At 70.1% G+C, this 113,795-nt stretch carries 103 protein-coding genes, 2 tRNA genes and 2 pseudogenes (1 of these 107 running past the window's edge); 57 read left to right on the top strand and 50 right to left on the bottom strand.

Going from position 1 to position 113,795, the window contains the following annotated elements; translation table 11 throughout:
• Both NP777_RS33780 and NP777_RS33775 read left to right on the top strand, forming a co-directional pair.
• On the top strand, positions 1 to 1,735 hold the 3' portion of the coding sequence (locus NP777_RS33780) for an AAA family ATPase (protein ID WP_256653980.1). The gene continues 320 nt to the left of window position 1, outside the view; 1,735 of the gene's 2,055 nt are visible here — the last part of the coding sequence; its start codon lies off the left edge, out of view; its stop codon occupies positions 1,733 to 1,735.
• Positions 1,735 to 2,202: a DNA phosphorothioation-associated protein 4 gene (locus tag NP777_RS33775; protein WP_256653979.1), complete on the top strand. Its 468-nt coding sequence runs from the start codon at positions 1,735 to 1,737 to the stop codon at positions 2,200 to 2,202. Before NP777_RS33780 ends, NP777_RS33775 begins: the two co-directional genes overlap by 1 nt.
• A 69-nt stretch (positions 2,203 to 2,271) precedes the next feature.
• Here the strand turns inward: NP777_RS33775 and dndE are convergent, their stop codons facing one another.
• The 4 genes from dndE to dndB are packed head-to-tail and all read right to left on the bottom strand — an operon-like array spanning position 2,272 to position 7,399.
• On the bottom strand, positions 2,272 to 2,652 hold the full coding sequence (gene dndE, locus NP777_RS33770; protein ID WP_256653978.1) for a DNA sulfur modification protein DndE: 381 nt from the start codon (positions 2,650 to 2,652) through the stop codon (positions 2,272 to 2,274).
• Entirely contained in the window at positions 2,642 to 4,669 is a 2,028-nt protein-coding gene (dndD, locus tag NP777_RS33765; protein WP_256653977.1) for a DNA sulfur modification protein DndD, read from the bottom strand. Before dndD ends, dndE begins: the two co-directional genes overlap by 11 nt.
• Positions 4,656 to 6,239, bottom strand: a complete 1,584-nt coding sequence (gene dndC / locus NP777_RS33760) for a DNA phosphorothioation system sulfurtransferase DndC (RefSeq protein WP_256653976.1) — start codon at positions 6,237 to 6,239, stop codon at positions 4,656 to 4,658. The genes dndD and dndC overlap by 14 nt, the downstream gene beginning before the upstream one ends.
• The gene (dndB, locus tag NP777_RS33755; protein WP_256653975.1) at positions 6,236 to 7,399 is read right to left on the bottom strand and encodes a DNA sulfur modification protein DndB; all 1,164 of its coding nucleotides are present in this window, start codon (positions 7,397 to 7,399) and stop codon (positions 6,236 to 6,238) included. The genes dndC and dndB overlap by 4 nt, the downstream gene beginning before the upstream one ends.
• 224 nt (positions 7,400 to 7,623) lie before the next feature.
• Here dndB and dndA point away from each other — a divergent pair, with 224 nt between their 5' ends.
• Positions 7,624 to 8,787: a cysteine desulfurase DndA gene (gene dndA, locus NP777_RS33750; RefSeq protein ID WP_256653974.1), complete on the top strand. Its 1,164-nt coding sequence runs from the start codon at positions 7,624 to 7,626 to the stop codon at positions 8,785 to 8,787.
• On the opposite strand, the gene NP777_RS33745 is transcribed toward dndA, so the two are convergent.
• Positions 8,788 to 10,224, bottom strand: coding sequence for a DNA phosphorothioation-associated putative methyltransferase (locus tag NP777_RS33745; protein ID WP_256653973.1), 1,437 nt, complete (start codon positions 10,222 to 10,224; stop codon positions 8,788 to 8,790).
• 1,188 nt (positions 10,225 to 11,412) lie between these two features.
• On the opposite strand from NP777_RS33745, the gene NP777_RS33740 reads away from it, so the two are divergent.
• The gene (locus NP777_RS33740; RefSeq protein ID WP_256653972.1) at positions 11,413 to 11,973 is read left to right on the top strand and encodes a hypothetical protein; all 561 of its coding nucleotides are present in this window, start codon (positions 11,413 to 11,415) and stop codon (positions 11,971 to 11,973) included.
• Between the two features lie 205 nt (positions 11,974 to 12,178).
• Here NP777_RS33740 and NP777_RS33735 read toward each other — a convergent pair whose 3' ends face one another.
• Complete coding sequence (locus NP777_RS33735; protein WP_256653971.1) at positions 12,179 to 12,532, bottom strand: helix-turn-helix domain-containing protein; 354 nt, start codon at positions 12,530 to 12,532, stop codon at positions 12,179 to 12,181.
• 57 nt (positions 12,533 to 12,589) lie between these two features.
• Between NP777_RS33735 and NP777_RS33730 the strand changes: the two genes are divergently transcribed.
• Together NP777_RS33730 and NP777_RS33725 are read left to right on the top strand one after the other, a co-directional pair.
• On the top strand, positions 12,590 to 13,501 hold the full coding sequence (locus NP777_RS33730) for a hypothetical protein (protein WP_256653970.1): 912 nt from the start codon (positions 12,590 to 12,592) through the stop codon (positions 13,499 to 13,501).
• 116 nt (positions 13,502 to 13,617) lie between these two features.
• On the top strand, positions 13,618 to 15,249 hold the full coding sequence (locus tag NP777_RS33725; RefSeq protein WP_256653969.1) for a hypothetical protein: 1,632 nt from the start codon (positions 13,618 to 13,620) through the stop codon (positions 15,247 to 15,249).
• A 256-nt stretch (positions 15,250 to 15,505) separates the two neighbouring features.
• Here NP777_RS33725 and NP777_RS33720 read toward each other — a convergent pair.
• The 7 genes from NP777_RS33720 to galU form a co-directional block, all read right to left on the bottom strand.
• Positions 15,506 to 15,579: transfer RNA gene (locus tag NP777_RS33720), tRNA-Ala, on the bottom strand.
• 75 nt (positions 15,580 to 15,654) lie between these two features.
• The gene (sepX, locus tag NP777_RS33715; RefSeq protein WP_449343556.1) at positions 15,655 to 16,896 is read right to left on the bottom strand and encodes a divisome protein SepX/GlpR; all 1,242 of its coding nucleotides are present in this window, start codon (positions 16,894 to 16,896) and stop codon (positions 15,655 to 15,657) included.
• A gap of 142 nt (positions 16,897 to 17,038) precedes the next feature.
• Complete coding sequence (locus tag NP777_RS33710) at positions 17,039 to 17,662, bottom strand: GNAT family N-acetyltransferase (RefSeq protein ID WP_256653992.1); 624 nt, start codon at positions 17,660 to 17,662, stop codon at positions 17,039 to 17,041.
• Positions 17,659 to 18,219, bottom strand: a complete 561-nt coding sequence (locus NP777_RS33705; RefSeq protein ID WP_256653967.1) for a MogA/MoaB family molybdenum cofactor biosynthesis protein — start codon at positions 18,217 to 18,219, stop codon at positions 17,659 to 17,661. The genes NP777_RS33710 and NP777_RS33705 overlap by 4 nt, the downstream gene beginning before the upstream one ends.
• A complete protein-coding gene (gene moaC / locus NP777_RS33700; RefSeq protein WP_138914182.1) occupies positions 18,216 to 18,698 on the bottom strand; it encodes a cyclic pyranopterin monophosphate synthase MoaC in 483 nt (160 codons plus the stop codon). The genes NP777_RS33705 and moaC overlap by 4 nt, the downstream gene beginning before the upstream one ends.
• A gap of 65 nt (positions 18,699 to 18,763) precedes the next feature.
• On the bottom strand, positions 18,764 to 20,083 hold the full coding sequence (gene glp, locus NP777_RS33695; protein ID WP_256653966.1) for a molybdotransferase-like divisome protein Glp: 1,320 nt from the start codon (positions 20,081 to 20,083) through the stop codon (positions 18,764 to 18,766).
• A 4-nt stretch (positions 20,084 to 20,087) separates the two neighbouring features.
• Positions 20,088 to 20,990 (bottom strand): UTP--glucose-1-phosphate uridylyltransferase GalU, encoded by a 903-nt coding sequence (galU, locus tag NP777_RS33690; RefSeq protein ID WP_137979212.1) that lies wholly within the window; start codon positions 20,988 to 20,990, stop codon positions 20,088 to 20,090.
• Between the two features lie 85 nt (positions 20,991 to 21,075).
• On the opposite strand from galU, the gene NP777_RS33685 reads away from it, so the two are divergent.
• Positions 21,076 to 21,675: a 5-formyltetrahydrofolate cyclo-ligase gene (locus NP777_RS33685; RefSeq protein ID WP_256653991.1), complete on the top strand. Its 600-nt coding sequence runs from the start codon at positions 21,076 to 21,078 to the stop codon at positions 21,673 to 21,675.
• 135 nt (positions 21,676 to 21,810) lie between these two features.
• Here the strand turns inward: NP777_RS33685 and NP777_RS33680 are convergent, their stop codons facing one another.
• Positions 21,811 to 24,579, bottom strand: coding sequence for a penicillin acylase family protein (locus NP777_RS33680; RefSeq protein WP_256653965.1), 2,769 nt, complete (start codon positions 24,577 to 24,579; stop codon positions 21,811 to 21,813).
• A gap of 252 nt (positions 24,580 to 24,831) precedes the next feature.
• On the opposite strand from NP777_RS33680, the gene NP777_RS33675 reads away from it, so the two are divergent.
• The 5 genes from NP777_RS33675 to mscL all read left to right on the top strand — a co-directional run bounded on the left by NP777_RS33675 (position 24,832) and on the right by mscL (position 29,217).
• A complete protein-coding gene (locus tag NP777_RS33675) occupies positions 24,832 to 26,319 on the top strand; it encodes a potassium/proton antiporter (protein ID WP_391858631.1) in 1,488 nt (495 codons plus the stop codon).
• 133 nt (positions 26,320 to 26,452) lie between these two features.
• Entirely contained in the window at positions 26,453 to 26,821 is a 369-nt protein-coding gene (locus tag NP777_RS33670) for an FmdB family zinc ribbon protein (protein WP_256653963.1), read from the top strand.
• 99 nt (positions 26,822 to 26,920) lie between these two features.
• Positions 26,921 to 27,766, top strand: a complete 846-nt coding sequence (locus tag NP777_RS33665; RefSeq protein WP_256653962.1) for an S-methyl-5'-thioadenosine phosphorylase — start codon at positions 26,921 to 26,923, stop codon at positions 27,764 to 27,766.
• A gap of 161 nt (positions 27,767 to 27,927) precedes the next feature.
• Complete coding sequence (locus NP777_RS33660; RefSeq protein ID WP_256653961.1) at positions 27,928 to 28,608, top strand: RcpC/CpaB family pilus assembly protein; 681 nt, start codon at positions 27,928 to 27,930, stop codon at positions 28,606 to 28,608.
• A 141-nt stretch (positions 28,609 to 28,749) separates the two neighbouring features.
• On the top strand, positions 28,750 to 29,217 hold the full coding sequence (gene mscL / locus NP777_RS33655; protein WP_256653990.1) for a large conductance mechanosensitive channel protein MscL: 468 nt from the start codon (positions 28,750 to 28,752) through the stop codon (positions 29,215 to 29,217).
• 7 nt (positions 29,218 to 29,224) lie between these two features.
• Here mscL and NP777_RS33650 read toward each other — a convergent pair whose 3' ends face one another.
• Together NP777_RS33650 and NP777_RS33645 are read right to left on the bottom strand one after the other, a co-directional pair.
• Positions 29,225 to 29,413 carry a hypothetical protein gene (locus tag NP777_RS33650; RefSeq protein ID WP_078559050.1) on the bottom strand — a complete coding sequence of 63 codons (189 nt, stop codon included), beginning with the start codon at positions 29,411 to 29,413 and terminating at the stop codon, positions 29,225 to 29,227.
• A gap of 3 nt (positions 29,414 to 29,416) precedes the next feature.
• The gene (locus NP777_RS33645) at positions 29,417 to 29,959 is read right to left on the bottom strand and encodes an AMP-binding protein (protein ID WP_256653960.1); all 543 of its coding nucleotides are present in this window, start codon (positions 29,957 to 29,959) and stop codon (positions 29,417 to 29,419) included.
• A gap of 223 nt (positions 29,960 to 30,182) precedes the next feature.
• Here NP777_RS33645 and NP777_RS33640 point away from each other — a divergent pair, with 223 nt between their 5' ends.
• Both NP777_RS33640 and NP777_RS33635 read left to right on the top strand, forming a co-directional pair.
• Complete coding sequence (locus NP777_RS33640) at positions 30,183 to 31,325, top strand: P1 family peptidase (RefSeq protein WP_256653959.1); 1,143 nt, start codon at positions 30,183 to 30,185, stop codon at positions 31,323 to 31,325.
• A gap of 77 nt (positions 31,326 to 31,402) precedes the next feature.
• Entirely contained in the window at positions 31,403 to 32,458 is a 1,056-nt protein-coding gene (locus NP777_RS33635; RefSeq protein ID WP_256653958.1) for an FAD-dependent oxidoreductase, read from the top strand.
• A 7-nt stretch (positions 32,459 to 32,465) separates the two neighbouring features.
• On the opposite strand, the gene NP777_RS33630 is transcribed toward NP777_RS33635, so the two are convergent.
• The 3 genes from NP777_RS33630 to NP777_RS33620 form a co-directional block, all read right to left on the bottom strand.
• Complete coding sequence (locus NP777_RS33630; protein WP_256653957.1) at positions 32,466 to 34,550, bottom strand: PTS fructose transporter subunit IIABC; 2,085 nt, start codon at positions 34,548 to 34,550, stop codon at positions 32,466 to 32,468.
• A gap of 85 nt (positions 34,551 to 34,635) precedes the next feature.
• On the bottom strand, positions 34,636 to 35,580 hold the full coding sequence (pfkB, locus tag NP777_RS33625) for a 1-phosphofructokinase (RefSeq protein ID WP_256653956.1): 945 nt from the start codon (positions 35,578 to 35,580) through the stop codon (positions 34,636 to 34,638).
• Positions 35,577 to 36,338 carry a DeoR/GlpR family DNA-binding transcription regulator gene (locus NP777_RS33620; protein ID WP_256653955.1) on the bottom strand — a complete coding sequence of 254 codons (762 nt, stop codon included), beginning with the start codon at positions 36,336 to 36,338 and terminating at the stop codon, positions 35,577 to 35,579. Before NP777_RS33620 ends, pfkB begins: the two co-directional genes overlap by 4 nt.
• A gap of 481 nt (positions 36,339 to 36,819) precedes the next feature.
• Here NP777_RS33620 and NP777_RS33615 point away from each other — a divergent pair, with 481 nt between their 5' ends.
• Entirely contained in the window at positions 36,820 to 37,557 is a 738-nt protein-coding gene (locus NP777_RS33615; protein WP_256653954.1) for an SDR family NAD(P)-dependent oxidoreductase, read from the top strand.
• A 221-nt stretch (positions 37,558 to 37,778) separates the two neighbouring features.
• Here NP777_RS33615 and NP777_RS33610 read toward each other — a convergent pair whose 3' ends face one another.
• On the bottom strand, positions 37,779 to 38,783 hold the full coding sequence (locus tag NP777_RS33610; RefSeq protein ID WP_210951328.1) for a sigma-70 family RNA polymerase sigma factor: 1,005 nt from the start codon (positions 38,781 to 38,783) through the stop codon (positions 37,779 to 37,781).
• A 385-nt stretch (positions 38,784 to 39,168) separates the two neighbouring features.
• Between NP777_RS33610 and NP777_RS33605 the strand changes: the two genes are divergently transcribed.
• Positions 39,169 to 39,612, top strand: a complete 444-nt coding sequence (locus tag NP777_RS33605) for a hypothetical protein (RefSeq protein WP_256653953.1) — start codon at positions 39,169 to 39,171, stop codon at positions 39,610 to 39,612.
• A gap of 196 nt (positions 39,613 to 39,808) precedes the next feature.
• On the top strand, positions 39,809 to 40,942 hold the full coding sequence (locus NP777_RS33600; protein ID WP_256653952.1) for a questin oxidase family protein: 1,134 nt from the start codon (positions 39,809 to 39,811) through the stop codon (positions 40,940 to 40,942).
• 138 nt (positions 40,943 to 41,080) lie between these two features.
• On the opposite strand, the gene NP777_RS33595 is transcribed toward NP777_RS33600, so the two are convergent.
• Entirely contained in the window at positions 41,081 to 41,863 is a 783-nt protein-coding gene (locus tag NP777_RS33595) for a dioxygenase family protein (protein WP_256653951.1), read from the bottom strand.
• A gap of 128 nt (positions 41,864 to 41,991) precedes the next feature.
• On the opposite strand from NP777_RS33595, the gene NP777_RS33590 reads away from it, so the two are divergent.
• Positions 41,992 to 42,492 (top strand): MarR family winged helix-turn-helix transcriptional regulator, encoded by a 501-nt coding sequence (locus NP777_RS33590; protein WP_256653950.1) that lies wholly within the window; start codon positions 41,992 to 41,994, stop codon positions 42,490 to 42,492.
• A 204-nt stretch (positions 42,493 to 42,696) separates the two neighbouring features.
• Here NP777_RS33590 and NP777_RS33585 read toward each other — a convergent pair whose 3' ends face one another.
• Both NP777_RS33585 and NP777_RS33580 read right to left on the bottom strand, forming a co-directional pair.
• On the bottom strand, positions 42,697 to 44,205 hold the full coding sequence (locus NP777_RS33585; RefSeq protein ID WP_256653949.1) for an MFS transporter: 1,509 nt from the start codon (positions 44,203 to 44,205) through the stop codon (positions 42,697 to 42,699).
• A gap of 181 nt (positions 44,206 to 44,386) precedes the next feature.
• Positions 44,387 to 45,037 (bottom strand): TetR/AcrR family transcriptional regulator, encoded by a 651-nt coding sequence (locus NP777_RS33580; RefSeq protein WP_256653948.1) that lies wholly within the window; start codon positions 45,035 to 45,037, stop codon positions 44,387 to 44,389.
• A 303-nt stretch (positions 45,038 to 45,340) separates the two neighbouring features.
• On the opposite strand from NP777_RS33580, the gene NP777_RS33575 reads away from it, so the two are divergent.
• Complete coding sequence (locus NP777_RS33575) at positions 45,341 to 46,672, top strand: M6 family metalloprotease domain-containing protein (protein WP_256653947.1); 1,332 nt, start codon at positions 45,341 to 45,343, stop codon at positions 46,670 to 46,672.
• Here NP777_RS33575 and NP777_RS33570 read toward each other — a convergent pair.
• Positions 46,638 to 47,273 carry a TetR family transcriptional regulator gene (locus tag NP777_RS33570; RefSeq protein ID WP_256653946.1) on the bottom strand — a complete coding sequence of 212 codons (636 nt, stop codon included), beginning with the start codon at positions 47,271 to 47,273 and terminating at the stop codon, positions 46,638 to 46,640. The two genes, NP777_RS33575 and NP777_RS33570, sit on opposite strands and share 35 nt — an antisense overlap.
• Positions 47,274 to 47,423: 150 nt before the next feature.
• Between NP777_RS33570 and NP777_RS33565 the strand changes: the two genes are divergently transcribed.
• The 12 genes and pseudogenes from NP777_RS33565 to NP777_RS33510 all read left to right on the top strand — a co-directional run bounded on the left by NP777_RS33565 (position 47,424) and on the right by NP777_RS33510 (position 58,600).
• Positions 47,424 to 47,579 (top strand): hypothetical protein, encoded by a 156-nt coding sequence (locus NP777_RS33565; protein ID WP_256653945.1) that lies wholly within the window; start codon positions 47,424 to 47,426, stop codon positions 47,577 to 47,579.
• 5 nt (positions 47,580 to 47,584) lie between these two features.
• The gene (locus NP777_RS33560; RefSeq protein WP_256653944.1) at positions 47,585 to 47,863 is read left to right on the top strand and encodes a DUF4190 domain-containing protein; all 279 of its coding nucleotides are present in this window, start codon (positions 47,585 to 47,587) and stop codon (positions 47,861 to 47,863) included.
• Between the two features lie 126 nt (positions 47,864 to 47,989).
• Positions 47,990 to 49,051 carry an aromatic ring-hydroxylating dioxygenase subunit alpha gene (locus NP777_RS33555; protein WP_256653943.1) on the top strand — a complete coding sequence of 354 codons (1,062 nt, stop codon included), beginning with the start codon at positions 47,990 to 47,992 and terminating at the stop codon, positions 49,049 to 49,051.
• A complete protein-coding gene (locus tag NP777_RS33550) occupies positions 49,048 to 49,254 on the top strand; it encodes a hypothetical protein (protein ID WP_256653942.1) in 207 nt (68 codons plus the stop codon). The genes NP777_RS33555 and NP777_RS33550 overlap by 4 nt, the downstream gene beginning before the upstream one ends.
• Positions 49,251 to 50,219, top strand: coding sequence for a PDR/VanB family oxidoreductase (locus NP777_RS33545; RefSeq protein ID WP_256653941.1), 969 nt, complete (start codon positions 49,251 to 49,253; stop codon positions 50,217 to 50,219). Before NP777_RS33550 ends, NP777_RS33545 begins: the two co-directional genes overlap by 4 nt.
• A gap of 217 nt (positions 50,220 to 50,436) precedes the next feature.
• A complete protein-coding gene (locus NP777_RS33540) occupies positions 50,437 to 51,462 on the top strand; it encodes an ABC transporter substrate-binding protein (protein WP_256653940.1) in 1,026 nt (341 codons plus the stop codon).
• Between the two features lie 61 nt (positions 51,463 to 51,523).
• Positions 51,524 to 52,408, top strand: a complete 885-nt coding sequence (locus NP777_RS33535) for a siderophore-interacting protein (protein WP_256653939.1) — start codon at positions 51,524 to 51,526, stop codon at positions 52,406 to 52,408.
• A 347-nt stretch (positions 52,409 to 52,755) separates the two neighbouring features.
• Positions 52,756 to 54,342 (top strand): pyridoxal phosphate-dependent decarboxylase family protein, encoded by a 1,587-nt coding sequence (locus NP777_RS33530; RefSeq protein ID WP_308405292.1) that lies wholly within the window; start codon positions 52,756 to 52,758, stop codon positions 54,340 to 54,342.
• 7 nt (positions 54,343 to 54,349) lie between these two features.
• Entirely contained in the window at positions 54,350 to 55,687 is a 1,338-nt protein-coding gene (locus NP777_RS33525) for a lysine N(6)-hydroxylase/L-ornithine N(5)-oxygenase family protein (protein ID WP_256653938.1), read from the top strand.
• Positions 55,684 to 56,238 (top strand): annotated as a pseudogene (locus tag NP777_RS33520) (GNAT family N-acetyltransferase); the annotation flags it as partial. The gene NP777_RS33525 and the pseudogene NP777_RS33520, both read left to right, overlap by 4 nt.
• Positions 56,239 to 56,567: 329 nt before the next feature.
• Positions 56,568 to 58,355 (top strand): IucA/IucC family protein, encoded by a 1,788-nt coding sequence (locus NP777_RS33515; protein WP_256653937.1) that lies wholly within the window; start codon positions 56,568 to 56,570, stop codon positions 58,353 to 58,355.
• Positions 58,356 to 58,524: 169 nt separating this feature from the next.
• Positions 58,525 to 58,600: transfer RNA gene (locus NP777_RS33510), tRNA-Arg, on the top strand.
• 213 nt (positions 58,601 to 58,813) lie between these two features.
• Here NP777_RS33510 and NP777_RS33505 read toward each other — a convergent pair.
• From NP777_RS33505 to NP777_RS33480, 6 genes are all read right to left on the bottom strand, one after another.
• Entirely contained in the window at positions 58,814 to 59,224 is a 411-nt protein-coding gene (locus NP777_RS33505; RefSeq protein WP_256653936.1) for a hypothetical protein, read from the bottom strand.
• A gap of 701 nt (positions 59,225 to 59,925) precedes the next feature.
• On the bottom strand, positions 59,926 to 61,233 hold the full coding sequence (locus tag NP777_RS33500; RefSeq protein ID WP_256653935.1) for an MFS transporter: 1,308 nt from the start codon (positions 61,231 to 61,233) through the stop codon (positions 59,926 to 59,928).
• The gene (locus NP777_RS33495) at positions 61,233 to 62,348 is read right to left on the bottom strand and encodes a PLP-dependent cysteine synthase family protein (protein ID WP_256653934.1); all 1,116 of its coding nucleotides are present in this window, start codon (positions 62,346 to 62,348) and stop codon (positions 61,233 to 61,235) included. The genes NP777_RS33500 and NP777_RS33495 overlap by 1 nt, the downstream gene beginning before the upstream one ends.
• Positions 62,349 to 63,740: 1,392 nt before the next feature.
• Positions 63,741 to 65,369 (bottom strand): multicopper oxidase family protein, encoded by a 1,629-nt coding sequence (locus NP777_RS33490; protein WP_256653933.1) that lies wholly within the window; start codon positions 65,367 to 65,369, stop codon positions 63,741 to 63,743.
• Between the two features lie 111 nt (positions 65,370 to 65,480).
• Positions 65,481 to 65,969 (bottom strand): hypothetical protein, encoded by a 489-nt coding sequence (locus NP777_RS33485; protein ID WP_256653932.1) that lies wholly within the window; start codon positions 65,967 to 65,969, stop codon positions 65,481 to 65,483.
• 86 nt (positions 65,970 to 66,055) lie between these two features.
• Positions 66,056 to 66,652, bottom strand: coding sequence for a CGNR zinc finger domain-containing protein (locus tag NP777_RS33480; RefSeq protein WP_391858630.1), 597 nt, complete (start codon positions 66,650 to 66,652; stop codon positions 66,056 to 66,058).
• 91 nt (positions 66,653 to 66,743) lie between these two features.
• On the opposite strand from NP777_RS33480, the gene NP777_RS33475 reads away from it, so the two are divergent.
• Entirely contained in the window at positions 66,744 to 67,529 is a 786-nt protein-coding gene (locus NP777_RS33475; protein ID WP_256653930.1) for an MBL fold metallo-hydrolase, read from the top strand.
• A gap of 195 nt (positions 67,530 to 67,724) precedes the next feature.
• Positions 67,725 to 68,180: a hypothetical protein gene (locus NP777_RS33470; RefSeq protein WP_256653929.1), complete on the top strand. Its 456-nt coding sequence runs from the start codon at positions 67,725 to 67,727 to the stop codon at positions 68,178 to 68,180.
• Here NP777_RS33470 and NP777_RS33465 read toward each other — a convergent pair.
• Positions 68,149 to 68,547: a peptidase inhibitor family I36 protein gene (locus tag NP777_RS33465; RefSeq protein ID WP_256653928.1), complete on the bottom strand. Its 399-nt coding sequence runs from the start codon at positions 68,545 to 68,547 to the stop codon at positions 68,149 to 68,151. The two genes, NP777_RS33470 and NP777_RS33465, sit on opposite strands and share 32 nt — an antisense overlap.
• Positions 68,548 to 68,805: 258 nt before the next feature.
• Between NP777_RS33465 and NP777_RS33460 the strand changes: the two are divergent.
• Positions 68,806 to 68,964: pseudogene (locus NP777_RS33460) on the top strand (FHA domain-containing protein); the annotation flags it as partial.
• Positions 68,965 to 68,980: 16 nt separating this feature from the next.
• Complete coding sequence (locus NP777_RS33455; RefSeq protein WP_256653994.1) at positions 68,981 to 69,262, top strand: hypothetical protein; 282 nt, start codon at positions 68,981 to 68,983, stop codon at positions 69,260 to 69,262.
• 12 nt (positions 69,263 to 69,274) lie between these two features.
• On the opposite strand, the gene NP777_RS33450 is transcribed toward NP777_RS33455, so the two are convergent.
• On the bottom strand, positions 69,275 to 69,982 hold the full coding sequence (locus NP777_RS33450) for a helix-turn-helix domain-containing protein (RefSeq protein ID WP_256653927.1): 708 nt from the start codon (positions 69,980 to 69,982) through the stop codon (positions 69,275 to 69,277).
• 304 nt (positions 69,983 to 70,286) lie between these two features.
• Here NP777_RS33450 and NP777_RS33445 point away from each other — a divergent pair, with 304 nt between their 5' ends.
• Positions 70,287 to 71,258: a helix-turn-helix domain-containing protein gene (locus NP777_RS33445; RefSeq protein WP_256653926.1), complete on the top strand. Its 972-nt coding sequence runs from the start codon at positions 70,287 to 70,289 to the stop codon at positions 71,256 to 71,258.
• On the opposite strand, the gene NP777_RS33440 is transcribed toward NP777_RS33445, so the two are convergent.
• Together NP777_RS33440 and NP777_RS33435 are read right to left on the bottom strand one after the other, a co-directional pair.
• Complete coding sequence (locus tag NP777_RS33440) at positions 71,213 to 72,115, bottom strand: helix-turn-helix domain-containing protein (protein ID WP_256653925.1); 903 nt, start codon at positions 72,113 to 72,115, stop codon at positions 71,213 to 71,215. The two genes, NP777_RS33445 and NP777_RS33440, sit on opposite strands and share 46 nt — an antisense overlap.
• A gap of 31 nt (positions 72,116 to 72,146) precedes the next feature.
• A complete protein-coding gene (locus NP777_RS33435; protein ID WP_449343555.1) occupies positions 72,147 to 72,983 on the bottom strand; it encodes a peptidoglycan-binding protein in 837 nt (278 codons plus the stop codon).
• Positions 72,984 to 73,188: 205 nt separating this feature from the next.
• Between NP777_RS33435 and NP777_RS33430 the strand changes: the two genes are divergently transcribed.
• Entirely contained in the window at positions 73,189 to 73,581 is a 393-nt protein-coding gene (locus NP777_RS33430) for a peptidoglycan-binding domain-containing protein (RefSeq protein ID WP_256653923.1), read from the top strand.
• A 20-nt stretch (positions 73,582 to 73,601) separates the two neighbouring features.
• On the opposite strand, the gene NP777_RS33425 is transcribed toward NP777_RS33430, so the two are convergent.
• The 5 genes from NP777_RS33425 to NP777_RS33405 all read right to left on the bottom strand — a co-directional run bounded on the left by NP777_RS33425 (position 73,602) and on the right by NP777_RS33405 (position 78,804).
• Entirely contained in the window at positions 73,602 to 74,114 is a 513-nt protein-coding gene (locus NP777_RS33425) for a GNAT family N-acetyltransferase (protein ID WP_256653922.1), read from the bottom strand.
• Positions 74,114 to 74,524 carry an ArsR/SmtB family transcription factor gene (locus tag NP777_RS33420; protein ID WP_256653921.1) on the bottom strand — a complete coding sequence of 137 codons (411 nt, stop codon included), beginning with the start codon at positions 74,522 to 74,524 and terminating at the stop codon, positions 74,114 to 74,116. The genes NP777_RS33425 and NP777_RS33420 overlap by 1 nt, the downstream gene beginning before the upstream one ends.
• A 279-nt stretch (positions 74,525 to 74,803) precedes the next feature.
• Positions 74,804 to 75,916: an ROK family protein gene (locus NP777_RS33415; protein WP_256653920.1), complete on the bottom strand. Its 1,113-nt coding sequence runs from the start codon at positions 75,914 to 75,916 to the stop codon at positions 74,804 to 74,806.
• A gap of 6 nt (positions 75,917 to 75,922) precedes the next feature.
• Entirely contained in the window at positions 75,923 to 76,945 is a 1,023-nt protein-coding gene (locus NP777_RS33410) for a LacI family DNA-binding transcriptional regulator (protein ID WP_256653919.1), read from the bottom strand.
• Positions 76,942 to 78,804, bottom strand: a complete 1,863-nt coding sequence (locus NP777_RS33405; RefSeq protein WP_256653918.1) for a class I mannose-6-phosphate isomerase — start codon at positions 78,802 to 78,804, stop codon at positions 76,942 to 76,944. The genes NP777_RS33410 and NP777_RS33405 overlap by 4 nt, the downstream gene beginning before the upstream one ends.
• 134 nt (positions 78,805 to 78,938) lie before the next feature.
• Between NP777_RS33405 and NP777_RS33400 the strand changes: the two genes are divergently transcribed.
• Genes NP777_RS33400 through NP777_RS33385 form a run of 4 tightly spaced genes read left to right on the top strand, consistent with a single transcriptional unit; the run spans position 78,939 to position 85,278 of the window.
• Positions 78,939 to 80,222, top strand: coding sequence for an ABC transporter substrate-binding protein (locus NP777_RS33400; protein WP_256653917.1), 1,284 nt, complete (start codon positions 78,939 to 78,941; stop codon positions 80,220 to 80,222).
• Positions 80,210 to 81,166, top strand: coding sequence for a carbohydrate ABC transporter permease (locus NP777_RS33395; RefSeq protein WP_256653916.1), 957 nt, complete (start codon positions 80,210 to 80,212; stop codon positions 81,164 to 81,166). Before NP777_RS33400 ends, NP777_RS33395 begins: the two co-directional genes overlap by 13 nt.
• A complete protein-coding gene (locus NP777_RS33390) occupies positions 81,163 to 81,975 on the top strand; it encodes a carbohydrate ABC transporter permease (RefSeq protein ID WP_256653915.1) in 813 nt (270 codons plus the stop codon). Before NP777_RS33395 ends, NP777_RS33390 begins: the two co-directional genes overlap by 4 nt.
• 57 nt (positions 81,976 to 82,032) lie before the next feature.
• Entirely contained in the window at positions 82,033 to 85,278 is a 3,246-nt protein-coding gene (locus NP777_RS33385; protein WP_256653914.1) for a glycoside hydrolase family 38 N-terminal domain-containing protein, read from the top strand.
• A 13-nt stretch (positions 85,279 to 85,291) separates the two neighbouring features.
• Here NP777_RS33385 and NP777_RS33380 read toward each other — a convergent pair whose 3' ends face one another.
• Together NP777_RS33380 and NP777_RS33375 are read right to left on the bottom strand one after the other, a co-directional pair.
• A complete protein-coding gene (locus NP777_RS33380; RefSeq protein WP_256653993.1) occupies positions 85,292 to 86,035 on the bottom strand; it encodes a hypothetical protein in 744 nt (247 codons plus the stop codon).
• Positions 86,032 to 87,408: a right-handed parallel beta-helix repeat-containing protein gene (locus NP777_RS33375; RefSeq protein WP_305890383.1), complete on the bottom strand. Its 1,377-nt coding sequence runs from the start codon at positions 87,406 to 87,408 to the stop codon at positions 86,032 to 86,034. The genes NP777_RS33380 and NP777_RS33375 overlap by 4 nt, the downstream gene beginning before the upstream one ends.
• A 53-nt stretch (positions 87,409 to 87,461) precedes the next feature.
• Here NP777_RS33375 and NP777_RS33370 point away from each other — a divergent pair, with 53 nt between their 5' ends.
• Complete coding sequence (locus tag NP777_RS33370) at positions 87,462 to 88,742, top strand: Dyp-type peroxidase (protein ID WP_256653913.1); 1,281 nt, start codon at positions 87,462 to 87,464, stop codon at positions 88,740 to 88,742.
• 88 nt (positions 88,743 to 88,830) lie between these two features.
• Here NP777_RS33370 and NP777_RS48225 read toward each other — a convergent pair whose 3' ends face one another.
• The gene (locus tag NP777_RS48225) at positions 88,831 to 91,035 is read right to left on the bottom strand and encodes an SdrD B-like domain-containing protein (RefSeq protein ID WP_256653912.1); all 2,205 of its coding nucleotides are present in this window, start codon (positions 91,033 to 91,035) and stop codon (positions 88,831 to 88,833) included.
• A gap of 382 nt (positions 91,036 to 91,417) precedes the next feature.
• Between NP777_RS48225 and NP777_RS33360 the strand changes: the two genes are divergently transcribed.
• The 5 genes from NP777_RS33360 to NP777_RS33340 all read left to right on the top strand — a co-directional run bounded on the left by NP777_RS33360 (position 91,418) and on the right by NP777_RS33340 (position 95,658).
• On the top strand, positions 91,418 to 92,746 hold the full coding sequence (locus NP777_RS33360) for a hypothetical protein (protein WP_256653911.1): 1,329 nt from the start codon (positions 91,418 to 91,420) through the stop codon (positions 92,744 to 92,746).
• A gap of 153 nt (positions 92,747 to 92,899) precedes the next feature.
• A complete protein-coding gene (locus tag NP777_RS33355; protein ID WP_256653910.1) occupies positions 92,900 to 93,838 on the top strand; it encodes an aldo/keto reductase in 939 nt (312 codons plus the stop codon).
• A gap of 44 nt (positions 93,839 to 93,882) precedes the next feature.
• On the top strand, positions 93,883 to 94,230 hold the full coding sequence (locus NP777_RS33350; protein ID WP_256653909.1) for a MerR family transcriptional regulator: 348 nt from the start codon (positions 93,883 to 93,885) through the stop codon (positions 94,228 to 94,230).
• Between the two features lie 65 nt (positions 94,231 to 94,295).
• Positions 94,296 to 94,973, top strand: a complete 678-nt coding sequence (locus tag NP777_RS33345) for an AraC family ligand binding domain-containing protein (RefSeq protein WP_256653908.1) — start codon at positions 94,296 to 94,298, stop codon at positions 94,971 to 94,973.
• 40 nt (positions 94,974 to 95,013) lie between these two features.
• A complete protein-coding gene (locus NP777_RS33340; protein ID WP_256653907.1) occupies positions 95,014 to 95,658 on the top strand; it encodes a LysE family translocator in 645 nt (214 codons plus the stop codon).
• Positions 95,659 to 95,696: 38 nt separating this feature from the next.
• Here the strand turns inward: NP777_RS33340 and NP777_RS33335 are convergent, their stop codons facing one another.
• Positions 95,697 to 96,125, bottom strand: a complete 429-nt coding sequence (locus NP777_RS33335) for a cupin domain-containing protein (protein ID WP_256653988.1) — start codon at positions 96,123 to 96,125, stop codon at positions 95,697 to 95,699.
• 459 nt (positions 96,126 to 96,584) lie between these two features.
• On the opposite strand from NP777_RS33335, the gene NP777_RS33330 reads away from it, so the two are divergent.
• Positions 96,585 to 98,051 carry an FG-GAP and VCBS repeat-containing protein gene (locus tag NP777_RS33330; protein WP_391858629.1) on the top strand — a complete coding sequence of 489 codons (1,467 nt, stop codon included), beginning with the start codon at positions 96,585 to 96,587 and terminating at the stop codon, positions 98,049 to 98,051.
• Between the two features lie 261 nt (positions 98,052 to 98,312).
• The gene (locus tag NP777_RS33320) at positions 98,313 to 99,224 is read left to right on the top strand and encodes a calcium-binding protein (RefSeq protein ID WP_256653906.1); all 912 of its coding nucleotides are present in this window, start codon (positions 98,313 to 98,315) and stop codon (positions 99,222 to 99,224) included.
• 61 nt (positions 99,225 to 99,285) lie between these two features.
• On the opposite strand, the gene NP777_RS33315 is transcribed toward NP777_RS33320, so the two are convergent.
• The gene (locus NP777_RS33315; protein WP_256653905.1) at positions 99,286 to 99,582 is read right to left on the bottom strand and encodes a GYD domain-containing protein; all 297 of its coding nucleotides are present in this window, start codon (positions 99,580 to 99,582) and stop codon (positions 99,286 to 99,288) included.
• A gap of 199 nt (positions 99,583 to 99,781) precedes the next feature.
• Here NP777_RS33315 and NP777_RS33310 point away from each other — a divergent pair, with 199 nt between their 5' ends.
• Complete coding sequence (locus NP777_RS33310) at positions 99,782 to 100,768, top strand: alpha/beta fold hydrolase (RefSeq protein WP_256653904.1); 987 nt, start codon at positions 99,782 to 99,784, stop codon at positions 100,766 to 100,768.
• Between the two features lie 25 nt (positions 100,769 to 100,793).
• On the opposite strand, the gene NP777_RS33305 is transcribed toward NP777_RS33310, so the two are convergent.
• From NP777_RS33305 to NP777_RS33295, 3 genes are all read right to left on the bottom strand, one after another.
• Entirely contained in the window at positions 100,794 to 101,546 is a 753-nt protein-coding gene (locus NP777_RS33305; protein WP_256653903.1) for a sulfite exporter TauE/SafE family protein, read from the bottom strand.
• A gap of 27 nt (positions 101,547 to 101,573) precedes the next feature.
• Entirely contained in the window at positions 101,574 to 102,806 is a 1,233-nt protein-coding gene (locus tag NP777_RS33300) for a hypothetical protein (RefSeq protein ID WP_256653902.1), read from the bottom strand.
• Between the two features lie 140 nt (positions 102,807 to 102,946).
• Complete coding sequence (locus NP777_RS33295; protein WP_256653901.1) at positions 102,947 to 104,593, bottom strand: serine/threonine-protein kinase; 1,647 nt, start codon at positions 104,591 to 104,593, stop codon at positions 102,947 to 102,949.
• Between the two features lie 198 nt (positions 104,594 to 104,791).
• Here NP777_RS33295 and NP777_RS33290 point away from each other — a divergent pair, with 198 nt between their 5' ends.
• From NP777_RS33290 to NP777_RS33270, 5 genes are all read left to right on the top strand, one after another.
• The gene (locus NP777_RS33290) at positions 104,792 to 105,757 is read left to right on the top strand and encodes a TetR/AcrR family transcriptional regulator (protein ID WP_256653900.1); all 966 of its coding nucleotides are present in this window, start codon (positions 104,792 to 104,794) and stop codon (positions 105,755 to 105,757) included.
• A gap of 74 nt (positions 105,758 to 105,831) precedes the next feature.
• Positions 105,832 to 106,725, top strand: coding sequence for a BKACE family enzyme (locus NP777_RS33285; RefSeq protein WP_256653899.1), 894 nt, complete (start codon positions 105,832 to 105,834; stop codon positions 106,723 to 106,725).
• A 54-nt stretch (positions 106,726 to 106,779) separates the two neighbouring features.
• The gene (locus NP777_RS33280; protein WP_256653898.1) at positions 106,780 to 107,793 is read left to right on the top strand and encodes a 3-hydroxyacyl-CoA dehydrogenase NAD-binding domain-containing protein; all 1,014 of its coding nucleotides are present in this window, start codon (positions 106,780 to 106,782) and stop codon (positions 107,791 to 107,793) included.
• A complete protein-coding gene (locus tag NP777_RS33275; RefSeq protein WP_256653897.1) occupies positions 107,790 to 108,263 on the top strand; it encodes a thioesterase family protein in 474 nt (157 codons plus the stop codon). Before NP777_RS33280 ends, NP777_RS33275 begins: the two co-directional genes overlap by 4 nt.
• 176 nt (positions 108,264 to 108,439) lie before the next feature.
• Positions 108,440 to 109,339 carry a class I SAM-dependent methyltransferase gene (locus NP777_RS33270; protein WP_256653896.1) on the top strand — a complete coding sequence of 300 codons (900 nt, stop codon included), beginning with the start codon at positions 108,440 to 108,442 and terminating at the stop codon, positions 109,337 to 109,339.
• 10 nt (positions 109,340 to 109,349) lie between these two features.
• Here the strand turns inward: NP777_RS33270 and NP777_RS33265 are convergent, their stop codons facing one another.
• Both NP777_RS33265 and NP777_RS33260 read right to left on the bottom strand, forming a co-directional pair.
• Positions 109,350 to 109,763, bottom strand: coding sequence for an SRPBCC family protein (locus NP777_RS33265; protein ID WP_256653895.1), 414 nt, complete (start codon positions 109,761 to 109,763; stop codon positions 109,350 to 109,352).
• Positions 109,760 to 110,071: an ArsR/SmtB family transcription factor gene (locus NP777_RS33260; protein ID WP_256653894.1), complete on the bottom strand. Its 312-nt coding sequence runs from the start codon at positions 110,069 to 110,071 to the stop codon at positions 109,760 to 109,762. The genes NP777_RS33265 and NP777_RS33260 overlap by 4 nt, the downstream gene beginning before the upstream one ends.
• A 116-nt stretch (positions 110,072 to 110,187) precedes the next feature.
• Between NP777_RS33260 and NP777_RS33255 the strand changes: the two genes are divergently transcribed.
• The gene (locus NP777_RS33255) at positions 110,188 to 111,198 is read left to right on the top strand and encodes an MDR family NADP-dependent oxidoreductase (RefSeq protein WP_256653893.1); all 1,011 of its coding nucleotides are present in this window, start codon (positions 110,188 to 110,190) and stop codon (positions 111,196 to 111,198) included.
• Between the two features lie 151 nt (positions 111,199 to 111,349).
• Here NP777_RS33255 and NP777_RS33250 read toward each other — a convergent pair whose 3' ends face one another.
• Complete coding sequence (locus tag NP777_RS33250) at positions 111,350 to 112,129, bottom strand: helix-turn-helix transcriptional regulator (protein ID WP_256653892.1); 780 nt, start codon at positions 112,127 to 112,129, stop codon at positions 111,350 to 111,352.
• A 391-nt stretch (positions 112,130 to 112,520) separates the two neighbouring features.
• Here NP777_RS33250 and NP777_RS33245 point away from each other — a divergent pair, with 391 nt between their 5' ends.
• Positions 112,521 to 113,624, top strand: coding sequence for a 1-aminocyclopropane-1-carboxylate deaminase/D-cysteine desulfhydrase (locus NP777_RS33245; protein WP_256653891.1), 1,104 nt, complete (start codon positions 112,521 to 112,523; stop codon positions 113,622 to 113,624).
• Positions 113,625 to 113,795: the final 171 nt, after the last annotated feature.

Raw genomic sequence — 113,795 nt, 5'->3', positions numbered from 1 at the left:
CGCCGATGAACAAGGTCCAGTGACACCGCGGCTCGTTGTCACCGAGGTGCGCCGCGGTGAGAGTCACCAGGTCCCGAACGGTCAAGATCGCATCGAGAAGATCCTGCCGGAAGCCCTGCGACGTTTCTTCTTCTTCAACGGTGAGCGCATGGAAAAGATGTTCACTGCTGAGGAGAACAACGGTGAGGTCAAGCAAGCGATCAAGACGCTCCTAGGGCTGGAGGCCATCGAGCGCGCGATCAACGATCACCTGCCGAAGGCTGCTCGGCGGCTGGCCAAGGAGCTGGGCAAGGACGGCGGCACCCGTCTACAGCAGTTGCGCGACGATCAAGAGCAGCTGGAACAGCGTCAGATGGACACCCGCGAGCGGGCGCTCGAGGTGTCGCGGGACATCAGCAGTTACAAGGCTCAGGTCGAGGCGATGGAGCGGGCGCTCCGGGACAATGAGCAGGCCGCGCCGCTTCAGAAAGAACGCCAGCGAATCGGCAAGCAGACAGCTGACGAGCAGGTGCGGCTACAGGAACGGCTAGCCCGCAAGCGAGACCTCCTATCGAAGGGGGGCTTCCTGGCCTTCACTGGTGGGGTCGATGAAACAGTTATCGACCTCGCCGACGGGATGCGCCGTCGGCGTGAGCTGCCCGCCGGCATCCAGCGGGACTTCATCGACGGCCTGATAGAGGAGGGCCGGTGCATGTGCGGCACCCCTGTTGCGCCCGGCTCACCAGCATTCGAAGAACTTGACAAGCGTCGCTACAACGCCGGCCTTGCTGATGTCGAAGCCCGCTGGATGTACGTCAGTGGTCAGATGAAGCACCTGGGGGACGCACGCCGAGCCCTGCTGGAGGAGCTGCGTCAGTCCGCCGAGGACATGCAGGCATGTGAGGACACCATTGCACGTCTCGATGCCGAAAGGAGCGAGGTCGACCGGCAGCTCCAAGGTGTCGACGTGCAGGATGTGCAGCGCCTGGAGCAGAACCGCAAGGAGTACGACGAGAAGCGCATAGCTGCCATGTCGGAGCACCGGCGTCTCGAGGAGATTGTTGCCGAGCTTGACCTGGAAATCGAGAAGGTCAAGCGGCGCTTCCGCTCCGCCGAGGCGGCCGACGAAGAGTCCCGCAGGGTGCAGCAGCAGGTCAACCTCGTCAACGAGGTCTTGGATGCCTTCAGCGAGGTCCTAGAGGTGAAGACCGAGGAGGTACGCCTCCGTCTTGACGCGAAAGTCAAGGAGGTGTTCTCTCGCATCTACATCAAGTCGCACACCCCGGTACTCACACCCGCCTTCGAGCTGCAGCTGACTTCGCCCGCAGGCGTGGCCATCCGCAGCACCGGTGAGAACCAGGTACTGGGGCTCTCCTTCGTCGGCGCCGTCTCCGAACTGGCCCATGAGATCCACGAGCGCAAGAACAACAACAGTGAGGAAATCCTCGATGAGGGCGGCATATACCCGGTCGTCATGGACGCGCCCTTCGGCAGCCTCGACCTGACTTACCAGGAGGACATCTCCGCGGCGCTGCCTAAACTCACCTCGCAGATCGTCACGCTGCTGTCGCAGTCTCAGGCACGCGGCAAGGTCATGGAGCACCTGCAGGGCGCCGCGACCCGGATGTACGTCCTCCGCTCAGTGACGCCCAACAGGGACGCTGCCGAGGAGACGATCGAGATCAACAACCGCACCGTCCCGTACGTGACGCACGGCGACTTCGAGCGCACCCTTCTGGAAGAGGTGACCGTCTGATGGCAGCCGAAGATCGCTTCCGTAGGCCAGCGGTACACGAGCAGTTGCTCAGTGACCTGACCGGCAAGGACGGCCCCTTCCGCGCCATGGTCGACGCCCTGATGTTCGCCGCGGCCCTCGGCCGCCGGAAGGGCAAGCCCGCCCCCTTCGACAAGGCTGGCGAGTCAATCCGCCTGGCTCTCATGGACGGCAGGCAGTACGGCGATGTCCTCATCGACATGATTGCCGCGGCAGAAGCTCACGACGACCCGAAAATCCTGGCCGATGAGCGCCTGGCGGAGCGGATCAAGATCTTTGAGGAGTATGCCAATGCCGGTCTCAACTTCATCCAGGGCGAGCTGAACACCAGCGGCAGCCGCGACCTGGTCACCATTGTCAGCTCCCTCGTCATGGACGCACTCACCTCCCCCTCGGAGAAGGAAGACGACTTGGCTCAGTTGCTGCAGTTTGCGGACCTCGACGGGTAGTGCAACAAGCCGCTCACAGGGTGGGGGCCGGCAGCTGAGCCGCTGGTTCCCACCCTGTGAAAAGCACGGTCACTGCTTCACCAGGGAGCCGACGAGCCCTTCGACGGTGGCCATCCCCTTGTGACCGCCGAGGTAGCCGACCCCACGGTGCAGGTGGACCACGAGTGCCTTGGCCACGTTCTCCTCGGTCGGCTCCTCGCCGTCGGCGAGACAGCGCTGTTTGAGGAGTGCCAGGTAGATGTCGCCGTGCTGACCGGTGAAGGTCCTCCACGACATCTCGACGTTGGAGTCCGTGACGATCTCCTTCACCAGGGGCGTCGACGGGTCCTTGAGGGAGAGAGCGAGGGCCCAGCGGCACAGAACGTTCCACTGGGTGATGCCTGTAGTGCGTTTCAGCCAGACCAGCCGGTCCTTGGCCGACTGGGAGAGCCGGACATTCTCAAGCGACATGCGGGGCTCCTGTGGTCCACCAGTAGCCCTCGACGACACGAGTGGTGAATTCCTTGTCGTCGTGGGCAAGGGTGTACATGCGGGCGACGGACTTCTTCAGGCGTCCCAGCAGGTACTCGTCGATCTCCTCATCAGTGGAGAGCAGCAGGACCTGTTCGCTGGCGTTCGGGAAATACCGGTCCACGAGGTGCTCGCGGTGCTTGCTGTCGAGGCGTCCCAGCGGGGTGTCAATCACACTGGGCAGGCGGTTGCCCGCCACCTTCATCAGTCCCCACAGCAGGGAGACCGCGAGCAGCTGACGTTCACCGGCGCTGAGGCGCCCCGGGTCGATGGGCTCCCCCTCCTCGTCCGACAGGGTCAGCGTGAACTTGTCGGTGTCGATTCGGAGGTCCTTGACCAACCCCTGCTTGCGCATGAGTTCCTTGAAGCTCTGGAGTACGGCGACCTCCAAACGACTGATGTGCCGCTGCAGGAGCGCCCCACCGAAGCGGTCCAGGGTGGCCCGCGCCTTCTCCGAGTACTTGATGATCCGCTCGACCTCCTCCGCCTTGACCTTGGTGCGGACGAAATCGTTGTGGGCGCGTTTCAGGGAGGCCGTGATGTCCTCCCGCCGGCGCTTCAGTTCTTCCAACCGCTGGCTACCGCGGTCGCACTCCGCCTGCACGCGCGCGACCTCCTTCAGCTGTTCCGCGCGGGCGGTCTGGATCGCCTCCACCTTGCTTTTCTCCGGCACACCGGCGAGCTGACGGTCTAGCTCGTCCAGGTGCTCCGCCGTCGTCGCGGCCAACGCCAGGAGCTCCGTTGCCCGGGCACGGTCCCTATCCAACCCCTCGTTCAAGATGGACAGCTGCGCCAGCGCGTCATGCGGCAGGTCGAAGTCCACCGGAAGTGCCGTGGCCTGCGCGCGTCGCGTTCGATCGGCCTCCAGCTCCTCCAGGACAGTGGCCCGTGCCGCTTCGGGCAGTAGGTCAAGCAGCCACTGGTCCCGCTCGGCCAGGACGTCGAGTACCTGTCCCGCCTCCGCCGCCGCCTGCTCCTGCTCGGCCTGCTTACGGACGTCCTTGATCTGGGCGTCCAACATCAGCAGCGGGAGGGGGCCAGCCGCCACCTGGACCAAGGCTGCGCGGGCTTCGGCCAGCTGACCGGCGACCTGCTTACGCTCCGTCTCCAACTCCACCCGACGTTCGAAGAGGCCACCGCCCTCCTTCTCGAAGGCACGCTCCAACGTCTCCAGCTTCCGCTTCGCCTTGGCGAGGTCGGATCGGCGGTGGGCCAGATCCTGGTGCACGACCTCCACCTCCTTCTGAACGGTTTCACGCTCCTGTTCCTGAGCGTGAATCACGTCCATGAGGTGTTGATCCTCATCGGACAGCTTCTGCCGACGCTGGAGAGCGAGGAGGTCCGTACGGAGCTGTTGCACCGTGCTCACACCGAGCAGCGAGTGGACAGCCGACTCAATCACCGATGCGGCCCTCTCGGGGTCCGCCAGCGACTCGATCTTCTCACCGTCGAAGAACGACAGGGAGGCGATCTCCAGCGGGAGCAGGTCCTCTACGTGGTCGGCCCACCCTTCGCTGAGCAACCGGTTGAACTTGCCCTGCGGGGTCACTCTCCTACCCGACCGGCTCTTCTCCCCGTACTCCTCGTCAACGTAGACGTTGAGGAACTCCTTGAGCGACTTCCCGCTCGTGTGCCAGCTGCGGACGACCCTGTAGTAGTGCTCACGACCGTCCATGACGACCGTGAACTCCAGGGTTACGGAAGAACCTCGCGATGGGTCGGCCTGACGGTTGATGCTCTCCCGCAGGAACATCTCGTAAGGCTTGCTCCCCCTCCCGCTGCACCGGGCTCGCGGGCCGTAGAGCGCCAATTGGATGGCGTCGAGGAGGGTCGTCTTGCCGCACCCGTTAAGGCCGCCGATCAGCACGATCGGCTTCTTCTTTCGCGGGGTGAGGTCGAGCGACTGCCTCCCGCGGTAGGCCCCGAATTCCTCCAGGGTGAGCTTACGCAGGAGCATCGAGCTCGTTCTCCCCATCCAAGGTCAGGTTCTGCGCGAGGTCGTCGCGCCACTTCTTCTTGCGCTGAGCGAAACCAACGGCGTCGTTGTGGTCCTCGTAATATCCCTTCGCGACCGCCCCCTCCAACGCCTGGAAGAGGCCCGCGCGGCGCGTCATCGTACGGTACTTGCGCTCGACCGAGAGCAGTTCCCGAACCATGTCGTAGTGCAGCTGGTCATCATCACAGGCATCCTTGAGCAGCTCCATCTCGTCTGCCCCCATGACGAGCTGCTCGTCGAGGGGCCCGCCAGGGAACTCCTCGCCGGTGGCATCCTGATAGATACGGGGCAGGGAGTCTTCGACCTCGTGCTTGTCGAACACCCAGATACGCCGGATCTCATGCAATTCGTCCAAGGTGATCAACTCGATTCCCTGGACGTGTTCGGGCGCGTTGGCCCGGATCCACGTCTGCGCCGACAGCAGCTCCCGCAACCAGTCTTCACGGAATTCCTGAAGGTAGGGACCGTGGATCGCATCGTCGTTGAACAGCATCACCTTGCCGTTCATCCGCCGGAAGTCACGGGCGGGCTTGTCCGGACGCGGATGGGGGAGTTTCTTGCCCTTCCGGAAGTCGGGGTCGTCTTCGCTCTCGACGAAGCCGAACGGTGAGTCCAGCTTGTCCCGGAGCTGGAGCAGCGGCAGCATCCACTCCTTCTCTTCGTCGTTCTGGATCATCGCGGACATTGACTTGTCCTGTTCGACCAGCGTGCACGTCCAGCAACCGAAGCGGCTGGAGCCACAGGACGGCGTGGTCGAGTCCACGACCAGCGGGCATTCGCCGTCCGCAGAGGCACCTTGGTACATCGTGAGAAGGTCCTGGTTGTTGTATCCCCAGGGGTTGGGTTCCTGCATCAGGAACTCCCACACATCGTCGTTGGTCCAGTCCTCGACCGGGCTGTAGACGAGGGAGTTCGGCAGGTTGGCGTTGGGGGAAAGACGGTCCCGCACACGGCGCCTCTCGTGCTTCTCCATGGCGCGCGCACGTGCCTGGCTCTCGGTCTTCCGAATGCCGAGGACCATGATGGCCTCGCCGTGCTCGGCGACGACACTCCGGATGAACGCGTTGGACGGCTTGATCTTCAGCCGTTCGGTGCACCACCGGAACTTCGGGCGCGGCGCCGGGTAGCCGCGACCGATGAGGTTGACCCAGAAGGTGTCCTTTATCGCCGGCGTCAGCCTGTGTGGCACGACGGGGAGTTGCTGCTCGGAGGCGGCCTGCTCCATTGCGGTGAGGGACGATGTGACCCAGGCCGCGACCACGGGGTTCTCGACCAGAGTGTCGGTGCTGATGACGTGCACTGTCTTGGTGCGCTGCTCCGGAGGCAGCTCCTTCAATGCCATCCACACGAGTTGCAGGACCGCCGTGGAGTCCTTGCCACCGCTGTAGCCGATCACCCACGGGACCTCATCCGCCGTGTAGAGCTCCCGCACCTCCTCGCTCAGTTCGTCGACGACCTCTGTGAGGGAGCGTCCACCGAACGGTTTCCGCGGCACCGGAGTGATGTCCAGGGGGAGGGGGATCATTGTCATGCGTCGCCTCGCAGGTAAGCGTCCTCCACCCGCCGCTCCTCAGGACTGAGTCCCAGGCCCAGGTGGTTACGCAGATAGTTGACAGTGAGGGTGACGTTCTGGTGGCTCTTGGAGACGCGCCCACCCACGATGGCACGCCCTTCCCAGTCGCCGTTCGACCGCGACCAGTCCACCTTCTTCAATGGAGTGAGTCGCCGCTTCCACTTCGAGGGAGCGGTGGAGTCCCGCAACAGCGAGTTTCCGATACGACCCAATGCGTGGAGTGCTATGCCGTGGCTGTGGATGAAGTCACGACGCATCTCCGAGGCTGAGAGTTCACGCGTCCGCACGGCCGCCCACTCGGGGAGGAGCTTGTCCACCGCCTCCCAGTAGGACTGGGCCAGGTCAGCGCCCTCCTTCGGCTCGACGTCCAAGCCCTGCAGGAGGGCCTGGGTGCCGTAGTAGAGGGCGCTCAGGGTGAACATCTTACGGGACCGCGCCGAGAGGTTACTCTTCTCCATCTCGACGTAGCCCTTGAACACCGCCGAGCGGCCAGCGACGGTGCGGGCGATCTGCGCCTCGCCGTCGCGGTGATCGTAGAGGACACCAATGGACCTCGCTGGCCGTACGGCGTGCCGGTTGAGGTCGGCGAACATCTGCTGCGAGCGGGCCAGCCCCGCGTCGTGGAAGAAGACGACCGCGATCGTTTCATCCCCGAGGTCGGGGTTCTCCTTCAGTGCCAGCTCGATCGCCGCCCGACGATGCTGCCCATCGTTGATCAGGAATCGCGAAGCCATCGGAATGCGCAACTGGCCCGTACGGAACGCCGTCCCGTCCACACCGGCGCTCTCGAAGTCCATGTCACCGTCGACCGATGCGGTCAGGGCGCTGAACACGTAATCCTCTGGGTTGTCCAGGACGTACTTCGTGAGAGCAGGAAGCCGCCCCTTGTTGAGCATGCGCTGGGCGCGCAGTTCCGGGGAAAGCTCATCCTCATCGAAGAGGAAGATCTTCGGTATCAGCCTCAGCGGGCACATCGAGACGTAATACTCACGCCCTGCCTGGATGCCACGAATCGCCGGAAATGTGTAGTCGAACCCCGTCGAGGTACGTGGAGGAACGTCTCTGGTCGCTGCTGCCGCTGCTTCGATTCCCACCCCGCCAACCTTAGCGTACGTCACCTTCTTAACGTACGCTTCCCCCTAACTTCGCGTACATGATCCACGTGATCGGTGCCCACTCGACCACGTCGACGCGCAGAGATGGGAACCGGCTTGGCTACCCCAAAATTTCGTGCCGCACCATGTCGTTCAGTGCACATGGTCCAGGGTGCCAGGCACAGGCAGCGGAGCATGTACGTTAACGATTTGACGTACATGACCTCAGAGGAACGACTCCGGAGGGGGTGGACGCCGTGGTGGCGTACCTGGATGTGGCGGCGACGACCCGCGTAGATCAACGCGTGGCTGACGTGGTGCTCCAATGGATGACCGAAGACTTCGGCAACGCCGGCAGCCGTACCCACGAGTTCGGCGCGCGCGCGAAGAAGGGCGTACAGGAGGCACGAGCATTCCTGGCGAGCACCGTAGGCGCCAAGCCTGAAGAGGTGATCTTCACAAGCGGGGCGACGGAGTCCAACAACATCGCCCTGCTCGGTCTCGCGCCCCACGGCGAGAAGACCGGACGCAAACACATCATCACCTCTGCCATTGAGCACAAGGCGGTGCTCGAGCCCCTCCAACATCTCCAGGAGACCCGGGGCTTCGAGGTGGACTTCCTGGAACCTGGCCCCTCAGGGCGGATCTCCAAGGATGCAGTGCTGGAAAAGCTGCGTCCTGACACCCTCCTCGTCTCTCTCATGCACGTGAACAACGAGACTGGCGTGATCCAGCCCGTCGCCGAGCTAGGCGAGGAGCTGCGCGGGACGCCGACCTACTTCCACGTCGATGCCGCCCAGGGCTACGGCAAGGTTCCGCAGGACCTCCAGGCACCCATCGATCTGATCAGCATCAGTGGTCACAAGGTCGGCGCCCCGAAGGGCGTGGGAGCACTGGTAACGCGCCGACGCGGCTGGGACAAGGCGCCCCTGACACCGCTCATGTTCGGCGGAGGTCAGGAACGGAAGCTCCGCCCCGGCACCCTTCCCGTCGCTCTGATCATGGGCCTCTACGAGGCGGCGGAGATCTTCCGGACGAATCGGGAACGGTGGGAACAGGATGCCCGGCAGATGCGCGAGCGGATGCTCGCTGCGCTGGGCAAGACGCGATTCCACGTGAACGGTGACGCCCAGCACTCCGTCCCCCACATCCTTAACGTGACGTTCGACGGCCTGAACGCCGAGGCACTGATCGTCCGTCTCAAGGAACAAGTCGCCATTGCCACTGGCTCGGCCTGCACTAGCGCGTCGTACACTCCGAGCCACGTCTTGACAGCCATGGACCTGCCGACCGAGGTCGCCTCGAACGGGCTCCGCTTCTCCTGGTTCCCGGATCAGGTCGCCGACTTCGACCCACAAGGGATCGCAGAGACAATCGCCCGAATGCAGCCGGACGTCGTGCCCGGGAAGTGATCAATCTGCTACGCGGCGAACCAACCGGTGCCCGCGGAGTTGCCGCCCGCACCTGACGAGCTCGGCTTCCCAGCCGTCTTCCGTACCGATCAGGTGCGGACGCTCGTACAGTCCCGCCTTCACCTCGGATTCGGTGAGCCGCCGGTAGCGCGGGACGTCGGGATCGTCAGGCGCGAGGAACTCGTGCTTGCGGTGCAGCAGAGGACGGTTCTGGGAGTGCGCGTACGAGAGGTGGGACGTCTCGAGCGACTGTAGATCGACCATGTACGAGGACAGGATGCGCGGGTGCGGGTCCTTGTCGAAGTCCGGGTAGTCGAGCCAGGAGACCGCCCGTCCCTGATGCCTCAGTTTGACGACGCTCCATTCCTGCGGGCGCCCTGCAGCGATCGATGCACAATGCTCGTACAGGCGCAGAACGGTCGGCGCCCGGTCGAGCGCTCGTCGATGCACGTACAGAGCTGTCGGGGTTACCTTCCCCACCGACGAGGCGTTCATCGCGCCCCGTACGTAGCCGTCGTCCCGTAGTTTGAGAAGAAGCCGGTCGGAGCGCTGGCACGCCTCGCGGTATGAGTTGAAGAAGGCGCGCACGTCCAATTGGATGCTCAGAGGCAGACTGCTGAACGGGCCACGGCCGTTGAAGAGTTCGACAGCCAGGTACAGAAGCGTGTTGAGAGTGGAGCGCCTGACGCCCTCAGCCATCGCCCCTGGGTCCGCGGAGTCCCGCACCAACCGCTTCACCTCACCCGGCTTGAGGTGGGCAAGCAGTTCGGCTGTTGCGCGAGGCGTCTCCTCGACACGTGGCTGCCGCCCCCGCCGCTCCACGTAGTCGACCAGCGCGGCGATCGCCGACGTCGTGTCCTCGGAAGCAAGCCATTCAGCGTCAGGCACGATGCGCTGGGCGAGGTACGCCAAACGCGCCGCCTCATCCTTGAATGCATACACGACCCCGGGTGCAGCGGAGACGACCCGAGTGCCCGTGACCTCCTCCACATAGGCACGAAGTTCACTGGCGCCGAAGAGGTGCTGGAACGTACCCCGGCTGGTCAGTAGACCGTCGCCGAAGCCCTGCCCGCGCACCTTCGACTTCTCCCAGGTGAGGCGAGCCGAAACGATGAGCACTGAAGTAGCGAGCTCCCACGCCCGTTTGAGCGTCGTTCGCCGTTCACCGGCATCTTCGATCACGTTAAGGACGTAGGTGAGGAGAACGACGTCGGATGGCTCCAGAGGCGCTTCCGGAGAGAAGTAGGGGTCCCAGCCGTTGACAGTGCAGCCGAGTCGTTTCAACGTCCGCACGTCGTCTCCCCGACCGCAGCCGTAATCCAGGATGACCCTGTTATCGGTAAGCTGGCGGTCGGCTAGGGCCTGGCGTGCGGGAACGGACAGGTTTGCGCGCCCGATGGCAGTCAGTCGCCGCTCGCTGTTCCAGAGAGTCTCCATGTCGTGCCGTTCCCACAAGTCGCGGTGAGTTTCGGGCGCAGCCTAGCCTCAGGCCTCCTCTTACGGGCATCGTTTCGGAAGTCTCTGCCGCCGGGGCACCAGCCCGTCGGGGAGCGGCCCTCAGTTCACATTGAGAGCTGCCCGGCAAAAGGGTGACGACGAGGTCGCCCGTACGGTTCAGTGCGGCTGGCTATGCAAATAGCCGGTGGCAAGGATGTCTTCATGCGTGTGCCCGACCCACGATTCCGCCGCCTGGCTTCTCTCGTTGCAATCGATGCTGATGAACGCGTGGCACTCCTACCTTGCGCGGATGCAGGATCTGAGCGATGGACCTTGCCGCGGTGCCCTGTACGAGCGCGAGAGACCTACGTGGAGGCTGCTGTCCGGCTAGCAGACTGTTGCTTCGCCGATCGTGTCGTGCGGTGGGGGTCAGTGCTGGGACGACGGTGGGCCCCTCCCCCACTTGGCGCCCCGCTGGTGCGCGTGGAAGAGCACCTCTTCCTTCTCCGCACCGACGTATCCCCCACGAGCCCGATCACTGCCAGGTCGCCTGGCACTGCGGCGAGGTGGGCGCCGCGGTCTCGCGTCGACGACCTCCTGCGGGAGGGCTACCGGGATACGACCGCTACCTTGATCGACGGATATCTCGGAGGGTGGCTGCCCGATGGTCCAATCACCCTTGACTAGCCGCCAAGCCATCGGACAGCGAGGGGCGCTGTCCGACTGGTGGTCGCGCAACTGGAAAGCGCCTCTGCCCAGCAGGCGAACCTCAGTGCATGGGGATCGCTAGTCGGCCATGCCAGACTCCTCTTCCAAGAACGACCACAGATAGCTGCGCGAGGGGCCGACCGCCCTCTGCTGATGCAGCGTCCTCTGGCAGACATGCATGCCATGCCAGTGTGCGGCCCCCCTACTGCTGCGCGACCTCCACAGAGGCTACGACGTGGCAGAACAGGCGCTCACCAAGCAGCGGCGAGTACACCAGCGCAAGCCTCACCTTCGCGTCCGGGGAGCTGCTCATGGCAACAGGCAGCAGCCATGGTCCCTCACGCAGTCTGGTATCCCGGACGGGTGAATTTAGGCGCTCAGTCACGGCGTTGCTGCAGGGCAGCCCTACAGTTAGGCGCTGAGGTCTTGGGCTCAAGCAGATTCGAGGAGCCCATCGCCTTGCGTTCATTGGGAGGCCAGATGACAGGTGACGCGCTACTTCAGCGTCTGGAGACGCAAGAGAACGATGTCCGCTCCCGGCTTGACGAGCTTCGGGGCGAGGTCACCCACCTGGAGGAACAGCTAGCGCATTTGGCCATCACCCGGCGAACCGTGACGGAGCTGCTGGCCGACGTTCAGCCGGCCCCCGGCTCTACGGACGAAGACGTACGCCCCATGCAAGCGGCGGAGCAGTTCGACGACGGACACCAAACCCCCGAGGACGCAGAAGCCGGTACGGACTCCGCTCGGCTCGGGGTTGTCCCGCCCCAAGATCGGAAGTCCAGCGGCTCTGGGACTGCCCAAGGAAGAACACGCGTGTTGGGGCCGGTGAGCGCGAAGATCTGCGTACTCGTCTCAAGTGCCGACCGACCCCTGACTGCCAAGGACGTCACCCTCGCCCTCGGGCGGAACGTCGAGAAGCGAACCAGAGTCGAGAGCGTTCGAGCGGCCCTGGAGAAGTTGGTCGCCAACGGCTACCTGATCAAGGTCGGCCCTGGGCTGTTCCGTGGGCGACACGAACAACGGGAAGGGGCCGCGTAGGAGAGAAGTAAGCGGGCATCAGCACACTCTGCTGAGCCCGAACATAGGTGGTGCCGCCGAGGGGCTAGCTCAGCGGCACCGGTGCACGTGACCCCTGCAACGGGCTTCAGCATGCCCTCGGAGAGTAACCCACGAATGGGCCAATCCGAGGGCCTGCTGGGCCGATTTCACTCTGCCTGCGTACAGAAAGCGGGCACTGGGAGGTTCAGCAATGTCTCGATCCTGGACCGGAAACCCCCGGGTACAGGCCGATTCCGAGCCCGTCCTCCAGACGGCTCAACGTGGCCACATCGGGCCAGCTACTACCGACGAGCAGGTTCGCGACCGCCTGACGATTGACCCCGCTGAGCGCCGCGACGCGTCTGAGACCGAGCCCCTGGCTGGTCATGTGCCTGGTCAGCGCGCTGGCGATGGCCTGCACCACCCGAGCCTGGGGGTGATCGGGGATCGTCGCCTCGGGCCAGTTCTCCGGGTCCCGGGCCAGTTCCCGCGGCGGCACGCTGCGTGCTTGTCCTCCGGGCATGCGGATGCGCTCCTGACAGTCGAAGTGCACACTCACGACAGAAGCGGCTGCTTGTGTAGCCACTTCTCGTGGTGTGTTCCTTTGGAGACGGATGTGAGCGGCGCGATCCTGGGCTACCGGCCATTGGAGGAGCCGTCGGAATGGCCTCTGGTCGCCGACGGCGTCCGCATGGTGGCTGCAGCGACCTGCGATTCCGTGCCGTACCCGGTCCCGAAGCTGATGCTGGTGTTGTCCGGGATCGCCACCTTCGCCGAGCGCGTCGGGCTCGCCCGTGATCCGATGGTCTGGCTCACGCCGGAGACGATCACCAGGTACCTGCTGGCTCGCCCCTCCCTCCGGGGCAGCACCATTCAGACGTACCGGAGCATCTTGCTGCGAGTCCGCGAAGCCCTGCTCTGGCTGGAGAGCGGGCGGCAACCGACGCCGAAGATGCGTGCTTCTCGGCAACGACCGGCTCCATACACGCCCCCGGAGCTGGCACGCCTCCTCATGTGGGGCCGTGGTCTGCCCGGGACCAACACCCACGGCGGCAGCGCACTGGCTCTGCTCGCGCTGGGCGCCGGCTGCGGGCTGTTTCGCCGCGAGCTCCTTGCAGCCCGCGGCACAGACGTTACGGTGCTGCCCTCCGAGGCCGTAGTGGTGGCCGTACCCGGCAGTGACCGGCTCGTGGTGTGCCGGGCCATGTGGGAAGAGGCTCTTGCCGAACGTGCCCGCTCTGCGGGCGATGGGTACCTGTTCCTGCCTCAGCGCCAAGCGGCCGAGCCGAAGAACGGCATCACGAACTGGGTGAAACGGATCCAGCGCGGCTCGTCCGGTCTGCCGGAGCTCAAGCTGCCACGACTCCGCAGCACATGGATCGTGGAGCTGCTGCGACAGCGAGTGCCGGAAGACGTGATCGCCGCTGCGGCAAGCATGGGGTCGACTGCAGCACTCGCGCCCTATAGGGAATGGGTGCCGCAACTCACCCAGGCAGCCACCACTCGCATGCTCCGGGGCTGGGCGTGAGGACGCCCGCGGACGACCCTCGTTATCAGGCAGGCAACGGTCGGCCTCGCCGGCCCTACCCCCACTCACCTGAGCCGTCCACGCTGGACGATGGACGCGTCAGAAAGCTCTACCTCATGCTGAAGCGCAGCGGGGTGCTGGAGGTAGCAGAGGAACTGTTCGCCCCTTTGCCCGGCCCCAAGGGCTACCCGATCCGACTGGTTCTGCTCGGTCTGGTCTGTGCGTGTTACGAGAAGGCCAGCACCAATCTCGATGACGGCTTCGAGGCCATCACCTTCGGGACCAGCGAGCGCCTGCGCGCAGAGCTGTCCATCCCAACCTGCGACATCGAGGACCAAGACGCAGTCAACGCGCTCTACAACCGCTTCCACCGTGCCTGGAACCGTCTGGTCAGACTGCTCGATGCAGCTCCGCATGAACGTCGCAGTCGTCTCCCCCGCGCTAAAGGCCGCAAGATCGCTGCGGTCTGGAACGGCCCTGGTGGTGCGCCACCCCTGCGCCGACTTGAGGAACTCGCCAACCGACTCGTCACCACTCCAGTACGCACCGCCTTCGCCAAACGGCTGATGCGCCACTGGACCGGTGACGTCGCCGTCGACACCACCAGTCTCCCGAGTTGGGCCAAACCCCACACCCGTAAGCGCTCCTCGCTCGAACCGAGCGCCAACTGGCATTACAAGGGAGGCGGGGGCAGGGAGTTCGGCTACAGCCTCACAATGGCGATCACCGCCCACGCGGATCCGGCTAGCGCGGGCCGCTACCCCCAACTGATCCTGGGCATGGTCCTGCACACCCCTGAGAAGGACATGGGGCGCCACGCCTGGTACGTCAGCAGCGTCCTGTCCCAGTTCACCCACTTGCGGGGCTTCGCTGCGGCCGACCGCGCCTACACCAAACTGCGCCCCAAGAACTTCCACCAGCCCATGCGCGACTTGGGTTTCATGCCAGTGCTCGACTTCTCCAAGACACAGGTCGGCCCTGAGGCCCACCATCAGGGCGCCATCGCCAAAGTGGGGCGCCTGTTCTGCCCCAGGACACCACGCCCCCTGCTCGACCTCTACCAGCAGGTCCGCGACGCCAAGAACGAGCGCGAACGCGTACCTCTGCGGGAGCGTTTGCAGGAGATCGAGCCGTACGCGCTCGTTCGCAAGGCCACGGCCGACGAGCGCGGCAATGAGCGCTACTCCTGCCCTGCCGCCAAGGTCAACTGTCCCTGGGCGCGAGAGCGGGAACAACGCGGCTCCCGTAAGAAGGGAACCGTGCCGCTCAACATTGATTTGGACGGTCCTCGCGCCCGGGCCTCCTACCCAGCAGCTCGCCCTACCGTCGATGTCCCGGACATCCCCTTCGGCGAACGGCCCAAGTGCTGCGACCAGTCCTCCGTCACGGTGCAAGCCAACGTGATGCCCCGCATGCGGCAGGAACTGCCTTGGCAGACCATGTCCTGGGCCCTGGCCTACCAGTCCCTGCGCTCCCACATCGAAGGAGGCAACGGCCGCCTCAAGTCCGTCGACGCCGCCCTGCACGCCCGGGAAAGGCGCCAGCCGCGCGGCCGCGTCGCCCAGACGCTCCTCGCCGCGATCACGGTGATGGTCGAAAACATCATCGAACTCGAACGCTTCCTCAGGGCCAGCAAGGAGAAGACCAGCACTGCCCTGGTGCTCCAAGCCGACGAGACCCTCCCGCCGTACCCCGCGCTCCAGGAGATCCCCGCACTCAGCGGCACGGCCATAAGCCGCAGTCCGTGAGCCGACGCGGACCCCACATCTGAAGATCGACAAGTCGCCAGACCGCAGGCATCTGCCCCCATGCCTGCGGTCCCCGCGGCATGCCCGCATCTCCACCGCCGATCCCGGCCCGCTCCGGCACGGGGGTGCCCCAGCGGCTCGCCAGCCTGACTTCCGTACTAATCGAGGCCAAAACGACGAGATCCCGACCCGACGGTGACCGTCTGATCGGGATCTCGTGAACCGTTCGCGGGCGAACCCGCGAACGGCCCTGCGGTGGACCTGAGGGGATTTGAACCCCTGACCCCCTCGATGCGAACGAGGTGCGCTACCAGTCTGCGCCACAGGCCCTTGCAACGAGTGAAACTCTAGCATCCCCTCCGGGGTGCTTGGTAATCCGTTCCCCGCTGGTCAGTGAAGGGGCCGTCACTCGTTGGCAGCACGCGGCCGGTCCTCGTCGGCGTACTGGTCGAAGAGGGGGGTGCGGCCGCGGTCGCGGGTGCCGCGGGGTGGGGCGGCGACCGGGTCCGGGGCCGGGGCGGGGTCATGGGCGGAGGCGGGGTCGACGGTGCTGGAGCGGGCCGAACTCCAGGCGTCGGGGGCGGCCAAGTCGACGCTGCCGGTGGCGCGCGGGGCGACCGGAGCGGTGACGTAGGTGGGCAGTGGGACCGGCACCGGCTCCCAGCCCTCCCCGGCGGCCGGACCCCGCTCGCGCTCGCGCTCCTGGTCCACCCACTCGGCGTGATCGGTCTGCTCGACCAGCGCGCGGCGCCCGGCCGCGTGCGGCGAGGGCGCCTTTACGGGGGCGGGCTCGGCCTCGGCGGGGGCGGGAGGGTCGGCGGGGCGGTCCTCGGCGGAGGGGCCCTCGGCGGGCGGATGGGCCCGCGGACGGCGCTCACGCAGCCGCTGCGCGGCCTGCTCGGCATGGCGCTGGTCCATGGTGAAGGCGAAGCGGCGGCGCTCCTGGGCGCGGAGGTAGGCGATATAGGCGCTGAGCAGTATGGCCGGGATGCCCGGGGCCCACAGGAAGGCGAGGCCGCCGACGGCGGCGACGATCGCGCCGAGGGTGAAGGCGACGAAGAGGATCACGGTGGTGCGGCGACGGCGCGCGAGTACTCGGGCGCGCCGTCCACGGTCCAACGCGCTCCAGCCTCCGCCGGCTGCCCCGCGTGCACCGCTCGCGCCCCCGGCGCCCGAGGCCCGCGCACCGCTCGCACTTCCGGCGCCCGCGCCACGCGCACCGCCCGCGCTCCCGGCCGCCGGCGCCGACGCGCCCTCGGCGAGGGCGTCGGCACTCATGGGGGCGGGGGCACGCAGGGTTACGGGCTCGGCGAAGGCCCGGACGTCGACCGCGTCGGTCACCGCTTCCGGGTCGGCCGCGTAGCGCCCCGGCTCGGCGGGGCCGCCCCCCGTGGCGGGGGCGTCCGCGTCCTCGGCGGTGCGCTCGGCGGGTTCGTCCGCCGGGTCCCCGGGGCGCTCGAGGTCCGCACGGCTCTTGGCGTAACGGCGCTCCATGCCCGCCCGTCCGGACAGCAGCCGGATGGCGGTGCTGAAGCGTTCCGTCGGACGGGCCTCATTGAGCTCGTCCTGCCTACGAAGCCACATCGGCACCAAATAGGCGGCCCAGGCCCCGACGATGACTGCGTAGATGAGGCCACTGCTGCTCACGCTCACACGGTAGAGGGGTCCGCATGAGGCCATCTGCCAATTGGCGCGGTGTGTCGCACGATCTGGCTGATATCTCGAAAGTTTTTTGTGATTGTTGGGATGACCAGGTTGGAAATGTTCTCCCGCTATTCGAACAGATATTTCATTTCTGTGATGCGCCTGGTCGAGTCCGGTGCCACCGGTTCAGCAGCCCCTCGGACAGTTCCTCCACCGTGAGCGCGTAGACCAGGTGGTCGCGCCATGCGCCGTCGATGTGGAGATAGCGGGGCCGCAGCCCTTCCTGGCGGAATCCGAGTTTCTCCACCACCCGGCGGCTGGGCAGGTTCTCGGGCCGGATACACACCTCGATGCGGTGCAGTCCGACGGTGCGGAAGCAATGGTCGACGGCGAGCGCGACCGCGGTCGGCATCACTCCGCGCCCGGCCACCGCCTGGTCGACCCAATAGCCGACATGGCCCGAGCACATCGAACCCCAGGTGATCCCGGCGACCGTCAACTGCCCGGCCAGCCGCCCCTGGTACTCGATGATGAACGGCAGCATCCGCCCGCCGTGCGCCTCCGCCCGCAGATGGCGGACCATCTGCCGGTAGGTGGGCCGATGGGTGACCGGCCCGCCCGGCGGGGGCGGCGGGATGGTCGCCTCCCAGCGCCGCAGCCACTCCCGGTTCCGCTGGTTGACCTCGCGCCAGGCGCGCTGGTCGCGCAGCTTTATGGGGCGGAGGACGGTGTCGCCGTCCGCCAGCACGACCGGCCAGGGGGCGTTCAGCGTGCGCTCCCGGCCCGCCCCGCGGGATCGGCGGGATCATCGGCGGGGGCGGCGGAATCGGCGGGTCTGCGGTGGTCCCCGCCATGGATCTGGTCGACCGCGTGGACCAGGAGGCGGCCGAGCACCTTAAGGCCGTCACGCACCCCACCGGTTGAGCCGGGCAGATTGACGACCAGGGTGGTGCCGGCGACCCCGGCCAGGCCCCGGGAGAGCGCGGCGGTGGGCACCTTGGCGAGTCCCTCGGCCCGGATGGCCTCCGCGATCCCGGGGATCTCGTAGTCCAGGACCCGGCGGGTGGCCTCGGGGGTGCGGTCGGTGGGGGTGAGACCGGTGCCGCCGGTGGTCACCACGACGTCGTACGAGGCCGCCACGGCGTCCCGCAGGGCGGCCTCCACCGGATCGCCGTCCGGCACCACGCGCGGACCGTCCACGGCGAAGCCGAGCCCGGCCAGCCCCTCGGCGATCAGCGGGCCCCCGGTGTCGGCGTAGACCCCGGCGGCGGCGCGGTTGGAGGCAGTGACGACCAAGGCGCGGCGTGACGCCGCTGAGCCGCTCACGCCCGGCTCCAGTCGCCGGACTTGCCGCCGGTCTTCTCCTCCACCCGGACGTCGGTGATGACGGCTCCCTTGTCGACGGCCTTGACCATGTCGATCACCGTCAGGGCGGCGACCGAGACCGCCGTCAGGGCCTCCATCTCCACGCCCGTGCGGTCCGTGGTCTTCACGGTGGCTGTGATCTCGACGGCGTCGTCGGCGACCTCGAGGTCCACCGTGACGCCCGACACCGCGAGCGGATGGCACAACGGGATCAGATCCGGGGTGCGCTTGGCGCCCATGATGCCCGCGATCCGCGCGGTGGCGAGGGCGTCCCCCTTTGGGAGGCCCTCGCCGCGCAGCAGTTCCACGACGCGCGGCGCCACGCGCACGCGGCCGCTCGCCCGGGCGGTGCGCGCGGTGACGTCCTTGGCCGAGACGTCGACCATGCGGGCGGCGCCCGACGGGTCGAGGTGGGTGAGATGGTCCTGGGCGCTGCTCATCGTTCTCCCGGTCCGGGCCAGGTGGCTCCTGTGTGGGACGACACCGTACCCGCCGCGGTCGGCTGCTAGGCCAGCAGGACGACGTCCACCTCGGCGCCGGGGGCGACCTGGGTGACGTCCTCGGGGACGACGATCAGCGCGTTGGCGTGCGCCATGGCCTTGATCAGGTGCGATCCCGCGCCGCCCACCGGGCTGACGGTGGCCGGGCCGTCGAGCGTGGCCGGCTCGTACCAGCCGCGCAGGAACTGGCGCCTGTCCTTGGGCGAGGAGGCGACGCCCTCGGGGCAGACCGCCTGCGCGATGGTGCGGTGGACGTCGGCGCTGCCCAGCATGGTGCGGATGACGGGGCGCACGAAGAGCTCGAAGGAGACGTACGAACTCACCGGGTTGCCGGGCAGGGCCATCAGCGGGGTGTTCTCCGGGCCGACGCGGCCGAAGCCCTGGGGCTTGCCGGGCTGCATGGCCAGCTTGCGGAAGTGCACCTCGTGCATCGCCTCCTTGACCACGTCGTAGGCACCGACGCTGACGCCGCCGCTGGTGACGACGATGTCGGCGCGGACCAACTGGTCCTCGACGGCGGCGCGCAGCGTGGCGGCGTCGTCGGCCACCGCGCCCACCCGGTAGGCGATCGCGCCGGCCTCCCGGGCGGCGGCCGTGAGCTGGAAGCTGTTGGAGTCGTGGATCCGGCCGGGGCCCGCCTCCTCACCGGGCTGGACCAGCTCACTGCCGGTGGAGAGCACCACCACCCGCGGCCGGGGCCGCACCATCACGGTGGCGCGGCCGAGCGCGGCCAGCAGCCCGAGCTGCGAGGCGCCCAGGACCGTGCCGGCACGCAGCGCGAGCTCGCCGGCGTCCGCGTCGCTGCCCCGGGTGCGCACGTGCTGGCCCTCCCGCACCGGGCGGAAGACGCGCACCCTGCCGCTGCCGCCGTGGGGGTCCGAGCCCCGTGCGGGCATATGGGTGACCGGTCCGCTGTCGAGGCCACCGTCGGTCCACTCGACGGGGACGATGGCCTGGCCGCCGGGCGGGACCGGGGCGCCGGTCATGATCCGGGCCGCCTCGCCCGGACCGACGGCGGGCAGGTCACCGCTGCCCGCCGCGATGTCGCCGATGACGGTCAGCACCGCGGGATGGTCCTCGGTCGCGGCCGCGACGTCAGCCGTACGGACGGCATAGCCGTCCATGGAGCTGTTGTCGAACGGCGGAAGCGCGCCGGGGACGGTGACGTCCTCCACCAGGACGCAGCCCTGGGCCTCGAGCAACTGCAGCTCGATCGGCTCCAGCGGATGGACGTGCCCGAGGATGTCGTCGAGGTGCTCGGCCACCGTCCAGACCCGGTCCTGGTCCGGGCCGCGGTCCGCGGCCCGTTCTGCGGTGCTGCTCAAGGTGCTACATCTCCTCGGTGACGTAACTGCGAAGCCATTCCCGGAACTCCGGGCCCAGGTCTTCACGTTCGCACGCGAGTCTGACAATGGCACGCAGATAGTCGCCGCGGTCGCCTGTGTCGTAGCGGCGCCCCTTGAAGACGACGCCGTGCACCGGGCCGCCGAGGTCCGGACTGGAGGCTAGCGCCTGCAGGGCGTCGGTGAGCTGGATCTCGCCACCGCGGCCCGGCTCGGTCTCGCGCAGCACCCCGAAGACGGCCGGGTCGAGCACATAGCGGCCGATGACGGCGTAGTTGCTGGGCGCGTCCGCCGGGTCGGGCTTCTCGACCAGGCCGGTGACCTGGACGACGTCGTCGTCCACGGTCGGCTTGACGGCCGCGCAGCCATAGAGGTGGATCTGTGCCGGGTCCACCTCCATCAGGGCGATGACGCTGCCGCCGTGCCGCTCCTGGACGTCGACCATGCGGGCCAGCAGCGGGTCGCGGGCATCAATGAGGTCGTCGCCGAGGAGGACGGCAAAGGGCTGGTCACCGACGTGCGGGGCGGCGCAGAGCACGGCGTGGCCGAGCCCCCTGGGGTCTCCCTGGCGGACGTAGTGCATGGTCGCCAGGTCGCTGGACTCCTGGACGCGGGCGAGTCGGGTCTCGTCGCCCTTACGGGTCAGGGCCTCTTCGAGCTCGTAGTTGCGGTCGAAGTGGTCTTCCAGGGGCCGCTTGTTACGACCGGTGATCATGAGGACGTCGGACAGTCCGGCGGTGACTGCTTCCTCGACGACGTACTGGATCGCCGGCTTGTCGACGACCGGCAGCATCTCCTTGGGGGTGGCCTTGGTGGCCGGAAGAAAGCGGGTTCCGAGTCCCGCGGCAGGGATGACAGCCTTGCTGATCCGAGTACGCGATTGAGTCATGTACCGAACCCTATCCGGTGCCTTTGGGGCAGATGATGAGTATTCGGTGAATATGGCATGAGACAGGGAGATTGCGCACCCAGTGATCAACACCGACGCTAGTAAGCGCGCGTTGCGGAGACGTCACCTGACGATGAGGTCCAGGTTGACGGCGGATGACATCGAGACGGCCGGCGCCGCCCTGGCGTGTCGCGCCCTGGAGCTTCCCGAGCTCGCCGGGGCGGCCACGGTGGCGGCCTATGTGTCCATGGGCGGCGAGCCCGGTACCCATGCCCTGAGAGAGGCCCTGCGCGCCCGCGGGGTCCGGGTGCTGCTTCCGGTGCTGCTCGAGGACGACGATCTCGACTGGGGCGAGGACGAGGGGCCGGAGCGGCTGGCGCCCGCCCGGCGCGGCCTGCTGGAGCCCGAGGGGCCGCGGCTCGGCCCCGAGGCGGTGACCGGGGCGGACGTGGTGCTGCTGCCCGGACTCGCGGTGGACCGGCGCGGGATGCGACTGGGCCGCGGCGGCGGCTCGTACGACCGGGTGCTGGCCCGGCTGGCGGCGGCGGGGGCCGATCCGGCGCTGGTGGTGCTGCTGTACGACGGTGAACTGCTGGACGAGGTGCCCGAGGAGGCCCACGACCGTCCGGTGCACGCGGCGGTGACGCCGTCGGGCCTCCACCGCTTCACGCCGCGGCCCCGCTGAAGGCGCCCGGAGGCGTCTGTCGGCGGGGCCGCGAGGGTCGAACGGGCCCGGGGACCGACCGGGGGCGGAAACGCCCCTCAGACGGCCACCGGGCCCGTCGGGGCCCGTGCGGGGCCCCGGGTGCTCCATGGGGAACTACGGGGTGAGCGCCAGCTCGTCCTCCGTCGACTTGTCCACGGCGCTCTTGTTGAACGCCCAGGGCAGCAGCTCGCCCTTCGCCCACTTCTCGGTCTGGTCCGTGTAGTGCGCGTTGTAGGCGTGGCCGGAGGCGCCGGTGAGATTGATCCAGCGCGACTTGTCGAGGTTGTCGAGGTTGACGACCATCCGCATCGAGGGAACCCAGGTGACGTCGTAGCCGCCCGCCGCGTTCCAGCCGGTGGCGTTGACCGCCGCCTCACCGCCGGAGAGGTTCCACGGGCCCCGGTTGAGGAGCCACTGCACCACACCGGGGCCGTCGGTGCCCAGGGTCTGGTTCTTCAGCGTCAGCCGGTGCAGCCGGCCCCAGCTCCAGCTGTTGATGTCCTTGCCCAGCTTGGCGGTGAGCTCCGAGCGCGCGGCCCGCATGGCCTGCGCCAGCAGCTCGTCACGGTTGGTGGCGCCGGGCTTGTTGCGGGTGCCCGCCGTCTTCCACCAGTCGTTCTTCGGATCCTTGATGATCTTGCGTACGACCTCGTACCAGCGGTCACCGCCGTCGGGCTGGGCCATGTCGGGGTCGCGCTTACCGCATTCGCGCACCAGCCGGGCGTTGCCGTTCAGGTCCTCCAGCGGACCCGAGTCGTCGGCCGGGCGCACCCGCAGGCACTCGCCCTTGACCCGCAGCTCCTTGGGGAGCTTGTCGCCGAAGGCCAGCTTGAGGGTGTTGCGCCAGACGGCGTTGAAGTACGCGGCGGCCGCCGAGTCCGAGTCCTGGGTGTAGTCCCAGCTCTCCAGCAGCTTCTGGGCCTGGCGCACGTAGTCGTCCTTGACCTCGACCTTCAGCAGATAGGGCGTCAGCAGCTTGGCGATCTCGCTGCTGTTGTCCATCTGCAGGGACTGCATGTCGTCCGTGGAGATCTTCCCGCCGTCCTTGACCTTCGACTCGATGAGGTCGGTGATGCGCTGGCTCCGCGCTCCGTACCCCCAGTCGTCGGTCAACAGATACGGGTAGTTCTTCTTGTCTATGACGGCCTGGTTGGCGGTGACGATATAGCCGCGATCGGGATTGAGCTCCCAGGGCAGCGCCGACTGCGGGATGTACTTGCTCCACTTGTAGCGCGAGTCCCAGCCGGGCGCCGGGTAACGGCCGTCGCCCCTGGAGCGCACCGGGATCTGGCCGGGCGCCTGGTAACCGATGTTGCCCTTGGTGTCGGCGTAGATGAGGTTCTGGGAGGGGACCGCGAAGTCGCGGGCCGCCTTACGGAAGTCGCTGAAGTTCTTGGCGGTGTTGAGCTTGAAGACCGCGTCCATGGTGTTGGACGGGGTCAGCGCGGTCCACTTCAGCGCCACCGCGTAGCCGTCGCCGCGGTCGGGGGCCACGTCATCGGCGCCGGAGCCCACCGGGGCACTCTTGCCGACGTCGGAGAGCTCGTCGTCGCGGTCGGAGACGATCGGGCCGTTGTTGGTGGTGCGGACGGTGATCTTACGGCTCGCGCCGCCCGCGACCTTGATGGTCTCCTCGCGGGTGGTGAACGGAATCTGCTTGCCGTCGTAGAGATAGCCGTCGGCCGTGACCTTCTCCAGGTACAGGTCGCTGACGTCGGCGCCGAGGTTGGTCATGCCCCAGCTGATGTCCTGATTGTGGCCTATGACCACACCGGGCAGACCGGCGAAGGTGAAACCCGCCGCGTCATACGGACACTCGCTGGTGACCTGCTTGCAGTGCAGCCCCATCTGGTACCAGACGGACGGCAGCTGGGGCGCCAGGTGCGGGTCGTTGGCGAGCAGCGGCTTGCCGGTGGTCGTGTACTTGCCGGAGACCACCCACGAGTTGGAGCCGATACCGGTCCCGTTCGGGCCCAGCAGCGCCGGGACGTCGTCCAGGGTCTTGGAGAGCGAGGACAGCTGCGTCTGCAGCCCCTGAGCGGCTCCGGTGGCCCCTCCGTCCACCGAGCCGGCGCCACTCGTGCCGCTCGTGGAGCCGGCCGGGGTGCCCTTGGGGTCGAACTCGTCCGTGACCCCGTTGACGGCGCCGCCCTGGACGATCGGCTTGTTCCGGCTGTACGGGTAGGACGGGTAGAGCTCGTCTATCTGCTTGGCGCTGAGCCGGTTGGAGGCCAGGGCGCGGTCCACCTCGTCCTGCATGTTGCCGCGCAGGTCCCAGGCCATCGCCTTGAGCCACGCCAACGAGTCGACCGGGGTCCACTTCTCGGGCTTGTAGCCGTCGTTCTTGAAGTCCAGGGCCGCGTACTCGACGGACAGCGCGTCCCCCTGGTGGTCCTTGAGGTAGGCGTTGACGCCGTCGGAGTAGGCCCGCAGATACTTCTTGGTGGCGGCCGACACCTTGGTGTCGTACTCCTGCTTGGCCACCCGGTGCCAGCCCATGGTGCGCAGGAACGCGTCGGTCTCCACCTGGCCGGAACCGAACATCTCCGAGAGCCGGCCCGCGGTCATATGGCGGCGGACGTCCATCTCCCAGAAGCGGTCCTGGGCCTGGACGAACCCCTGGGCGCGGAAGAGGTCCTCGGAGGTGCCGGCGTAGATCTGAGGTATCCCGTAGCCGTCACGCTTGACCTGCACGGGGCCGGACAACCCCTTCAGCTGCAGCGATCCCGTGGTCTCCGGGAAGGAGGCTCGAACTGTACTGATGCTCCAGTACGCGCCGTAGCCGACGCCCCCGACGAGCAGCAGCACGACTGCGATCACGATCAGGCGGAGACGTCGGCTCTTCTTCTTTTTGGGAGAAGAGCCGGTTGTGTTGGCGGGCATCGCTGTCCTTCGAGGGGCAGGGTGAACCTGGAGTGCTGGAGCAACCATAGGCGCAGCGCTGTCGCCGCCCCTACGCGGAGTCATGACTGACGCCCCGGACCGGCCACCGCCCGGTCTCGTACACCTCGGTGAAGCCTTCTCGTCGGAGGCTCGCGTCAAGATCCCGTAAAATGTTAGATAAGGCAATGAAGTTCCGGTCGGTGGGGACCCCTTCGCAGCGTTCCCTCCGCTCCCGCGAGAAAGGGTCGGCCCCTGACTGTTCACCACCTCAACGAGCTGCTGTTGATCTGCTCCCTCGTCCTGCTCTTCGCGGTGGCGGCCGTAAGGGTGTCATCACGCAGTGGACTGCCCACGCTGCTGATCTATCTCGGGATCGGCGTCGCCATCGGCACGGACGGGATCGGCGTCACCTTCAACGACGCCGAGCTGACGCAGATCCTCGGCTACGCCGCGCTGGTCGTGATCCTGGCCGAGGGCGGTCTGGGCACGAAGTGGAGCGAGATCAAACCCGCCCTTCCGGCAGCCGCGGTCCTGTCCACCGTGGGCGTCGCGGTGAGCGTGGGGATCACCGCGGCGGCGGGGCACTACGTGGTGGGACTGGACTGGCGGCAGGCGCTGATCATCGGCGCGGTGGTGTCGTCCACGGACGCGGCGGCCGTCTTCTCGGTGCTGCGCACGGTGCCGCTGCCCAAGCGGCTCACGGGCGTCCTGGAGGCCGAGTCGGGCTTCAACGACGCCCCTGTGGTGATCCTGGTGGTCGCCTTCTCCAGCCAGGGCCCCATGGATTCCTGGTACGTCCTGATCGGCACGATCGCCCTGGAGCTGGCGATCGGCGCGGTGATCGGCATCGCGGTCGGCTGGCTGGGCGCTTATGGCCTGCGGCATGTGGCGCTGCCCGCCTCGGGTCTGTACCCGATCGCGGTGGTCGCCATCGCGGTGACCGCCTACGCGGCGGGTTCGCTGGCACACGGGTCCGGCTTCCTCGCCGTCTACCTCGCCTCGCTCATCATGGGCAACGCGCGGCTGCCGCACTGGCCGGCGACGCGCGGCTTCGCCGAGGGGCTGGGCTGGCTCGCCCAGATCGGGATGTTCGTCCTGCTGGGGCTGCTGGTCACCCCGCATGAACTGGGCGATGACATCCTGCCCGCCCTCGTGGTGGGGCTGGTGCTGACCGTGGTGGCCCGCCCGGTGTCGGTCCTGGTCAGCACGGCGCCGTTCCGGCTGCCCTGGCGGGAGAAGGCTCTGCTGTCCTGGGCGGGGCTGCGCGGGGCGGTGCCGATCGTGCTGGCGACCATCCCGATGGTCAGCGATGTGCCCGGCAGCCGCCGGATCTTCAACATCGTCTTCGTGCTGGTGATCGTCTACACCCTGATCCAGGGGCCGACACTGCCCCGGCTCGCCCCCCGGCTGCGGCTCGAGGAGCCCGAGCCTGCGGACCTGGGCATCGAGTCGGCGCCGCTGGAGCGGCTGCGCGGCCATCTGCTGTCGGTGTCGATCCCCCAGTCGTCCAAGATGCACGGCGTCGAGGTCGGCGAGCTGCGGCTGCCCCAGGGGGCCGCGGTCACCCTGGTGGTCCGGGACGAGACCAGCTTCGTACCGCTGCCCTCGACGACGCTGCGGCGCGGCGACGAGCTGCTGGTGGTGGCCACGGACCCGGTGCGCGACGCGGCGGAGCGGCGGCTGCGGGCGGTGGGCCGGGGCGGCAAGCTGGCGGGCTGGCTGGGCAGCGGAGCGAGTTGAGGAGCCTGCCGGGGACCGCCCCGGACGGTGTCTTCGATCACCGTATGTCTCGTCCCAGTGGACTGACGGGCGGGAATACTGCACTATGGAGCGTCGTTAGCACTCATTGAGTGAGAGTGCCAGGAGGAAGAACGTGCCGACCTACCAGTACCAGTGCACCGAGTGCGGCGAGGGCCTCGAGGCGGTGCAGAAGTTCACCGACGACGCGCTCACCGAGTGCCCCAACTGCAAGGGACGCCTCAAGAAGGTGTTCTCGGCGGTCGGCATCGTGTTCAAGGGCTCCGGCTTCTACCGGAACGACAGCCGCTCCTCCTCCAGCAGCTCGAGCGGCGGTTCCAGCAAGCCGGCGGCGAAGAGCGACAGCTCCGACTCGTCGTCCTCTTCGTCTTCGAACTCGTCCTCGGACTCCTCTTCCTCGTCCTCCTCCTCGACGTCTGCGTCGTCGGGGGCCTCGTCGTCGGGGTCTTCCTCGTCGTCCTCGACGTCGAGTTCGGCCGCCTGACCGGGCCGCCTGGTTCTTCGGCTTCATCGGCACCCCGCCACCTCCACCGGGAGGCGGCGGGGTGCCGTTCGCGTGTGCGCGGGTGGCTAGGGTGATCACATGGTCGAGACCAGCAGGCAAGCAGACATAGGGGTCATCGGGGGATCGGGGTTCTACACGTTCCTCGACGACGTGACCGAGATCACCGTGGAGACTCCCTATGGGGCGCCGAGCGACTCGCTCGTCCTCGGCGACATCGAGGGGCGTCGGGTCGCCTTCCTCCCGCGGCACGGCCGCAAGCACCATCTGCCGCCGCACCGCATCAACTACCGCGCCAACCTCTGGGCCCTGCGCTCGCTCGGGGTGCGACAGGTCTTCGGCCCGTGCGCGGTCGGCGGACTGCAGCCGGAATACGGACCTGGCACGCTGCTCGTCCCGGACCAGCTGGTGGACCGCACCAAGGGGCGTACACAGACCTACTTCGACGGCGAGCAGCTGCCGGACGGCCGGATCCCGAATGTGGTGCACACCACATTCGCCGACCCGTACTGCCCGGTGGGCCGGAAGGCGGCCGTGGACGCGGCGCGCGGACGCGACTGGGAGCCGGTGGACGGCGGGACGATGTGCGTGATCGAGGGGCCGCGCTTCTCCACCCGCGCCGAATCGCGCTGGCATGCCGCGCAGGGCTGGTCGGTGGTCGGCATGACGGGTCACCCGGAGGCGGTGCTCGCCCGTGAACTGGGGCTCTGCTACACGTCTTTGACGCTGGTCACCGACCTGGACGCGGGGGTCGAGACCGGCGAGGGCGTCACCCACACCGAGGTGCTGAAGGTCTTCGGGGAGAACGTGGGCCGACTGCGCGAGGTGCTCTTCGACGCGGTGGGCAGGCTGCCGGAGACCTCCGCCCGAGACTGCCTGTGCACCCACGCCCACGACGGCTGGGACCTGGGGATCGAGCTTCCGTAAGCGCGGTGGGGGGGCAGCCGCCGGGGCGGGTGTCGCTCGCTGGGGTGACCGAGTTTTCCACAGCCTGGTGGCCGTCCACAGGCCCGAGCGGGATCGGGCGGGGGCGGGCATGGTGAGGGGGCCAGAAGCATCCGGACCCTCACGGCAGGCGGTGATGTGCCATGTCCCATCCGTCCCCCACCTTCGCGTTACCCCGCTCCGCTCCCCCGGCCCGTGTGGTGCCACGGTTCGATCCGGTGCGCACCGGGCGCACCGGGCGCACCGGCGGATTCGGACTGCGACGGACCGTGCGGCGACGCCGCCGCGCGATGGCGGCCGGGCTGGCGCTGACGGCCGCCGCGCTCGCGGCCGCGGCACCGTCCGGCCGGGGGCACACGGACGCGGTGACCTCACGGGCGCCCGCGCCCGCGGGTGAGGAGCGGCGGGGCGGCCCGCGCCCCGCCATGGTCTCGGCGCCGGTCCGGATCGCCGACGCCGCGGCGGTACGGCTGCTGCACCCAGGCGACCGGGTGGATGTGCTGGCCACACCGCTTCCGGACGCCGTACGGGCCCGGTCGTCCGGCGCTACGGCGCGGGTGGTCGCGCGTGGGGTCCGGGTGGCCGATGTGCCGGGGGCGCGGAGCGCCCGCGCGACGGACGGCCGAGCCGACGGCGGCGCACCGGAGGCCGATGCGGACGCGGATGCGAGCCGCGACGAGGCGCCGGACGGCGGCGGCGCGCTCGACGGCCCGGCGGGCGGCGGCGGAGCACTGGTGGTGCTGACGGTGCCGCGAGCGGACGCCACCGCGCTGGCCGGAGCCTCGGCCGGCTCCCGACTGGCGGTGACGCTATGCCGCTGTTGATTCCCCCCACTCCCCCGGCTCCCCTGATGCCCCTCTCACCTGCGGGTGTAGGTTGCGGAACCGTCCGCTCAAGCACCGACGCGGCGAAAGAGAGGCAGTGGGTTGAGCCAGGAGCAGGTGACCGAGGAGAAGCAGAGCGTCATGGAAGGGTTCAAAGCCTTCCTGATGCGCGGCAATGTGATCGATCTGGCCGTCGCGGTCGTCATCGGAGCCGCTTTCACCGCCGTCGTGAACTCGATAGTGAAGGGCCTCATCAACCCCATAGTCGGAGCCTTCGGCACGAAGGACCTCGAGAAGTACCGCTCCTGTCTCAAGGCACCCTGCGAGACCAACGCCACGGGCGACATCGTCCACGGCATCCCGATCCTCTGGGGAAGCGTGCTCTCCGCCGTGCTGACCTTCCTGATCACCGCAGCGGTGGTGTACTTCCTGATGGTGCTGCCGATGTCGCGCTATCTGGCGCGGAGGGCCGCCAGGGAGGCGAAGGCAGAGGAGGAGCAGGCCGTCGCGGACGCCGAGGAGATCATTCTGCTGCGCGAGATCCGCGACGAGTTGGTCGCACAGCGCGCCGCCGTCCACGACGGTGGCGGCAGCGGCTCCAGCGCCTAGGAATCCGTCAGAGGTGGTGGGGCGGCTTCTCGTCGAGGAACCGGGCCAGATCAGCGGCATCGTCGGCACTGTCGCCGCCGGGAACCCGCTCGCCCCACCCGTGGTCCGTATCGTCCGATGACCGCTGCGCGAAGGGATCGTCGAAGCTCAGCGCGGCGGCCGGATCGCGCGGTCCAGGGGCAGGGGCGGTGCTCATGCCTCAAGAGTACGGCCCGGGCAGCGGCTCGGTGTACCGGCCGAGCTCGTCGTGCCACCACAGATCACGCCCGGGCCTCCAGGACACCGGGCAGGCCCGCCGGTGGACCACCAGTACGGACCGCACCCCGGGGCAGCCCGCCAGCGCCCGATCGACATGGCGCTTGAGCGGCTGTATCTCCCCACCGTGCTGCCCGGCGTCCGCGGTGATGACGACCTTGGCCCCGACCTCCCTGATCCGGTCGCGCAACTCGTGGGGGCGCAGCCCCACGGGGAGGCTGGCGCGGACGACGTCGAGCCGGCCGCAGGCGAGCGTGGCGATCACGGACTCGGGCACCAGCGGCAGATGGACCGCCACCCGGTCCCCGGCGCGGACACCGAGCCGGGTGAGCGCGGCGGCGGCCCGGGCCGCCTGGTCGAGCAGCTCGGCATGGGTGAGCTCCTCGGTGCAGTCCGGCTCGCTGATCCAGCGGAGGGCCACCCGGGCGGCCCGCCGAGGGTCGGCGGCCGGTGTCGGGAGCTCCTCCGTCCGAGACGTACGGGGCACGGCGGTCTTCTTTCGGACGGGGGCGAACGGCATACAGCTCAGATTGCTGTCAGGCCATCAACGTCTGATGAACGCCCTCTATATGAGAGGTCCTCATCCCGTCCCGCACGCTTCGGCGGCGATCGCGGAAGGGTGGATACGGGGGTGGTTCGCGCCGCTACGGGGGTGGTTCGCGCCTCGCCACTCGACCATGCCACGGCTTCCCGTGCTACGGATAGCTTCCATGGATGCCGAGCGGACAAAACCCGAATCAGCTCCCACCGGTCCGGCCGACGGCCTGACGGATATCCGCGGACTGCGGGTGGGCCATGCCCAGCGGTCCGGCGGCGGCCGGCTCACCGGGACGACCGTGGTGCTGGCCCCCGAGGGCGGTGCGGTCGCCGCCGTCGATGTGCGCGGCGGTGGGCCAGGTACCCGGGAGACCGATGCCCTCGATCCGCGCAATCTGGTCCAGCGCGTCGAAGCCGTCGTGCTGACCGGCGGCAGCGCCTTCGGGCTCGACAGCGCCTCTGGGGTGGCCTCCTGGCTGGAGGACCACGGCCGGGGCTTCCGGGTCGGCCCCGATCCGGCGCAGGTCGTTCCGGTGGTCCCGGCCGCCGCCCTCTTCGACCTGGGCCGGGGCGGCGACTGGCGGGCCCGCCCGGACGCCGCGCTGGGGCGCGAGGCGATCGAGGCGGCGGCCGGTTCGGAGACGGGGGCTCCGGTCGCGCAGGGCAATGTGGGGGCGGGCACGGGCGCGGTGGCCGGTGGGCTCAAGGGCGGCGTCGGTTCGGCCTCCACGGTGCTGCCGTCCGGCGTCACGGTGGCCGCGCTGGCGGTGGTCAACGCCGCGGGATCGGTCGTCGATCCCGGTACGGGTGCGCTGTACGGGGAGCACTACGGGCCGTCGGAGGAGGGCGGGCCGCACCGGCCCGGTGCGGCCGTGCATGTGGAGGCGATGCGCCAACTGGCCGCCGCGCGGGCCGAATCCGAGAGGCGACAGGCCGCGTCGGTGCGGCCTCCGCTGAACACCACGCTGGCCGTGGTCGCCACCGACGCCGTGCTCACCAGGGCCCAGGCGCAGAAGCTCGCGGGGACGGCGCACGACGGTCTGGCGCGGGCCGTCCGGCCGGTGCATCTGCTCTCCGACGGCGACACGGTCTTCGCTCTGGCCACCTGCGGGCGCCCGCTGATACCGGACGGCGACCCCGAGGACGCCGGCGATCCGGCGTTTGGGGTGCACCGGGAGAGCGGCGCGCTGAACGAGGTACTGGCGGCCGGGGCGGACATGCTGACCCGGGCGGTGGTCAAGGCGGTGCTCGCGGCGGAGACCGTGGACGGCCCGGGCGGTGTCTTCCCCGCGTACCGGGATCTTTACGGCCTCTGATCCGCGGGGGCCGGAGGGAAGGAAGCGTCCGGCCGGAGACAAGCGGGCCGGAGCGATGAGGAGATGGGGGGCTTCGGATGGATACGGATCTGCTGATCGTCGGCGGCGGCCCGGCGGGCTGCGCCGCCGCCGTGATGGCGGCGAGCGTGGGGATGCGCTCGGTTCTGATCGAGTCGGGCGACGCCCTGTGCGGGGCGCTGCGGCGCATCCCGGTGGTGCGCAATGTCCTCACCGCCACCAACGGCCCGGACCTGGCGGCGGCGATCGAGGCCGATCTGGCGCAGTGTGAACTGTGCCGGGTGGAGCTGGGGCACCGTGCCACGCTGATCGATGCCTTCGACGACCGTGTCGAGGCCACGGTCGAGCGGGTTGAGGCCACGGTCGACCGTGTCGAGGCCACGGTCGAGCGGGTCGAGGCCACGGTCGAGCGGGTCGAGCCGGTGGGGGCCGCAGGGTCCGCTCGGGCCCCTGGTTTGCGGCTGACCGCTCCCTATGTGGTCGTCGCCACGGGGGTCGGGCCGCTGGGTCCCGAGGGAGCGGAATGGCTCGGGGGCATGGCGGGCCGGGCGGTGCCGCAGTTGTGGGAGGCGGATCCGGCGGCGATCGACGACCGGACGGTGCTGGTCCTGGGGGCGGACCGGCCGCTGGGGACCGTGGCGCGGGCTCATCCGGAGCTCAAGGCCCGCTTTGTGGTGGCGTATCCGCCCGAGGACGCCTACAAGACCGAGGAGGTCCGGCGGGACCCCAGGGTGGAGCTGATGGCCGTGCGGCGGCTGGAGTTGGGGCCCGGGTCCACGTCGGCACCCGTCACCGCCGAGGTCGAGACGGTGGCGGGCGAGCGGCGGACGCTCACGGCTGACGTCGCCTTCCTCAATCTGGGCAGCGCCCCGGCACCGCCGGCCGGGGCCGTGGCCGTGGACCGATCCGGGTATTGCCCTCCCGGGGGCCAGCACCCCCGGATCTTCACCGCCGGTGATCTGCGGTCGGTCCGCTTCCAGCGGATCGCGACCGCCATGGGGTCGGGTGGCGAGGCCGCGCTCGGCGCCTACTACGCCTCGCGCGACCTGCCCATGGAAACCGGCGGCCCGCCCACGGTGGTGGGCGGGCCGCCGGGCCCGGCAGGGGGTGGCTGAGATGCGGTCAGACCGCCACCGCCACCTTCGACTCGTCCTCGGTGGTACCGCCCGTGGCAGCACCTCCGCCCGCCTGGCCGGTGGCCTCCGGCTCCGCCGTCTTCCGCAGCCCCTTGAGGAAGACCACCAGACCGGTCGAGACCACCGTGCCCGCCACGATGGCCAGCAGGTAGAGGAACGGCTGGCCGATCAGCGGGACCACGAAGATGCCGCCGTGCGGGGCGCGCAGCGTGCAGTCGAACGCCATCGACAGCGCACCGGTGACGGCGCCGCCCACCATCGACGAGGGGATCACCCGCAGCGGATCCGCGGCGGCGAACGGAATGGCGCCCTCACTGATGAAGGAGGCACCCAGCACCCAGGCGGCCTTGCCGTTCTCCCGCTCGGTCTTGGTGAACAGCCGTCCGCGCACGGTGGTGGCGAGGGCCATCGCCAGCGGCGGGACCATACCGGCGGCCATCACCGCAGCCATGATCTTGAGGCTTCCGGTGGAGGGGTCAGAGACCGCGATACCGCCGGTCGCGAAGGCGTAGGCCACCTTGTTGACCGGGCCGCCCAGGTCGAAGCACATCATCAGGCCGAGGAGGACGCCGAGGCCGATGGCGTTGGCGCCGGAGAGGCCGTTGAGCCAGTCGGTCATCGCCTCCTGCGCGGAGGCGATGGGCTTGCCGATCACCACGAACATCAGGACGCCGACGATCGCGGAGGAGATCAGCGGAATCACCACCACCGGCATGATGCCGCGCAGCGACGCCGGGACCTTGAACCGCTGGATGGCCATGACGACCGCGCCCGCGATCAGACCCGCGACCAGACCGCCGAGGAACCCGGCCTTGATGGTGGTCGCGATGTAGCCGCCCACGAATCCGGGGACCAGACCGGGCCGATCGGCCATGCCGTAGGCGATATAGCCAGCCAGGACCGGCACCAGGAAGGTGAACGCCGCACTGCCGATCTGGAAGAGCAGCGCCGCCCAGCTGCTGCTCTCGGTCCAGACGAAGTGGTCCGCCACGGACTTGGCGCCGGCGATCTCGTAGCCGCCGATCGCGAAGGCGAGCGCGATCAGCAGACCGCCCGCGGCGACGAACGGGACCATGTAACTGACGCCCGTCATCAGCCACTTGCGCAGCCGGGTGCCGAAGCCGTCACCGGCGGCACCGTCCGCGTCCATCGGCGCCGCGCCCTCCGCCGCGCCGTCGGCCGGTGCGGCGATCTCGCCCCGCGCGGCCTTCCCGCGCGCCTCGGCGATGAGTTCGGCGGGGCGGTTGATGGCCGCCTTCACCCCGACGTCCACCGTCGGCTTGCCCGCGAAGCGGGCCTTCTCCCGCACCTCCACATCGTGCGCGAAGACCACCGCGTCGGCGGCGGCGATGGTGGCGGCGGGGAGCTTGTCGAATCCGGCCGAGCCCTGGGTCTCGACCACCAGCTCGACCCCGGCCTCGCGAGCGGCGTTCTCCAGCGACTCGGCGGCCATGTAGGTGTGGGCGATACCGGTGGGGCAGGACGTGACGGCCACGATCCGGAAGGGGGCCACCGGCTCCGACCCGGTCCGGGAGGCGTCGGAGGCCGCGGCCGAGTCGGAGGCGGCAGGCGCAGCCGCAGCGGGCTCAGCGGCGGCAGGCGCGGCCGAGGCGGGCTCAGCGGCGGTGGGCTCCTCGCCGCGGATCAGGGCGGCCACCCGTTCGGGCTGGTCGGCCGAGCGCAGCGCAGTGGTGAAGTCGGCGTTCATCAGCTGCCGCGCAAGGCTCGACAGGATCGTCAGATGGTCGCTGTCCGCGCCCGCCGGGGCGGCGATCAGGAAGATCAGGTCGGCCGGTCCATCCGCCGCGCCGAAGTCGATCCGGGCCGCGCTGCGCCCGAAGGCCAGGGTCGGCTCGGTGACATGGGCGCTGCGGCAGTGGGGTATGCCGATGCCGCCGTCCAGGCCGGTCGGCATCTGCTCCTCGCGCGCCGCCACATCGGCGAGAAAGCCGTCGAGGTCGGTGACCCGGCCGGCCTCGACCATGCGTTCGGCGAGCGACCGGGCGGCGGCTTCCTTGGTGTCGGCGGACAGGTCAAGGTCGACCAGATCCGCGGTGATCAGCTCACTCATCTCGCGGCTCCCTTGTGTGCGGTGCCGCCCTGGGGGAGGCGGGCGGACGGAGTGGGGATTGGGGGGTGGGAGTGGGGTCGGCCGGTCACGCGGGCTCCTTGAGCACACGGTCCAGCGGAATGTCCGCCGTGGTGACCACGGCGGACGGGTCGAGGTCGGCCGGGGTCGGCATGGCGCTGCCCGGCAGCTGCACCGCGGCCGCTCCATGGGCCACGGCCGAGGCGAGTGCGGCGGGCCCGGAGCCGCCCGCCGCGAGGAATCCGGCGAGCGAGGCGTCGCCGGCGCCGACGTTGCTGCGCACGGCGGTGACCCGTGCGGTGCCGAAGTACGCGCCGGTCTCGTCGACCAGCAGCTGGCCGTCGGCGCCCAGGCTGGCGAGTACCGCGCGGGCGCCCAGCCCGCGGAGTTCCTCGGCCGCCTTGACCGCCTCGCCCACGGTGGCCAGCGGACGGCCCACGGCCTGGGCCAACTCCTCGGCGTTGGGCTTCACCACATCGGGGCGCTCGCGCAGAGCGGCGGTCAGCGAGGGGCCGGAGGTGTCCAGGGCGATCCGGGCGCCCGCCCGGTGGGCCCGCGCCACCAGCTCGGCGTACCACTCGGGGGCGAGCCCGCGGGGCAGGCTGCCGCAGCAGGCGATCCAGTCGGCGCTCTCGACCCTCGTCCGGACGGCCTCCAGCACCGCCTCGGCCTCGGCGTCGCTCAGTTCGGGCCCGCTCGCGTTGAGCTTGGTGAGGGTGCCGTCCGGTTCGGCCACGGAGATGTTGACCCGGGTCGAGCCCGCCACGGGCACGCCCGCCGCCTCGATGCCCAGCTCCTCCAGCAGCCGGGCGAGCAGCGCGCCCTCCGGTCCGCCGAGCGGCAGTACGGCCACCGTGCGCTGCCCCGCGGCGGCCACGGCGCGCGAGACATTGACGCCCTTCCCGCCGGGGTCGACCCGGTCGGCCGTGGCCCGCAGCACGGCGCCGCGCTCCAGCGCGGGGATCTCGTACGTACGGTCCAGGCTGGGGTTGGGGGTGACGGTGAGAATCATGCGCGTGCCACTTCCGTGCCCTGGCGCTCGATGGCCAGGGCGTCCTGGGGGCTGAGCCCGGTGTCCGTGATGAGCAGATCGACATCGTCCAGGCCGCCGAACCGGGCGAAGTGCTCCCGGCCGAACTTGGCGGAGTCCGCGAGCAGCACCACCCGCCGGGCCGACGCGATCATGGCGCTCTTGACGGCGCCCTCCGCGAGATCGGGGGTGGTGAGCCCGCCGTCCAGCGAGAAGCCATTGGTGGCGAGAAAGACCACATCGGCCTTGATCTCGCCGTAGCCGCGCAGCGCCCATGCGTCCACGGCGGCCCGGGTGCGGTGGCGGACCCGCCCGCCGACCAGGTGCAGCGCGATACCGGGGTGGTCGGCGAGGCGGGCGGCGACCGGCAGGGCGTGGGTGACGACGGTGAGCTTGGCCTCCAGCGGCAGGGCGGCGGCGAACCGGGCCGCCGTCGAACCCGCGTCGATGATCACGCTGCCGTCGGACGGCAGTTCGGCGATGGCGGCCCGCGCGATGCGGTCCTTCTCATCGGCGGCGGTGGACTCGCGCTCGGCGAGATCGGGCTCGAAGTCCAGCCGTCCGGCCGGGATGGCGCCCCCATGCACACGGCGGACGAGCCCCGCCCGGTCGAGGGCGCGCAGATCACGCCGTACGGTCTCGGCGGTGACCTGGAACTCCTCGGCGAGGGACAGGACATCCACCCGCCCGCCCTCGCGGGCGAGCCGGAGAATCTCCTGCTGACGCTCCGGTGCGTACATGTGGGTTTACGTCCCTTCCATGCCCGAACCTGTGATTTCGCGGCCAGATTACGTGGGCGATGCAGGAAAGTAAACAGACTCGGGCACGAAACAAACTCGACCGGGCATGTTCGTGACTCGTGGCCGCTCAGCGGCCTCCCCCGGCGCCTCACGCCCTGGCCTGATCCGCCCCCGGCCGCGGCCCCGGACCACGGCCTCTGAGCGCCGCCCCGGCCATGGCCTCTGAGCGCCGACCCCGGCTGCCGCATCTGCCCCCGCCTCTCGCCTGACCTCACCCCCGGCCGCCGCCCAGCGCGGCAGCGCACCGTCCGAATCCCGCCGGACTTCCGCGGCCCGCCCGGCCAGGATCGAGTCATGTCCTCCGGGACCACCGCATAACTAAATATCCACCGCATAACTGAATCCCCACCGCATAACCGAATCTTCACTGCATAGCACACCTTCATCGCATAACAGGAATACCAGGAATAGAGGAGAAGGCATGACACTCGACGGCAAGGTGGCCCTGGTCACCGGTGGCAGCCGGGGCATCGGTGAGGCCGTGGCGATCCGGCTCGCCGAGGAGGGCGCCGATGTCGCCCTGACCTACCAAAGCCAGGCCAAGCGCGCGGCGGATGTCGTCGACCGGATCAAGGTGCTCGGCCGCCGCGCCTGGGCTGTGCGGGCGGACGGCGCCGACGCGCAGGCGGTGCGGGCCGCCGTGGAGGGGACGGCCGCCGAGTTCGGCCGTCTGGACATCCTGGTCAACAACGCGGGCATCGGCGTCCTCGGCTCCATCGCCGAACTGTCGCTGGACGATGTGGACCGGGTCCTCGCCGTGAACATCCGGGCGCCGTTCCTCCTGGCGCAGGCGGCCGTCGAGCATATGGCCGACGGCGGGCGGATCATCAACATCGGCAGTTGCATGGCCGAGCGGGTCGCCTTCCCCGGTGGCAGCCTCTACGCGACCAGCAAGACCGCGCTCACCGGCCTCACCAAGGCCCTGGCCCGTGAGCTCGGCCCGCGCGGAATCACGGCCAACCTGATCCACCCCGGCCCCGTGGACACCGATATGAACCCGGCCGACGGCGAGAACGCCGCCTTCCAGAGCGGCTTCACCGCGCTCGGGCGCTACGGCCGCCCCACGGAGATCGCGGCGACCGTGGCCCATCTCGCGGGCAACAGCGGCCGCTATATCACCGGGGCGTCGATCGCCGTGGACGGCGGCTTCGCGGTCTGATCCGACCGGTCGCTCCCCCACCCTCAGACCCCACAAGCTCCCCCACCACCAGACCCCAAAAGCTCCCCCACCACCAGACCCCACAAGCTCCCTCCCCCTCCCCCCGGACCCCAACAGGCAGATAGACAGAAGCGAGCCCCGGCGCCGGGGGGGGGGAGGCGCCGGGGCTCGGTCCAGGGGTTGGAGGGTAAGTGGTGACTGGGGTCTGCCGGCCTGAGAACTCAAGCCGCTGCGTCGAAACCGGTCTGGCGGGCCATCTTCTTCAGCTCAAGCAATGCGTGCTTCTCGATCTGGCGGATTCGCTCACGCGTGAGGCCATGCTGCTTGCCGACCTCGGTCAGGGTGCGCTCCCGGCCGTCGTCGATGCCGTACCGCGCCTTGATGATGGAGGCGGTGCGGTCGTCGAGGCGGCCGATCAGGTCCTCCAGCTCCTCGCTGCGCAGCAGCGTCATCACCGACTGCTCGGGCGAGACGGCCGAGGTGTCCTCCAGCAGATCGCCGAACTGGGTCTCCCCTTCGTCGTCGACCGACATGTTCAGACTGACCGGGTCGCGGGCCCAGTCGAGCACATCCGAGACCCGCTCCATCGTGGAGCCGAGCTCCTCGGCGATCTCGGCGTGCTCCGGCTCGCGGCCGTGCTCACGGTTGAACTCCCGCTGCACCCGGCGGATCCGGCCGAGCTCCTCGACCAGGTGGACGGGCAGCCGGATCGTACGGGACTGATCCGCGATCGAGCGCGTGATGGCCTGACGGATCCACCACGTGGCATAGGTCGAGAACTTGAAGCCCTTCGTGTAGTCGAACTTCTCCACCGCGCGCACCAGGCCCGCGTTGCCCTCCTGGATCAGGTCGAGCAGGGGTAGCCCACTGCGCGGATAGCGGCGCGCCACAGCCACGACGAGGCGCAGGTTGGAGCGGATGAAGATGTCCTTGGCGCGGGCACCTTCGGCGGCTATCGCCTCCAGCTCCTCGCGGCTCGCACCTGCGGCAGGGGTGTCCTCAACCTCCCCGTCCAGGATCTGCTGGGCATACACCCCCGCTTCGATGGACTGAGAAAGCTCGACCTCCTTCGCCGCGTCCAGCAACGGGGTGCGAGCGATCTCGTCGAGATACATGCCGACCAGGTCGCGATCGGCGATCTCCCCGCCTGAGGCGCGAACGCTGTTGGCCCCATCAGCGCCACCACCGGCGGCGGACTGATTACGGGCGACGGCACGGGTTGCCATGCGTGCTCCCTTACAGATGGATCGGGCGCGGACTATGGACGGACTCTCCGATGTCGGGTGCCCCGTCCGAAGGAAACAACGACTGGAATCAGGACAGAATTCCCATCAGGTCCCCACCTTTTTACGATCATGCAGTATCCTGTCCAGCCACACGCGGGTCAGCACACTGCCGAAACACCGGGAAGCGCAGGTCAGACCCCCTGTGCGGCTGCCTTCCACGGCTCTTCCGCCCTTCTCTCATCTGTCAAGACGAATCTCGCGGGCTGCCGGTTGCCCGAATGGCCCATCGCGCCGGGTTGCCCGCCCCTCCGCATGGGTGTGCGCTGGAAAGTGACAGGTCAAAGTGACAGGTCAGGGCGGGGACGCGGCGACGAGGAGGTTCCGCATGAATGCCCCCACAGCCCCCACAGCCCTCACTGCCCCCGTGGGCCACCACCGCCATCCGCGGCTCCCGCTCCACCCGCACCTCTCCGCCTCCTGGGGCGTCCCAGCCGCTCTGGGGGTGCTCCACGGCGGCTGGGTGATGTTCGTGACCCACAACCAGGGCTCCACCATTCCCACGGCCGCAATCTTCGGCGTGGTGTCGGGGGCGGTGGTCGGGGCGCTCTGCTACGCCCTCGGCAGGTTGACGCCGGGCCTGATGCCGGAGATCCGGGCCGCGCTCTACGGGGCGGTCTTCGGCTGTGCGGTCGGCTTTCTGCACTCCGTGAGCGGAGGCTCGGTGTACCGGTCCTCGGGGATCGGGCTGGGGGCGGGGGTCGTGATGGCGGGCATGTCGTTCTACGTCTTCCACGTCTTCCACGTACGGGCGGAACACCCCCGGCAGTGACCCTCAGCCCTCCAAGGTGGGCCCGGACCGGCCCTCCAAGGTGGGCCCGGACCGGCCCTCCAAGGTGGGCCCGGACCGGCCCTCCAAGATGGGCCCGGACCGGCCCTCGGGCGCGGCCCGGCTTAGGCCATTCGTCCCCGCACGCTTCCGTCCCCGGTCCGTTCCGGGGCCGCCCCGCCCTCCCTAGCGTGAGCTCATGACAGACGACACGAGTGGAACCCTCGACGAAGCCCTCGAGCGACTGCACGCCTCCGGCCCCGAGCGCCACGGATGGCTGAGCAATCACGCGCCGATGGCCGTGGAGGCACTGGTGCGCCACGGCCAGGGGCGCGCAGTGCACCGCTGGCTGGACCGCTATCGCGAGAAGCTGGAGGAGATGCCGTCCGCGTACGCCCCGATCACCGAACGCAACTGGCGCGAGGCGCTCGGCGATCCACGCCGGCTCGCCGACTGGCCCGCCTACTTCGACCGGGAGCTCGCCGACCGCCCCTGGCAGGACGTGCTCGCCGTGTGGTGGCCGCGACTGCTGCCGGGCATCGCCGGCGGCGCGACCCATCCGGTGATCCGCGTCGGCCACGCCGTACGGACCCTGCTGGACGACCCGGGCACGACGGCCGCTCCCCGCACCGCCGAACTGGCCCACGCCCTCGGCTACTGGGCCGCCCGCCACGACCCGCTGCCGCCGCTCCACCGGCGGCCGGGCCCCACCTCCGGATCGGCGGCCGACGCGCTGGCCGCCGTGGAGCCGATCGCCGACCAGAGCGGTGGCATACGGGAACGGCTGGCCCGGCTCACCGCCTTCCCCACCTGGCCGCCCACCGCCTCGCAGCCCGCCCGGCCGTCCCCCTCACGGCCCAGCCGGACGACCGACCCCGCCCCCGACGGCCCCGGCACCCCCGACCACCCCGCCGACCAGCCCGAGGAGGCGCGCCGACGGCTCACCGAGCTGGTACGGGCCGCGACGTACCGCTACGCCACCCACGGCCACGGCGAACCGATCATGCTGGTCCACGCCGCGACCGCGCCCAACGCCGTCCTGCGCACCCTGCCCGCGCTGCCGCGCGAGCTGTGGGTGCCGAGCCTGGACGCCGCATGGGCGGCGAGCGCCGCGGTCACGGCGGTGTACGCGCCGCACGAGCCGCTCCCGGCCGACCGGCTGCCGGCCGTGGCGGGCGTCACCCCCGAGGAGGTCTTCGCCCACGCCGCCGCGCACGGCGATGAGCACGCCATCAAGCTGACCGACACCGCCCTCGATGTCGCCCGGGGCACGGACCCGACGGCCCTGGCCGCCGCACTGCACGCCTGCGCGATGATCGACCCGGTGCTCTGACAAGGGCACATGCCACTCCGTGCCAAGCCCCAAGCCCCAAGGCCCTCAGCCGCCCCGCGCCCCCTCACTCCCGCACCCACCTCTCACCCCTCACGCCCTCGCCCCCGCACCCCTCAACCCCCGCACCCCCTCACCCCCTCACCCGAACTGCAACGACCGCTTCGCCAGCCCCATCCAGAACCCGTCGATCACACTCCGCTGGCTGCGCAGCTCCGCCTCCGCCGCGCCCAGCGTGACGAACAACGGCGCGAAGTGTTCGGTACGCGGATGGGCCAGCCCCGCGGCCGGGGCCATGTGCTCGAAGTCCAGCAGCGCGTCGATGTCCTGCGCGTCCAGCGCCCGCTGCCCCCAGTCGTCGAACTCGGCCGACCAACTGGGCGGCATCGGGCCCGTCTGCCGTAGCGCGGCCAGGTTGTGGGTGAAGAAGCCACTGCCGACGATCAGGACGCCCTCGTCCCGCAGCGGCGCCAGCTTTCGGCCGATCTCCATCAGCTTCCGCGGGTCGAGGGTCGGCATCGAGACCTGGAGGACCGGGACTTCGGCCTCCGGATACATCTCGACCAGGGGCACATAGGCCCCGTGGTCCAGCCCCCGGTCGGGGATGTCCTGCACCGGGGTACCCGCCGTGCGCAGCGTCTTGCGGATCCGCTCGGCGAGTTCGGGCGCGCCCGGCGCGGCGTACCGCACCTGGTAATAGTGCTGAGGGAAACCCCAGAAGTCATAGACCAGAGGCACCTGTTGGGTGGCGCCGATCGCCAGGGGCGCCTCTTCCCAGTGAGCGGAGATCATGAGAATGGCGTTGGGCCGGGGCAGGCCGGTGGCCCAGGCGGCGAGCTGTCCCGGCCAGACCGGATCGTCGGCGAGCGGCGGAGCACCATGGCTGAGGTAGAGCGCGGGCATGCGCCCGTCGAGCGCGGACATGAGGACTCCTCGTCAGTCGGCAGAGCTCACTCAGATTGCTTGAAATATCAAGCAATCATCTGTCACTGTAGCGCACAGTTATTTAAGATTCAAAGAGAATTCCTTAGAATGGACGCGTGGACGACGCCATGAAAACCCCCTCAGACACCGACGAGCCGCGTTGGCTGACCGAAGACGAACAGCGCAGTTGGCAGGCGTATGTCCAGGCGAGCATGCTCCTGGAGGACCACCTCGACCGCCAGTTGCAGCGCGACGCGGGCATGCCGCACGTCTACTACGGCCTGCTGGTGAAGCTCTCCTGGGCGCCTCGTCACCGGATGCGGATGACCGAACTGGCCGAGGCCGCCAAGATCACCCGCTCCCGGCTGTCCCACGCCGTCGCGCGCATGGAGAAGGACGGCTGGGTCCGGCGTGAGGACTGCCCCGACGACAAGCGCGGACAGAACGCGGTCCTGACCGACAAGGGGCTCAAGGTGCTGCGGGACACCGCCCCCGGCCATGTCACCGCCGTACGGACGGCCATCTTCGACCGGCTGACCCCCGAGCAGGTCGAGCAGTTCGGCGCCGCATGCCGGATCATCGCGGACGGCCTCCAGCCGGCGGGCGCCGACCTCCCCTGGCTGCGCTGACGCCACGCCCTGAAGGCTCTGGAGGCCCTGGAGGCCCTGGAGGCCCTGGAAGCCGTGGAAGCCCGGAAGACCCTGGCGGCCCTGGAACCTGAAGGCCCTGGAACGGGACGCGCGAAGGCCCCGCTCCCCTCGAGCCTCGAGGAGGAGCGGGGCCTTCGCATCCCCACGGACTCCCGGCGAAGAGCCGCCGGGAGTCTCAGCGCATCAGTGCGCCATCACCGGAATCGCGTCCTCCGCCGCACCGTCACCGGAACCGGTGACCGCGCCACCGCTCTCCGGCTGTCCGGCGTTGATGAACGCGATGGCGATGACCGCGGCCAGCACCAGGATGCCGACCGCCCACCAGATGGCGGCGGTGTAGCCGTGCACCATCGACTGGAGCTGCAGCGCGGTGCGGGAAGTGGCCCCCGCCGCATGCGACTTCGCGTACTCGGTGGTGGCGCTCGCCGCGATCGTGTTCAGCAGCGCGGTGCCGATGGCGCCGCCGACCTGCTGCGAGGTGTTGACCATCGCCGAGGCGACACCCGCGTCACGCGGCTCGACACCATGCGTGGCCAGGCTCATCGCCGGCATGAAGGCGGTACCCATACCGAGGCCGAGCAGCAGGAACCCGGGCAGGATCAGCGTCGGGTACGAGGTGTCCAGGTCGATCTGGGTCAGCAGCAGCATGCCGACCGAGGCGACCAGGAAGCCCGGCCCCATCAGCAGCCGCGCCGGGACGCGGGTCATCAGCCGGGCGCCGATCTGCGTCGAGCCGGTGATCATGCCCGCGACCATCGGCAGGAAGGCGAAGCCGGTCCTGACCGGGCTGTACCCCTTCACGATCTGCATGTAGTAGGTGAGGAAGAGGAACAGGCCGAACATGCCGATGATGGCGAGGGCCAGCGAGGCGTAGACACCGCCGCGGTTGCGGTCGGCGATCACGCGCAGCGGCAGCAGCGGCGCCTTCACCCGCGACTCGACGACCACGAAGGCGAGCAGCAGCACGGCCGCGGCGATGAACAGACCGATGGTCGGGCCCGCGGACCAGCCGTCGGACTCGGCGCGGGTGAAGCCGTAGACCAGCGAGACCAGACCGGTGGTGGCCAGGATCACGCCGGGGATGTCCAGCCGGGACGAGTTGTGGCTCTCCACCGGCTCACGGATCACGGCGACCGCGCCGATCGCGGCGATGATGGCGAACGGGATGTTCACGAAGAAGGTCCAGCGCCAGTCCATGTACTCGGTGAGCACACCGCCGAGGATCAGACCGACGGCGCCGCCACCACCGGCGATGGCACCGAAGACACCGAACGCCTTGGCGCGCTCCTTGGCGTCGGTGAACATCACCGCGAGCAGCGAGAGCGCGGAGGGGGCGAGCAGCGCGCCGAACACACCCTGGAGGGCACGCGCGCCCAGCAGCATGGGAGTGTTCAGCGCGGCACCGCCGACGGCCGAGGCGGCGGCGAAGCCGATCAGACCGACGATGAAGGTCTGCTTGCGTCCCCACAGGTCGGCGATCCGGCCACCGAACAGCAGCAGTCCGCCGAAGGCGAGGGCGTAGGCGGTGATGACCCACTGCCGGTTGCCGTCGGAGATGCCGAGGTCGGCCTGGGCGCTGGGCAGCGCGATGTTCACGATGGTCGCGTCGAGCACGACCATCAGCTGGGCGAGGGCGATGAATATCAGCGCTTTCCAGCGCCGGGGATCGACGAGTCGAGCCGTTTCAGGCATGGATGGGCCTACCTAGCGGTGCGGAGAGTGATAAATGGGACGTAAGGGGCCGGTCGAGGTCAGACCGGCCCAGGCCGTTGGATAAGAGGTAGCGAGAGGCGACGACGCACGTAAGGAAGACGTGTGAACGTGCGCGGAATAAGCGGTGCTCCGGGATCGGCCGGATGCGATCTATGTCACGTCACGGCCGGTGCTGCAGATCCTCCAAGGTCACGGACTTTCCGGGTAGTTCCGAGCGCGCCGGGGTCTGCAGACCGTCCAGGAACAGCTGCAGATGCCGGTGCACAAAGGGCTCGAAGTCCACACAGGCGCTGCCGGGCAGCGGCCGGGTGAGCTGGTTGAGCGCGACCATCAGGTCACCGACGCCGATGTCGGTGCGCAGTTTGCCGTCGGTTTTCGCGGCCCCCATCAGGGCTTCGACGCCGTCCGCCAGACGGTCGCGGGTGGCGATGAGATCAGGGTGCTCCTTGTCGAGGCCGTCGGAGAGCAGCAGGCACAGGGCGCCGATGTGCTCGTCCGCCGCGGCGTGGACGAAGCGCCGCAGCGCCGAGAAGGTGTCGTCCTCCTCGGCCAGGGCGGATTCGGCCTGGTCGGCGACACGGGACATCACCGAGAGCGCCACATGGTGGATCAGCTCACGGCGGTCCGTGAAGTGCCGGTAGATCGTGGCATTGCCGACCCCCGCCCGTCGAGCGATTTCATCGAGGGGGATGTGCGCCCCGCACTCGACGATCACCTCTCGGGCGGCCGCGACAATGCGCTCCCGGTTGCGCAGGGCGTCCGCGCGCAGCCGGGGCTGTGCGGACTTCGCGGTCATCGTGTCGGCGGCCATGACAGCACTCCCTTCTGCGTACGGCTTCCCGCGTACGGTTATCCGGTGGCCGGTGCTCCGGCGGCTTGGCGGCGGCGCCGCGCCCCGGCCTTGACGTTCGAGCTTCAACTTTTCCGGGGAGTGAGTCCCCGTTTATGCGTTCACTCGGTTAAACGGGGAATGAGTCCCCGGAATTTCTCCGTCCGTAGGTGACCTGCCTCACACCTGTCCGGCACCCCCCTTCGCCCGGACGGAGCAGGTCATTCCACCGATCGGCGGCACCCCACGGGCGCCCCGGTCCACGCCGTCACACCGTGGTCGGCAATGGACCAGACGCATGGGACCACCCGCCCCCGCATACGAATACGCCGGCCCCGCAGAGGCAGCGCGTTCGCCACCGCCGCCGTGCTCACGGTGGCGGTGGTCGCCCCGGCGGCGGCCCCGCGTCCCGCGCCCCCCGCGCCCCGCGAGCTGGCCCCGGCGCCCTCCGCGCGACCGGCCTTCGGCTCCCTCGCGCCCTGCGCACTCGCCTCCGGACCGGGGCTCCAGATGGCCGACGGCATACCCACCGGCCGCGGCTACAGCCGCAGCACCGGCACCGTCCACGCCCTCAACCTCATGATCGACTTCCCCGATGTCCGCGGTCAGGGCACCGCCCGCCAGCGCTTCGAGGAGTTCTTCCCCCAGACCTCCCGGTGGTTCGCGCGGAGCTCGTACGGACGGCTGGACTACCGCCCCGAGATGCCGATCACCCACTGGCTGCGGATGCCGCGCCCGTTCCGCGCGTACGGCATCAAGCGCGGCAGCCCCTTCGACCCGGGCTATCGCAAACTGGTCGCCGACATCGCCAAGTCCGCCGACCCCAAGGTCGACTTCCGCCGCTACGACCTGGTGAACGTCCTGGTCACCCCGAACGCCGGGCCGCCGGCCGCGCATGCCGTGCTGTCCGTCACCTACGCCGACAACCGGCACGCCCCGACCGCCGACGGCGTTCCGCTGGCCAATGTCTCCTTCGTCTACAGCCGCCAGGACGACGGCTCCGGCTCGCTGCGCCGCACCGGCTTCCGCGTCCTGCCCCATGAGAACGGCCATGTCTTCGGGCTGCCCGACCTCTATACCCACGGCGGCGGCGACAAGGCCGGCCACTGGGATGTGATGTCCGAGGACTGGGGCCCCGGCAACGACCTGCTGGCCTGGCACAAGTGGAAGCTGGGCTGGCTCGGCCCGCGGCAGATCGCGTGCGCCGCCCGGCCCGGGGTCTTCGCCCACACCCTGTCCCCGCTGAGCCGTCCGGAGGGCACCAAGCTGGTCATCGTCCCCGTCTCGCCGTCCACCGGCTACGCCATCGAGGCGCGGGCGCCCGGCGGCAACGACGAGGCCATATGCAAGCCCGGGGTCCTGATCTCCTGGGTGAACACCGGTGTCGACTCCGGCGGCGGCCCCGTCACCATCGTGGACTCCACCCCCCACGGCCGCGGCTGCACCCGGGAGCGCAATGTCCACCCCGGGCTCAGCGACGCGGCCTACGCGCCCGGCGAGACCTTCGAGGCCGCGGCGAACGGCATACGCATACGCGTCCGGGTCACCGGCCGGGACGCGGCCGGTGACTACGGCGTGGAGATCACGCGTCGTGCCAGTGGTGGCGCCCGAGGCTGATCAGCAGCATCTGTTTGCGCGCCGTGGCGGCCACCCGCCGCTCGTCCGCGGCCTCGGGGTGATCGGCCTGCGCCTCCAGGAACGCCGTCGCCGTCATCACCATGTGGTCCACATACAGCTCCGCAAGCATCCGGACATCCTCCGGTGGCCAGGATTCCGCCGGGAGCTGCGGGCAGAAGGCGGTGGCCACCTCGTCCGCGAATCGGTCCAGCTCGGCGGCTATGGCCTGGCGCACGGGGCGCACCCCGCCATGCCGCTCACGTGCGATGAAGCGGATGTGCGCGGGGTAGCCGCGGACATGCTCGGCGACCGCGTCGACGGTGGCCTCGATCCGCTCCTCGTCACCGTCCTGACCGGCGAGGATCGCGTTGATCATATGGTGCAGGCTGCCCAGGCTCTCCTCGACCAGCGCGACACCGAGATCGCTCAGATCCCGGAAGTGCCGGTAGAACGCGGCCGGGGCCACCCCCACCGCCCGCGTGACCTCGCGCAGCCCCAGGCTGCTCAGGCTCTGGTCCTCCAGCAGCCGCAGCGCCGCGTCCATCAGGGCGCGCCGGGTCTTCTCCTTCTGGGCCTGCCGGACCCCGGGGGTGTGACTCATATCATTCAGTAAACAGCCGTTCGCTGAATTTTTCCAGGGTTCGGGCGGGTACTCTGGAACTCAGTGAACAGTTGTGATTCCAACTGTTCACCGAACAATTACCATCCGCACGCCAACCGCATCCGGATCGTCACTTCGAAAGAGGCACCCATGCTCTTCATCGTCGCGGCACTCGCCCTGATGGGAGTCCTTCTGGGGGCGGCGGCGCACACCCCGCTCCCCCTGTTCCTCGCCGCCGCGGGCGCCATCGGCGCCTGGCTGCTGGTCTTCTTCATCCGCGAACGCACCGGGCACAAGGGGGCTTGAGACCCATGGCACTCACCGCACCGTCCCGCACCTCACCGGTCCGGGCGCGCCGGGACGCCGACGGCATGGCCGTCGCCTCCTTCGTGCTCGGCCTGATCGGCCTGCTGCTCTTCAACGCGGTCTTCGGGCCCTGCGCGATCGTCCTCGGGACGCTCGCCATCGCCCGGGACACCCGCCGCAGGGGCCGGGCGCTGCTCGGGATCGCCCTCGGCATCGCCGATGTGGTCCTGCTGATCGTCCTGCTGACGCTGAATCACTCCGTCTTCTGGCAGTTCGGCGGCTGACCCGCCCGGCGGTCCGCCGACCGCCCACCGCCCGGCGGCACACCGCGGCACACCTCCCCGCACGGCCCTTCCACTCAGTGGAAGGGCCGTTGCCCGTGCGTAACGGGCGTCACCACGCTGGCACGCATGACCGCCTTCGCGAAAAACCAGTGGTACGTCGCCGCCTACGGCCGCGAAATCGGCCGCGAGCTGCTGGGACGCACCTTCCTCGACGAGCCCATCGCCTTCTACCGCGCCGAGTCCGACGACCAGGTCATCGCGCTCGCCGACCGCTGTGTGCACCGCCGCTATCCGCTCACCGCCGGCCGGCTCGACGGCGACACCGTCGTCTGCGGCTACCACGGCTTCACCTACGACACCGGCGGCACCTGTGTGTTCGTACCGGGCCAGAAGCGCGTCCCGCGCACCGCCCGGGTCCGCTCCTACCCCGTCGTCGAGCGGGACTCGCTGGTGTGGGTGTGGATCGGGGACCCGGCGCTCGCCGACCCCGGCGCGGTGCCGCGCGCCCCCTGGCTGGCCGATCCGCGCTGGACGACGGTGGGCGGCATGGAGCCGATCGACGCCGACTACGGCCTGCTCGTGGACAATCTGCTGGACCTCTCCCACGAGACGTATCTGCACGGCGGCTATATCGGCACCCCCGAGGTCGCCGAGACCCCGATCACCACGGAGGTCGACGAGGGCGCGGGCGTGGTCCGGGTCAGCCGGCACATGGACGACGCCGAATGCCCGCCCTTCTACGCCCGCTCCACCGGTATCGAGGGCCGCATCACCCGCTGGCAGGACATCGAGTACCACGCGCCCTGTCTGTATCTGCTGCACAGCAGGATCGCCCCGGTCGGGGTGGGCCCCGAGCCGGACGGCTCCGACCCGAACGCCTTCCACGTGGAGATCACCTACGCCATCACCCCGTCCACCGACCGCCAGGTGTACGACTTCTGGGCCGTCTCACGGGACTTCGCGCAGGACGACGAGGAGGTGTCCACCTTCCTCCACGACCTCAACCGGACCGTGGTGCTCCAGGACGTGGCGGCGCTGAACGTGCTCCAGAAGGCCCTGGACACCGAGCGCGAGGGCTATCAGGAACTCAGCATCAACATCGACACCGGCGGACTCGCCGCGCGCCGCATCCTCGCCCGCCTCGCCGCCGAAGGGGAGAAGACCGCGCCGGTCGTGGCGTCCCCGTGAGCACGCCCACGGCGGAGGTGTACCGGATCGACTGGCTGCCCGGCACCGATGTGCTGCACGGGGTCTGCCACTGCGGCGCCGAGCGCACCGCGGAGGACCCGGTCGAGCTGTGGCAGTGGATGCTCGCCCACCCCAGCGGGCACCACCCCGCCGTTCCCTCCGAGGATCAGCCCACCGGCCACCGTGAGGAGCCCCGTTCATGAACCCCGGCGCCGAGTACGAGGACACCCTGCTGGTGGCCCGCAGGGAGGAGGTGGCCTCGGACGTGGTGGCGCTGACGCTGCGCCACCCGGCGGGCCGCGACCTCCCGGCCTGGGAGCCCGGCGCCCATCTCGATCTCGTCCTCGACGCGGGCCCCACCCGGCAGTACTCGCTGTGCGGCGACCCCGCCGACCGCGCCTCCTGGCGGATCGCGGTGCTCCGCGCCCCCGCCGGGCGCGGCGGCTCCGCCCAGGTGCACGACACCCTCACCGAGGGCAGTACGGTGCGGGTGCGCGGGCCGCGCAACCACTTCGCGCTGCGCCCGGCGGCCCGCTATCTGTTCATCGCGGGCGGCATCGGCATCACGCCCCTCCTCCCCATGACGGCCGCCGCCGAGGCCGCGGGCGCCGACTGGCGGCTGCTGTACGGCGGGCGCACCCGTGCCTCGATGGCCTTCGCGGACCAGCTCGCCGACCGCCACGGCGACAAGGTGCGCCTGGTGCCGCAGGACGAGGAGGGGCCGCTCGACCTCGTGCCGTATCTCACCGCCCCGGCCGATCCCGGCACCCTCGTCTACTGCTGCGGCCCCGAACCGCTGCTCCAAGTCGCCGAGGAGGCGTGCCGCGACTGGCCCGAGGGGTCCCTGCGCACCGAGCGCTTCCAGCCCCGTACGGACGACGCGGGCGCCGAATCGGCGGGCCGGGCCTTCGAGTTGGTGCTCACCCGCTCCGGGCTGACGCTCACCGTGGAGCCGGAGCGCAGCGTGCTGCGCACGGTCGAGGCGGCGGGGGTACCGGTTTTGTACTCCTGCGAGCAGGGCACCTGTGGGACGTGTGAGACGGACGTCGTCGAGGGGGAGGTGGACCACCACGACTCCGTGCTCACCGACGAGGAGCGGGCCTCGGGCGAGACGATGATGATCTGCGTCTCACGCTGCCTTGGCCCGCGATTGGTGCTGGACCTGTGAAACCGCTCCGACCGGCCGTATGAGCCGCTCTGAACGGCCGTATGAGCCGCTCCGACCGGCCGTCTGAGCCGCTCTGAACGGCCGTCTGAGCCCCTCGATGTGAGGCCCGGAACGACCCCGCCCACTGGACAAACAGGTTGGTTAGGCTAACCTAACTACGTCCTCGGGTCGCCGTCCCGTGGCCATGCCCCCGTACGCATCGAGAGAGAGCACCTTCATGCGCCAGGCCAGAGCACTCCCCCTCTCCCGCCGCGGTCTGCTCACCGCGGGCGGCGCCCTCGGACTCGGAGCCCTGGTCACCGCCTGCGGAAACAAAGGCGGTTCGGGCTCCGGCGGCGACGACGGCGGCGGCTCCTGGTCGTTCACCGATGACCGCGAGAAGAAGATCAGTCTCGACAGCCGGCCGCGGCACATCGTGGCCTACATCGGCGCGGCGGCCGCGCTCTACGACTTCGGCATCGAGAAGCAGATCACGGGCGTCTTCGGCCCGACCACGCTGAAGAACGGCAAGCCGGACGTCCAGGCGGGCGACTTCCCGGTCGACCAGGCCACGTCCCTGGGCAACACCTGGGGCCAGTTCAACGTCGAGAAGTACGCCTCGCTCGGCCCCGATCTGCTGATCACCAACATGTTCGACCCGGGCGCGCTCTTCTACATCCCGGACGACAGCAAGAAGAAGATCCTGCAACTGGCCCCCAGCGCCGCCATCTCCACCGGCCGGATCTCCATGCTCGAACCCATCAAGCGCTATGCCGCGCTGGCCGAGGCGCTCGGCGCCGATCTGAAGGCCAAGAAGGTCACCGACGCCAAGGCGCGGTTCGAGAAGGCCACCGAGACCCTGCGCAAAACTGTCAAATCGCACAAGATCAAGGTCATGGCCTGCTCCGCCAGCGCCGATCTCTTCTATGTCTCCAACCCGAAGATCAATGCCGACCTGATCTACTTCAGCGAGCTCGGCGTCGACTTCGTCGTCCCCGAAAAGCCCGACAAGGGCGGCTACTTCGAGAGCCTGAGCTGGGAGAACGCCGACAAGTACGACGCCGACATCCTCTTCCTCGACAACCGCACCGCGACCCTCCAGCCCAGCGCCCTGACCTCCAAGCCGACCTGGTCCAAGCTGGCCGCGGTCAAGGCGGGTCAGATCACCCCCTGGAGCAGCGAGCCGCGCTTCTCGTACGCCGGCGCCGCCCCGCTCGTCGAGTCCCTCACCAAGGCCATCCAGGACGCGAAGAAGGTCAGCTGACGGTCAGTCGACCGGCTGGCCCCGGCCTCCCCACGGCAAGCGAAGGGAAGACCCCCCTCCCATGACCACCGCAGCCATCAAAACCGCCACCACCGCCACCCCGTTCCGGTTCTTCGACGCGCGGGTCGTACGGACCCGCTCGCTCGGACCGTCCATGGCGCGGATCACCTTCGGCGGCGCCTGTCTGAAGGACTTCACCAGCGGAGGCCGCGACCAGCGCTTCAAACTCTTCCTGCCGCACCCCGGCCAGACCGCCCCGGTGGTGCCGGTCGAGGCCGGGGAGGGCTGGTTCACCACCTGGCGGGCGATGGACCCGGCCGAACGCGGCATCATGCGCTCCTACACGGTGCGCCGGCAGCGCCGCGACCCGGACGAGATCGACGTGGACTTCGCGCTGCACCACGACAGCGGCCCGGCCGCCCGCTGGGCCGCGCGGGCCGAGGCCGGCGACCGCGTCACCCTGCTGGGCCCGGTCGTGGCGGACAACGGCGGCGTGGACTTCCGGCCGCCGTCCAGGACCGACTGGGTGCTGATCACCGGCGACGAGACCGCGCTGCCCGCCATCGCGGGCATCCTCGAATGGCTGCCCGCCGACTTCCCCGTCAAGGTGTGGCTCGAGGTCCAGCACGCCGAGGACATCCAGGAGCTGCGCACCGAGGCGAAGGCCGAGATCACCTGGCTGGTCCGGGACGCCGTGGCCCCCGGCACCACGCGCTCCGCCCCGCTGCTGAACGCCGTGGGCGCCACCGAACTGCCCCACGGCACGCCGTACGCCTGGATCGCGGGCGAGGCCGGAACGGTCAAGGCGCTCCGCCGCCACCTGGTGCGCGAGCGCGGCTTCGACCGTAAGGCCGTCACCTTCACCGGCTACTGGCGTCTGGGCGCCTGTGAGGAGCAGCTCGTCGAGGAGGCCGTGTCGGGCACCGGCCCCGCGACCGACGACTGACCCCCGTCGCCGTACCCCCTCTCCCTCCCACAGCCGCGACCCACAGCCGAACCCACGGCCGAACCCACAACCGAACCCACAACCGCGGCGCACAACTGAATCCATCCATAGGACCGCGGAGGACCGACCGCCGGACGCCAGGCGGCCGACCGCTGGGCGCGCCCCCGCACGCCCCGCCGCCACGTCCAGCGCCCCCGCACGCCCACCAGACCATCGGGTCGTCAGGCCGTCGGGTCGTCAGGCCATCGGGTCGTCAGGCCGTCGGGTCGCGGGCCGCCCCTCCCCCACCCAGCCGCATGCCCGCGCCGTCCGCACGCCCGCATGCTCGTTTCCAGAAGGGACAGACCGTGAGTTCCCTCGCGCAGACCGCTGAGGACCCGTCGCCGGAGCCGATACCCGGGGCGGCGGATGGCAGGGCCCACCTCTTCAACGGCCGTACGGCGGAACGCTATCGGCGCTCCGTGACCGACGGCGTCGGCCTGGTGGCCGCCACCGTCGCCCGCGCCGAGCGCCCCTTCACCGGCATCACTCCCGCCGAACTCGCCCCCGAGATCTCCGGAATCGACCTGGAGCGCCCGCTCGGCGATCCGGACGCCGCACTGAAGGAGCTGGAGGGCGTCTACCTCAAGGACGCCGTCTACTTCCACCACCCGCGCTACCTGGCCCACCTCAACTGCCCCGTGGTGATCCCCGCACTGCTGGGCGAGGCCGTCCTCTCCGCCGTCAACTCCTCCCTCGACACCTGGGACCAGAGCGCCGGCGGCACCCTGATCGAGCGCCGGCTGATCGACTGGACCGCCGAGCGCATCGGCCTCGGCGAGGCCGCGGACGGCATCTTCACCAGCGGCGGCACCCAGTCCAATCTCCAGGCGATGCTGCTCGCCCGCGACGAGGCGTGCGCCCTGGTCGAGAAGGAGGCCACCGCCGTCGGCGAGACGATCGCCAAATCCGCGATCCTGCCCCGGCTGCGCATCCTCACCTCCCAGGTCAGCCACTTCTCCATCCAGAAGGCCGCCGCCATCCTGGGGCTCGGCTACGAGGCCGTCATCCCGGTCCCCTGCGACCAGGACCGCCGGATGCGGACCGTATCCCTCGCCCATGAGCTGGACCGCTGCCGCCGCGAGGGCCTGATCGTCATGGCCGTCGTGGCCACCGCGGGCACCACCGACTTCGGCTCCATCGACCCGCTGCCCGAGATCGCCGAGCTGTGTGCCCGGAACGGCACCTGGCTGCACGTGGACGCCGCGTACGGCTGCGGACTGCTGGCCTCCCCGACCCGCCGCCACCTCCTGGACGGCATCGAGCGCGCCGACTCGGTGACCGTGGACTACCACAAGTCCTTCTTCCAGCCGGTCAGCTCCAGCGCCGTCCTGGTCCGCGACCGCGCCGCGCTCAGCCACGCCACGTACCACGCGGACTACCTCAACCCCGAGCGCAGCGTCGAGAGGCTGATCCCCAACCAGGTGGACAAGTCCATCCAGACCACCCGCCGCTTCGACGCGCTCAAACTGTGGCTGACGCTGCGGATCATGGGCGCGGACGCCGTCGGGGCGCTCTTCGACGAGGTGGTGGAGCGGGCCGCCCAGGCATGGGCCCTGCTGGACACCGATCCGCGCTACGAGGTGGTCACCGAGCCCCAGCTGTCCACGCTGGTCTTCCGCTACGTACCGCCGTCCGACGGGCCGTGCGACCCCGACCTCGTCGACCGCGCCAATCTGCACGCCCGGGACGCGCTGGCCGCCTCCGGCGCGGCGGTGGTCGCCGGAACCGTCGTCGACGGCCGTCACCACCTCAAGTTCACGCTGCTCAACCCGGAGACCTCGCTGAGCGACATCGCGTATGTCCTCGATCTGCTGGCCGAACACGCCGGTCAGTATCTGGCCCTCCACATCGAGCCCGAGCTCAGCGGCCCCCGCCACTCGCGCGCCAGTTGAACGCCAGTTGAGCCCCTTCACCCCGCCGGAGACCCTCGTGCCCACCCCGCACACCCACGACTTCATCGCGGTCGGGCTCGGCCCCTACAACCTGGGCCTTGCCTGCCTCACCGAGCCGATCGACGAACTCGACGGGCTGTTCCTGGAGAGCAAGCCCGACTTCGACTGGCATCCGGGCATGCTGCTGGACGGCGTCACCCTGCAGACCCCGTTCATGGCCGACCTGGTGACCCTGGCCGACCCCACTTCCCCGTACTCCTTCCTCAACTACCTCAAGGAATCGGGGCGGCTGTACTCCTTCTACATCCGCGAGAACTTCTATCCGCTGCGCGCCGAGTACAACGACTACTGCCGCTGGGCCGCCGCGAAGCTGCCGTCCATCCGCTTCGGCCACCAGGTGACGAGCGTCGAGTACGACGAGGCCGACGGCCTCTACACGGTGCGCGCCCGGCGTCCCGCGAGCGGCGAGACCACCACCCACCGCGCCCGCCACCTGGTGCTGGGCACCGGCACCCCGCCGTATCTGCCCGAGGTGTGCCGGGACCTGGGCGGCGATCTGCTGCACAACACGGACTACCTGGAGAACAAGCGGGCGCTCCAGACCAAGGAGTCCATCACCGTCGTCGGCAGCGGCCAGAGCGCCGCCGAGATCTACCAGGATCTGCTCGCCGACATCGACACCCACGGCTACCGGCTGAACTGGGTGACGCGCTCCCCGCGCTTCTTCCCGCTGGAGTACACCAAGCTCACCCTGGAGATGACCTCACCCGAGTACGTGGACTACTTCCACGCGCTCCCCGAGGACACCCGCTACCGGCTGGAGGGTGAGCAGAAGGGCCTGTTCAAGGGGATCGACGCCGACCTCATCAATGGCATCTTCGACCTCCTGTACCAGAAGAGCGTGAGCGGCCCGGTGCCCACGCGGCTGCTGACCAACACCGCGCTCACCGAGGCGGCGTACGACGAGCAGTCCGCCACGTACACCCTCGGGCTGCGCCATACGGAGCAGGAGCGGGACTTCTCGCTCACCACCCAGGGGCTCGTCCTGGCCACCGGCTACCGCTACCAGGTGCCCGCCTTCCTGGACCCGGTGCGCGGCCGCGTCCGCTGGGACCGCCACGGCCGCTTCGACGTCGCCCGCAACTACAGCATCGACACCACCGGGCGCGGCATCTTCCTCCAGAACGGCGCCACCCACGCCCACAGCCTGACCTCCCCGGACCTGGGCATGGGCCCGTACCGGAACTCGTGGATCATCCGTGAGCTGCTGGGGCGGGAGCACTATCCGGTGGAGAAGTCCATCGCCTTCCAGGAGTTCGGCGCACCGGAAGGAGCCGTGTCATGACGCCCTCACCGCTTTTCGAGCACACCGACGCGCGCCTGGGCACCTTCGCCCTGCGCGACCTGGACCCGGCCGCCGACGCCGCACTGCTGCACGGCTGGGTGACCCACCCCAAGGCGTCGTTCTGGATGATGCAGGAGGCGGACGAGGCGGAGGTCGCCACCGAGTACCGCAAGATCCACGAGCATCCGCACCATGACGCGTTCATCGGCCTGCACGAGGGGCGCCCGGCGTTCCTGGCCGAGCGGTACGACCCGTCGCGGGTGGAGCTCGCCGGTCTCTACCCGTCCCGGCCCGGCGACGTCGGCATGCACTTCCTGTGCGCGCCGACCGACACCCCGGTGCGCGGCTTCACCCTCGCCGTGATCACCGCCGTCATGGAGTTCTGCTTCTCCGATCCGGCCGTCCGGCGCGTGGTCGTCGAGCCCGATGTGCGCAACGACGCGGTGCACGCGCTCAACGCGGCCGTGGGCTTCGAGATCGTCGAGCGGATCGCCAAACCCGAGAAGGACGCCTACCTCAGCATCTGCACCCGCGAGCGGTTCGAGGCCGCGCGCACGGCGCGCACGGCGCTCGCCGCGGATGCGGCACGGACCGCACGGACCGGCCGCGGGGGCCGCGCGGCCGGGACCGACGGGACCGAGGGGACCGACGGGACCGACGGGACCGAGGGGACCGAGGGGACCGACGGGACCGAGGGGCCCGAACAGACTGACCGGACTGGGCGGACCGCCAGCGAGGCCCGCGAGGCCCGCACCGCCCGCGAGACCCGCACCACCAGCAACACCCGCACCACCAGCAACACCAGCGACACCCGCACGACCAGCGACACCAGCGACGCCCGCGAGACCCGCACCGCCCGCGAGGCCCAAGGAGTGACCCGATGAGCCCCCGAGACGCCGTCGCCCACCTCACCCCCGACCTGTGGGACCGGGCAGGCCGCCTCCTCATCCGCAAGGCCCTCGCCGAGTTCACCCACGAGCGCCTACTCGCGCCCGAGTTCGGCCCCGACGGCCGCTACGCCGTGACCAGCGACGACGAGGCGGTGACCTACCGCTTCGCCGCGCGGATCCTCTCCCTGGACCACTGGCTGGTCGAGGCGGACAGCATCACCCGCCACGACCGGACCGGCGCCGAACTCCCCCTGGACGCGCTGGACTTCTTCATCGAGCTGCGCGGGCGGCTCGGCCTGAGTCAAGACATCCTCCCGGTCTACCTCGAGGAGATCAGCTCCACCCTCTCCGGGACGGCCTTCAAACTGGCCGGCGAGCCGGAGGCCGCCGCCCAACTGGCCAAATCCGGCTTCCAGGAGATCGAGACGGGGATGACCGAGGGCCACCCCTGCTTCGTCGCCAACAACGGCCGCCTCGGCTTCGGCATCCACGAATACCTCTCGTACGCCCCCGAGACCGCGAGCCCCGTCCACCTGATCTGGCTCGCCGCCCGCCGCGACCGCTCGACCTTCACGTCCTCCGCGGACCTGGACTACGACGCGCTGGTCCACTCCGAGCTGAGCGAGGAGACCCGGGCCCGCTTCGCGCGGACCCTCACCGACCTCGGCCTGGACCCGGCCGACTACCACCTGCTGCCGGTGCACCCCTGGCAGTGGTGGAACAAGCTGTCGGTCAGCTTCGCCGCCGAGGTCGCCCGGCAGCACCTGGTGTGCCTGGGCCCCGGCGCCGACGAGTACCTGGCCCAGCAGTCGATCCGGACGTTCTTCAACACGAGCGACCCGTCCAAGCACTATGTGAAGACCGCGCTGTCGGTGCTGAACATGGGCTTCATGCGGGGCCTGTCGGCGGCGTACATGGAGGCGACGCCGGCCATCAACGACTGGCTGGCATCTCTCATCGCCTCGGACGAGACCTTCCGCGCCGCGCGTTTCTCCATCATCCGAGAACGGGCCGCCATCGGCTACCACCACCGCCAGTACGAGACGGCCACGGCGAAGGGCTCGCCGTACCGCAAGATGCTGGCGGCCCTGTGGCGCGAGAGCCCCGTACCGTCCCTGGAACCCGGCCAGCGCCTGGCCACGATGGCGTCCCTCCTCCACACCGACCCCGACGGCGCCTCCTTCGTCAGCGCCCTCATCGAGGAATCCGGCCTCACCCCCGCCACCTGGCTACGCCGCTACCTGGACGCCTACCTCACCCCGGTGCTGCACAGCTTCTACGCCTACGACCTGGTCTTCATGCCGCACGGCGAGAACGTCATCCTGGTGATCGAGGACGGTGCCGTCCAGCGCGTGATCTTCAAGGACATCGCCGAGGAGATCGCCGTCATGGACCCCACCGCGGTCCTCCCCCCGGCCGTGGAACGCATCCGCGTAGACGTCCCCGAGGACAAGAAACTCCTCTCGATCTTCACGGACGTCTTCGACTGCTTCCTCCGCTTCCTCAACGGCATCCTCGTCAGCGAGGGCCTCCTGGAGGAAGACACCTTCTGGCAGACGGTCGCCGACTGCGTCCTGTCCTACCAGCGCTCGGCCCCCCACCTCGCGGACAAATTCGCCCAGTACGACATGTTCGCCGAGGACTTCGCCCTCTCCTGCCTCAACCGCCTCCAGCTCCGCAACAACCGCGAAATGGTAGACCTCCAGGACCCAGCCGGCGCCCTCCAGCTGATCGGCACCCTGAAGAACCCACTCGCGGGACTGGGGACGGCGACCTGACCCACCCGACGGGCCCCGACGCCTCGAGCCAGGTCGCCCCGCCCCGAGGCGAAACCCGAGCCCCACCACCCCGGAGCACCCGAACGCCCACGTACCCGACCCGCTACACTGTGACGGCGCGCCGCGGCGGCACCACGATGCCGCCCTGACGCCGGGCCTCCGTGGCCTCGCCTCCGTAGCTCAGGGGATAGAGCACCGCTCTCCTAAAGCGGGTGTCGCAGGTTCGAATCCTGCCGGGGGCACCATGCCTGACCAGGCTCAACGCCCCCGCGATCTTGGATCGTGGGGGCGTTGACGGCAGAGGTTGACGGCAGTTCTACCTACGGGGCCTGAGCAGCCGGTCCATGTGGCCCATCGCCTCACGACGGCTGTCAGCTCGGATCGTGCCTCCACCTTGCGATGCACCGCGTCTGACGCCGCACGCTGACCCGCCAGGCATTACGGGACAGCCCCCCTCATCAGGTTCTGCGGCGCAGGCTCCGCACGAAGAGCGGCACCGACAGCAGGAGCAGGGCGCCTTCGACAGCCAGGCTGACCAGTCCGATCGGTTCCGTCCAATTGCCGATGTCGTCGCTGTAGTAGGGCAGCCCCGGACCCCTGGAGAGGATGTAGCCCACCAAGGGGCCGACGGCGACCATGGCCGCCAGCAACCATCCCAGTCGGACGAGGCCGATGAGGAGCAACGCGGCGGTGACCACGGCCGCGATCTCCAGGACGTGGTAGGCAACGCCGATGTAGTAGGGGTCCCTCGTTACCACGATGCCGCCTTGGTCCACGACATGAATGGCGGCCACCGCGAGACACAGCAGAACTCCCGCCCACCTGGCCACCCAGGTAGCCCCCGGCACCGTCGCGGTGTGGTGTGACATGCGGAGGGACCTTACCCTTCCTTCAGCAGCGTGTGCTTACCGCGCCGCGATCCCATCTGCCCGGTTGGCTCCTGCCCAGGCAGCGCGCCGCACCTGTGTCAGGTCCCAGTCTCAGCGGACCGCTGCTCGCCGTCGCCCCCGACGGTGCAGACGAGTGGCACGGCCACCGGCGTGGCGAACGCACGTGTCTGCTTGTCGTGCTCCTCGCTCACCATGCGCCAGCAGCCGTTTCGACGTGTCTGCTGTCAGTGCCGACGACACACGACGCCTACTGGGGGTGGACTGGCACAAGATGCGCACCAGGGCCCGGACCTACGGATCAGTAGGTCTGAAGCCGGGGCCGTTGTTGCCGAGCTGGTGAGCCTGACGACAGTCGTTGACGGCAACAGGGAGGGCCGGCTCAGGGGCTTGATCCCCTCGAGCTGGCCCTTCAGCGTGATCACGGCCGTGCCCCGCACGTGCCACAAATGCCACTGAGGTGCCACGTCCCCACGCTGCTGCCGGATCAGCGATCCGAGTCGATCGGCGATCACGAGTTCCGGCGGCCCCTGTCCAACCAGGCAGGTGCCGCCTGGCTCGGGGCCGACCGGTGCGGCAGCGACGGTGCTCCTCGACGGCGGCCGTTCCGCCGTTCTCGCCGACGCCGCCAGCGGCGGACGGGGCTGGTCCCCGTCCGCCGCTCCGTTCCCGCGTATGACCCGTCAGGCGGACACGGGCCGTGCCTCATCAGGCGTCCGCACGGGCGCGAGGCGGCCGGTGCGGTGCAAACCGTACAGAGCCACGGCGCAGGACAGGCCCAGTGCCAGCAGCGCGAGCCACGGCAGCGCGGACATGCCCGCCGCTCGGGCGGCGTCCAGCGCCGCACCGGTGAGCAGGTTGCCCAGGGTGATGCCGACGCCGCAGATGGTGTTGTACAGGCCGTAGTGGGTGGCCACGAGCCGGTTCCCCGAGAGCCGGACGATGGTGTCCATCTCGAACGGATAGGCGATCATCGTGCCCAGCGCGAGCAGCAATGCCGAGAGCGCGGGCGGGACGGCCGCGAGCAGCCAGCGGCCCACGCCACCGTCCGGTACCGGAACGGCGGTCGCGAGCAGCAGCGGTGCGAACGCCACCCCCATCGAGAGCAGCCCCCAGGCCAGCGCCCGCCCTGGCTCCATCCGGGCCTTGCACCAGGCGGTCACCTTGGTCTGTCCGAGGATGGTGCTCAGTCCCGAGACGGCGAACAGCAATGCCACCGCCACCGTCCCGGACTCCCCGTCGCCGCCGAGGCGGCGCACTTCCAGCGGCAGGGCCAGATAGACCTGGAAGGACAGGACATACGAGCCGATCATGGCGACCGAGAAGAGCAGGAAGGGCCGGTTGGCCACCACCTCTCGCCACTGCGCCAGCACGCCCGCGCGCCCCGTGCCGCCCTGAGCATCCTTGGTGTTGTCGCCCCTCCGGGGCGGCAACGCACGGATCTGTACGACGCTGAGCACGGCGAAGACCGCTGCCGCGACCAGGCAGGTGACGCGGAAGTTTATGCCGGTCAGCACCATGCCCACCAGCGGGCCGAGCAGGATGCCCGCCTGGTAGAAGATGTTGAACAGTGCGAACGCCTCCACCCGGCGCTCTCCCGCGTCTGCCGCGAGGTACGCCCGTACCGCGGGGTTGAACAGGGCACCGGCCAGCCCCGTGGCCGCCGAGGCGGCGAGTAGCGCGGGCAGGGAGTCCACGAGCCCCAGAGTGGCGAATCCGACGGTGCGCAGAACGCATCCGGCGATGATCAGCGGCTTGTAGCCGAACCGGTCCGCCAGCGTGCCACCGACCAGGAACATGCCCTGCTGGCTGAAGTTGCGCACTCCCAGAACGAGTCCGACGAGCCAGCCGGCCAGCCCCAGGGTGCCGGACAGGTGAGCGGCCAGGTAAGGCATGAGCATGTAGAAACCCAGGTTGATGGTGAACTGGTTCACCATCAAAAGCTGGACGCTGCGCTCGTAGGAACGCACCTGTGTGAACAGCGACTTCACTACGCCACCTCCTCGTCGGGGTCCTCCGTGGCGTCCTGGAGGGTGAGGGGGTCGGCCACGGTGGTGCACCGGGTCCAGCGGTGTACCTCCTTTTCGTTCAGGCGGCCGATCAGGTCTGGTTCGGGTGCGGGGGGTGAGCCGAGCAGACCGTGGGCGGCGCAGTAGTCGTCGTCGTAGACGGTCCCCAGGTAGCGTTGCGGTCCATCGGGGAAGATCGCCACGATCCGGGCCTCCGCGGGCATGGTCCGGACGAGCCAGCCCGCCACCAGGGCAACCGCTCCGACGCTCCATCCGCCGGTGGCGTAGTGGGACGCGGCCAGTTGGCGGCAGGTCCACACGGCTTCCGCGGGGGCTACCCAGTGCACTTCCGAGAACTGGTCGTAGGCGACGTTGCGGGGGTAGATGCTGGATCCCAGCCCCCGCATCAGACGGGGCCTGGCGGGTTGACCGAAGATCGTCGATCCGACGGTGTCGACTCCGACGACCGTCAACTCGGGGTAGAGCTGGCGCAGGACTCGCGAGACCCCGGCAGAGTGTCCACCGGTGCCGACGCTGCACACCAGCACGTCGATATGGCCGAGTTCGCGGGCCAGCTCGAGCGCCAGTGGGGTGTACGCGGCGACGTTGTCGGGGTTGTTGTACTGGTCCGGGCACCATGAACCCTGGTGCTGGTCCCGCAGTCGTTGGACGCGGTCACGGCGGGCCTGCTGCCAGCCACCGGTCGGGTGGGGCTCGGAGACGACATTGACCTGGGCGCCGAACGCGGTCAGCAACCGGGTCATGGACAACTCCAGCCCCGGATCGGTGACCAGGGTGACGGGATGGTGGTAGACCATGCCCGCCAGGGCGAGTCCCAGTCCCAGGGTCCCGCTGGTGGACTCGATGATCCGGCCGCCGGGCCGCAGGTCACCGCGGGCCCGTGCACGTTGGACCATGTGCAGCCCGGGGCGGTCCTTGATGCCGCCGGGGTTGAAGCCCTCCAGCTTGGCCCAGAAGCCACGTCCCGCCGGGACGAGGGGCTCGGACACTCGCAGGAGCGGGGTGTTGCCGACCAGCCCGGAAAGGGCGGACCTGTCGGTCAGCGGACCGGTGTCGGTGGTGGTCGAGGAGTGCATGTATCCGCTTTCTTCTCAGAGCGTGAAAAGCTGCCGGGTCGTCTGATCGCGTCCCGGCGAGACCCCGTGGCGCGCTTCCCGGATCCGGGGGCCGCTCGTTCGGGTACGCCGGCATGACGGCGGTGGCGGGCACGGCCTAAATGCGCCACCGGCAGACGACGGACAGCCTGGAACTCCCGGCCAGTACTCCGCCGCTTCTCTCTCGCCCGGGGCGTGCCACGGCAAGGACGGCGGCCATGGCGAATGCCGGAGCCGCTCCGGCATTCGGTACCAGCTCACGCGAGGGCGACGGTGGCCTCGGCACGGACAGACCGGCAAGGCCACGTGGATCACAGGGCTCCGCTCTGGGTATCGCGTCGGTATCCGAGTCCGCAGACGATGCCGCCTGCGCGGACCCCACGGACGCGATCGGCACCCGAGCGCTCCGATGGTCCGACCCGTTATGTGGACCGGCACAGTCCAGAGCGGCCAGCAGCAACCCGCACAACACCACGGCGACGAGGCAGCGATACCAAGGAGGCCCGGGTAAGAGAGCGGGACGGACCTGGAGATGGAACGGCAACGATTCCTCCGCATGGGCCACCGCCCCCGATGCGGAGCGGGGAGGGGCGGTGGACAGAGACCGGCAGGGCAGGGGGCAGCGCCCCGAATGTCCCCGAACCAGCGTGCTGAATCAGCGGATCCGGGAGATCAGGGGCACCGCGAACCGGCAGCACCGAGCCGGACCGGGCGTATGGCGGGCATACCCCGGCCGGCCGACGGCACCGAGGTGTGCGCCTAAATCCGCAGAACCACGCAAGCAGCGGAGTCCGTCAACGGACATCCGCCCGAAGCCAACCGGACCAGGCCGGTCGTCCCCGATGGCCCGGCCGGAGGAGCCGACGCCCGGCTGAATATCGCCGGGCAAGGGGCCGCCCCTACGGAACCGTACTGCGGCTGACCCACCAGACACTCATGCGCGGGGTGAGACGAGTCATGGTCGCCGTTGCGGTGATCCCCCGGTGCCTCGACCCCGCCGCCGGACGCCTTCTCGACGGCGGCGGACGCCGTCCCGGTGTCGCCCTGGCTCACGGTCGCGCTCTGCTCCACCGCACCGAACGCGAGGTGTCCGGCCACGCCTTCCGCGCTCACGCCATGCGCGTACACGAGCCCGAGCAGGAGCGCCGCCACCCACAGCACACGCGGCGGCCACCGCGACGGGCGGCACCACGCCATAGCGGAGGGAGGACAGGCCGTAACCATGTCGTGACAATAACACTGGTGCGGAAGCACCCGGGAAAGACCTGTCACTTCGCGCCAAGTTCCCGCGCGGCGCGCGGAGTTGGGCCTGGTGCGACTCAGGCCCATGGGTCGTGGCCTCGCTCGTTCCGTGCATCGGGAGCCCCGGGGCGATCAGGCTCGATAGGCCACCAGCGCCATCATCCCGGCCTCGCCGTGGTAGGCGTTGTGGCAGTGCAGCATCCACTGGCCGGGGTTGTCGGCGTCGAAGAGAACGGACAGCTTCCGCTTCGGCAGCACGATCGCGGTGTCCTTGCGGGGCCCGGAGCCGCCGAGTTGGTAGGTGTGGCCGTGCAGATGCATCGGGTGCCACATGCCCGTACGGTTGACGAAGTCCAGCCGGACCCGTTGCCCTGCCTCGACCATGAACGGGGCGGCCGTCGGATCGCTCATGTCGAACGCCTTGCCGTTGATGGCCCAGTTGTACTTCGCCATGCCGCCGGTCAGCTCCACGCGGAGCGCTCGGTCCGCCTTCTTCGGCGACAACCCGACGTCGTCCGCCGCACGGAGCTTCGAGGCGGTCACGATCGCGCCGTCCAGTTCCTTCGGGCGGACGGTGGCTTTCGGTGCCCGGCCCGAGCCGGTGCGGACCAGGGCCAGACCGGTGGCGTTCTTCCCCTCGGCGAGTGCGACGAGCGGGAAGACGCCATCCGCGAGCGTGACCAGCACGTCGTAGCGCTCCCCCATGCCGATCAACAGGGCATCGGCCGGCTGGTGCTCGACCGGGAAGCCGTCGGTGTGGGTGATGGTCATCCTGTGGCCACCGAGCGCGACGCGGTAGGCGGTGTCGCCACCGGCGTTGATGATCCGTAGCCGGATCCGCCTACCGGGCTTGCCGGTGTAGACATCCGGGTCGGCCGGGACACGGCCGTTGATCAGGTGGTACGCGTACTTCACGTCGCCCGCGTCACCGCCGAGCAGCTCGCTGTCGGCGCCCATCAGCATGAACTTCATCGACATGCCGTCAGCGGAAGAAGACGGTGAGGCGCTCGCCCCGCCCTCGCCCCCGCCCATGTCCATGCCGCCCATACCACTCATGTCGTGGCCACTCATGTCGTGGCCACTCATGTCGTGGCCACCCATGCCCATCCCGCCCATGCCCTGTCGCAGCTCGGCGAAGACCTCGTCGGGGGTGCCGGTGACACCGTCGACCCAGTCGTCCAGGACGACCACCCACTCGTCGTCGTAGGACAGTGGCTCCTTCGGATCCTCGACGATCAGCGGCGCGTACAGCCCGCGGTCGAGCTGGACCCCGACGTGCGGGTGGAAGAAGTAGGTGCCGGGGGTGTCGGCGATGAAGCGGTAGGTGAAGGTGGATCCGGCCCGTATCGCGGTCTGCGTGGCCGGGGGAACGCCGTCCATGTCATTGCGCAGGGCGAGACCGTGCCAATGGATGGACGTGGCCGTCCTGTTCGGCAGCTGATTGGAGAGTTCGGCGGCCACGGTGTCACCGGCCGACACCCGCAACTCCCTGCCAGGGGCCTGCCCACCGAAGGCCCAGCTCTTGGCCATGACGCCGCCGCCGAGCTCCAGCATGGCGGGCGCGGCGGTCAGGGTCAGCTTGTGCACCTTGCCGGTGCTGGTGCGCTTCCTCTCCGCGGCGGCCACGGCCGGGTCGGACGGCTTGACCAGGGCGGTGGTGCGGTCGGCGGCGCCGCTGGAGCCGCTGCAGGCGGCGAGCGCGCCCGCGCCCGCGGCGCCGAGCCCGGCCAGCAGGACAGAGCGGCGGTTGATGCTGTTCACGATGACGGTGTTCCTCTTCTCGATATGCCTTGTGTTCGGTCGCACGCGGGCACGGCTGATCGCATACGCGGACGCGAAGAAGCGCGGACGCGAAGATGCCGTGGGGGCGGCCTACAGAAGCAATCGAGAGAGCACGGAAAGGTCGGGCGGCGCCCGACTCACGGTGCCGGGAACAGGGCGACCGGCCGGGGTGGCGTGCACGTCGCCCTCGCGGCCGACCCAGGGCTCGCTCGGCGGCATGTGTTGTACGACGTCGATGCCGGCGGCCGAGCAGTGCTGCACGCCCATGCCGGAGCAGGATCCATCGTCACCGTGGGCGGCCGGGGCGGAAGCCCGTGCGGTGCCGTCGTGCCCACCCCCGTGCGCCGACATCGTCGCCGGGGGCGCGTGGACCATGCGCGCCATCCCACTCATGTCGGGCACATCGACCATGCGCGCCATCCCACCCATGTCGGTGGCACGCACCGAGTGCGAGACGGCCGCATTCGTCTCGTGGTGGAGGAGCACGGCGAACGCGGCGAACAGCGCGACGGCCGCGAACCACATCCAGCGTCCGGCGCCACCACGGGAATGGTCCCGTCCGGCCCCGGCTGTGGTCATGGCTTCCATCCCTGCTCTCGGTGAGCGACTCCGCCAATATACCCGGTAGGGGTAACCGCAAATGCGCCTCTCGCCATTCTTCAGGCTCACACCCCGGGCCGAGTGCGGCGGGCGTACGCGCGGGCGGCGCGGGCGCGGTCGCCGCAGCGGGTGGAGCACCAGTGGCGGCGGCCGTGGCGGAGCAGGTAGCGGTTGCAGGGGGTGGAGCCGCATGCGGTGAGGCGTTCGGCGTCCGGGCCGGTGAGGAGGTCGGCGGCGTCGGCGGCGACGGTTGCCAGAGCGTGGTCGACGATCTCGGTGGTGGGGTGGGAGGTCGCGCGGTAGGGGCCGGCCTTGTCGTCCCATCGCAGCAGCGGGGCCGTGGGGACGCGGGTCATCGCGTCGTTGATGGCCGCGACGGCGGCGGGGAGGGCGGGGAGTCCCGCGGCGCGGGAGGCGAACAGCGACCTGATCTGCTCGCGGAGCGAGCGCACCTGCGCCGCACACATTTCCCTCATGCCGGCGTCGACCGGGGCGAGGCCGCGCTCCGTCAGCCAGTGGTTGGCCTGCGCGGGAGTCCCCAGGAGATCGACCGTATGCCCGCCGGCCATGGCAATGGCGCTGTTGGCGAGGGCGAGGGAGAGGTGCTCCTCCTCGCCCGTCGCGGGCGGCAGGGCCGGTTCCTCCCTCGCGTACTCCTTCATGGCTCTCATGGTACGGCTTGCGCGTATCCGTGAGAAGTGCTTAGAGTCATCTCACGGTTCGATCGAATCTATCCGTGAGGTGTTGTTTCTCGTGACCGCTCTCCGCGCAACCGACCAGTTCCCGGTACGGACTTTCGGCGGCCCGACCGCCCTCTTCGAGTACGGCGGCCTGCGGTTCCTGACCGACCCGACCTTCGACGGCCCCGGCGACTACGGGTCGTCCGGCCCCGTCCTGACCAAGACCGCCCCCGCCACCGCCGCCCCCGCCGACCTCGGCCCCATCGACGTGGTCCTGCTCTCGCACGACGAGCACCCCGACAACCTCGACACCTCCGGCCGGGCCCTGCTCGCCGACGTCCCGCTCACCCTCACCACCCCCGGTGGCGGACAACGCCTCGGGGAGAAGGCCAAGGGGCTGGCCGACTGGGAGTCCATCGAGCTGGAGCGTCCCGACGGCGGCACCGTGACCGTGACCGGCGTACCCGCCATCCATGGGCCCGGGACGCGCGAGGAGATCGAACCGGTCTCCGGCCAGGTCGTCGGCTTCGTCCTCACCGGGGAGGGCCTGCCCACGGTCTACGTCAGCGGCGACAACGCCTCGCTCGACGCGGTCCAGCGGATCGCCGAGCGTTTCGCCCCGGTGGACACCGCCGTCCTCTTCGCCGGAGCCCCCCGCTTCCCCATGCTCTTCGACGGCGCGCCGATCGTCCTGGACAGCGCCCAGGCCGCCGAGGCCACCCGGGTCCTCGGCGCCCGCCGCGTCGTTCCGGTCCACTACGACGGCTGGGCCCACTTCACCGAGGGCCGCGACGAGTTGGCAGCCGCCTTCACGGCCGCCGGCCTGGCCGACCGCCTGGACTGGGGCCGACAGGTCTGAGCCGCCCAGCAGGGGGTCGCAAGGACCGGACCCGTTTGGCGGCACACCTGGTGAGGGCGCGATCACCTGTCGTGAGAAAGAGAACGTCATCTTGCCATCCCGGTTGACCAGCGAGCCCGCTGAGACCGGCGATGCGCCGCTTCACTCAGTGCTGAGGAAGGCGTAACGATGAGGTTCATTTCGCGGTCCGGCGCCATGGCCGTCGCGGTCGGTACCTGCCATCAACCGGGCCAACGCCAACGGCGGCCGCATCACCCTCGCGCCCACCTCACCCTGAAGTCGCTCACGGTCAGCGGCGGCGCCATCAGCAACATGGGCGGCGGCGCCCTGAGCGACCAGGGCACGCTGAACCTGAACGACACGACCATCAAGGACAATCTCGCGACTACCGGTGGTGGCCTCTACAACAACGGTGGGCAGCTCAACCTGGACCGCAGCACCGTCGAACGCAACACCGCGACCGGCTTCGGCGGCGGAGTCGCCAACGACTTCAACGGCACAATGACGATGAAGGGCGGGACCCACCCACCGGGCCCCGCCTCTCTGCACCTGACGCCGGGCGTCCGACAGGCCAGGCAACCGGCGGCGTGCTGCCTTCGGCTCGCGCTGTCCGCGAATTTTAGTAGCAGTTCCACTCGTGCGATCCGATGAAATAGTTGCCCGCGAGATTGACCTTCTTGCCTTGGGTGACGCAGTCCCCGATCTGGCTTTCCATGCCCGGGTACCGGTAAATGTGCACCCCCAGCCCCGACGTTCCGTGGTTGTAGACCGACTTCGGATGCGCGGTGTCGGCCCAGGAACATTCCTCGTACCAGTTGTAGGAATCGTCCTGCCACTTGCAGATATGGCCGGTCCCGCTGTAGCCGTCCCAGACGCAGAAGTACGAGGACGGACAGTTGTCGCCCCAGGCGCTCGGAGCGGCATTGGCGGCTCCCGGCATGGCCAGGGTGAACGCGGCTGACGCAGCCAGGGTGAAGGCAGCTGCCACGGCGAAGGTGGCATGCCTGACAGGGCGCATGGATCCCCCTTTTCTTGGCATGCGTTGTCTCGTTCGGACAACGCACTGACGAGTCTGCGGGCTGATCCGGCGGGTCCGGCAGGGAGCGTGGCGGATTGAGGATTTCCCGGGACGTCCCATCCGCTGACCTGCTGGGACGTCGCCCCGCACAAGACTGCGCGAGCGGTCAAAGACTCTGCGCTCGCTGCCAATGACTCCCTGAGCAGCGGGGATCAGACTCGACACGCCCCTCGCGACCACAGCCACTATGGAGGGACGGTGCCGTGCGGATCATCTACGCCGCTGGCGGGGAGAACGGTCATCGGCCGGGGTGCCGAGGCGAATGTGCGTGTCGTGGCCACGGGGGTGTCCCGACTCCACGCTGCGTTCGAGGTCGCGCCCGACGGGGGCGTGCGCGTCACGGATCTCGACTCGGCCAACGGCACCGACGTATGTGGGCTCGGTCCTGGCACTCGCGGCGACCGGCCAGGCGCCGTTCGGCGAAGGATCGACCGGGGGCGTCATCCACCGGGTGATCTACGAACCGCCGAGCACGGATGTCGTCGAGCGAGTGGCGCGGAACGCCCCGGTACTCGCCGACCTGATACGCCGCTGCCTCGACAAGGACCCGGCCGCCCGCCCCGCCCCGGAGCGGATGGCCGACGTCTCGGGCAGGCAGGACCCGGCCGAAGAATGGCCGGATCCGGTCACCTGGCCGGCCCTTCGGGGCGGCTGAGGAGGTGTGCCGCTAGTCCCATTGCGTACAGAGACCCTTCGCACAGGCGCGGACCCACACACCGTGTCCGGCGGGAAGGTGGACCGTCCGGTGGTAGCGCGTGCCCTTGCCCGGCACCGCGGAGGCGAGATCAATGATCTGCGAGCAGACACCCGGGTGATCGGAGACGCAGAGCTGGGCCGTGGCCTCCCCCGCGCTGTTCGGGTTCTCCACGTACCCGTTCACCGTGGCGGTGGCCGATTTCCAGCAGACTTTCCCCGTTGTGTACACATGGATGTCCGCGTAATAGTCGCGGCATCCGGATGTCGGGGGCTTGGGAGTGGTCGTCCGGTCGGACCATGGAAAGGCCAGGACCGCGGATAACGCGATGCCCATTCCCAGTCCGGCGAGCAGAACCAGGTTTCGCCGGTTGCGGAGCGGGCCGCGCGGCCGATGAGTTGACTCATCGGCGGGCATCGGTGGTTCCGTATCCGTCGCGATCTCGAGAGGCGGAGTGGCTTCCCGCGCCGCAATGGCCGCTTTCAGCGCGTCGTCCCAGAATTCCAGCAGCGGCCCGGGGTCGGCGTCGCACGCCCGCGCGATGTCCTCGACCGCGTCGCGCCCGGGAAACAGCTTGCCGTTGACGTAACGCTCGAGCGACGCCTTGCTGTAGTGGGTCCGGCTTTCCAGCCGGGCGAAGCTCAGCCCCGACGTCTGTTTGACGCGCCGCAGTTCGGCCACCAGCTGCCGTCCGGCCGGGGAGGCCAGAGCGAGAGTGCCTTCATGAGGCAACCCCCTCGGTGCGTCGGCGTTCGCCGCCCCCATGCCGTTTCCCCCCGTATGTCCCGCCTTGTCGTGCGCCCCGGACCGTGTGGCGTCTCAGGATGTCCCATGGGACGCCTGATCCCTTCCTGAGCCGGCCCGAGGTGTCAAGAGTGTAGGGGGAAGCGCTTCACACGGGGGTGAACGTGAGCCCACGTGGTGAGCGGGTTCGCTGTCCCGGGGAAGTCCGAATTCCCTCGGTCGCACGAAAGGCACTTAGGTTTTGACGTCGCACGACACCTGTGTGGATTCCCGTGGCATAAGGGTGCTGGACCTTGGCCTGGTGCGTATTTCGGTGGTTCAGCACCTCGCACCGGCACGGGAAGGGGAATACCGTACGTTCCTCCAGCCCAACCCGGGGAGCTGGATCATCGTGCTCTCGTTCCATCAGGATCCGTCGCCGTTACAGGGGCGAGCAGGAACCTCCGCGCGAACTCACCAGGGAGCCACCGCCTTTGTCCTGCGGGAGGAGACACCGCCGCTCGACCTGTCGCTGCTCGGCCGGGAGAATCCGGAACAGGCGGTCGTTGTGCAATTGCCGCGCAGCGCCGTCCCCATTCCGGCGTGTGCGTCGCGAAACCTGACGCGCGGGCCGATGCCGCTGAGGAACGGGCCCGGGGTGGTGCTGGCCCGGTTCCTGGAAGGAGTCGCCGACCAGTGCGCGATGCTGGAATCGGCCCCGGTCGGGCGCCTCGGATCAGTCGTCATAGACCTCTCGGCCATGTTTCTCGCCAGCATGGTGGAGCGGCCGGAGGTGATTTCCTCCTCGCCGAAGGCGGAACTCATCAAGGAAATCGAGAGGTTTGTCATTCAGCATCTGAACCAGCCGCAACTGTCCCCCGCGCTGATCGCTGCCGAGCACCACATCTCCCTGCGGTACCTGCAACATCTCTTCCAGCAGGATCAGCGGACGGTCCGTGGGTTCATCCGTCAAGAGCGGCTGGAACGCTGCCGCGCCGATCTGGCGGACGCGTCCCACGCCGGCCGGACGGTCGGGGAGATCCGCGCCCGATGGGGATTTCAGGATGACGCGGTGTTCGGCAGGGTCTTCAAGAAGACCTATGGGATCTCTCCCGGCGAATACCGCAAGGGGCGGATCCGGGGAGCTGGGTCCCGGGCCACGGTTGTGGGCACCGTCGCCGCGCCCCCTCACGTCGGGGCATCGGCGCCGTCGAAGCATTCCCTGCCGGGTTGATGAGCGGACGGGTAGTAGCAAGCACGAAGGCGGGAGGGATGAGCCGCGGAGATCATGGCAGTGGTGACCGGGCCCTGGTCCGACGGCAAGGTGGTCACCACGGCGCTCTGGCGGTGTCCTCCCGGTCCGGTGATCTCGATGCGGAAGCCTTTGTGCGTGGTACGGGTACGGATCCAGCCCGCCCGGCAGCTCGGGCTGAGGCGGATTTCGAGTCGGGTGCCGTCAGCGGCCGTATGCGATGCCACGGTGATGGGGTCCTCGCAGGCCGTGGTGCGAGGGTTGCGGCCTTCGCAGGACCCCAGTCGGCAGACGGGCGGGCGGGCGCGTGACGCACGGGTGGCGGCGTGCGTCATGTGGTAGATGGCGGCCGGGGTGATCATCGCCGCGCATACGAGCACGACGCCGGCCGTAGCGGTTCGAGGCCGTCTGGTGATGAGGACGGAGGCCGCCAGGAGCGCTCGGTGCAACGGACCGGGGGGCCGGCGCGGGGCTGGGACCTCGGGCCCGACCGCAGCGGCGTGCCCAGTAGTGGGGGACGAGTGGACGTGGCCGGTCGCGATGGCGTGCTCGCGACAGCTCCAGGCCGCGTCCGCCAGGGCCCACCGGGCCAGGATTCCCGAGTCGGTCTCCCCCACCACCTGGCACAAGGCCGCGACGGCGTGGCGTGGCGGGAACTGCTTCCCGTTGAGATACCGCTCCCAGGACGACTTGCTGATGGCTGTCGCCTCCGCCAACTCGGCCAGGTTCAGGCCACTGCGGGCCTTCAGCTCCCGCAGATCGGTGACCAACCGCACGCATTCCGCGGGCAGGGTCAGGGGCAGTTCGCGCCAGCGGGACGTCCTCCGCGAGTTCTCCACGCGCCGAGCCCTCCTTGTCACGACCGGGTATTCACTCCACGTGGCGCAGAAGCGCCCACGTCTGCTCCCCCACGACACCGTCGGCGGGAACATCGTCCTGCCGCTGCAACCGCTTGACCTGCGCTTCCGTCTGCGGGCCGAAGTATCCGTCGATGTCTCCCGGGGACAGCTTGTGGCGCTGGAGCAGACACTGCACCTCGGCGGCGTCGGGGCCCGTGCTGTTGAGCATGACCCGATGGGACATGGCCGTGCTGTTCCCGGCGAACACCAGGTCGTCGCGCCGGGTGTACTCGCAGACGTACTTCCCGACGTCGGCGGCGGCCCCCTGTCTGCTCCCGGCCCTCGGATGCCGGGCGTCCATGACCAGCAGGACGGAAACCACCGCGGAGAGCAGGAGCGCCCCCGCGGCCACGGACAGCGCCACGACGCGTATCCGCGGCACCTCGGATTCCGGCGCACCCCGCGCCGTATCGCCTCCGGCCGTGGAGTCGGCGTCCGAGACCGTGTTCCAGGTCCGTTCGGCGGCGTCCCGCAACTCGAGCAAGGGTGCGGCATCCTCGCCGGCGATCCTGGCCATGGCCTCGACGGCCGTCTCGGGAGGCAGGACCTTGCCATTGAGGTAGCGCTCCCACGAGGAGCCGCTGAAGGGGGTCTTCGCCTGGAGGGAAGCCAAGCTGAGGCCGCTGCGGTCCTTCAACAGTCGCAGCTGTCCTACGAACCGCCGCCCGTTCGAGTCGAGTGACGGAGGCAGTGCTCTCCATCTCACTACGCTCCCCCTTCGTAGCCCGCCCAGAGTCTCCTCCCATCCGGCCGGTCGTGGAGCGCTTTCGCCGCCGCTGTCCCACTTCCAGGCGCCAGATCCGGACATCACGTACGGGGACGCGGGATTTCCCAGGATCACGTCAGGAGCACGAGGAGATCGCAGCCGGCCGCCGGGGAGGTCCCGGGACATCTCCGGTTGTTCATCCCGGCTGGTGAAGCACCAGGTCCCCCGAGAACAGTGGGTTACGGCCACGGGTCACCGAAGCCGTGGAGTCGCCCCGCGTACTCCTCCCGACGAAAGGTACTGACTGATGCTCATCCGCAAGGTTGTCGTCGCCTCGGCCGCGGCGCTCGCCCTGACCGGCATGTCGATCGGCCTCGCCGACGTGGCCATGGCCACCGGCGTCACCTCGGCGAGTTCCGCCGCCGTGCAGTCCTACAGCTGCTCCAGGACGTACTACAGCGGCACGGCCCTCACCGAGTCCGGTGACACCGGAAACCGGGTGATCGAGGTGCAGTGCCAGCTCTACCACCGCGGATTCCTCAGCTCCGGACAGGTGGACGGCATCTTCGGGAGCATCACCTACAACGCGGTTCTCCGCTTCCAGAAGGAGTACAACAGCATCTGCCACGGCGGCCTCTCGGTCGACGGCGCCGTCGGCACCTACACCTGGGCCGCGCTGCGCTCCGCCTGCCCGAGCTGAGACGTCCGGCCGGCTTCGGGTCAGGTAATCCGCGGACTCCGCCGCTCGATGAGGACGACGTCACGCCATACGCCATGGTGGCGGCCGACGCGTTCGCGGGTGCCGATGACGCGGAAGCCCGCACGCTGGTGCAGGGCGAGGCTGGCGGTGTTCTCGGGGAAGATGCCGGATTGGATGGTCCAGATGCCCGCCGCTTCCGTGGAGACGATCAGCGCGTTCAGCAGAGCGAGACCGGCCCCGCGGCCGCGCGCGGCGGGGTGGACGTAGACGGAGTGCTCGACAACGCCCGCATACGCGCGGCGGTCGGACACCTTCGTGGCGGCGACCCAGCCGAGCACGCGTCCGTCGTGGTCCACCGCGACATGCCGGTGGTCCGGGAGTTTGGCCGCGTCGAAGGCTTCCCAGCGGGGTGCGGCGGTCTCGAAGGTGGCGTTCCGCTCCTCGATGCCGAGCTGGTAGATCGCCAGGACCTCAGCGGCGTGCTCGGCCGTCAGGCCGGTGATACGGATCGTCATGGGGTCGGCGGCGGCCATCAGGCGTCCCCCGCCGTCCCGGCGGGCTGGGGCAGGGGCTGCCCGGCGGGGCGGGTGAGGAGCCCGGCGAGCCGGTCGGTCATCTCCGGCAGCAGCCGGTAGTAGACCCATGTGCCACGGCGCTCGCGGTCGATCAGCCCGGCCTGCCGCAGCAGCTTCAGATGATGGGAGACCGTCGGCTGCGACAGGTCGAAGGCGGGAGTGAGGTCGCATACGCACACCTCGCCTCCGGCGCGGGAAGCGATCATCGACAGCAGCCGCAGCCGGATCGGATCGCCCAGCGCCTTGAACACCTTCGCCAGCTCGACCGACCGCGCGTCGTCCAGGGGAGCGGTCAGCAATCCCGGGGGGCAGCCGTCGACGCCGTCCACACCATCCTGGCCGAGCACCGCGAGCTCTTGTTTCGGCATTCTTCTATGTTGACGCCTTTCGATCCACGACACAACGCTGAATCGAAGAACATCGATACAACCCGACCGGAGGGGCCAAAGCGCGGCACTCGACACCGCCGACGCCTGCCGCACGAGCGAGCCCGCCCCGACGGAGGCCCTCGAGCCCGCGACGGGCAGCGAACACCGAGGCAAGGACTGGACCGTTTGGCGCCCCGCCCTCCGCTCAAGGGCTCCAGTCCGACGACGACGTCGAAGACCCCGAGTGAGCCGCCCGCCCACCACGATGACCATGACGAACTACGCGCCCCGCGCCGCGAACACCGCCGCGCCCAGCAGGGCCTGGTCCTCGCCGTCGGCCTGTACCGACAGGGTGAGGTGGGCGAGCCGTGGGTCGTGGTGGGTGAGGCCGGTGGTGAGCGGTGGGCCTATCAGGGGCCAGGCTGCGGTGATGGAGCCGCCGAAGACGACCGTGTCGGCCTCGAAGGCGGCCAGCCACGGGGCGAGGGCGGCGCCGAGGGCGCGCAGGGCCGTGGTGATGACGTCGCGGGCGGTGATGTCGCCGACCGCGGCGAGGGCCGTCAGCTCCCGTAGCCCGTCGACTGGACGGCCGGTGCGGGCCGTGTAGTGGGCGGTCATCGCCCGGGTGGAGACCGTGTCCTCCAGCGGACGGCCGTCGACGGTGAGCAGGTCGACACGGCCCTCGGGCGGCACGCGCGGGTCGTCCTCGACGATCGTCCCCCGGTCCAGGAACGCGGAGCCGACCCCCGTGCCGAGGGTGACCGCGACGAGGCGCCGGCTCCCGGTGTGCGCCGTGTGCCAGGCGCCGAGTGCGAAGGCGGAGGCGTCGTTGAGGAACCGCAGCCGGGCCGGGCGGGGGTTCAGCCGGGGCGCCAGGAGGTCGCCGACGGCGAGGCCGTCCAGCGCGGCGAACTTGCCGACGCCGTGGTAGCGGGCGATGCCCCGCGCGTAGTCGAACGGCCCCGGCACCGCGATGCCCCAGGTGGCGCGGCTCCCGCGGGCCGCGCCGGGGGCCGTCGCCGAGACCCCGGAGAGCCCGGAGAGGCCGGAGAGCCCGGAGGGGCCGGAGAGGCCGGAGAGGCCGGAGAGGCCGGAGAGGCCGGAGAGGCCGGAGAGGCCGGAGAGGCCGGAGAGGCCGGAGAGGCCGGAGAGGCCGGAGAGCGCAGAGAGCCCGGCGAGCACGCCGTTCGCGGCTTCGGCCAGCGCCGTGAGGAAGTCCTCGGGGCCGACGCCGGGCGCCAGCGGCAGGCGGCGCCTGGTGCCGTCGGCGATCCGGGCCCGGCCGAGGTCGACGGCCGCCGCGGTGACATGGGAACCGCCCACTTCGAGGACGGGCACGACGGAGGGCTCGTCAGCGCGTCGGTGCGGCACGGGGCCTCCGGTGTCCGTCATCGGCGCCTACCGCGGTGCCGGGTGGTCGACGAGGGTGGTCGCGATGGTCACCCGGCGCGGCGGCTGCGGGGCGGTGCTCGCCTGGCGCTCGAACAGCAGCTTCGCGGCGGCCCGGCCCAGTTCGACCGGGTCGTAGGAGACGACGGTGAGCGGCAGGTGCAGCATGTCGGCGAGTTCGATGTCGTCGAAACCCGCGAGGGCGACCGGCTCCTGGTCCTGCGCACGGTCCCGCAGGGCACGCAGCGCGCCCACCGTGTTCCGGTTGTTGGCGGTCAGCAGCGCGGTCGGCGGGTCCGGCAGGGCGAGCATGGCCCGCGCCGCCTCCTCCGCGAGCGCGCTGTCGCCCCGGTGCCGGCTGACGTACCGCTCGTCGAGCGCGATGCCCGCCTCCTCCAGCGCCACCGCGTAGCCCCGGAAGCGCTCGGAACCCGTCCACAGCGACGGCGGCAGGCCGAGGAAGCCGATGCGCCGGTGGCCGCGGGCGACGAGGCGGCGGCCCGCCTCGCGGGTGCCGCCGAAGTCGTCCACGAGGACGCAGTCCACGTCGATACCCATCGGCGGGCTGGCCGCGAGCACCACCGGGAGGTCGCGCAGCCGCTCGCCGCCGAGGTGGCTGTGGTCGTGCCCGGCCGGGGCGACGACCAGGCCGTCCACGCCGCGGTCCACCAGGTCGGCCACCACCTCCCGTTCGGTGGCCGGGTTTTCGCCGGTGCTGCCCAGCATGACCCGCGCGCCGTAGCCCACGCAGATCTGCTCGAGGCCGACGGCGAGTTGGGAGTAGAACGGGTTCGCCAGATTGGTCACGACCAGGCCGATGAGCTCGTTCGGGCCGCCCGAACGCAGTTCCCGGGCCCGCTTGTTGGGGCGGTAGCCGAGGGCCGCCACCTCGGCGAGCACCCGCTGGCGGGTGGCCTCGCCGATGCCGCGCTGACCGCGCAGCGCGCGGGAGACCGTCATCGGGCTGACGCCGAGCCGCGCGGCCACGTCCCGCATGGTCAGGGCCGGTTCGGACTCCGAATGTGCGCTCATACCACCTGTGCCTTCACCAGACGGACCGGCTCCGGCCCCTGACTGTGCACGTGGTAGGCGGTGACGGACGCCGGGATTGCGAGAGTTTCGGCATAGTGTACGGAGTGCCGGTGCCCGGCGGCGGTGGTGATGACCGCGCCCTGCCCGTCGACGACGGTCAGCACATGGAAGCGGCCGTCGGTCCGCTGCTCGGCGGTCCGGCCCGGCTCGACGGCGATCCGGTGCACCTGGAAGAACATCGCCGGCAGCGCGCCCAGTACCTCCTCCGTCCAGCCGTCCCCCGCGCGCAGCGGCCGGGGCCGCTGGATCAGCTCGCGGGCGACCGCTCCACCCGACCGCTCCGGGTCGAGGTTGCGGAAGGCGTGCTCCACGTGCACGGCACGCTGCCGGTCCGCCGCGTCCCGCCGCAGCCAGTCGTAGAACCGCAGTGAGTACAGGTAGGGAGTGGCGCTGACCTCGAGGACGACATTGCCCTCGCCGCTGCCGTGCGGCGTACCGGCCGGGACCAGGTAGAGCTGCCCGGCCTCGGCGGGGAACACCTGCACATACCGCTCGATGTCGAACGGTGTGCCGTGCGCGTCGGCGGCGTGCGCGCTGTGGTGGAACGCCTCGACGTCGGCGCCCTCGCGCAGTCCGAGGAAGACCTTGCTGTGCCCCTCGGCGTGCATCAGGTAGTAGGTCTCGTGCTGGGTGTACGGCCAGCCGAAGACGTCCCGCATGTCGTCGGGCCGGGGATGGCAGTGGACGGACAGGTTGCCGCCGCGGACGGTGTCGAGGTAGTCGAAGCGGACCGGGAACGACGTGCCGAACATCTCGTGCACGGCCGGGCCGAGCACCTCCACCGGGGAGAGCGCGACGACGAGCTGGAACGGCACCTCCACACACCGGGAGGCGTCGTCGCCGAGCAGGACACCGCTCTCGGGCGCGATCAATTCGTAGCCGAGGGCCGTGTTCTCCGCGTCCGGGTTGTGCCCGAGCGTCTCCTGTGCCCAGTGCCCGCCCCATGGCGTCGAGTTGAAGGTCGGCCGGGTGCGGAAGGGGCGGGTGGCGAGCGACCGGCAGGTCTCGCGCAGCGCCTGCCCGCTGATCGACGTCGGGATAACGGTATCGGTAACGTCGATCCAGCGGTCGATCCGCTCCGCCATCCGGTCGCGGTGGCGGTCGAGCAGCGGCCAGTCGATGTAGAGCAGCCGCCGCAGGGTCGGCGGCTCGTTCTCGGGCGCCGCGAGGTTGCGGCCCCGGCCGTGCTTGACCGCCGCCTCCGCGTACCGCTTCGGCAGGTCGGCCCACCACAGGACGTCGGCGTCCGCGAGCGCGGCGCCGGGGCCGAGCAGGACGCGCAGCGCGCCGCCCCCGGCCGGACCGGATCCGCCCGGGTCGGGTTCGGCCGCACGGTCCTCACCCGGGTCGTCCTCGCTCACGCCGGATCCGCCCGCGCCGGATCCGCCCCGCCCGGCGAGCGCCTCCAGGGCCGCCAGGGCCGCCGGATCCATCAGGTCGGAGAGGTCGCCCCCGGCCAGCCGCGCGAAGTCGGGGTCGTCCCGCAGTTCGTCGGAGTCCGTGAGCCGCCGCACCGTCTCCCAGTCGCGCACCGCCGTACGGACGTCCGCGAACTCCACCCGGGTGCGCCCGTCGCCCTCCACCCGGGTGCGCCCGTCGTCGAACGCCGCGCGCAGCCCGGCGGCGACGGCGGCCCAGTCCAGTACCGCGGGGCCGTCCACGGCGAGGACCCGGGTCCCCTTCGGGAGCGTCCCGGCCGCGTCGGCCCAGCCGACGGCGACCGCGTCGGCGAGGACCGGATAGCACGGTGTCGGGTCGTACTGCGGCGCCTTCACCTTGACCTGCGGACTCTCGCCCATGTCACCAATCCCGTGAGATACGTTAACGCGCGTCTTTTCAAACCACCTGCACGCCTGTACGTTACCGATAACTTACCAGGTCGGTGATTCCGTGACGAGGGGGTCAGATGGGGTCGGTCGACATACCAATCGATATGCCGCAGGGGACGAGTCGGCGCCGGCTGTTGGCCGCCTCCTCCGCGGGCATCGCCGGTCTTGCCCTCAGCGCGTGCGCACGAGGTTCGATGAGCCGGCCCGCGCCCGACGACGTGGTCTCCGTATTCAACGACAATCCCACCTGGTCGCCGGGTTTCCGGGCGGCGGGCGGGAAGTTGCGGCCGCTGTCCGGCTTCCGGCTCGCGCCGCGGGCGGTTCCCAACGTCAGCAACTATCAGCAGATCGTGCGGATGTCGGCGCAGACCCACTCCACGGCGGATCTCCTCAAGTGGTGGAACGGGTACCGGCTGCGCGACATCGCCCGCGCCGGGATCCTCGCCGATGTCACCGACGCCTGGGACGAGGCGGCCCGGCGCGGCTGGAGCGACGACACCGCGTTGCGCGAGACCTTCAGCCACGAGGGAAGGCAGTACGGCGTCCCGCTCTACAAGTCGTACTACGTGGTCTTCCACAGCCGGCCGGTCTTCGAGCGGCTCGGTGTGGCGGTGCCGACGACATGGCAGCAGTTCCTCGACGTGGTGGACGCCGCCCACGCCAAGGGCATCACGCCGATCTCCTCCGGCGGCGCGACCACCTGGGAGTCCTCGATCTGGTTCCAGCAGCTCGTCAACGGGCTCGACCACCGCTTCTACCTCGACCTCACGGCGGGCAGGGCCTCGTACACCGACGAGGTGTGCCGGCGCGCGATGGCCCTGTGGAGCGATCTGTACCGGCGGGGCGCGTTCTCCTCGCCCGATGCCTCGTCCACGGACGTGCCGGGCCAGTTCGCGCAGGGCCGCACCGCCATGTGTCTCTACGGCACCTGGAACACCGGGGCGTTCCTCGACGCCGGGGTCGAGGAGGCCGACCTCGGCGCGTTCCTGCTGCCCACGCCGCCCGGGGGCAACCGCTCGGTGCTCGTGGAGAGCGGTGTGCTGGCGGTGTCGGCCAACGCCCACAAGCGCGACGCCGCCCACGCCGTGGCCCGCGCCTGGCTCGACCCGGCGGTCCAGACGGCGTGGACGGGATTCCTCCGGGACACCTCAGCCGACCCGGGCGTCGTGCCGAACGTGGGCACCGTGCGCCAGGTCGCCGCCCAGGTGCGGCGGGAGCGGCCGACCCAGGCCATCCGCTACTGGGAGGCGTCGCCCCCCGTTCTGATCGAGGGGAACGTCCAGGACCTGAGCGCCTTCATGATCGACCCCACCCCCGCGAAGGCGACGCGGACCCTGACGAACATGCAACACCGAGCCGACAAGGAGTGGAAGGTGTGGACGTCCTGACCACTGCCGACGAGGCAGCCAGCCGAACGGGGCCACACCGGCCCGAACCCCTTGGGCCCGATCCGCGCTCCGCCCGCTTCCGCGCCGCCACCTGGGTGGGCGCGTTCCTGGCGCCCGCCGTGGCGCTGATCCTGCTGCTCCTGGTCGTACCCTTCCTGATCACCGCGTGGCGCAGCCTCTTCGACGACAACGGCATCACCGCGCGCTTCGTCGGCCTGTCCAACTACACCGCGCTGTTCACCGACCCCGACTTCGGCCGGTCGCTGCTGAACACCGTGCTCTGGGTGGTGGGCACGCTGGTCCTTCCGGTACTGCTCGGCCTGCTCCTCGCGGTGCTCACCCACTCGATGCGCTGGGGCGCGGTGGCCCGCACCGCCGTGGTCATCCCGTACGCGCTCTCGGGCTCGGCGACGGCGCTGCTGTGGACGTATCTGCTCAGGAGCGACGGGGCGGTCAACCAGACGCTGGGCGCGGTGGGGCTCGGCGGCTGGCAGCAGGAGTGGCTGCTGCACTGGCCGTTGAACACCCTCGTCATGATCGTGGCGACGACATGGCAGGCGACCGGGGCCTCGCTGATCCTGTTCCTGATCGGGCTCCAGACGATTCCCTCGGACACCATCGAGGCCGCCCGGCTCGACGGCGCGCGGGGCCTCCAGCTGTTCCTGCGGGTGATCGTGCCGCAGCTGCGGCCGATGACCGTCGTGGTGGTGGGCATGTCCATCGTCAACAGCCTCAAGACCTTCGACATCGTGTGGCTGCTCACCCAGGGCGGCCCCGGAACGGCCTCCGAGACGCTCGCGCTGACGATGTACCGGCAGACCTTCACCCTCAACCGGTACGGCTACGGCGCGGCCGTCTCCGTCGTACTGACGGTCGTCGTCATCGCCGCCTCCTGGCTCTACCTGCGGCAACAGGTGCGGCAGCGGTCGGGCGATGCCGTATGACGGGCAGAACGGCGCGCGGCGTCCTGGTCGCCCTGGTCTCCGTGCTGTGGCTGGTGCCGACCTGGCTGGTGGTCGTCAACGCCTTCACCCCGGCGAAGCAGTACACCGGATCCCCGCGGTGGTGGTTCGCCTCCCCCGGGCTGTTCGCGAACATCCGCACCGCGTTCGAGAGCGCCGACGTCGGGCGGGGGCTGCTCAACACCCTGATCTACGCGGTGATCGGTGCGGCGGCGGCCGTGGTGATCGCGGCACTCGCCTCGTTCGCCGTCACCGTGATGCCGGTGCGGCGGCCCGGACTCTGGTTCTGGTTCATCTTCATCGGCACCGTGCTGCCCCTCCAGACCTTCCTTTCCCCGCTGTTCAGCGGGTACGCCACCACCGACCTCTACGACACCCAGTACGGCATGCTGCTGATCTATGTGGCGCTGACGATCCCCTTCGCGTTCTTCGTCAACCGCAACTTCATGCTCACCGTGCCGAGGGAGATCTCCGAGGCGGCCCAGCTCGACGGCGTGAACTGGCTGTCGATGTTCCTGCGGATCCACCTGCCACTGGCCAGGAACGCGCTGCTGGCCGCGTTCATCTTCCAGTTCACCTGGATCTGGAACGACCTGCTGTTCGGCATCACCTTGTCGCTCAGCCCGAACGTGCGGCCGGTGACGGCCACACTCGCCGACCTCAACGGCAACTACGCCACGGTGGGGCCGCCCGTCGTGCTCGCCGGCGCGCTCGTCGCCTCGGTGCCGACCGTGGTCCTCTTCTTCGTGTTCCAGCGTTTCTTCGTCAACAGCCTGCGGCTCACGGCCTGAACCCGCGGCTCACGGCCTCAACCGAACCACTGAACCAATCCGGGAGAGAAGAGACACATGACGACGCGCGCCCTCGTACGCGACCGCCGCTGGTCCACCGACAAGGCCCGGACGAGCATGATCGGCCTCGCCGTCGCCGCCACCGCGCGGGCCGGCGGCACGGAACTGCGGGCCCTGCCGGAACACCTCGTACGCCGCGCCGGCGACGGCGCCCGGCGCGGAGTGCGCATCCTCGTCTCCGGCGACGCGCCCGCGCATGACCAGTGGACCTTCGACGTGGAGATCGCCGGGCGTGGCCGGGTGCCCGTCGAGGTGCTGCCCGCGCCCGGCGGGCCACGCCTTCTGCTCCCGCTGGAGCGCGACCGCCGCGACGTGCGCATCGAGGCCCGCAACGGCGACGCCTCGGCGGTGCTCGCCTTCGCGCTGGAACCACCGCGGGACTGGACGATCCACCTGGTCCACCACTCGCACCTGGACATCGGCTACACCGATCCGCAGGGCACCGTCCTCGGCGAACACGTCGCCTTCCTCGACTCCTGCCTCGATCTGACGCGCACCACCGACGGTTGGCCCGACGACGCCAGGTTCCGGTGGGCCGTGGAGTCGCTGTGGTCGTTCGAGCAGTGGGCCGCCGTCCGGCCGCCGGAGCGGGTCACGGAGTTCATCGAGCGGGTCCGCGCCGGTCAGATCGAGCTGACGGCCATGCCGTACAACCTCCACAGCGACACCTGCTCCACCGACGAACTCCACGAACTGCTGCGGTTGGCCCGCCGGGTGCGGGACACCTACGGGATCGACTTCCGCTCGGCCATGCAGACCGACGTGCCCGGCTCCGTCGCCGGGCTGCCGGACGCGCTCTCCCCCCTGGGCGTGCGCTACCTGTCGGTGGCGCACAACTGGGCCGGGCGCTCGGTGCCCACCACCAACGGCGGCGCGCGGTTGCCGCGCCTGTTCCGGTGGCGCGCCCCGTCGGGCAAGGAGGTGCTGGTGTGGATGACCGACAGCCCCCACGGCCTGGCCTACATGGAGGGGCCCGTGCTGGGCTTCGACACCTCCTACGCCATGGTGGACGACCTGCTGCCCGCCTATCTGACGTCGCTCGCGACCAACCCCTACCCGTTCCCGCCCGAACTCCTCGGCGCACCGGCCCCCGCGCCGGGCGAGCGCGAGCCCTACCCGTGGGACGTGCTGCATCTGAGGGTGCAGGGCCACTTCGGGGACAACGCGCCGCCGCGGCTGATCCTCGCCGAGACCGTACGCCGCTGGAACGAGACCTGGGACAGCCCCAGGCTGCGGCTGTCCACCAACACCGACTTCTTCACCGACGCCGAGGCCCGCCTCGGCGACGCCATCCCCGCCTTCGAGGGCGACTGGGGCGACTGGTGGGTCGAGGGCGTCGGCTCGGGCGCCCGGCCCCAGGCCATGGTGCGCCGCGCCCAGTCCACCGTCACCGACGCCGCCACCCTGTACGGGATCGCCGCCCTGGCCTCCCCCGCGGGGCCCACCACCGACCTGGCCACCGCCGCCCGCGGCGGCGCCGACCAGGTGTACCGGTCGGTGTCCCTGTTCAACGAGCACACCTGGGGCGCCGCCGACCCGTGGACCCACGGTGACGCGGGCGGCGAGTCGGGCGAGCAGCAGTGGCACTGGAAGTACGGGTACGCGCTGCACGGCGACAACGACGCGGACACCTTCCTCGACCACGCCTCGGCCGCGCTCGGCGCCGTACTCCCCGCCGCGGCCGATGCCGACGTGACGTACTGGGCCGTCAACACCACGGCGGCCGCGCGCACCTCGGTCGTGACGGTGTTCCTGCGCGAGAGCCGGGTCCCGCTCACGAGCCGGGTGTCGGTGGCCGACGGCCGCACCGGCGCGGAGCTGCCGCTGGTCCAGGAGGCGCAGACCAACCCGGTCCACCGGGACGCCGGGCGGTGGCTGCACATCCAGGTGCCCGATGTGCCGCCGTTCGGCGTCGTACGGCTGGACGTGACGGTGACCGGCGAGAACGGCGGCAAGGCGGTGACCTCCCCCGCTCCGCTCCGCCTCGACGGGGACGAGGACGGCGAGGAGCGCGAAGTCCGCGCCGTACCCCTGCCCACCGCCGAGGACCTGATCCTGGAGAACGACCACCTGCGCGTCCGAATCGACCTGACCAGGGCCTGTGTGGCGAGCCTCGTCGAGAAGGCCACCGGTCGCGAACTGGTCGACCAGGACGCCGTCGTGGGCTTCAACGGCTACGTCTACGACACGTACACCACCGCGGGCGGCTACAACCACCAGGCCAACAAGACGACGGTGAGCGAGGAACTGGAACTCCTCGGTTCCCGGACCCTGGCCCGCCCCGCCGTGCTCCTCGAACGCGTCGATGACGCGCTTGGCCGGCGCCTCACCTACGAGTACGCGGCGGACGGCGTCCACCGGGCCCGCACCACCGTCAGCCTCGGCCGTGACGACGCCCATCTGGTGATCGACAACCGGTTCGACAAGCCCGCCACCATGACGAAGGAGAGCGCGTACCTCGCCTTCCCGTTCGCGCTGACGCGGCCCACCGTGCACTACGAGATCACCGGCGCCCTGACCGGCACCGGCCTCGCACACGTGCCCGGCGCGCCCCAGCACATGCGTGCCGTCAGGTCGTTCGTCTCCCTGACGGACGACGGCGGCCCCGTCGCCTGGATCACCCGGGACGCGCCGCTGGTCGAGCCGGAGACCATCGCCCTGCCCTACGCGCCCTTCCCCGACTCGACGTCACCGCGACAGCCAGGCACGGTCTACTCCTGGGTGCACAACAACCTGTGGGACACCAACTTCCCGTCCCAGCAGGCGTTCCACACCACCTTCCGGTACGCGGTGGGCGTCCGCCGCCCCGGCGAGACCATCGACGCCGACGCCCTGGCACTGCGCACCGCCTATGAGGTCGACCACCCGCTGATCGGCGTACCGGCACACGGCGCCCCCGACGCGGACCGGCCGGCCGAACTCGCGCTGCTCTCCGTCGACGACGCCCGCGTCGCGGTCCGCGACGCGGCCCCGGTCCCGGGCGACGACGGCGTCGACCTGCTGGTGAGGCTCCAGTCCTTCGCCACGGAACCGGGCACGGTCCGGCTCCGCTGCGGCTTCCCCGTCGCGGCCGCCGAACGCGCCACCTACCTCGGCGACCCCGACGGCCCCGCCACCCTCGACGGCGACGACATCCTCGTGTCGATCCCCCGCCTGGGCACCACGGCGGTGCGGGTGCGCCCGGCGCCGCGGGGTCGGGCTCGTCCGGGGGCGACGGCGGAGGTGGACGGCGATTCCCGATGAGCGTGGCCGGGCGTCAGGTGGAGAACGTCGCGACCATCCACTCGGTGCCGCCGCCCAGGCGTGCCGAGAAGCGGCGGAGCCGGCCGCCCGCGTCGATCCAGTAGCGGGTGTGCCCCGGGACCGGGGCGGCGCGGGCCGGGTCCGGGGCGGCCCCTCGGGGCGTGGGGGTGGAGGGGCCCGCGAACACCGTGACGGGAACTCCTGCCAACTCCTCGCTGCCGAGGCGACGGGCACCGCTGTGCAGCAGCAGCCGGGCGTTGTCGGGGCGGTCGGCGGCCAGGTTGAGCAGCAGGAGCAGCGTGGTGTCGATGGTGGACGCCCGGGTGGTGAGCGCGCGTCGGGCCCAGCCGTGGCGGGGCGGGTGCGAGGGGAGGTGACCGGTCCAGTCGCGCCGGACGGAGACGGTGGTGCGGTCCCAGCGCAGGAGGTGGCGTCCGTGCTCGAGGACACCGCCGTTGCCATTGAGGACGGCGAGTCCGGTCGCGTGGCGCCAGTCGAGGCGGCCGGTGAGCCGGGCGGGGTGACCTTGGACCGGGATGTCGGCCGTGACCCGGGCGGCGCCGCGCCGGTAGTTGGTGAACCGGGTGAGGGCGAGCAGTTCGGCCTGCGGATTGGTCAGGGCGGGGGCGGTGGTGGCGGATACCGGAGGGTGCGGCTTGTCCTGGGTGCACGCCGAGCCGCCGAGGAGGGTCAGAAGGGTCAGCGCGATGGAGCGGACCGGAAGGGACGGCAGGGCGCGGCGGTGTGGTGGCGTCATCGTGCGGTCGCACCGTGGCGGGGGCGGGTGGCGAGCAGATCCGGAGCGGGGAGGGGTACGCGGTCGGTGTGTACGTCGCCGGGCAGCTGGCGGGCGGGGGTGGCGGGTGCGCTGCGGGCGTGCGGAAGTTGTGGCTGGGCGGGGGGCGGCGTGACGTCCAGGAAGGCGATTCCGGCTGGTGGCCGGGCGGTGCGGGGCGCCGCGGCGGAGGACCGGCGGTTTCCCTCGGGGCAGGGGGCGGTGCGGGGGAGGTTTTCGGGACGGGTGCGGTGGAGGGTGTTGCCGCGCAGGCAGTTGCCCTGGCCGGGGGATCGGTCCGAGGCCTGGTAGGCGATGTCGACCGCGTTGTCGGACAGGGTGTTGTCCTCCAGCCGGTTGGCCAAGGGGGGCACGTCCTCGTGGGAGGCGAGCACGACACCGGCGTGTGAGTTGCCGCTGACGCGGTTGCGCAGCAGCACGTTGCGCTGCCCGCCGGCGATGCCGATGCCGATCCCGAAGCCGCCGTCCGCCTGCTCGGGGGTGTCGCGGGCGTTGTTGTCGGCGACCAGGTTGCCGGCGACCACGCCGCCGGTCTGGGGTACGTAGGCCTCCTGGTAGTCGGTGTTGACGGTCAGGCCGACCCGGTTGCGGGTGAAGCGGTTGCGCAGCACCCAGATGGGTCCGCTGGCGTTGGTGCCCTCGTAGCCGATGGCGTTGTGGTCGGCGATGTTGTCCTGGACGAGTACATGGCAGGGCTTGCACTGGCCCACGTAGAAGCCTGAGTCGGCGCTGCCGGAGGCGTGGTCGCGCTCGATCACGCCGTGCCGGGCGTTGAACGCGTAGATGCCGTACAGGCCGTTGGCATGGGCGGTGACATAGCGGACGCGGAAGCCGTCGAGGGGAGGGAAGCGGGCCGGGTCCAGGTGCTGGTAGCCGTCGCTGCCGCGGCCGAGTCCGCCGTCGGCGTCGCTCATACCGGTGACCAGGACCCCGTTGAGGAGGTGGTTGCGGACGGTCAGGTTCTCCACGGAGACGCCCGCGGCGGTGACCACGATCCCGTTGGAGCGCCGCCCCTGGCCGTCGATGATGACGCGGTTGCGGTCGGTGCCCCGCAGCACCACGCGGTCGGTACGCACCCGCACGCTCTCGTGGTACACGCCGGGTGAGACGAGCACCAGGTCGCCGGGGCGGGCCCGGGCGAGGGCGGCCTTGATCGTCGGCGCCTGAACCGGCACCCGGATGGTGGCGGACCGGGCCGGGTGGGCGGGGGCGTGGCCGTCGGTGGTGGCGGACGGCCCCGAGCAGCCGCCGCACAGGAGCGCCGCGACCAGCACGCCGCCCAGCGTCGCGGCGCGCCAACGGCCGTGTGCCCGGCGGACGATGAGCGGCCTCATGTGCGCTTTACTCCGATCCGTAGGGACAACGACCCTTAGCTTAAAGTGCTCGAATGACCACTGACAGTACTCGGTTGGGTGAATCAGGTACGGGGCGGCGGCCGTCGCGGCGCAAGGCATTGGCGACGGGCACAGCGGCCATGGCGGCTGCCGGGATCACCGGCTACGCGGTCGCCGATCGGGGACGGTCGGCCGCTCCCCCGGACGGTGCGTCCCGGGCGGGGTCCTCCGGGGCCGGGCCGTCTTCCGTATCGGCGGTCGTGGCCGTGCCCGCTCGGGGTGGTCGGCAAGCCGGGGTCGACCGCCCGGTGCAGCCCCAGCAGCACGTGGCCCTGTCGGTCTACGACCTGCCAGGAGCCGGACACCCGGACGCGCCGGGCAGTGACTTCGCGCGCCGGAGCGGGTGGCCGGCCGCCGCGTTGGGCGCCCGCGTCCGCACGCTCACCACGCGGGACGGTGGCGCGGCCTTGGGCGGACTCCCGCCGGGCGACCTGACCGTCACCGTCGGAGTGGGCCCACGCGTCGTGGCCGCCGTGGACAGCGAACTCCCCGGAGCCCGCGAACTGCCCGGGTTCGCCCGGGAGGAGATGTCCGACTCGGCCCGGGGCGGCGATCTGATGGTCCAGGTCTGCGCGTCCGACCCGCAGGTGGTGACACTGGCCGACGGCGCCCTGAGAGCCTGGCTCCAGGAACACTCGGTGGCGCCGCGCTGGACGCAGCACGGCTTCCGGCCCCCCGCACCGCCCGTACGACCCGGGCAGGCCGGGCAGCGGGTCCCGATGCGCAATCTGCTGGGCTTCCTGGACGGCATCGTCGTACCACGCACCGGACGGGAGCTGGACCAGGAGGTCTGGCTTCCGGCCCCGGCCCGGGTGCGGGGCGGCACGGTCTCGGTGGTGCGGCGCCTGCGGCTGGACGTGGCACGTTTCCTCGCCCAGGACCTCGCACAGCAGGAGCGGATGATCGGGCGGCGCCGCGCGGACGGGGCGCCACTGAGCGGCGGCGGCCCGGACGCGCCCATGGATCTGGGCGCCAAGTCCGCGCGGGGCCGATACCTGGTCCCGGCCATGGCGCACGCCCGCCGCGCCAACCCGAATGGCACGGGCAGCGGACTGATGCTGCGGCGCGGCTACAGCTACGCCAACGGGCCGGAGGACCGCGGGCTGCTGTTCATCTGTTTCCAGCGGGAACTGCGCACCTTCGTGGCGACGCAGCAGCGGCTGGACGACGGCGACGAACTGTCCTCCTTCGCCACGGCCACCGCCTCCGGCGCCTTTCTCGTGCTGCCGGGATTCACGGGGGCGCGTCCGCTGGGTGGGTCGCTGTTCTCCTGAGCCCGGAAGCGAGCCTGGCGGAACCGGAGGTTCCGGGCCGCCCGTACCGGTGCGGCCCGGATCCTCGTGGCTGACGCGGGCGACGGGGTCAGGTGCCCGCCCACATCCCGGCGTCCAGATCGTGGTTGACCGAGCCGGGAGGTCCGGTCGTCACCTTCGCCACCGCGATCGGGTCTGTTTCGTCGCCGCCGGTCGGCTCGGCGTCCGAGTTGGTCGCCGGGTCGCGGCCCGTGGTGCGCGTCCACATCAGGTCGTCGAGTGTGGTGATGTAGTTGGGCAGCTTGTTGATGTCGACGGTGCTCTTGTCGAACTCCACCGTGTAGTCGGTGTTCGGTTCGAGCCCGTCGCGATGGTCGAAGTAGTACTCGCCCTTGTCGTCGGTCTTCTTCCTCGCGATGACCTTCCCGGTGGAGTCCTTGAGGGTGACGGTCATGCCCGGGATACCGAGGGCTTCGTCGTTTCTGGAGTTCTGGGTGCCGCCGCCGTCGTCGAGCCAGACCCGGTTGCCGATCTGCACCGGTGGGTCGTCACAGAGCAGTTCCAGGTCGCCCAGGCCATTGGCCTTGCCGAAGCCGCCGTCGGTGGCGTAGACGACCCCGAACCCGTCCTGGGTCGCGTCACGGTGGCCCGTCGTCCGGTCGAACCACCCGACCCCGCCGGAGGTGATGGTGCGCCACGGGTCGAGGAAGGTGCTGGCGATCGTGTCCTGCTGGAGCGGCAGGGCGAGCGCGCCCCACGCCGTCTCCCGATGGCCGGTCCCGGTGTGCCAGGTGTCGCCGGTGAACCACTCGTTGCCGCCCTGGGGGCGGGGACAGTCGGCGCTGCCCTCCCAGTGGTAGGTGCCGTCGGACTTGCGGCAGACCTTGTTGGTGTCGCCGCCGGTGACGGTGGACTCGATGGGACCGTTGGGGTTGGCGTTGGGGATCTGCAGCCCGGACTGGTCACCGAACCGGTCGCGGAAGCCCAGGACCAGGCTGCCGTCGCGCTCGATCTCGATGTCGCCGAGCATCGGCTGGGGGTAGGCCACGTTTCCCATGGGGAACTGGGCCAGGTTGTCCCGCGTCCACGGCTTCCAGTCGCCCGGCGTCGGATCATTGGCCGGGTCGCGGGGGAAGTTCAGCGGTTCGTCGACGATGGGCGCGGCGCCGAACGCGCCAGTGGTGGGGTCGTACGTCCACACCACCGCGCGCAGTTTGGTGGCGTCCTGCGTGCTCTCGGCGGAGCAGACGCCGCCCGCGTACACCACGCCGTCGCGCACGCCCAGGCCCATCGGCCGCCAGTCGCCGAGAGGGGTGCAGGCGGAATCCGGGATCGGGACCGGTACGCGCTTGGGGCCGGTGGCCGTGGCCTGCGTCGCGTCGTAGGTGTAGAGCTTGCCGTCGTTCATGTTGACGACGTACAGCTCCGAGCCGTCCGAGGAGATGTCGACGTCGCCGAGGGACTCCTTGCCGGGCCGGCTGGAGAACGCGGCGTCCACGCGGCTGCCCTGGTTGTGCGCGGTGGTTCCGGCGTTCGGCACCGTCGTGAACAGACTGGTGGCGCCTGTGGTCCGGTCGGTCACGTAGATCGCGCCCTGGGGGTCGGCACCTGGGCCGCCGGGGCCGTACTCGGTGTGGCGCTTGGCGTAGGCACCGGAGAAGAGCCGCTTGTCCTTCTTGCGGTAGGCCAGCCCGTAGACATTGCCGGTTTCCTTGACCGTGGCGATCGGCTTCGGGTTCGTGGTGTTGCCCTGAGTGTCGCCGCGGGAGTTGTACGGGAAGGTGACCAGCGTCTTCTCGCCCGGCTTGGTCGCCGCCTGCTGACAGGCCGTGACCAGGGTGGGGTTGTCCTGGCAGTAGTCGTCGGGGTTCCACACGGCCATGTTGAGCGTGGCGTCCCGGCCACCGTCCATGTCCACGTAGTTGAGGTGGGAGGACAGCCCCGTGCCGGCGAACGCCGGCTGGAGGAAGCCGGTGCCGGTGACCGGGTCGTACTTGTCCGGCCAGTTGATCAGCTCGACCTTGTACTTCCCCTTGGAGCCCGCCCAGGTGTCGAAGTCGATGGTGATGGTCCCGTCGGGACCGACCGGGTAGTTCCGCGACTCTCGTGAATGGTCGCTCGTGACGCGAATGGTCGCCCCGGCCAGGGCGGTCTGGATCCGCGGATCGAGCGTGCCCTTCGCGGCGTACTCCCTGAACACATTGACCGTCAGTTTGCCCTCGCCGGTCTGGGCGGTGGCCGGGGCGGCGGGCGCCAGCAGGGCACCGGCCCAACTCAGCGCCAGCACCGCCCGCCAGGCTGTTCGTCTGATCACGTCATTCCCATCTCTGCCTCGCTGTCGCCATGGAGCGGGACCCGGAGCTGGTTCGCCCGGAGCCCCGGTTCGGTGGCTTTCGGCAGGAGAAACACGGGTCAGGTCCAGGACGCCAGGCCCCTCTTGAGCCTTGATGAAACGCCGCCCCCTCGCTGCATCACAGCCACACCCCTAGCTCAGAGTAGTCACACTCACACTGAATGTGACTATTACCCGAAGGGGTGATCCCGGCTCCACCAAGTCGGTCGCGAGGTGTCCGGTACGGCGAAAACTCACGGGCCGGATGTCACAGCCGTGCGATAGAAAACAGTTCAGCCGCGGCATCCACCGCTGACGCACGGAGAGATCGCGGCGTGGTCGCGACCTATCCCTGGGGGGACTGATGTCAAGAAGACGGGTGGCCTGGGCCACCATCGGCACTGTCGCACTCCTGTTGTCCGGCACCCCGGCGGCGAACGCCGCGGAGGGGCGGGCTCCTGACGTCCGGTGGGCGCACAGCGTCTCGGAGGATCTCGGCACCCTGGCCGTCAGCATCAGCTCCGACAGCGCCATCACGGGAATCAGGGCCCATATCGTCTCCGCGGCGACACAGCGGGAAGTCGCCGTCGTGGAGCACGAGGCGTTCGGCCTCGTCTCCGGCACGCCGGATGACGGCGTATGGCACACGAAACAACCGCTGAACCTCGCCGATCTGGGCAGCTACACCGTCCGCATCGAGGCTGCGGACACCGACGGCGACCGCACCACCGACGACTCCGCGGGCACTCTCGCCTACTACGTCGCGGCGGTGGTCGAGGACGTGCGCACCGACCGCACGGAGGTCGACAACGACCACCGTCAAGTGCGCGTCGACGGCCTCCTGAAGGGGCGATGGCCGGCGACCCGCGAGCTGAAGCCCTTGGCGGACCACCCGGTGGACCTCGATGTGGATTACTGGACGGAGGACACCGTCCGCACCGACGCGGAGGGGCGTTTCTCGGGCACGGTCACCGTGAACGACGCGGTGCCGATCCAGGTCGTCTACCGGTACGACGGCAAGCATCCGAACGTCCTGTACGGCGAGTCCCCGTTGACGCGGATCGGGGTCCGGCCGATAGCCACGCGCTGGACCGTCCAGGCTCCGGCGGAGGCCCGGACGATCGACTTCGGACAACAGGTCACCCTCACGGCGACGCTGGAGCGCGAGACCCCGCAGGGCTGGGTTCCCCTGGAGGGCCAGAGCGGCGGGGTGCTCTTCGAGCCCTCCTCCGGCGGTCAGTTCACCAGTGTCGGCTATTTCACCACTGGCGGGGACGGCGAGGTCACCTTCACCCACGCCCCGTGGGAGACCGGTAGCTTCCGCGTGGCGTCGCACAGCGACGACCCCTTCATCGCCTCCGCCTCCTCGAACAGCGCCAAGATCACCGTTCTGCGTGCCTCGGCCTTCACCTCGTTCTCGGCCGTCCGTACGCAGGACGGCAGTGTGCACGTCGAGGGCGCCATGGACTTCCCCGATGGCTGGACGCCCGCCACCATCCCGGTGCACATCCAGTACTCGCCCGACGGCGAACAGTGGACGGACCTGCTCACGAAGGAGGCCATCTGGTCCGGCAGCGGTCACGCCTTCTCGGCCGACATCGCCGACGCGAAGGACGGTTACTTCCGCGCACACTTCAAGGCGACCGACTCATTCCGCGCGGCGACGTCGAAGACTGCGAAGGTGAGTCGCTGACATCCACGGCGCTGGACGCGGCGGGGCGGCGGGGTGGCGCCTCGCCCGCCACCGGCCCGGGGCCGGTGGCGGGCGGCCCCGGGCCACGCCCCGTAACTATCCGCCGCGGCCGCTCTTGACCTGGAGCGCGCTCCAGATCCGAGCATGGGCGGCATGCACACCACTGACCCCCACATCGTCCTCGGGACGATGGACTTCGGCACCCGCGTCGACGCCGACCGGGCCTTCGCGATCCTCGACTCCTTCGTCGCGGGCGGCGGTGTCTGGCTCGACACCGCGAACTGCTACTCCTTCTGGAGCGACCCCAGTGGCGTCGGCGGCGCCAGCGAGCGCCTCATCGGCGCGTGGCTCCGGGCCCGCCCCGGCGTGCGCGACGCGGTGCGGATCGCGACGAAGGTCCGGCAGAACCCGCTCATCCCGCACTCCTGGCCGGAAAGCGCCGAAGGGCTCTCCGCCCGCGCCATCCACGACGGTGTGGAGGAGAGCCTGGAGCGCCTGGGAGTCGATCACGTCGATCTGCTCTGGGCCCACGCCGAGGACCGCACCGTGCCGCTGGAGGAGACGGTCGGCGCCTTCGGCGAGCTGGTCGCGAAGGGAGTGGCCCGGCGAGTCGGGGCGGCCAACCATGCCGCCTGGCGCGTCGAGCGCGCCCGGTCGCTCGCGCGCGAGCGGCGCGTCGAACCGTGGACGGCCCTGCAACTGCGCCACTCGCTCCTCCAGCCGCGCCCGCTCACACCCGTCGCGGAGTCCGGCCACCGCATGCTCACCGCCGAGGACCTGGACCTCGCGCGGTCGGAAGGGCTCGCCGTGTGGTCGTACACCTCGCTGATGTGGGGCTCGTACGTACGCGCGGACAAGCCGCTCCCGCCCACCTATGATCACCCCGGGACCACCCGGGCGCTCGCGGTCCTGGACGACATCGCCGACGAGCTCCCGGCCACGCGGAACCAGGTCGTCCTCGCATGGCTGATGCGGCAGGGGATCGATCCCATCGTCGGCGCGAGCCGGGTGGAACAGATCGAGGAGGCACTGGCCGCACGGCGTGTGCGGCTCGACGACGAGCACCTGGCGCGCTTCGCCGAAGCGCGCTAGTGACGGGTCATCAGCGGTCACAAGCGGTCACAATAGGGAGCCCCATGACCACCCTCACCCCGGCAGCGGCCGCCGACCGCACCGGCGTCTCCATCGACACGCTGCGCTACTACGAACGCGAAGGGCTGATCGGCCCGATCCAGCGCTCCGCCGGCGGGCGCAGGGAGTACACCGAGAACGACATCTTCTGGGTGGGCCTGGTCACCTGCTTCCGCGAGGCCGGCCTCGGCATCGCGGACCTGAAGGGGTTCGTCGCCATCCTGCGCGCCGAGCACCCTCCGCAGGACCGGGTCGCCTTCCTCCGCGAGCGCCGTACCGCCCTGGAGGAGCGGGTGGCGGCGCTGCACCGGGCCATGAAGGTCCTCGACGAGAAGATCGCCTACTACAGCTGAGTTCGAGGGTCCGTGGGGTCGGCGCGCGGCGCCTCGGTGTCGTAACCACCGGTAGCTGGCGGTCGATGCCGGAAACCCGCCAGGAGGCCTCCCCGCCGCCCCCGGTGACGCCTCGGAAGGCGTCACCCCGTAGCGGAGGAGGCCGGCTGCCGCACGGCTACCGCCTCGATGCCCACTCCCACCCCCAGGGGCAGCTGGTGTACGCGGCCGCCGGCGCCCTGGCCACCACGACCGAGCGCGGCACCTGGGTCGCCCCGGCCAACCGGGTGACGTGGACGCCGCCCGGATTCGACCACTCCCATCGCTTCTACGGCAGGACCGACGCCCGGCTGGTCGTCATCCCGGCCGAGCCGTGCGACGCGCTCGTGGCACACCCCAGCGTGTTCGCGGTGAGCCCGCTGCTGCGCGAGGCGCTTCTGGCGCTGACCGATCCGGCCCTGCTCACCGGCTATTCGGAAACCTGTCTGCGCCATGTCTGGAACTACCAGGCATACGCGACATGGATCACCGAGCTCATACACAACGCCGGTGACGCTTCCCACGAAGGAGAATTCCGCAAGCAGATCGCCCGAGCGGAACTGGAACGCCAATTCAACTCGCCCACGGCGAACCGTCTCTTCGGCGAACTCGCCGCCGGGGTGAATGAGGACCCGGGGCGAATGGGGACACGGGGTGAAGGGGGGTGGCCGTCGGGATACCGGGACGCGGATGGGTCTGGAGCGGACGTTCCGGCTTCTGTTTGAATGCCTCCTGTAGCCGAGCCGGTCCAGGAGGGACGGACACATGGTGTCCACGGAGAGCATTCTCGCGTTCGCGGCGATGTCGCTACTGGTGATCGTGATTCCGGGGCCGAGTGTGCTGTTCGTGGTCGGCCGGGCCCTCGCCTACGGCCGCCGCACGGCCCTGGAGACGGTCCTCGGCAACGTCGTCGGCTCCTATCTGCTCGTGATCGCCGTGGCGTGGGGTCTCGGCGCGCTGGTGCAGAGCTCGGCGGCGGTGTTCACGGGCGTCAAGCTGGCGGGGGCGGCGTATCTCGTCCATCTGGGCGTCCAGGCGTTCCGGCGCCGCGGGGACATGCGCGTGACGGACATGGAGGTCCCGGCCCGTGCGCACCGCGGCCATCTGCGCACGGTCCTGGACGGCATCTTCGTCGGCGTCACGAACCCGAAGGGCATCGTCTTCTTCGCGGCGGTGCTACCGCAGTTCGTCAACCACTCGGCGGGCCACCTTCCGCTGCAGATGATGGTGCTGGGCCTGGTCCCGATCACCATCGGACTGATCACGGACACCCTCTGGGGCCTGGGTGCCTCGGCGGCCCGTTCCTGGTTCGCCCGCTCCGACCGGCGGCTGTCGATGGTCGGCGGGGCGGGCGGCCTCGCGATGATCGGCCTGGGCGTGACCGTGGCGGCGACCGGTCGCGCCGACTGACCCGGCGCTGGGCGTCCGGGTGTGGCGTCAGCGGCGGCTCACGCGTCCGGGCGGGGAGCCCGCAGATGCCGGCGCCGGGCCAGTTCTTCGTCGTCGACCAGGGTGAGCATGGGCCGGCCCGGGGCGCAGAACATGGTGACGACGAAGCGGCTCCAGGCATCCTTCCGGTTGTTTCCGTCCTGGTAGTGGATGACGTCGCCGCCCGGTTCCCAGAACGTCTCCCCCGCCCTGATCACCCGCTCCGGCTCGCCTTCCAGCTCGAAGAGCATCTCGCCCTCCAGCACATACCCGAAGGCGGGGCCCGAGTGCCGGTGCGGGGGGAGGCCGGGGGTGCCGGGCGGGTAGTCGACACGGATCGTCATCCCCTCCGCCCCCTCCGGCACGAACGGCGGTTTCGCCGACTGCAGCACGGTGATCGCCGAACTCAGCTCCGCCAAGCGCGCTTGGCTCTCGGCGCTGCCCGGCATCGACTCCTCGCTCGGCATGGCGAGACCTCCAGGGGGTGGGCCGGCTGGGGCGGGGGAGCCCGTCGGCGTGGTCGACGGGTCACCTTTCGCCGGGCACCGAGGGCTCATGCGTCCAGATTGCGACGGGGCGGGGCGGGGGGCACGTGGGCCGGGGCCATGGGGGTCCTCACGGTCGGTGACGGAGGCCGCCGTAGGCGCCCAGGGCGGCTCGTTGACACGGGCGGCGGCGGCCGTCCGGCATACGTCCGGCTTCTCCGCCTTTGACCTCAAGTTCAGTGCCCCGCATAGGCGTTGGACCGCACCCGGGGTTGATCACGGCCCTGTCTCGTTTTCCTTCGGTTACGCAACCGTTCAGCTTTCAGACAGCTCTCCTTCCATGACTCTTCCGTTCCGGCCGCCGGGGGAGACAGGTGGCGGTCGGGGCTCAAGGGCGACCGATGCGTTTCTCATGGAGGATTTGTGCGCAATAGAACCCGAGGTGTGGTGGGCGTGGCGGTGGGCGCCTTCGTGACCGCCGCCGTGGCCGCCGGGGCCGGCGCCGTGGTGACGAACGGCGACGGGACCGACCAGAAGCAGCCCTCCCCCACGGCTGCCGCCGCAGGGAAGACCACACCGGGCGATATCGACGGCGACGGCTACGCCGACCTCGGCGTGGGCGCGCCCGACGGGACCGTTTCGGGGAAGTCCAAGGCGGGCTACGTGGGTGTGACCTATGGCGCCAAGGCCGGGGTCGACACCAAGCGGCACGGCACGTTGTCGCAGGCCAGCCCGGGAATTCCGGGGACCCCCGAGGCCGGGGACCACTTCGGCTCGGCCGTGGTGCGCGGCGATGTGGACGGGGACGGGTACGGCGATCTGATCGTCGCCGCGAACTACGAGGCCATCGGCAGCGTCAAGCGGGCCGGTTCGGTCACGGTCGTCTTCGGCTCGAAGGACGGCCTCTCCAGCGACGCCATCGCCTTCCACTCACCCAACGTCACCGCCTACGCGCTGTTCGGCGACACGATGGCCGTCGGCGACTTCAACCACGACGGCCGCGATGACATCGCCATCTCGGACGGCACCAAGGTCCAGGTCGTGAACGGCGCTGCGAACCTGCGCGAGACGGCCACCCCCAAGATGTCCAGCGTCACCCCGCCCGGCGGCGGAGCGGGCATAGAGCACCTGTCCTCCGGTGACATCAACGGGGACGGCTTCGCCGACCTGGTCACCGTCGCCTACCAGGACGACCCCGCCGACGAGGGCACGCTCGGCGTGCTGCCCGGCTCGTCCAGGGGGCTGAAGAGCACCTCGCTCGGCAAGGACGTACCGCTGCCGTTCGCCTCGTACCGGGCCGTGGTGGGTGACATCAACGGCGACGGCAAGGACGACGTCGTCACGGACACCAGCTTCACGGACGGCCCGGACGACGCGCGCCTGCGGACGTACCCGGGCACCGCCGAGGGGCTCGACGCCGCCCATCCGGTGAACTGGACGGGCAAGGCCCAGAACGGCATCGCCGCCCGGCTCACCGACATCAACGGCGACGGCCACGACGACCTCGTCGTCAGCGACACCGCCGCCGAGGCCCCCGGGGGCTACAACGACGCCGGTGCCATCACCGTGCTCAAGGGCACCAAGGACTGGCTGACGGACGCGGGGGCGCAGACCTTCTCCCTCGACACCGAAGGCGTCCCCGGCGACATGACGGGCAACGACAAGTTCGGCGACGCCATCTCGCCGGCCGACTACAACGGCGACGGCAAGCCCGACCTGGCCGTCGGGGTCCCGAACCGGACCGAGGGCGCGGGCGCGGTGGCCCTGCTGTACGCGGGCGCCGACGGGCTCACCGCCGAGGGCTCCGCCCTCATCGGGCCGGGCGATCTCGGCTCCCCGGCGGACGACGCCGCCTTCGGCAAGGAGTTGTCCGGGCCCGCTACCAAGTAGCAACGGCTCGTGGTTGTTCCGGTGGCCCGGCCCGCGTTCTTCCGGGCCGGGCCACCGGCCCAACCGGGGGATGAATTTATGGTGAATCACACCTGACCGCGCACTGTCCTGCCGCGGCCGATCGATCAAACCTCGCTGGTCAGGACAGATGTGGGTCGGCCGGACGCGGGCTCGGACCGCTTACGCCATCGCACAACCAACCGCGAACCCAGGAAGTCACACGCAGTTGTCACCACCCCCTACGCCTCATGGAGGTTGGCAATGCGTTCTCCCCTGGTCAGCCGCCGGATCCCAGGTGCCGCGTCGGCGCTGACCCTGGCTCTCGGCACGGCACTGGCCGCTCCCCTCGTCCTCGCCGGTACGGCCGCCGCCGCGGCGCCCTCGGCCACCGCCGCGTTCAGCCCGAGCGACCACGCGATCCTCTACACGGCCGCTTCCGGCCAGACCAACAAGGTGGCCGTCACCGCCTCGAAGACCAGCGGCCTGGCGAAGATCATCTACGTGATCGACGACTCCGTCCCGATCACCGCGGGCAGCGGCTGCGCCTACCCCGACAGCACGGACCACACCAAGGTCTCCTGCACGGTCGAGACCCTGGAGAGCCAGGACCCGTACGCCACCCTGAAGATGTCTCTCGGCGATGGCAACGATGTCGTCAGCTACGACAACACCACCGACCAGACCTACTACTTCGCCTCCATCGACCTCGGCGCCGGTAAGGACACGCTGACCGAGACCGACGGCAGCAACGGCAACTACGTCAGCGGCGGGACGGGCGACGACAACCTTACGGTGGGCGCGTACACGGTGGTCTCCGGCGGCGACGGCAACGACACCATCCACGCCGCCGAGGGCACCATCGCCCAGGGTGGCAACGGCAACGACACGATCTACTCCAACGGCGAGGAGAGCTCCGTCGAGGGCGGCGCGGGCAACGACGAGATCCACGGCGGCGCGGGCCGGCAGCATCTGTCCGGCGACGACGGCGACGACACGATCTACGGTGGGGCCGGAGACGACTTCATCTACGGCGGGAAGGGCGACGACGTCCTGTACGGCAACAGCGGGAACGACACGATCTACGGGAACAGCGGGGACGACAAGCTGTACGGCGGCCCCGGTACGGACACCCTGTCCGGGGGGCCGGGCAGGAACGTCGTCCACCAGGACTGACCCGTAGCCGCACCGCGGCAGGGCACCGGTCCAGGAGGGCTCCCCTCCTGGACCGGTCTCCTCAGCCGGCGACCTTGGCGATGATGCGGCCCATATCCTCCTGGCCGAAGGCCCGCAGGGTCGTGGTGCGGACATTGCCCAACGCGCTGAGCTGCAGCGACGCCGCGGTCGCGGTCTCGTCGTCCGGAGCCTCCACGATGCACACCAGGTCGTACGGCCCGTCCGTCCAGTAGATGTCCACGAGCCGCGCCCCGAGCTTGCCCAGCGCCGCGACGAAGTCCTCGGTGCGCTTCGTGGTCTCCCTGTAGGCGCGGACTCCCTGCTCGGTCCAGTTCAGCAGCGTGATGTAAGTCGCCACGGCCCTCACCTCCACGAGAAGACTCACCGTGCGATCAATTCTGGAAGTAACCTCGCGAAAGCGCACATCCAGTGCGTCGGTGAGCGGCCGGATTGGTTTGCCGAACCGGCAACGGATGTGGTCCGCGTCCCGGACGGCACGGCAAGCTCGGCCCCATCGGCCGCCACAGAGAACGCCCAGCGCGCCCCCGGAGGGAACCATGCCGCAGACGCCGCCCACGACCGAGCTCACCCACCGTCTGGTGCCCTCGCCCGCGGGTCGGATCCACCTCGTGGAGCAGGGCAGCGGACCACTGGTGCTGCTCGTCCACGGCTTTCCGGAGTCCTGGTACTCATGGCGCCACCAGCTGCCCGCGCTGGCCGCGGCCGGGTATCGGGTGGCCGCCGTCGACGTCCGCGGGTACGGCCGCTCGTCCCGGCCCGGGGCGGTGGACGCGTACCGGATGCGGGAACTGGTGGCGGACAACGTCGCCGTGGTGGAGGCGCTCGGCGAGGAGTCCGCCGTGGTGATCGGGCACGACTGGGGCTCGCCCATCGCCGCCAATTCCGCCCTGCTGCGCCCGGACGTGTTCCGGGCGGTCGGGCTGCTGAGCGTGCCGTACACCCCGCGCGGCGGCCCCAGGCCCAGCGAGGTCTTCACCGGGATGGGCGGGGACGAGGAGTTCTACGTCTCCTACTTCCAGCAGCCGGGCCGGGCCGAGGCGGAGATCGAGCCGGAGGTGCGCGGCTGGCTCGCGGGGATCTACGCCGCGCTGTCCGGCGACACCATGCCCGCGCCCGACCTGCCCGACCCGCACTTCATCACGCGCGGCCGGACCATGCGCGAGCGGTTCCCCGCCGAGCGGCTGCCCGCCTGGCTGAGCGAGGCGGATCTCGATGTCTACGCCGGTGAGTTCGAGCGGACCGGGCTGAGCGGAGGGCTGAGCCGCTACCGCAACATGGACCGGGACTGGGAGGACCTGGCCGAGTACGACGGCGCGCCCATCACCCAGCCGTCGCTCTTCGTCGGCGGCGCCCTGGACGCCTCGACCGCCTGGATGGGGGACGCGATCAAGGCGTACCCGAACACGCTCCCCGGGCTCGTCGGCTCGCACATCCTCGAGGGCTGCGGCCACTGGATCCAGCAGGAGCGCCCGGAGGAGATCAATCGGCTGCTGGTCGACTGGCTGAATTCGCTGTCCGCGTGACGCAGATGGCCGGAGGCAGCGGCCCTCATAGCTCCCATACCCCCTTCCCCAGCGTGGACAGCCCGCCTGCCAGCGCCAGCAGCAGGACGAGCAGGCGGGCTCCGTGGTCGGGGACGCGGGTGGTGAGGGACTTGCCGATGAAGGCGCCCGCCGTCATTCCCACGGCCGCCAAGGTCCATACGGGCGGGCCGAGTCGGGGGACGCCGTTGGTGGCGACGGAGAACGCGTTCACCACGATTCCGTAGAACTGGGCGTTGGGCACGAACTCGCGGACCGTCCAGCCCGCGTTCACCGCGTACAGGGATATCGGCGGGCCGCCCACGCCGGCCGACGCGTTCATGAAGCCTCCGGCGGCGCCGGCGGTCAGGGCGCCTTTGACGCCGTTCAGGGCGGGGACGCGCATACCGGCCATCACCAGCAGGACGGCCAGGCTCACCAGGGTGCCCGTACCGGCCAGGAGGACGGGTTCGGGGAGGCGGGCGGCCACCCAGGTGCCGGCCGGGACGGTGCAGGCGGAGGCGGCGACCAGGGGGACCATCGCGGGGAGCCGCACCCGCCGCCAGCCGCCGGCGGTGAGCCCCAGCGCGCAGATGGCACCGGACCCGCAGTTGGCGAGGGCGACGCCGTCTCCCGGGCCGAGCAGCAGGACGAGAGCGGGCACCGCGATCAGCGCGAAACCCATTCCCGTCAGCCACTGCACGGACGCCCCCGCCATGACGATCACGCCGAGTATCAGCTCCGCGCCACAACAACCGCTCATCGCGGGAGTCTCTCGCATCCGGGGCGGAGAAGACCCCGCGGGAGATCAGTCGGGTGGGCGCTGGAGGGCGCGGAAGTCGTCGAAGAAGCCGTAGTTGTGGGCCGGTGAGCCGTCCTCGGACCGCTCCACGGTGCGGTTGGCGTAGAGGCTGTTCAGCAGCCAGGGCTGCTTGTCCGGGCCGAAGTTCTCGGTCATGGCGGCGCCTTGGGTGACGCCGTACGTGGCCACGGCGAGCCGTCCGGTGTCGCGGAAGTGGCCCACCTGGTCCCGCAGGAAGTGCTTGTTGTTCTCGAACCAGGGGCTCATCGCGAGGAAGTCACGCCACTTCTCCTCCGGGAAGGGGTGCTCGATGGCTTCCTTGATCACCTTCCACACCGGGGTGTCCGACGGAAGGCGGTAGCGGCGGGCGAAGCGCGCGGGGATCGTGTCGTTCAGGTGCAGCTTCCACAGCTGGACCAGGGAGAACTCGGTGACCAGGAACTTCTGGCCGTCGCGGAGGCGGGGCAGGATGTAGTCGAGGTAGGGCCGCACCTTCCCCGGCGCGGACACATGGGGGTGGATGTCCACGCCCTCGATCTCCGGGGTGCGGCGGGTGAAGGACAGCCAGCGGTCGGTGGCCGGCGTCCGCTTGTCCGGCTTGTCGAGGAAGTTGAGCGCGCCCATGTACAGGCGGGTCCGGCAGCGCGAGCCGAAGTGCTTCTTCCGGTACGCGACGATGTGCTCCGCGACCGCCTCGTAGAACGCGTTGAGCGCGCCCGAGCGGCGGTCCTGGGGAAGGCTCTCGATGAACGGCTCGTTGCCGATGGCCAGGATGTCGACGGTGTCGAGGACGGTGTGCAGGACCTTGTCGACCCGGGCGAGTTCCGCGGCCATGGCCGAGCTGCCCGGCCGGGGTATCGGCCGGTGGTTGTACGGGAACTTCAGCGAGAGCAGTGTGCGGTGGCCGAGACGATGGGCGTCCAGGAGCTTCGCGATGGCGCGCTGGTCGGAGGCGTCGTCCTCGACCTCGGGCATCGGAACGAATCCCCGGAGCCAGCTCGCGGAGAGCTCGCGCAGTTCGCCGAAGGTCACGCTGCCGGCGTCCTCGTTGAAATTCGCGCCCAGCGCGCCGTCCGGCGCTTCGGCGGAGGTCTTCGCCCCGGGGCCGTGACCGGTCTTACCGGTCTTCTCGGCGGACCGTCGTTCGCCCTGTGTGCACCCCGCGGCGACGAGGGATCCCGCCGACAGGGCCAGCACACGTCGCCGTGCGAGCGGCTTCTTCCTCTTCTCCGAATCCAAGTGACGCTCCCTCTTCGTGCCGGTGACCCTGGCGCTGCTGCCCGAGCCGCCCGTAAGGATGCGTCGGCGAGGGCCGCCCGTTGCCCACGGTGCTCACGTTTTTCGCGGAACCGCGTGCTCGGGCGCGCCGCGCCACCCGGTCAGTGGGTGATCTGCACGGTGAGGGTGAGGGCTCCCTTGTTGTCGTCGAGGCAGCCCTCGCGGTCGTTGGCGCGGAGTTGCAAGGTGCCCGAGCGGGTGGCCTGGAAGCTCCAGGCGCGGTGTACGGGGTGGGGGTTGCCGGGAGTTCCGGGGTAGCGGCCCAGCAGGGCGCCGAAGGGGACGGCGGAGTTCACCTTGCAGTTCTCCCAGGCGAAGCGGAGGGATTGGTCGTCGGCGGCGGTGTGGCCGGCCGGGCCGACGAGGGGGAGGTTGGCGGAGTCCACGGTCCAGGTCCCGCTGACGTAGCGGACCGACACCCTGTCACCCTTCTGGATCGGGATGCTCGTCGCGGACTGCCAGCCGCGTGCCGCGTCCACGGTCACCTTGCTGGTGCTGGTGGAAGGCTGCGCCGCGTCGTCGCCGCCGTCGTCGTTGTCGGACGGGGGGCCGAAGGCGAAGAAGAGCCCGGCGGCGAGGGCCGCCACCGCGAGGGCCGCACCCGCCGTCCACCACCAGGTCCGGCCCCGGCCCCGGTCACGGCCCCGGCCCCGGCCCCGGCCCCGGCCTCGGTCGCGGCGTCCAGGGGGCGGCGATCCGGCCGCCTGGTCGACGACGGTCGGCTCCTGGTCCAGGGCGGCGGGTCCGGCGAGGGTGTGGGGTGCGGTTGGTGTGGGCGCGCCGGCCAGGGTGTGGGGGGCGGTCGCCGAGGGCGTCGCGGTCAGCGTCGGGGTGTCCACCACGTCCGCGCGAGTGGCCGCCGCCCCCGCGGGGTACGCCGGGAAGTCGCCCGGCGTGCCCGCCGGTGGGAGCGGGCCAGGGTCTTCCGCACCGTCCGCCACCCGGCGCAGCGCGGCCCCGACCGTGGCCGCGGACGGGCGCTGGTCCGGGGACTTGTTCAGCAGGGCCTCGACGATCGGCCGCAGCGGGCCGACGCGCTCCGGGATCTCCGGATCCGCGAAGGTGACCGCGTGCAGCGCGGCGGCCCCGGTGGCGCGCTGGAAGGGCGGTACGCCGGAGGCGACCGCGGACAGGGTCGCGCCCAGCGACCACAGGTCCGACGGCGGGCCGGCCTCCTCCGTGGTCAGCCGCTCGGGCGCCATGTAGCCGATGGAGCCGAGGAGTTCACCGGTGGTGGTGAGCGACTCGTCGTCTTCCAGGGCGGCGATGCCGAAGTCGGTGAGGACGGCGCCGCCGTCCCGGCGCAGCAGGATGTTGGCGGGCTTGACGTCGCGGTGCAGCGCCCCGGCGGCGTGTACGGCCTCCAGCGCGCCGAGCAGCTGGAGCCCGAGTGCGGCGGTGTGGCGGGGCGTGAGGGGGCCGTCGTCCGCGATCCGGCGGGCCAGATTGGGGCCGTCGACCAGCTCCATCACGATCCACAGCCGGTCGTCGTGTTCGACCAGGTCATGGACGCCCACCACATGCGGGTGGTGCACCCGGGCGACGGTACGCGCCTCTCTCTGTGCCCGGCGCAGCCTTCGGTGGTACTCGTGGTCGTCGCTCGCGACGTTCAGCTCCTTGGCAGCGACCTCGCGCGCCAGCATCTGGTCGTACGCGCGCCAGACCGTGCCCATGCCGCCTCGCCCCAGCCGGTTGCCCAGCTGGTAGCGGCCGCCGATAAGCCGTACGTCGTCCCCACCCGATGTCACCCGATCTCTCCTGTTCTCACGCCCGGTGAGCATAGTCGGAAGCGTTCGAACATCATCGACCAAAACTGATGCATCAGTCAGCCCGCATCGCAATCTCTCGCAATCTCCGGGTGAAATTCCCATGAACACAGGTAGGAAACGGGCATCGCGCTGACAGATTCATTGCGCTTATCTCAACGCGTCCGTACCGTGTCGGCCATGCGGCAACAGTTCGACGTGGCGGAACGCGTACGTCAGGTGATCGGCGACGCCGGGTGCACCCAGCGCGAATTCGCGCGGCGGGTGGTGATGGACCCGTCCAAGCTCTCGCGGTCGCTCAGCGGCAGCCGGCGCTTCACCGTGGCCGAGCTGGCGCGGATCGCCGACGCCGGGAACGTGGACGCCGGGTGGCTGCTCGGCACCACGACGGACGGCGGAACGGCCGACGGAGCGGACGGCGGAACGGACGGCGGAGCCGAGGTAGCGTACGGCGGTGCGGTCGGCGCGGTGGCCGGTGCGCCGCGGCCGCCCGCCCCCACCGCGCCCCCCGGCGGCGGGCGGCCGCTGCAGATCGTGCGGGAGACGGTCCGGCTCATCGCCGAGCGCGGCTTCCACGCCGTACGCGTCGCCGACATCGCCGCCGCCTGCGACACCAGCACCGCCACCATCCACTACCACTTCCCGGGCCGCGCCGAGCTGCTCGAGGCCGCCGTGCGCTGGTGCATGGACGAGGACACCGCGCGCCGCGCCGCCCGGATCGCCGAGGCCGACGACGCCCGCGAGGAGCTGCGGCAGCTGATCGCGCTCCAGGCGCCGTACACCGAGCGGCAGCGGCAGCAGTGGCTGGTGTGGATGGACCTGTGGGCCGAGGCCGCGCGGTCCACGGCCATCGGACGGCTGCACGCCGACTTCTACCAGCAGTGGCGGCAGACCGTGGCCGAGGTGATCCGGCGCGGCATCGGGCAGGGGGTCTTCCGCACCGTCGACCCGGAGTTCAGCGCGCTGCGCCTGACCGCGCTGATCGACGGGCTCGCCATCCAGGTACTGGCCACCGGGCCCGGTGCGGGCGGTACGAGCGCCGAGGCCATGGACATCGCCTGCAACGCGTACGTGGACACCGAATTGACCGCGCGGCGCTCCGGCGCCGACGCGGCCGGACCGGCCGACCGGCCCGGAAGTAGCTGAAGCACCACAAGGGCCCGGACCGTAGCTGAAGCACCACAAGAGTGCGGTGCACCGCAAGAGAGGGAGAGAAGCCCATGCCCATGAACGACAGCGTCATCATCACCTGTGCCCTGACCGGCGCCGGTGACACCGTGGGCCGCAGCCCCCATGTCCCCGTCACCCCCGAGCAGATAGCCCGCTCCGCCGTCGAGGCCGCGGAGGCCGGGGCGGCCGTGGTCCACATCCACGTACGCGACCCCGAGACCGGCGCCCCCGCCCGTGATCCGCGGCTCTACCGCGAGGTCGTGGAGCGGGTCAAGGAGACCGGTACCGACGTCGTCATCAACCTCACCGCGGGCATGGGCGGCGACCTGGTCATCGACCCGGAGCACCCGCTCACCCACCTCCCCGGCACCGACCTGGTCAGCGGCCTTGACCGGCTCCCCCACGTCGAGGACCTGCTCCCCGACATCTGCACCCTGGACTGCGGCTCGCTCAACTTCGGCGACGGCAGCAACCTCTACGTCTCCACCCCCGACATGCTGCGCACCGGCGCCAAGCGCATCCAGGAGCTGGGCGTACGCCCCGAGCTGGAGATCTTCGACACCGGGCAGCTGTGGTTCGCCAAGCAGCTGCTGGCCGAGGGGCTGCTGGACGATCCGACCGTCTTCCAGCTGTGCATGGGCATCCCGTGGGGCGCCCCGGCCGATCCGGGCGTACTCGCGTCGATGGTCAACATGCTGCCCGAGGGCGCCCAGTGGGCCAGCTTCGCGCTGGGCCGGATGCAGATGCCGTGGGTGGCGCAGTCCATCCTGCTCGGCGGGAACGTACGGGTCGGTCTTGAGGACAACCTCTACCTCAGCCGGGGCGTCAAGGCCACCAACGGCCAGCTCGTCGAGCGCGCGGTCCAGATCACGGAGCTGCTGGGCGCGAAGGTCGCCACACCGGACGAGGCGCGGCAGCGGCTGGGCCTCAAGCCCCGCGCGTAATCCCCCCCACCGGCCCCTCCTCTCTTCCCTCCCCTCACACCCTTTAGGACCGCCATGCCCTCATCCCCCTGTGCCCCCGAAGAGGTACGCCGCGTCGCCTGCGTCGGCGCCGGAGTCATCGGCGGCGGCTGGGTCGCCCACTTCCTGGCGCGCGGCTACGACGTCACCGCCTGGGACCCGGCCCCCGACGCCGAGGAGAAGCTGCGCCGCCTGGTGGCGGCCGCCTGGCCCGCCCTGGAGCAGATCGGCCTCGCCGACGGCGCCTCCCCCGACCGGCTGACCATCGCCGCGACCGTGGCGGAGGCCGTGGCCGACGCGCAGTTCGTCCAGGAGAGCGCCCCCGAGAAGCTGGAGCTCAAGCGGTCGTTGCTGGCCCAGCTGGACGCGGCGGCCCCACCCGGGGTCGTCATCGCCTCTTCCACCTCCGGCTATCCGATGACCGATATGCAGACCGAGGCCGCCGACCCCGGCCGCCTCGTCGTCGGCCACCCCTTCAATCCGCCGTATCTCATTCCGCTGGTCGAGGTCGTCGGCGGGGAGCGGACCGACGCCGCGGCGGTCGAGTGGGCCTCGCGCTTCTACAAGGTGGCGGGCAAGTCCGTGATCACCATGGAGCGCGAGCTGCCCGGCTTCATCGCCAACCGGCTCCAGGAGGCGCTGTGGCGGGAGGCGCTGCACATGGTGGCCAACGGTGAGGCCACGGTGAAGGAGATCGACGACTCCATCACCGAGGGGCCCGGACTGCGGTGGGCGTTCATGGGTCCGTGCCTCACGTTCGCCCTGGCGGGCGGCGACGGAGGCATGGGACATATGCTCGACCACTTCGGACCCTCGTTGAAGTCTCCGTGGACCCGTCTCGAGGCGCCTGAGCTGGACGACACGCTGCGTGCGGCCATGGTCGACGGCTGTGACGAGGCGGCGGGCAGCCGTACCATCGCGCAGCTCGTCGCGGAGCGGGACCAGGGCGTCATAGACGTCCTGCGGGCGACTGGCCGTCTGCCGCGGCAGCGCACCGAGGGGACGGACGGCATCGCACATACCCCCAGCACCATGGGAGACGAGAAGTGAGCAGCACGCTCCCCGACTACCGGCAGACCGTACGTCCCGAGTGGATCGACTACAACGGCCATATGAGCGAGGCGTTCTACGTCCTCGTCTTCGGCCACAGCACCGACGAGATGATGGTGGAGACCGGGCTCGACTCCGCCTACCGCGCCAAGACCGGCTGCTCCCTCTACACCGTGGAGTCGCACATCCGGTACCTCAACGAGGTCGAGGAGGGCGCGGAACTCACCATCCGTACGCGCGTCATCGGCGTGGACGAGAAGAAGGTCCGGTTCACCCACGAAATGCATGTGGGCGAGCCGGACGGCGCCCCCGTGGCCACGACCGAGCTGCTCGCGCTCCACATCGACCAGAAGGAGAGCCACTCGGCTCCGTTCCCCGATGAGGTGCGGGAGCGGCTGACGGATCTGCTCGAGAAGGCCCCCGAGTGGGCGGGCCGGGCGATCGGCCCGGTTCCGGCCGAGGCGGGTTGAAGGACCGCCGTACCGCCTGAACGCCCCGGCCCCGGATTCGTCCGGGGGCCGGGGCGTTCGCCGTTCCGGGTGTTCGCCGTTCCGGATGAGGCACCGGGTGAGGTTGAATGGCGGTAAAGGCGATGGGGGCGATGGCGGAAACGCCGAGGGACGCGCGGGCGAGGAGTGACGACGCCATGGCGGACGCCGGACCGGACGGGAACGGGAACAGGGCCGGGGACGGGAACGGGAACGGCACGAGGGGCCGCAAGGGCGGTCGGCGCGTCGAGCTGAGCGAGGTGCCCGAGACCCTGCTGTGGAACCTCTATATGCGGGCCGCCGAGGCCCGCCGGGCGCGGACCGTGCTGGACGACCCCAAGGCCGTGGAGCTGGTCGAGCGCATCGACTACCCCTTCGAGGAGACCTTCGGAGCGCCCGGCCTGCTGCTGGCGCAGGGCCACGCGCTGCGGGTCCGCACCTTCGACACCGTCGTACGGGCCTTCCTGGAGGAGCATCCGGACGGCACGGTCGTCACGCTCGCCGAGGGTCTGGAGACGCAGTTCTGGCGGGTGGACAACGGGCGGGCGCGCTGGCTGTGCGTGGAGCTGCCGGAGACCGCCGAGGTGCGGCGGGCGCTGCTGCCGGACGAGGAGCGGCGGCGCACCCTCGCCCGCTCGGCGCTCGACCTGTCCTGGCGGGACGAGGTCGATCCGGCGCGTGGGGTGCTGATCACCGCGCAGGGGCTGCTGATGTATCTGCGGCCGACCGAGGTGAAGGACCTGATCGCGGGGTGCGCCGAGCGGTTCCGGGGCGGGGCGCTGGTCTTCGACGCGGTGCCGCGGTGGTTCAGCGCCCGGACCCTGCGCGGCGAGATGCGCACCGCGGGGGGATATCAAGCGCCGCCCATGCCGTGGGGCATGGACGCGGGTCAGCTGCCTAGGGTGCGGACGGCGCATCCGGCGATCACGGACGTGCGCGAGGTGCCGCCGCCGCGCGGACGGGGGTTCTACTACGGGGCGCTGGCGCCGCTGATGCGGCGGCTGCCCGCGGTACGGAATCTGCGGCCGACGATGACGGCGATAGCCCGTTTCTCGTAACGCTCGTTGATCAGCCCGCCGGTTCGGCGAGCACCTTCGCGAGGCGTTTGAGGACCGAGGGCCAGCCGCGCCCCATCCCCTCGATGGCCTTCTTGCCCATCGGGGAGTCGAGGTCGAACCCGGCGTGCTCGAGGAAGAGCCGGGTACCGGCGCCCTCCGGTTCGAGGCGCCAGGTGATGGTGGTGTCGAGGGTGGCCTCGGCGAACCGGTAGCTCAGCAGCCGTTCCGGCTCGACGGCGATCACCTCGCAGGGCTGCTCTCCCCAGGAGCCCATGTCGAGCGTGAAGCGGTGGCCCACCTCCGCCCGCACATCGCCCGCGGCCCACCACCGCGCGTGCAGCCGCGGATCGGTGAGGGCCTGCCACACGGTGGCCGGGGGGTGGGGCAGGAACTGGTCGCAGTGGATGGCATCGGGCTCGGTCATGGGTTCTCCTCGTCGAGGACGTCGCGCAGCGCGCGGAGCCGGGCGCGCCAGTAGTGCTCGAAGGGATGCAGCCACTGCTGCACCTCGGCGAGCGGATCCGCCTCCAGGTGGTAATACCGCTGCCGCCCCCGCGGCTCCTCCCGCACGAGCCGGGCCTGCCGGAGCACCTGGAGATGTTCCGAGATCGCCGGTCTGCTCAGCTCGAACTCGCCCGCGAGGTCGTTGACGGCGCGGGGGCCGTCCCGGAGGCAGTCGAGCAGCTTGCGGCGCACGGGGTTGGCGAGCGCGCTGAAGACGTCTGTGGGCACGATCCGGAGATTACGTCGGAGATTCCCGACGCGTCAACTTGTTCCGACGCGTCAACTTGTCCCGACGCGTCGGGCCCGGTTGACCTTGCCGCATGCCTCACGTTTGGTTGGGATCCATGACACACCACACACACCGCGAAGTCCGACTGGCGGCCCGCCCCGAGGGACCGGTCAAGGATGACCTCTTCGAGATCGCGGAGGTGCCAGTCCCCGAACCCGGACCGGGCCAGGTCCTCGTGCGCAACACCCATATGGGCGTCGCCGCCGTGATGCGCACGCTGATGGACGAGAACGCCGACGTCCCGATGGACTCCTTCGGGATCGGGGCGCCGCTGAACGGGCCGGCGGTCGGCGAGGTCATAGCCGCCCCCGGCACCGAGCTCACCCCCGGCGACCTGGTGGAACACCGGCTCGGCTGGCGCGAGTACGCGCTACTCGACGCGGATCAGGCGCACCGCCTCGAACCGGGCCTGATGCCCGACCCGGCCGCCTATCTCTCCCAGGGCCCCACCGCCCTGATGGGCATCGAGCGCGGCGCCGAAGTGCGGACCGGCGACACGGTGTTCGTCACTGGGGCGGCCGGTGGCGTGGGCTCCCTGGCGGGCCAACTCGCCCGGCAGTTCGGCGCGGCCCGGGTCATCGGGAGCACCGGCTCGCAGGCGAAGGCCGACCGGCTGATCAGCGAACTCGGCTATGACGCGGTGGTCATCCGTGGCGCGGGCCCCATCGAGGACCAGCTGCGCGAGGCCGCCCCGGACGGCGTCGACGCGACCTTCGACAATGTGGGCGGCGAGCAGCTGACGGCGGCCATCGCCGTCGCCAACAGGGGCGCCCGGATCGCCATCGTGGGTGCGCTGGCCAGTCAGCTCGCCACGGAGACCACGAATGCCTCCAAGACCGAGATAGACACGCTCTCGCTGCTCTCCCGCAGCATCACCCTGCGGGGTATCGCCCTCTACGACCACCTGGACCTGATCCCCCAGTGGAACCGCCGCTTCGCCGAGGGCCTGCGCACAGGCACCCTCTCCTTCCCGCACACCCGGCTGCACGGCATCGAGCAGGCGCCCCAAGCGCTCCGCGAGCTGACCGAGGGACGCCATCTGGGTGCCGTCATCGTGGAACTGTGACACCACGGGACGAAGCTCGCCGACGGCCGGCTCCCGGACCGGCCGTCGCCGACTGTCGATCGCAGCCCATGGCACGCACCTGGGCCCGGGACCTCGTCCCACCACTGACGGCCGCCCCATTGAGCCGCTTGAGCCGCCCTGAGCGGACCGGTCACTCCGGCGGGACGCTGTACCGCTCCAGAGTCGCCTTGGAGACCGAGGTGTCCATGAGGCGCAGCTCCCATGGGCCGGTGTTGACGTCGAAGTCCTTGCCGAAACCGACCCACTTGCCAGCCATCCGGCGGCTGGTCGGCTCCACGAGCATCTGAACCGCGCCGTGGTAGCACGCCCCCTGGTAGTAGCCGCCGGTGGCCGTCTGCTCGGTCCAGGTGCCCGTGACCACGCTCCGGTCAACGGTGAGGTCCAGGGAGAGCGGGGAGTCCGGGTTCAAGGACGCCCCGTTGAGTGACCGCCCGGTCAGGCGATTGCCGTGCTGCACGAGCACCACGTAGTGCCTGCCCTCGAAGACGTCCTCGCGCCCTGACGAGTAGTACTCGTACCGGGAAAGCCAGACGCCACCGTAGTTCTCCGCCGCTGTCTGCCGACCCGCCCGGGTGTCGGCGGAGGCGGGAGCCACACCCTCCGCGCTCGGTGTCATGTCATGCCCTCCTGCTCCATCACCATGGACTCTCGCCATGGGCACCTGCGGGGCGAATCCCAACGACTCGATCGGCACCCCTGTGGCCCTCTCCAGCGCGCGGATGTAGACCGGCCTCGGCGATCTGCTGATACCGGACTCCCAGCGTTGGACCAGCCGCTTGCTGGCCTCGTTCGGCTCGCCTGATTCGGCACCTGCCCGGCGGAGCGCCTTTGCCAAGTCGTCCTGGCTCATCCGCAGGCCGATTCGCACGGCCCGCAGCGCGTCATTCGGTGCGTGCACCTCGGTCGTCATGACGTCCACGCTAGCCCTGAACGCCCATGAATGACACCGAAATGACGCCCTTTGAGGGACACCCGGACAACGCCTTTTCTGTCGTCTTTTCTGTCGTCGCGGCGTCCTGGGCGATGGCGGGACCATCACGACCCAAAGCGGCAGAAGAGGCAGATCGTGATGGACAAGACGGAAAAGGGACAGCGGCTCATGAGCCTGCGGGTGTCCCATGACAGTGGCCAGACCTGGAGCGCCGAAGTGGTGGTCATCAGCAGTGACCCCCTGGCCCCCTCCTCACCTCGGCATGACCCCCTGCCAGCGCTTACGCCGTGTGACCGGCTCGGGCCCCGCGTCCGTACGGCCCACAGGCGGCACGGCTCGGTAAACGAGGGACAGAGGTCAGAATGGACAGGTGAGACGCCCGATAGACCTCGCCACCCTGTACCAGTCCTGGCCGCCGTCCCCGTTGCAGGACGTACAGGATGGGTGGCTTGCCCGCCGGGGCGTGGAGCTACGGCTCAAGCGGGATGACCTCATCCACCAGTGGCTTTCCGGCGCCGCCGGGGCACATGCGCCAGTGGACCTGTACCCTCCGGGCAACAAGTGGCGCAAGCTCGGCCCGAATCTGCGCGCGGCCGTCGAAGGCGGCCACACCCGGCTGCTCACGTTCGGCGGGGCGTACTCCAACCACATCCGGGCGGTGGCGGCGGCGGGGGCCGCGTACGGGCTGTCGACGGTCGGGGTGATCCGGGGCGACGAGCTGGCCGGCGCGCCGCGCAACTGGTCGCTGGCGCGGGCCGAGGCACACGGCATGGAGCTGGCCTTCGTCAGCCGCTCCGCCTACCGCCAGACCCTGCGCGGCCTGAGCGAGGACGACCCCGGCACCCTGCGGGCGCTGGAGGAGCGGTGGGGGCGCGCCTATGTGCTCCCGGAGGGCGGTACGAACGTCCTGGCGGCGCGCGGCGCGGCGGAGCTCGTCGCGGAGCTGCCCGACCTGGCCGACCCGGGGCCGGGCGATGTGGTGTGCTGCGCGGTGGGCACGGGCGGCACGCTGGCCGGGATCGCCGCCGCGCTTCCCGCCGGTGCGCGGGCGGTGGGGTTCGCCGTCCTGAAGGGGGCGGAGGGCTACCTGGACGGCGAGGTGGCCGCGCTGCACGAGCGCGGGTGGGGGCGGGCGTTCGGCAACTGGCGAATCGAGCACGGCTACCACGGCGGCGGCTACGGGCGGGTTCCGGCGGAGCTGGAGACGTTCGCGGCTCGCTTCGAGGAGCGGCATGGGGTGCGGGTGGAGCGGCGGTATGTGGCGAAGCTGCTGTGGGGGGTGTACGGGCTGGTGGAGCGGGGTGAACTGGCCCCGGGCAGCCGGGTGACGGCGGTGATCACGGGGCCGCCGGATCCGGTCGGTTCGGTCGGTTCGGTGGGTTCGGAGGGTTCGGTGGGTTCGGAGGGTTCAGAGGGTTCGGTGGGTTCGGAGGGCGGTGCGGTGCTGCCGCCCGGTAGTGCGGCGCCCTGGTGAGGGGCACCCCACTACCGGGCAAACCGCGTCGGTGGTGGGTGCCGGGGGCGGGGCCTCCGGGGCGGCGCCCTGGACCGCACATTTACGGCGCCGTTGGCCGGGGGCTTGCGTGGGCCGGGGATTGGCGCCACAAATATGCGTGAGCGTCCAGGACACCACCCCTCCGACCCC

It is taken from the genome of Streptomyces rugosispiralis, assembly GCF_024505145.1.
Taxonomy (GTDB): Bacteria; Actinomycetota; Actinomycetes; order Streptomycetales; family Streptomycetaceae; genus Streptomyces; species Streptomyces rugosispiralis.
This window is presented reverse-complemented; position numbering and strand designations above follow the sequence as displayed.

Bases quoted from the DNA above. Each gene is read 5' to 3' on its own strand.
- NP777_RS33775 (WP_256653979.1), top strand. From the start codon at position 1,735: ATGGCAGCCGAAGATCGCTTCCGTAGGCCAGCGGTACACGAGCAGTTG.
- dndE (WP_256653978.1), bottom strand. From the start codon at position 2,652: ATGTCGCTTGAGAATGTCCGGCTCTCCCAGTCGGCCAAGGACCGGCTG.
- dndD (WP_256653977.1), bottom strand. From the start codon at position 4,669: ATGCTCCTGCGTAAGCTCACCCTGGAGGAATTCGGGGCCTACCGCGGG.
- dndC (WP_256653976.1), bottom strand. From the start codon at position 6,239: ATGACAATGATCCCCCTCCCCCTGGACATCACTCCGGTGCCGCGGAAA.
- NP777_RS33745 (WP_256653973.1), bottom strand. From the start codon at position 10,224: ATGGAGACTCTCTGGAACAGCGAGCGGCGACTGACTGCCATCGGGCGC.
- NP777_RS33740 (WP_256653972.1), top strand. From the start codon at position 11,413: ATGACAGGTGACGCGCTACTTCAGCGTCTGGAGACGCAAGAGAACGAT.
- NP777_RS33725 (WP_256653969.1), top strand. From the start codon at position 13,618: ATGCTGAAGCGCAGCGGGGTGCTGGAGGTAGCAGAGGAACTGTTCGCC.
- moaC (WP_138914182.1), bottom strand. From the start codon at position 18,698: ATGAGCAGCGCCCAGGACCATCTCACCCACCTCGACCCGTCGGGCGCC.
- galU (WP_137979212.1), bottom strand. From the start codon at position 20,990: ATGACTCAATCGCGTACTCGGATCAGCAAGGCTGTCATCCCTGCCGCG.
- NP777_RS33680 (WP_256653965.1), bottom strand. From the start codon at position 24,579: ATGCCCGCCAACACAACCGGCTCTTCTCCCAAAAAGAAGAAGAGCCGA.
- NP777_RS33665 (WP_256653962.1), top strand. From the start codon at position 26,921: ATGGTCGAGACCAGCAGGCAAGCAGACATAGGGGTCATCGGGGGATCG.
- NP777_RS33660 (WP_256653961.1), top strand. From the start codon at position 27,928: ATGTCCCATCCGTCCCCCACCTTCGCGTTACCCCGCTCCGCTCCCCCG.
- mscL (WP_256653990.1), top strand. From the start codon at position 28,750: ATGGAAGGGTTCAAAGCCTTCCTGATGCGCGGCAATGTGATCGATCTG.
- NP777_RS33650 (WP_078559050.1), bottom strand. From the start codon at position 29,413: ATGAGCACCGCCCCTGCCCCTGGACCGCGCGATCCGGCCGCCGCGCTG.
- NP777_RS33640 (WP_256653959.1), top strand. From the start codon at position 30,183: ATGGATGCCGAGCGGACAAAACCCGAATCAGCTCCCACCGGTCCGGCC.
- NP777_RS33635 (WP_256653958.1), top strand. From the start codon at position 31,403: ATGGATACGGATCTGCTGATCGTCGGCGGCGGCCCGGCGGGCTGCGCC.
- NP777_RS33630 (WP_256653957.1), bottom strand. From the start codon at position 34,550: ATGAGTGAGCTGATCACCGCGGATCTGGTCGACCTTGACCTGTCCGCC.
- pfkB (WP_256653956.1), bottom strand. From the start codon at position 35,580: ATGATTCTCACCGTCACCCCCAACCCCAGCCTGGACCGTACGTACGAG.
- NP777_RS33620 (WP_256653955.1), bottom strand. From the start codon at position 36,338: ATGTACGCACCGGAGCGTCAGCAGGAGATTCTCCGGCTCGCCCGCGAG.
- NP777_RS33615 (WP_256653954.1), top strand. From the start codon at position 36,820: ATGACACTCGACGGCAAGGTGGCCCTGGTCACCGGTGGCAGCCGGGGC.
- NP777_RS33610 (WP_210951328.1), bottom strand. From the start codon at position 38,783: ATGGCAACCCGTGCCGTCGCCCGTAATCAGTCCGCCGCCGGTGGTGGC.
- NP777_RS33605 (WP_256653953.1), top strand. From the start codon at position 39,169: ATGAATGCCCCCACAGCCCCCACAGCCCTCACTGCCCCCGTGGGCCAC.
- NP777_RS33600 (WP_256653952.1), top strand. From the start codon at position 39,809: ATGACAGACGACACGAGTGGAACCCTCGACGAAGCCCTCGAGCGACTG.
- NP777_RS33595 (WP_256653951.1), bottom strand. From the start codon at position 41,863: ATGTCCGCGCTCGACGGGCGCATGCCCGCGCTCTACCTCAGCCATGGT.
- NP777_RS33590 (WP_256653950.1), top strand. From the start codon at position 41,992: ATGAAAACCCCCTCAGACACCGACGAGCCGCGTTGGCTGACCGAAGAC.
- NP777_RS33585 (WP_256653949.1), bottom strand. From the start codon at position 44,205: ATGCCTGAAACGGCTCGACTCGTCGATCCCCGGCGCTGGAAAGCGCTG.
- NP777_RS33580 (WP_256653948.1), bottom strand. From the start codon at position 45,037: ATGGCCGCCGACACGATGACCGCGAAGTCCGCACAGCCCCGGCTGCGC.
- NP777_RS33575 (WP_256653947.1), top strand. From the start codon at position 45,341: ATGGACCAGACGCATGGGACCACCCGCCCCCGCATACGAATACGCCGG.
- NP777_RS33570 (WP_256653946.1), bottom strand. From the start codon at position 47,273: ATGAGTCACACCCCCGGGGTCCGGCAGGCCCAGAAGGAGAAGACCCGG.
- NP777_RS33565 (WP_256653945.1), top strand. From the start codon at position 47,424: ATGCTCTTCATCGTCGCGGCACTCGCCCTGATGGGAGTCCTTCTGGGG.
- NP777_RS33560 (WP_256653944.1), top strand. From the start codon at position 47,585: ATGGCACTCACCGCACCGTCCCGCACCTCACCGGTCCGGGCGCGCCGG.
- NP777_RS33555 (WP_256653943.1), top strand. From the start codon at position 47,990: ATGACCGCCTTCGCGAAAAACCAGTGGTACGTCGCCGCCTACGGCCGC.
- NP777_RS33545 (WP_256653941.1), top strand. From the start codon at position 49,251: ATGAACCCCGGCGCCGAGTACGAGGACACCCTGCTGGTGGCCCGCAGG.
- NP777_RS33540 (WP_256653940.1), top strand. From the start codon at position 50,437: ATGCGCCAGGCCAGAGCACTCCCCCTCTCCCGCCGCGGTCTGCTCACC.
- NP777_RS33535 (WP_256653939.1), top strand. From the start codon at position 51,524: ATGACCACCGCAGCCATCAAAACCGCCACCACCGCCACCCCGTTCCGG.
- NP777_RS33515 (WP_256653937.1), top strand. From the start codon at position 56,568: ATGAGCCCCCGAGACGCCGTCGCCCACCTCACCCCCGACCTGTGGGAC.
- NP777_RS33505 (WP_256653936.1), bottom strand. From the start codon at position 59,224: ATGTCACACCACACCGCGACGGTGCCGGGGGCTACCTGGGTGGCCAGG.
- NP777_RS33495 (WP_256653934.1), bottom strand. From the start codon at position 62,348: ATGCACTCCTCGACCACCACCGACACCGGTCCGCTGACCGACAGGTCC.
- NP777_RS33485 (WP_256653932.1), bottom strand. From the start codon at position 65,969: ATGACCACAGCCGGGGCCGGACGGGACCATTCCCGTGGTGGCGCCGGA.
- NP777_RS33480 (WP_391858630.1), bottom strand. From the start codon at position 66,652: ATGAAGGAGTACGCGAGGGAGGAACCGGCCCTGCCGCCCGCGACGGGC.
- NP777_RS33470 (WP_256653929.1), top strand. From the start codon at position 67,725: ATGGCCGTCGCGGTCGGTACCTGCCATCAACCGGGCCAACGCCAACGG.
- NP777_RS33465 (WP_256653928.1), bottom strand. From the start codon at position 68,547: ATGCGCCCTGTCAGGCATGCCACCTTCGCCGTGGCAGCTGCCTTCACC.
- NP777_RS33435 (WP_449343555.1), bottom strand. From the start codon at position 72,983: ATGTCCGGATCTGGCGCCTGGAAGTGGGACAGCGGCGGCGAAAGCGCT.
- NP777_RS33430 (WP_256653923.1), top strand. From the start codon at position 73,189: ATGCTCATCCGCAAGGTTGTCGTCGCCTCGGCCGCGGCGCTCGCCCTG.
- NP777_RS33425 (WP_256653922.1), bottom strand. From the start codon at position 74,114: ATGGCCGCCGCCGACCCCATGACGATCCGTATCACCGGCCTGACGGCC.
- NP777_RS33420 (WP_256653921.1), bottom strand. From the start codon at position 74,524: ATGCCGAAACAAGAGCTCGCGGTGCTCGGCCAGGATGGTGTGGACGGC.
- NP777_RS33415 (WP_256653920.1), bottom strand. From the start codon at position 75,916: ATGACGGACACCGGAGGCCCCGTGCCGCACCGACGCGCTGACGAGCCC.
- NP777_RS33410 (WP_256653919.1), bottom strand. From the start codon at position 76,945: ATGAGCGCACATTCGGAGTCCGAACCGGCCCTGACCATGCGGGACGTG.
- NP777_RS33405 (WP_256653918.1), bottom strand. From the start codon at position 78,804: ATGGGCGAGAGTCCGCAGGTCAAGGTGAAGGCGCCGCAGTACGACCCG.
- NP777_RS33400 (WP_256653917.1), top strand. From the start codon at position 78,939: ATGCCGCAGGGGACGAGTCGGCGCCGGCTGTTGGCCGCCTCCTCCGCG.
- NP777_RS33390 (WP_256653915.1), top strand. From the start codon at position 81,163: ATGACGGGCAGAACGGCGCGCGGCGTCCTGGTCGCCCTGGTCTCCGTG.
- NP777_RS33385 (WP_256653914.1), top strand. From the start codon at position 82,033: ATGACGACGCGCGCCCTCGTACGCGACCGCCGCTGGTCCACCGACAAG.
- NP777_RS33380 (WP_256653993.1), bottom strand. From the start codon at position 86,035: ATGACGCCACCACACCGCCGCGCCCTGCCGTCCCTTCCGGTCCGCTCC.
- NP777_RS33375 (WP_305890383.1), bottom strand. From the start codon at position 87,408: ATGAGGCCGCTCATCGTCCGCCGGGCACACGGCCGTTGGCGCGCCGCG.
- NP777_RS33370 (WP_256653913.1), top strand. From the start codon at position 87,462: ATGACCACTGACAGTACTCGGTTGGGTGAATCAGGTACGGGGCGGCGG.
- NP777_RS33360 (WP_256653911.1), top strand. From the start codon at position 91,418: ATGTCAAGAAGACGGGTGGCCTGGGCCACCATCGGCACTGTCGCACTC.
- NP777_RS33355 (WP_256653910.1), top strand. From the start codon at position 92,900: ATGCACACCACTGACCCCCACATCGTCCTCGGGACGATGGACTTCGGC.
- NP777_RS33350 (WP_256653909.1), top strand. From the start codon at position 93,883: ATGACCACCCTCACCCCGGCAGCGGCCGCCGACCGCACCGGCGTCTCC.
- NP777_RS33345 (WP_256653908.1), top strand. From the start codon at position 94,296: ATGCCGGAAACCCGCCAGGAGGCCTCCCCGCCGCCCCCGGTGACGCCT.
- NP777_RS33340 (WP_256653907.1), top strand. From the start codon at position 95,014: ATGGTGTCCACGGAGAGCATTCTCGCGTTCGCGGCGATGTCGCTACTG.
- NP777_RS33335 (WP_256653988.1), bottom strand. From the start codon at position 96,125: ATGCCGGGCAGCGCCGAGAGCCAAGCGCGCTTGGCGGAGCTGAGTTCG.
- NP777_RS33320 (WP_256653906.1), top strand. From the start codon at position 98,313: ATGCGTTCTCCCCTGGTCAGCCGCCGGATCCCAGGTGCCGCGTCGGCG.
- NP777_RS33310 (WP_256653904.1), top strand. From the start codon at position 99,782: ATGCCGCAGACGCCGCCCACGACCGAGCTCACCCACCGTCTGGTGCCC.
- NP777_RS33305 (WP_256653903.1), bottom strand. From the start codon at position 101,546: ATGCGAGAGACTCCCGCGATGAGCGGTTGTTGTGGCGCGGAGCTGATA.
- NP777_RS33290 (WP_256653900.1), top strand. From the start codon at position 104,792: ATGCGGCAACAGTTCGACGTGGCGGAACGCGTACGTCAGGTGATCGGC.
- NP777_RS33285 (WP_256653899.1), top strand. From the start codon at position 105,832: ATGCCCATGAACGACAGCGTCATCATCACCTGTGCCCTGACCGGCGCC.
- NP777_RS33280 (WP_256653898.1), top strand. From the start codon at position 106,780: ATGCCCTCATCCCCCTGTGCCCCCGAAGAGGTACGCCGCGTCGCCTGC.
- NP777_RS33270 (WP_256653896.1), top strand. From the start codon at position 108,440: ATGGCGGACGCCGGACCGGACGGGAACGGGAACAGGGCCGGGGACGGG.
- NP777_RS33265 (WP_256653895.1), bottom strand. From the start codon at position 109,763: ATGACCGAGCCCGATGCCATCCACTGCGACCAGTTCCTGCCCCACCCC.
- NP777_RS33255 (WP_256653893.1), top strand. From the start codon at position 110,188: ATGACACACCACACACACCGCGAAGTCCGACTGGCGGCCCGCCCCGAG.
- NP777_RS33250 (WP_256653892.1), bottom strand. From the start codon at position 112,129: ATGACGACCGAGGTGCACGCACCGAATGACGCGCTGCGGGCCGTGCGA.